Origin of the sequence: Gayadomonas joobiniege G7, from assembly GCF_000300815.1 — a bacterium.
In the GTDB taxonomy this organism is placed as follows: domain Bacteria; phylum Pseudomonadota; class Gammaproteobacteria; order Enterobacterales; family Alteromonadaceae; genus Catenovulum; species Catenovulum joobiniege.
This window is the reverse complement of record NZ_AMRX01000006.1, coordinates 576,714-692,056: the sequence shown is the minus strand read 5'-3', so window position 1 is coordinate 692,056 and position 115,343 is coordinate 576,714. Positions and strand designations below refer to the sequence as shown.

Annotated in this window: 98 protein-coding genes and 1 riboswitch (2 of these 99 cut by a window edge); of the genes, 51 read left to right on the top strand and 47 right to left on the bottom strand. The window is 41.2% G+C overall.

What is annotated here, in order from left to right; all coding sequences use genetic code 11:
* The 3 genes in view from dxs to xseB are tightly spaced (at most 7 nt apart) and all read right to left on the bottom strand, a layout consistent with a single transcriptional unit that may run on beyond the window.
* On the bottom strand, positions 1–1,273 hold the 5' portion of the coding sequence (gene dxs / locus C727_RS0110355) for a 1-deoxy-D-xylulose-5-phosphate synthase (protein ID WP_026052672.1). Its footprint begins 602 nt before the window's first position; the window shows 1,273 of its 1,875 coding nt (coding positions 1–1,273); its start codon is at positions 1,271–1,273; its stop codon lies off the left edge, out of view.
* A 7-nt stretch (positions 1,274–1,280) separates the two neighbouring features.
* Complete coding sequence (gene ispA, locus C727_RS0110350) at positions 1,281–2,165, bottom strand: (2E,6E)-farnesyl diphosphate synthase (protein WP_017445569.1); 885 nt, start codon at positions 2,163–2,165, stop codon at positions 1,281–1,283.
* Complete coding sequence (xseB, locus tag C727_RS0110345) at positions 2,155–2,409, bottom strand: exodeoxyribonuclease VII small subunit (protein WP_017445568.1); 255 nt, start codon at positions 2,407–2,409, stop codon at positions 2,155–2,157. Before xseB ends, ispA begins: the two co-directional genes overlap by 11 nt.
* Before the next feature lie 215 nt (positions 2,410–2,624).
* On the opposite strand from xseB, the gene pomA reads away from it, so the two are divergent.
* The 3 genes from pomA to thiI all read left to right on the top strand — a co-directional run bounded on the left by pomA (position 2,625) and on the right by thiI (position 5,863).
* Entirely contained in the window at positions 2,625–3,383 is a 759-nt protein-coding gene (pomA, locus tag C727_RS0110335; protein ID WP_017445566.1) for a flagellar motor protein PomA, read from the top strand.
* Between the two features lie 13 nt (positions 3,384–3,396).
* Entirely contained in the window at positions 3,397–4,335 is a 939-nt protein-coding gene (locus C727_RS0110330; RefSeq protein WP_017445565.1) for a flagellar motor protein MotB, read from the top strand.
* A 76-nt stretch (positions 4,336–4,411) separates the two neighbouring features.
* Entirely contained in the window at positions 4,412–5,863 is a 1,452-nt protein-coding gene (thiI, locus tag C727_RS0110325) for a tRNA uracil 4-sulfurtransferase ThiI (protein ID WP_026052670.1), read from the top strand.
* Here thiI and C727_RS0110320 read toward each other — a convergent pair.
* A complete protein-coding gene (locus C727_RS0110320) occupies positions 5,838–6,809 on the bottom strand; it encodes a ketopantoate reductase family protein (protein WP_162131395.1) in 972 nt (323 codons plus the stop codon). The two genes, thiI and C727_RS0110320, sit on opposite strands and share 26 nt — an antisense overlap.
* On the bottom strand, positions 6,716–7,108 hold the full coding sequence (locus tag C727_RS19550) for a VanZ family protein (RefSeq protein ID WP_017445562.1): 393 nt from the start codon (positions 7,106–7,108) through the stop codon (positions 6,716–6,718). The genes C727_RS0110320 and C727_RS19550 overlap by 94 nt, the downstream gene beginning before the upstream one ends.
* Before the next feature lie 166 nt (positions 7,109–7,274).
* Here C727_RS19550 and C727_RS0110310 point away from each other — a divergent pair, with 166 nt between their 5' ends.
* The 3 genes from C727_RS0110310 to C727_RS0110300 are packed head-to-tail and all read left to right on the top strand — an operon-like array spanning position 7,275 to position 9,902.
* Positions 7,275–8,342 (top strand): 3-deoxy-7-phosphoheptulonate synthase, encoded by a 1,068-nt coding sequence (locus C727_RS0110310; protein WP_017445561.1) that lies wholly within the window; start codon positions 7,275–7,277, stop codon positions 8,340–8,342.
* On the top strand, positions 8,343–9,323 hold the full coding sequence (gene tyrA / locus C727_RS0110305; protein WP_017445560.1) for a bifunctional chorismate mutase/prephenate dehydrogenase: 981 nt from the start codon (positions 8,343–8,345) through the stop codon (positions 9,321–9,323).
* Positions 9,324–9,329: 6 nt separating this feature from the next.
* Positions 9,330–9,902: a glutathione S-transferase family protein gene (locus C727_RS0110300; protein ID WP_017445559.1), complete on the top strand. Its 573-nt coding sequence runs from the start codon at positions 9,330–9,332 to the stop codon at positions 9,900–9,902.
* Here the strand turns inward: C727_RS0110300 and C727_RS0110295 are convergent.
* The 3 genes from C727_RS0110295 to C727_RS0110280 form a co-directional block, all read right to left on the bottom strand.
* Entirely contained in the window at positions 9,899–10,564 is a 666-nt protein-coding gene (locus C727_RS0110295) for a hypothetical protein (protein ID WP_017445558.1), read from the bottom strand. The two genes, C727_RS0110300 and C727_RS0110295, sit on opposite strands and share 4 nt — an antisense overlap.
* 236 nt (positions 10,565–10,800) lie before the next feature.
* Entirely contained in the window at positions 10,801–11,319 is a 519-nt protein-coding gene (locus C727_RS0110285; RefSeq protein WP_017445557.1) for a DUF2058 domain-containing protein, read from the bottom strand.
* A 58-nt stretch (positions 11,320–11,377) separates the two neighbouring features.
* Positions 11,378–12,019 carry an arylesterase gene (locus tag C727_RS0110280; protein ID WP_017445556.1) on the bottom strand — a complete coding sequence of 214 codons (642 nt, stop codon included), beginning with the start codon at positions 12,017–12,019 and terminating at the stop codon, positions 11,378–11,380.
* On the opposite strand from C727_RS0110280, the gene C727_RS0110275 reads away from it, so the two are divergent.
* Both C727_RS0110275 and C727_RS0110270 read left to right on the top strand, forming a co-directional pair.
* Entirely contained in the window at positions 12,020–12,694 is a 675-nt protein-coding gene (locus tag C727_RS0110275; RefSeq protein ID WP_017445555.1) for an ABC transporter ATP-binding protein, read from the top strand. It begins immediately after the preceding gene.
* Complete coding sequence (locus C727_RS0110270) at positions 12,684–15,209, top strand: ABC transporter permease (protein ID WP_017445554.1); 2,526 nt, start codon at positions 12,684–12,686, stop codon at positions 15,207–15,209. The genes C727_RS0110275 and C727_RS0110270 overlap by 11 nt, the downstream gene beginning before the upstream one ends.
* A gap of 83 nt (positions 15,210–15,292) precedes the next feature.
* Here C727_RS0110270 and C727_RS0110265 read toward each other — a convergent pair whose 3' ends face one another.
* Both C727_RS0110265 and ppnP read right to left on the bottom strand, forming a co-directional pair.
* A complete protein-coding gene (locus C727_RS0110265) occupies positions 15,293–15,835 on the bottom strand; it encodes a hypothetical protein (protein ID WP_017445553.1) in 543 nt (180 codons plus the stop codon).
* 144 nt (positions 15,836–15,979) lie between these two features.
* Positions 15,980–16,261, bottom strand: a complete 282-nt coding sequence (gene ppnP / locus C727_RS0110260; RefSeq protein ID WP_017445552.1) for a pyrimidine/purine nucleoside phosphorylase — start codon at positions 16,259–16,261, stop codon at positions 15,980–15,982.
* Positions 16,262–16,434: 173 nt separating this feature from the next.
* Here ppnP and fadI point away from each other — a divergent pair, with 173 nt between their 5' ends.
* The 3 genes from fadI to C727_RS0110245 are packed head-to-tail and all read left to right on the top strand — an operon-like array spanning position 16,435 to position 20,497.
* Positions 16,435–17,748 (top strand): acetyl-CoA C-acyltransferase FadI, encoded by a 1,314-nt coding sequence (gene fadI / locus C727_RS0110255; protein WP_017445551.1) that lies wholly within the window; start codon positions 16,435–16,437, stop codon positions 17,746–17,748.
* Entirely contained in the window at positions 17,748–20,210 is a 2,463-nt protein-coding gene (gene fadJ / locus C727_RS0110250; protein WP_017445550.1) for a fatty acid oxidation complex subunit alpha FadJ, read from the top strand. The genes fadI and fadJ overlap by 1 nt, the downstream gene beginning before the upstream one ends.
* A 20-nt stretch (positions 20,211–20,230) precedes the next feature.
* On the top strand, positions 20,231–20,497 hold the full coding sequence (locus C727_RS0110245; RefSeq protein ID WP_155949211.1) for a hypothetical protein: 267 nt from the start codon (positions 20,231–20,233) through the stop codon (positions 20,495–20,497).
* A gap of 6 nt (positions 20,498–20,503) precedes the next feature.
* On the opposite strand, the gene dsbB is transcribed toward C727_RS0110245, so the two are convergent.
* Both dsbB and nhaB read right to left on the bottom strand, forming a co-directional pair.
* On the bottom strand, positions 20,504–21,025 hold the full coding sequence (dsbB, locus tag C727_RS0110240) for a disulfide bond formation protein DsbB (RefSeq protein ID WP_017445548.1): 522 nt from the start codon (positions 21,023–21,025) through the stop codon (positions 20,504–20,506).
* On the bottom strand, positions 21,025–22,614 hold the full coding sequence (nhaB, locus tag C727_RS0110235; RefSeq protein ID WP_017445547.1) for a sodium/proton antiporter NhaB: 1,590 nt from the start codon (positions 22,612–22,614) through the stop codon (positions 21,025–21,027). Before nhaB ends, dsbB begins: the two co-directional genes overlap by 1 nt.
* Before the next feature lie 223 nt (positions 22,615–22,837).
* On the opposite strand from nhaB, the gene C727_RS0110230 reads away from it, so the two are divergent.
* From C727_RS0110230 to lolE, 3 genes are read left to right on the top strand one after another with little or no spacing between them, the layout of a single operon-like run.
* Positions 22,838–24,046: a lipoprotein-releasing ABC transporter permease subunit gene (locus tag C727_RS0110230; RefSeq protein ID WP_017445546.1), complete on the top strand. Its 1,209-nt coding sequence runs from the start codon at positions 22,838–22,840 to the stop codon at positions 24,044–24,046.
* The gene (lolD, locus tag C727_RS0110225; RefSeq protein ID WP_017445545.1) at positions 24,039–24,743 is read left to right on the top strand and encodes a lipoprotein-releasing ABC transporter ATP-binding protein LolD; all 705 of its coding nucleotides are present in this window, start codon (positions 24,039–24,041) and stop codon (positions 24,741–24,743) included. The genes C727_RS0110230 and lolD overlap by 8 nt, the downstream gene beginning before the upstream one ends.
* Positions 24,736–25,980 (top strand): lipoprotein-releasing ABC transporter permease subunit LolE, encoded by a 1,245-nt coding sequence (lolE, locus tag C727_RS0110220; protein WP_017445544.1) that lies wholly within the window; start codon positions 24,736–24,738, stop codon positions 25,978–25,980. Before lolD ends, lolE begins: the two co-directional genes overlap by 8 nt.
* Here the strand turns inward: lolE and C727_RS0110215 are convergent.
* Both C727_RS0110215 and cysZ read right to left on the bottom strand, forming a co-directional pair.
* Positions 25,977–26,243, bottom strand: coding sequence for a DUF3081 family protein (locus C727_RS0110215; protein ID WP_017445543.1), 267 nt, complete (start codon positions 26,241–26,243; stop codon positions 25,977–25,979). The two genes, lolE and C727_RS0110215, sit on opposite strands and share 4 nt — an antisense overlap.
* A gap of 68 nt (positions 26,244–26,311) precedes the next feature.
* Entirely contained in the window at positions 26,312–27,037 is a 726-nt protein-coding gene (gene cysZ, locus C727_RS0110210; RefSeq protein ID WP_017445542.1) for a sulfate transporter CysZ, read from the bottom strand.
* Between the two features lie 100 nt (positions 27,038–27,137).
* Between cysZ and smc the strand changes: the two genes are divergently transcribed.
* Both smc and zipA read left to right on the top strand, forming a co-directional pair.
* A complete protein-coding gene (smc, locus tag C727_RS0110205) occupies positions 27,138–30,584 on the top strand; it encodes a chromosome segregation protein SMC (RefSeq protein WP_017445541.1) in 3,447 nt (1,148 codons plus the stop codon).
* A gap of 15 nt (positions 30,585–30,599) precedes the next feature.
* Positions 30,600–31,493: a cell division protein ZipA gene (gene zipA / locus C727_RS0110200; protein ID WP_017445540.1), complete on the top strand. Its 894-nt coding sequence runs from the start codon at positions 30,600–30,602 to the stop codon at positions 31,491–31,493.
* A gap of 71 nt (positions 31,494–31,564) precedes the next feature.
* On the opposite strand, the gene C727_RS0110195 is transcribed toward zipA, so the two are convergent.
* The gene (locus C727_RS0110195) at positions 31,565–32,746 is read right to left on the bottom strand and encodes a multidrug effflux MFS transporter (RefSeq protein ID WP_017445539.1); all 1,182 of its coding nucleotides are present in this window, start codon (positions 32,744–32,746) and stop codon (positions 31,565–31,567) included.
* Between the two features lie 85 nt (positions 32,747–32,831).
* On the opposite strand from C727_RS0110195, the gene C727_RS0110190 reads away from it, so the two are divergent.
* Positions 32,832–33,326, top strand: a complete 495-nt coding sequence (locus C727_RS0110190) for a MarR family winged helix-turn-helix transcriptional regulator (RefSeq protein ID WP_017445538.1) — start codon at positions 32,832–32,834, stop codon at positions 33,324–33,326.
* Positions 33,327–33,403: 77 nt separating this feature from the next.
* Here the strand turns inward: C727_RS0110190 and C727_RS19545 are convergent, their stop codons facing one another.
* Complete coding sequence (locus C727_RS19545; RefSeq protein ID WP_017445537.1) at positions 33,404–33,574, bottom strand: hypothetical protein; 171 nt, start codon at positions 33,572–33,574, stop codon at positions 33,404–33,406.
* A 262-nt stretch (positions 33,575–33,836) separates the two neighbouring features.
* Between C727_RS19545 and C727_RS0110180 the strand changes: the two genes are divergently transcribed.
* Positions 33,837–35,210, top strand: coding sequence for a class II fumarate hydratase (locus tag C727_RS0110180; protein WP_017445536.1), 1,374 nt, complete (start codon positions 33,837–33,839; stop codon positions 35,208–35,210).
* A 52-nt stretch (positions 35,211–35,262) separates the two neighbouring features.
* On the opposite strand, the gene C727_RS0110175 is transcribed toward C727_RS0110180, so the two are convergent.
* The gene (locus C727_RS0110175; RefSeq protein ID WP_017445535.1) at positions 35,263–35,919 is read right to left on the bottom strand and encodes a nitroreductase family protein; all 657 of its coding nucleotides are present in this window, start codon (positions 35,917–35,919) and stop codon (positions 35,263–35,265) included.
* A 242-nt stretch (positions 35,920–36,161) separates the two neighbouring features.
* On the opposite strand from C727_RS0110175, the gene C727_RS0110170 reads away from it, so the two are divergent.
* The gene (locus C727_RS0110170) at positions 36,162–36,938 is read left to right on the top strand and encodes a CmcJ/NvfI family oxidoreductase (RefSeq protein WP_017445534.1); all 777 of its coding nucleotides are present in this window, start codon (positions 36,162–36,164) and stop codon (positions 36,936–36,938) included.
* A 14-nt stretch (positions 36,939–36,952) separates the two neighbouring features.
* Here the strand turns inward: C727_RS0110170 and C727_RS0110165 are convergent, their stop codons facing one another.
* Positions 36,953–37,759, bottom strand: coding sequence for a DUF4437 domain-containing protein (locus tag C727_RS0110165; protein ID WP_017445533.1), 807 nt, complete (start codon positions 37,757–37,759; stop codon positions 36,953–36,955).
* Positions 37,760–37,878: 119 nt separating this feature from the next.
* Between C727_RS0110165 and C727_RS0110160 the strand changes: the two genes are divergently transcribed.
* Positions 37,879–38,826, top strand: coding sequence for a LysR family transcriptional regulator (locus C727_RS0110160; RefSeq protein WP_017445532.1), 948 nt, complete (start codon positions 37,879–37,881; stop codon positions 38,824–38,826).
* Positions 38,827–38,890: 64 nt separating this feature from the next.
* Here the strand turns inward: C727_RS0110160 and C727_RS0110155 are convergent, their stop codons facing one another.
* The gene (locus C727_RS0110155) at positions 38,891–39,931 is read right to left on the bottom strand and encodes a GGDEF domain-containing protein (protein WP_017445531.1); all 1,041 of its coding nucleotides are present in this window, start codon (positions 39,929–39,931) and stop codon (positions 38,891–38,893) included.
* 272 nt (positions 39,932–40,203) lie between these two features.
* Positions 40,204–42,033 (bottom strand): bifunctional metallophosphatase/5'-nucleotidase, encoded by a 1,830-nt coding sequence (locus C727_RS0110150; RefSeq protein WP_017445530.1) that lies wholly within the window; start codon positions 42,031–42,033, stop codon positions 40,204–40,206.
* Between the two features lie 235 nt (positions 42,034–42,268).
* On the opposite strand from C727_RS0110150, the gene C727_RS18355 reads away from it, so the two are divergent.
* On the top strand, positions 42,269–43,744 hold the full coding sequence (locus tag C727_RS18355; RefSeq protein WP_017445529.1) for a sulfatase family protein: 1,476 nt from the start codon (positions 42,269–42,271) through the stop codon (positions 43,742–43,744).
* A gap of 39 nt (positions 43,745–43,783) precedes the next feature.
* Complete coding sequence (locus C727_RS0110140; protein WP_017445528.1) at positions 43,784–45,400, top strand: alpha-L-fucosidase; 1,617 nt, start codon at positions 43,784–43,786, stop codon at positions 45,398–45,400.
* 154 nt (positions 45,401–45,554) lie between these two features.
* Here the strand turns inward: C727_RS0110140 and C727_RS0110135 are convergent, their stop codons facing one another.
* Complete coding sequence (locus C727_RS0110135) at positions 45,555–47,162, bottom strand: right-handed parallel beta-helix repeat-containing protein (RefSeq protein ID WP_017445527.1); 1,608 nt, start codon at positions 47,160–47,162, stop codon at positions 45,555–45,557.
* A 75-nt stretch (positions 47,163–47,237) separates the two neighbouring features.
* On the opposite strand from C727_RS0110135, the gene C727_RS0110130 reads away from it, so the two are divergent.
* From C727_RS0110130 to C727_RS0110115, 5 genes are all read left to right on the top strand, one after another.
* Positions 47,238–49,619, top strand: coding sequence for a right-handed parallel beta-helix repeat-containing protein (locus tag C727_RS0110130; RefSeq protein ID WP_017445526.1), 2,382 nt, complete (start codon positions 47,238–47,240; stop codon positions 49,617–49,619).
* Positions 49,620–49,809: 190 nt separating this feature from the next.
* The gene (locus tag C727_RS0110125) at positions 49,810–51,708 is read left to right on the top strand and encodes a putative bifunctional diguanylate cyclase/phosphodiesterase (RefSeq protein WP_017445525.1); all 1,899 of its coding nucleotides are present in this window, start codon (positions 49,810–49,812) and stop codon (positions 51,706–51,708) included.
* A gap of 167 nt (positions 51,709–51,875) precedes the next feature.
* Positions 51,876–52,217: a DUF2946 family protein gene (locus C727_RS19995; protein WP_081579204.1), complete on the top strand. Its 342-nt coding sequence runs from the start codon at positions 51,876–51,878 to the stop codon at positions 52,215–52,217.
* Positions 52,218–52,279: 62 nt separating this feature from the next.
* Entirely contained in the window at positions 52,280–53,413 is a 1,134-nt protein-coding gene (locus C727_RS0110120) for an efflux RND transporter periplasmic adaptor subunit (RefSeq protein WP_017445524.1), read from the top strand.
* A gap of 10 nt (positions 53,414–53,423) precedes the next feature.
* Positions 53,424–56,627, top strand: a complete 3,204-nt coding sequence (locus C727_RS0110115; protein WP_017445523.1) for an efflux RND transporter permease subunit — start codon at positions 53,424–53,426, stop codon at positions 56,625–56,627.
* A gap of 173 nt (positions 56,628–56,800) precedes the next feature.
* Here the strand turns inward: C727_RS0110115 and glmS are convergent, their stop codons facing one another.
* The 4 genes from glmS to queE all read right to left on the bottom strand — a co-directional run bounded on the left by glmS (position 56,801) and on the right by queE (position 63,769).
* Entirely contained in the window at positions 56,801–58,630 is a 1,830-nt protein-coding gene (glmS, locus tag C727_RS0110110; RefSeq protein WP_017445522.1) for a glutamine--fructose-6-phosphate transaminase (isomerizing), read from the bottom strand.
* A gap of 27 nt (positions 58,631–58,657) precedes the next feature.
* Entirely contained in the window at positions 58,658–59,416 is a 759-nt protein-coding gene (locus C727_RS0110105; protein ID WP_026052668.1) for a DeoR/GlpR family DNA-binding transcription regulator, read from the bottom strand.
* Between the two features lie 145 nt (positions 59,417–59,561).
* Positions 59,562–62,954 (bottom strand): Calx-beta domain-containing protein, encoded by a 3,393-nt coding sequence (locus tag C727_RS0110100; RefSeq protein WP_017445520.1) that lies wholly within the window; start codon positions 62,952–62,954, stop codon positions 59,562–59,564.
* 149 nt (positions 62,955–63,103) lie between these two features.
* Positions 63,104–63,769 (bottom strand): 7-carboxy-7-deazaguanine synthase QueE, encoded by a 666-nt coding sequence (gene queE / locus C727_RS0110095; RefSeq protein WP_026052667.1) that lies wholly within the window; start codon positions 63,767–63,769, stop codon positions 63,104–63,106.
* 48 nt (positions 63,770–63,817) lie between these two features.
* Between queE and queC the strand changes: the two genes are divergently transcribed.
* From queC to C727_RS0110030, 11 genes are all read left to right on the top strand, one after another.
* Positions 63,818–64,486 carry a 7-cyano-7-deazaguanine synthase QueC gene (gene queC / locus C727_RS0110090; RefSeq protein ID WP_272943726.1) on the top strand — a complete coding sequence of 223 codons (669 nt, stop codon included), beginning with the start codon at positions 63,818–63,820 and terminating at the stop codon, positions 64,484–64,486.
* A gap of 197 nt (positions 64,487–64,683) precedes the next feature.
* Positions 64,684–65,589, top strand: a complete 906-nt coding sequence (locus tag C727_RS0110080) for a PhzF family phenazine biosynthesis protein (protein ID WP_017445516.1) — start codon at positions 64,684–64,686, stop codon at positions 65,587–65,589.
* A 135-nt stretch (positions 65,590–65,724) separates the two neighbouring features.
* Positions 65,725–65,820, top strand: a riboswitch (adenosylcobalamin-variant (AdoCbl-variant) riboswitch).
* A gap of 96 nt (positions 65,821–65,916) precedes the next feature.
* Positions 65,917–66,699: an ABC transporter ATP-binding protein gene (locus C727_RS0110070; RefSeq protein ID WP_017445514.1), complete on the top strand. Its 783-nt coding sequence runs from the start codon at positions 65,917–65,919 to the stop codon at positions 66,697–66,699.
* A gap of 4 nt (positions 66,700–66,703) precedes the next feature.
* A complete protein-coding gene (locus tag C727_RS0110065) occupies positions 66,704–67,639 on the top strand; it encodes a FecCD family ABC transporter permease (protein ID WP_017445513.1) in 936 nt (311 codons plus the stop codon).
* A complete protein-coding gene (gene cobT, locus C727_RS0110060) occupies positions 67,636–68,697 on the top strand; it encodes a nicotinate-nucleotide--dimethylbenzimidazole phosphoribosyltransferase (protein ID WP_017445512.1) in 1,062 nt (353 codons plus the stop codon). The genes C727_RS0110065 and cobT overlap by 4 nt, the downstream gene beginning before the upstream one ends.
* A 1-nt stretch (position 68,698) precedes the next feature.
* Positions 68,699–69,439: an adenosylcobinamide-GDP ribazoletransferase gene (locus C727_RS0110055; protein ID WP_155949210.1), complete on the top strand. Its 741-nt coding sequence runs from the start codon at positions 68,699–68,701 to the stop codon at positions 69,437–69,439.
* Positions 69,436–69,960, top strand: a complete 525-nt coding sequence (cobU, locus tag C727_RS0110050) for a bifunctional adenosylcobinamide kinase/adenosylcobinamide-phosphate guanylyltransferase (RefSeq protein ID WP_017445510.1) — start codon at positions 69,436–69,438, stop codon at positions 69,958–69,960. Before C727_RS0110055 ends, cobU begins: the two co-directional genes overlap by 4 nt.
* A complete protein-coding gene (locus C727_RS0110045) occupies positions 69,960–70,604 on the top strand; it encodes a histidine phosphatase family protein (protein WP_017445509.1) in 645 nt (214 codons plus the stop codon). The genes cobU and C727_RS0110045 overlap by 1 nt, the downstream gene beginning before the upstream one ends.
* A 7-nt stretch (positions 70,605–70,611) precedes the next feature.
* Positions 70,612–72,063, top strand: coding sequence for a cobyric acid synthase (locus tag C727_RS0110040; RefSeq protein WP_040459295.1), 1,452 nt, complete (start codon positions 70,612–70,614; stop codon positions 72,061–72,063).
* Between the two features lie 2 nt (positions 72,064–72,065).
* The gene (gene cobO / locus C727_RS0110035; RefSeq protein WP_017445507.1) at positions 72,066–72,671 is read left to right on the top strand and encodes a cob(I)yrinic acid a,c-diamide adenosyltransferase; all 606 of its coding nucleotides are present in this window, start codon (positions 72,066–72,068) and stop codon (positions 72,669–72,671) included.
* Positions 72,671–73,510 (top strand): cobalamin-binding protein, encoded by an 840-nt coding sequence (locus C727_RS0110030; RefSeq protein WP_155949209.1) that lies wholly within the window; start codon positions 72,671–72,673, stop codon positions 73,508–73,510. The genes cobO and C727_RS0110030 overlap by 1 nt, the downstream gene beginning before the upstream one ends.
* On the opposite strand, the gene C727_RS0110025 is transcribed toward C727_RS0110030, so the two are convergent.
* From C727_RS0110025 to C727_RS0110015, 3 genes are read right to left on the bottom strand one after another with little or no spacing between them, the layout of a single operon-like run.
* A complete protein-coding gene (locus tag C727_RS0110025; RefSeq protein WP_017445505.1) occupies positions 73,496–73,849 on the bottom strand; it encodes a hypothetical protein in 354 nt (117 codons plus the stop codon). The genes C727_RS0110030 and C727_RS0110025 overlap by 15 nt on opposite strands.
* Positions 73,850–74,161: a DUF3301 domain-containing protein gene (locus tag C727_RS0110020; RefSeq protein WP_017445504.1), complete on the bottom strand. Its 312-nt coding sequence runs from the start codon at positions 74,159–74,161 to the stop codon at positions 73,850–73,852.
* Complete coding sequence (locus C727_RS0110015; RefSeq protein WP_017445503.1) at positions 74,145–75,182, bottom strand: DUF3549 family protein; 1,038 nt, start codon at positions 75,180–75,182, stop codon at positions 74,145–74,147. Before C727_RS0110015 ends, C727_RS0110020 begins: the two co-directional genes overlap by 17 nt.
* Positions 75,183–75,262: 80 nt before the next feature.
* On the opposite strand from C727_RS0110015, the gene truC reads away from it, so the two are divergent.
* The 7 genes from truC to C727_RS0109975 all read left to right on the top strand — a co-directional run bounded on the left by truC (position 75,263) and on the right by C727_RS0109975 (position 84,288).
* Entirely contained in the window at positions 75,263–75,988 is a 726-nt protein-coding gene (gene truC, locus C727_RS0110010) for a tRNA pseudouridine(65) synthase TruC (protein ID WP_017445502.1), read from the top strand.
* A gap of 7 nt (positions 75,989–75,995) precedes the next feature.
* Positions 75,996–76,451 (top strand): flavodoxin, encoded by a 456-nt coding sequence (locus C727_RS0110005; protein ID WP_017445501.1) that lies wholly within the window; start codon positions 75,996–75,998, stop codon positions 76,449–76,451.
* A gap of 83 nt (positions 76,452–76,534) precedes the next feature.
* Complete coding sequence (locus tag C727_RS0110000; protein ID WP_017445500.1) at positions 76,535–76,954, top strand: CBS domain-containing protein; 420 nt, start codon at positions 76,535–76,537, stop codon at positions 76,952–76,954.
* 56 nt (positions 76,955–77,010) lie between these two features.
* Complete coding sequence (gene hrpA / locus C727_RS0109995; protein ID WP_017445499.1) at positions 77,011–80,904, top strand: ATP-dependent RNA helicase HrpA; 3,894 nt, start codon at positions 77,011–77,013, stop codon at positions 80,902–80,904.
* Between the two features lie 63 nt (positions 80,905–80,967).
* Entirely contained in the window at positions 80,968–81,267 is a 300-nt protein-coding gene (locus tag C727_RS0109990) for a PilZ domain-containing protein (RefSeq protein ID WP_017445498.1), read from the top strand.
* A 7-nt stretch (positions 81,268–81,274) separates the two neighbouring features.
* Positions 81,275–81,583 (top strand): DUF2845 domain-containing protein, encoded by a 309-nt coding sequence (locus tag C727_RS19990; RefSeq protein WP_081579203.1) that lies wholly within the window; start codon positions 81,275–81,277, stop codon positions 81,581–81,583.
* Between the two features lie 161 nt (positions 81,584–81,744).
* A complete protein-coding gene (locus tag C727_RS0109975) occupies positions 81,745–84,288 on the top strand; it encodes an EAL domain-containing protein (RefSeq protein WP_017445495.1) in 2,544 nt (847 codons plus the stop codon).
* A gap of 135 nt (positions 84,289–84,423) precedes the next feature.
* Here C727_RS0109975 and C727_RS0109970 read toward each other — a convergent pair whose 3' ends face one another.
* The 5 genes from C727_RS0109970 to C727_RS0109950 all read right to left on the bottom strand — a co-directional run bounded on the left by C727_RS0109970 (position 84,424) and on the right by C727_RS0109950 (position 92,915).
* Positions 84,424–85,203, bottom strand: a complete 780-nt coding sequence (locus C727_RS0109970) for a LytR/AlgR family response regulator transcription factor (protein ID WP_017445494.1) — start codon at positions 85,201–85,203, stop codon at positions 84,424–84,426.
* Positions 85,204–85,213: 10 nt separating this feature from the next.
* Positions 85,214–86,365 (bottom strand): sensor histidine kinase, encoded by a 1,152-nt coding sequence (locus C727_RS0109965; RefSeq protein WP_017445493.1) that lies wholly within the window; start codon positions 86,363–86,365, stop codon positions 85,214–85,216.
* Between the two features lie 14 nt (positions 86,366–86,379).
* On the bottom strand, positions 86,380–88,917 hold the full coding sequence (locus C727_RS0109960) for a glycoside hydrolase family 3 protein (protein WP_017445492.1): 2,538 nt from the start codon (positions 88,915–88,917) through the stop codon (positions 86,380–86,382).
* 78 nt (positions 88,918–88,995) lie between these two features.
* The gene (locus tag C727_RS0109955; protein WP_017445491.1) at positions 88,996–91,668 is read right to left on the bottom strand and encodes a TonB-dependent receptor; all 2,673 of its coding nucleotides are present in this window, start codon (positions 91,666–91,668) and stop codon (positions 88,996–88,998) included.
* 191 nt (positions 91,669–91,859) lie between these two features.
* Positions 91,860–92,915, bottom strand: a complete 1,056-nt coding sequence (locus C727_RS0109950; RefSeq protein ID WP_017445490.1) for an aldose epimerase family protein — start codon at positions 92,913–92,915, stop codon at positions 91,860–91,862.
* 244 nt (positions 92,916–93,159) lie between these two features.
* On the opposite strand from C727_RS0109950, the gene C727_RS0109945 reads away from it, so the two are divergent.
* A complete protein-coding gene (locus C727_RS0109945) occupies positions 93,160–94,986 on the top strand; it encodes a M61 family metallopeptidase (RefSeq protein WP_017445489.1) in 1,827 nt (608 codons plus the stop codon).
* On the opposite strand, the gene C727_RS0109940 is transcribed toward C727_RS0109945, so the two are convergent.
* The 8 genes from C727_RS0109940 to C727_RS0109905 form a co-directional block, all read right to left on the bottom strand.
* Positions 94,983–96,047 (bottom strand): hypothetical protein, encoded by a 1,065-nt coding sequence (locus C727_RS0109940; protein ID WP_017445488.1) that lies wholly within the window; start codon positions 96,045–96,047, stop codon positions 94,983–94,985. The two genes, C727_RS0109945 and C727_RS0109940, sit on opposite strands and share 4 nt — an antisense overlap.
* Before the next feature lie 81 nt (positions 96,048–96,128).
* The gene (locus C727_RS0109935) at positions 96,129–96,971 is read right to left on the bottom strand and encodes a M23 family metallopeptidase (RefSeq protein WP_017445487.1); all 843 of its coding nucleotides are present in this window, start codon (positions 96,969–96,971) and stop codon (positions 96,129–96,131) included.
* A 1-nt stretch (position 96,972) separates the two neighbouring features.
* Positions 96,973–97,854 (bottom strand): 6-carboxytetrahydropterin synthase, encoded by an 882-nt coding sequence (locus tag C727_RS0109930; RefSeq protein WP_017445486.1) that lies wholly within the window; start codon positions 97,852–97,854, stop codon positions 96,973–96,975.
* Between the two features lie 91 nt (positions 97,855–97,945).
* Positions 97,946–99,316 carry a class II 3-deoxy-7-phosphoheptulonate synthase gene (locus C727_RS0109925; RefSeq protein ID WP_017445485.1) on the bottom strand — a complete coding sequence of 457 codons (1,371 nt, stop codon included), beginning with the start codon at positions 99,314–99,316 and terminating at the stop codon, positions 97,946–97,948.
* A 34-nt stretch (positions 99,317–99,350) separates the two neighbouring features.
* Entirely contained in the window at positions 99,351–99,833 is a 483-nt protein-coding gene (locus C727_RS0109920) for a low molecular weight protein-tyrosine-phosphatase (RefSeq protein ID WP_017445484.1), read from the bottom strand.
* A gap of 18 nt (positions 99,834–99,851) precedes the next feature.
* Positions 99,852–100,865: a beta-N-acetylhexosaminidase gene (nagZ, locus tag C727_RS0109915; protein WP_017445483.1), complete on the bottom strand. Its 1,014-nt coding sequence runs from the start codon at positions 100,863–100,865 to the stop codon at positions 99,852–99,854.
* A gap of 52 nt (positions 100,866–100,917) precedes the next feature.
* Complete coding sequence (locus tag C727_RS0109910; protein ID WP_017445482.1) at positions 100,918–103,206, bottom strand: acyl-CoA dehydrogenase; 2,289 nt, start codon at positions 103,204–103,206, stop codon at positions 100,918–100,920.
* Positions 103,207–103,208: 2 nt separating this feature from the next.
* Entirely contained in the window at positions 103,209–103,862 is a 654-nt protein-coding gene (locus C727_RS0109905) for a TetR/AcrR family transcriptional regulator (RefSeq protein WP_017445481.1), read from the bottom strand.
* Between the two features lie 142 nt (positions 103,863–104,004).
* Here C727_RS0109905 and C727_RS18350 point away from each other — a divergent pair, with 142 nt between their 5' ends.
* From C727_RS18350 to C727_RS0109890, 3 genes are read left to right on the top strand one after another with little or no spacing between them, the layout of a single operon-like run.
* Complete coding sequence (locus tag C727_RS18350) at positions 104,005–105,249, top strand: aminotransferase class V-fold PLP-dependent enzyme (protein ID WP_155949208.1); 1,245 nt, start codon at positions 104,005–104,007, stop codon at positions 105,247–105,249.
* The gene (locus tag C727_RS18345; protein WP_017445479.1) at positions 105,246–105,641 is read left to right on the top strand and encodes a SufE family protein; all 396 of its coding nucleotides are present in this window, start codon (positions 105,246–105,248) and stop codon (positions 105,639–105,641) included. Before C727_RS18350 ends, C727_RS18345 begins: the two co-directional genes overlap by 4 nt.
* 15 nt (positions 105,642–105,656) lie before the next feature.
* Positions 105,657–106,523, top strand: coding sequence for a fructosamine kinase family protein (locus tag C727_RS0109890; protein WP_017445478.1), 867 nt, complete (start codon positions 105,657–105,659; stop codon positions 106,521–106,523).
* Here C727_RS0109890 and radA read toward each other — a convergent pair.
* Positions 106,520–107,881, bottom strand: coding sequence for a DNA repair protein RadA (radA, locus tag C727_RS0109885; RefSeq protein WP_017445477.1), 1,362 nt, complete (start codon positions 107,879–107,881; stop codon positions 106,520–106,522). The genes C727_RS0109890 and radA overlap by 4 nt on opposite strands.
* Positions 107,882–108,004: 123 nt before the next feature.
* Between radA and C727_RS0109880 the strand changes: the two genes are divergently transcribed.
* Positions 108,005–110,242, top strand: coding sequence for a PilZ domain-containing protein (locus C727_RS0109880; RefSeq protein WP_017445476.1), 2,238 nt, complete (start codon positions 108,005–108,007; stop codon positions 110,240–110,242).
* A 79-nt stretch (positions 110,243–110,321) separates the two neighbouring features.
* Here the strand turns inward: C727_RS0109880 and serB are convergent, their stop codons facing one another.
* Complete coding sequence (serB, locus tag C727_RS0109875; protein WP_017445475.1) at positions 110,322–111,323, bottom strand: phosphoserine phosphatase SerB; 1,002 nt, start codon at positions 111,321–111,323, stop codon at positions 110,322–110,324.
* A gap of 98 nt (positions 111,324–111,421) precedes the next feature.
* Here serB and C727_RS0109870 point away from each other — a divergent pair, with 98 nt between their 5' ends.
* Positions 111,422–111,967 (top strand): hypothetical protein, encoded by a 546-nt coding sequence (locus C727_RS0109870; protein ID WP_017445474.1) that lies wholly within the window; start codon positions 111,422–111,424, stop codon positions 111,965–111,967.
* Between the two features lie 8 nt (positions 111,968–111,975).
* Here C727_RS0109870 and tsaA read toward each other — a convergent pair whose 3' ends face one another.
* The 4 genes in view from tsaA to hisS are tightly spaced (at most 10 nt apart) and all read right to left on the bottom strand, a layout consistent with a single transcriptional unit that may run on beyond the window.
* Positions 111,976–112,704: a tRNA (N6-threonylcarbamoyladenosine(37)-N6)-methyltransferase TrmO gene (gene tsaA / locus C727_RS0109865; protein ID WP_017445473.1), complete on the bottom strand. Its 729-nt coding sequence runs from the start codon at positions 112,702–112,704 to the stop codon at positions 111,976–111,978.
* Complete coding sequence (bamB, locus tag C727_RS0109860; protein WP_017445472.1) at positions 112,701–113,945, bottom strand: outer membrane protein assembly factor BamB; 1,245 nt, start codon at positions 113,943–113,945, stop codon at positions 112,701–112,703. Before bamB ends, tsaA begins: the two co-directional genes overlap by 4 nt.
* On the bottom strand, positions 113,945–114,574 hold the full coding sequence (locus C727_RS0109855) for a YfgM family protein (protein WP_017445471.1): 630 nt from the start codon (positions 114,572–114,574) through the stop codon (positions 113,945–113,947). Before C727_RS0109855 ends, bamB begins: the two co-directional genes overlap by 1 nt.
* Before the next feature lie 10 nt (positions 114,575–114,584).
* Positions 114,585–115,343 carry the 3' portion of a histidine--tRNA ligase gene (hisS, locus tag C727_RS0109850; protein ID WP_017445470.1) on the bottom strand. It continues 516 nt past the right edge of the window, so the window shows 759 of its 1,275 coding nt (coding positions 517–1,275); its start codon lies beyond the right edge, outside the window; it ends in the stop codon at positions 114,585–114,587.

The window sequence follows — 115,343 nt, the reverse complement described above, 5'->3', positions numbered from 1 at the left end:
CGACAATACCAGCACGATCCACGGCAAGTAAAACGTCTAAATTTTGCAGTGCCACATCATGAATGAGCTGATCGTATGCGCGTTGTAAAAACGTTGAATATATTGCGACCACAGGTTTTAATTGTTGGATGGCCATGCCTGCTGCAAGGGTGACTGCGTGCTGCTCAGCAATTGCGGTATCAAAATACTGTTTTGGATATTCGCGCGAAAACCGGACTAAACCTGAACCTTCACGCATTGCTGGTGTTATCGCCATCAGTTTTTTATCACGGCTGGCGATATCACATAACCAATCACCAAAAATCTTAGAATAAGAAGGTGAGCTGGTTTTTTTTGTTGGTAATTCACAGTGCTGTAAGTCAAATTTAGGCACCGCATGGTAGCCAATCGGATCTTGCTCGGCTGGGTGATAGCCTTTGCCTTTTTTTGTGATCACATGTAGCAGTTGCGGCCCTTTCATCCCGCGCAGGTTTTTCAGCGTTTCAACCAGCGCATTGACATCATGACCGTCAATTGGACCAATATAGTTAAATCCGAGTTCTTCAAAAATAGTGCCAGGCACTATCATGCCTTTTAAATGTTCTTCAGCTCGGCTTGCCAGTTCTTTTATTGGCGGCACATTATTGAGGATCTTTTTTCCACCTTCTCGAAACGAGGTATAAATAGAGCCAGTCAAAATTCTTGCTAAATGGGCGTTCAGTGCACCGACGTTTTCAGAAATTGACATGTCGTTATCGTTTAAAATCACCAGCATATTCTTTTTAAGATCGCCTGCATGATTTAGTGCTTCAAAGGCCATTCCCGCAGTCATAGCGCCATCCCCAATGACAGCGACAGTTTGGCGATTTTTGTTTTCCTGTTCAGCAGCAATGGCCATGCCCAGCGCGGCACTGATGGAGGTTGATGAATGGCCGACACTTAAACTGTCGTATTCACTTTCTTCACGCCAAGGAAACGGATGCAAACCATTAAATTGTCGAATAGTATGAATTTGATCGCGTCGCCCAGTTAAAATTTTATGTGGGTAAGCTTGGTGGCCAACATCCCAGATAATTTGATCAAAAGGGGTTTTATATACATAATGCAAAGCGACAGTAAGTTCAACTGTCCCTAACCCGGATGCAAAATGACCACTGCTCTGACTCACCGAGGCCAGTAAATAATTTCTTAATTCGCGCGCTACATTAGCCAGTTCGTCGGCTGGTAGGCTACGAAGATCTTCAGGTTGGTTAATTAGCCTTAACCTTGGGTATTGATTTATATTTATGCTCATGCGCTCATCAGTGCTGTCGTTTAACGATATACTGTGCAAGTAATGATAGTAACTCTATATTGTAGGGGAGATCCTGAATTTGCTCTAGTGCAGACTGATAAACTTGTTCTGTTTTGTCTTTAGCACCCGCTAAACCCAATAACCCCGGATATGTGCTTTTATTTAACTTTTCGTCTGAACCTTGAGGTTTGCCTAACAGTTCGGTTGACGAAATCACATCTAATACATCGTCCTGAATTTGAAAGGCTAACCCGAGTCGACTGGCAAACAAATCTATCTTAGTTAGATACTCAGGCGCTAAATCAGGTTTAGCAGCACACGCCATGCGTACCGCACAACGTAACAAAGCCGCGGTTTTATGTAAATGGATTTGTTCAAGCTCTGCTAGGTTCGCTTTATGATCTTCTGCCGCTAAATCTAAAGCTTGTCCAGAGCACATTCCGTGGTAACCGGCAAAATGGCTCAAATCTTTCATCCAACTGACTTTGACATCAGAACTGACCTCAGCGTCGGCAATTAACTCAAACGCAAGTGCTTGCAGAGCATCACCCGCTAAGATGGCGGTCGCTTCATCAAACTGAATATGGCAGGTTGGTTTGCCTCGACGTAAATCGTCATCGTCCATTGCTGGTAAGTCATCGTGAACCAAGGAATATGAATGAATACATTCAAGTGCAAACGCCGCGGGTTGTAACAGCTTGATATCAACCTCTAAAGCTTCACCAACCAAATACATTAAAAATGGGCGCAAGCGCTTACCGCCGTTGGTCAGACTATATTGCATTGCTTGCTTAAGAGGCACGCTGTGTTTATTGTCTAGTTGTTCTGTAAGTCTCAACAAATCTTGATTAAAAGAGTGCTGAAACTCTGCCAATTTTTGTTCAATCGTCATGCCGTAAACTCTGTTCGTCAGTTTCGACTAACTCTGGCTGACCATTTTTTTGCTGCAAAACTCGTATTTTTTGTTCAGCGGTTTCTAACTTTAACTGACTGGCGCGAACTAACTGAATGCCTCGTTCGTATTGTTTAAGTGCATCATCAAGCGAGATATCGGCGTTTTCTAATTGACCGACCAATTGCTCAAGTTCTAAAAGATTGTCCTCTAACGACATGTTTTCTGGTTTTTTTACGGCCATGGCTTATTGCTCCTTAAAATATCGGCAAAACACTACAACAGCGAGCCCAATTGGTCAATTTAAACCTGTTAATGAAGAGTTATTGGGTCCTATTTTTTAACTAAAAAAGCATTAAAAAGTAAAACCGACTAAAAAATTAGTTTATATTGTCGATAAATAGATAATTTCTAATACAATATTGGATCAGTAAAAACTGGTTGACGGCTGGAGGACATGTGGATTTAGCAACGGTTATAGGTTTGCTCGGTGCTATCGCGTTTATCGTCATGGCGATGATATTGGGTGGTGATATAGGTATGTTTGTTGACGTACCGTCAGTACTCATTGTCTTTTGTGGTTCTTTATTTGTGGTAATGGCAAATTTCAGCATGGGTCAGTTTTTTGGTATTGGTAAAATTTTAGGCAAAGCTTTTATGTTTAAAATTGAAAGTCCAGAAGCGCTGATCGAAAAATCTGTAGAAATGGCTGATGCGGCTCGTAAAGGCGGATTTTTGGCACTTGAAGAAGCCGAAGTCGAAAACCCTTTTATGCGCAAGGGAATTGACATGCTGGTTGATGGGCATGACGGTGAGGTGGTGCGAGCGACACTACGCAAAGACATAGACCTGACAACCGAGCGGCACGAAGCTGGCATTGGTATTTTGAAAGCACTTGGTGAAGTTTCGCCAGCCATGGGTATGATAGGGACGCTGATTGGTTTGGTGGCCATGTTATCAAACATGGATGATCCTAAGGCAATAGGTCCAGCGATGGCGGTGGCTTTGTTAACTACCCTATACGGGGCTTTTTTAGCGAATGTGATTGCACTGCCGTTGGCGAATAAATTGGAGTTAAGAAAAGAAGAAGAAAAGTTAAACCAAAACCTAATTTTGGATGCTATTTTGGGTATTCAAGATGGGCAAAACCCACGCGTGATTGAAGGTTTACTTAAAAATTATATTGCCGAGAAAAAGCGCTCGACCGGCGAAGAATAGCTAAGGAGCCAGAATGAAAGCAGATTGCCCACCATGCAAAAAATGTCCGCCGCCGGGACTGCCGGCTTGGATGGCAACTTTTGCAGATTTAATGTCTCTGCTAATGTGCTTTTTTGTACTCTTATTGGCATTTTCTGAGATGGACGTGCTTAAATTTAAACAGATTGCCGGCTCAATGAAATTTGCATTTGGTGTTCAAAATAAATTAGAAATCAAAGACATTCCCAAAGGGACTTCAGTGATTGCACAAGAGTTCAGACCCGGCCGCCCCGATCCCACACCAATTGAAACCATTCAGCAGCAAACGGTTGATATGACGCAACAAACGCTTGAATTTCAAGCTGGGGATGACGCATCTTCAGGCGGTCGACAGAAACAAAGAGGCGAGCAAATGGGTGGGACTTCCTCTGACGCTGCAGTCCAGCAATCGTCACAAAGTTCGTCTTCAACAGCTGACTCAAGCGCTGAAGAAATTAGTGATTTAGTTAAAAAAATTGCACATCAATTAGAAGAACAGATAGTTGATGGTGCAATTGAGTTAGAATCTTTGGGTCAACAAATCATTATTCGGGTGAGAGAAAAAGGTGCGTTTCCATCGGGTTCCGCATTTTTGCAAACTCAGTTTAAACCAATTATTCGGCAGGTCGCTCAGTTATTAGATGAAGTACCGGGAGAGATCACTGTTTCTGGTCATACGGATAATCAAAATTTAGTTTCTGAACTATATGAATCTAATTGGGAGTTATCGACTAAGCGGGCAGTGTCTGTTGCGCATGAAATGGTTCGCACGCCCGGTTTTGATGCCAACCGTCTTGTCGTCGTCGGTTACGCTGATACTCAGCCTTTAGTACCTAACAACTCGATTGAAAACCGACGGCGCAACCGTCGGGTGGAAATTTCAATCATGCAAGGTAAAGCCAAAGAATCAGACCCGATTCAGGCAACACCATAAAAATTTTTAAAGGGCGGCGTAAAGCGCTATAATCGCCGCCTGTTTTCGCCCAACCTCAAATGTTTCACAGCTTATGATCAAATTTATTGCCAAACTACACCCAGAAATTTCAATTAAAAGTCGCTCGGTGCGACAACGTTTTACAAAAATATTAGAAAGTAATATCAAAAACGTATTGCGACGCCGAGATCCCAAAGCTTGGGTACAAAAGCAATGGGACTGCATAGATGTGCGAGTCAGTGAAGGTTTAGAAAATGAAGCGATAGAATTGCTTAAATGCGTGCCGGGTGTGCATGGTTTTAGCAAAGTATTACAGTCAGACTTTGTATCTTTTGAAAAAACTTTTGAGATAGTCCATCAACTTTATGCCAGTAAGTTAGAAAACAAAACCTTTAGTGTACGTGTGAAGCGCCGTGGTAAACATGATTTTACATCTAAAGATGTTGAGCAATATGTAGGTGGTGGTTTAAACCAAACGATTGCTTCTGCCAAAGTAGATTTAAAAAAGCCAGAGCTCGAAATCAAACTTGAAATCGCGAATGATCAGCTATTCATTATAAGCGATCAGTTTAAAGGGTTAGGCGGCTTTCCGATTGCTACACAAGATGAAGTTTTATCATTAATTTCAGGCGGTTTTGATTCTGGTGTTGCTTCTTATTTAACAATGCGTCGCGGTATTAAAACGCATTTTGTTTTTTTTAATTTAGGTGGCAGCGCTCATGAAGTTGGTGTGCAGCAGGTCGCATATTATTTATGGGATAAATTTGGTGCATCACACCGGGTTAAATTTGTATCCGTTGATTTTCAGCCAGTGGTGGCTGAGATTTTAGAAAATATCGATTCAGGTTTGATGGGGGTTGTGCTAAAGCGGATGATGTTGCGGGCAGCCGAAAAAGTTGCAAAACGTTTGCGTATTTCAGGTTTGGTCACTGGTGAAGCCTTGGGCCAGGTTTCAAGCCAGACACTGGCCAACTTAGCCTTAATTGATAAAGTTACCGATCACCTAGTGGTAAGGCCTTTAGTGGCCATGGACAAACAAGATATCATAGATATAGCACGGCAAATTGGCACTGAGGATTTTGCTCGCACGATGCCAGAATATTGTGGTGTGATCTCTCAGCGTCCGAATATTGCAGCACCAGAAGATAAAGTTCTGGCCAACGAAGCGCAATTTTATATGCAAATGATTGACGATGTGGTTGAACAAGCCAAACTTTATGATATTAAAGAACTTGCGCAAGCAGGGCGTGATCAGCTTGAAGAGGTAGAGTCGCTCGACGCCGTTGGACCGAATCAAGTAATTATTGATGTTCGTTCAAGCGAAGAAGAAGAGCAATCTCCGCTGGAGATAGCGTCAGCTGAAGTTATCCATATTCCGTTTTTTAAACTTTCAACACGTTTTGGTGAGTTAGATCCCGCTAAAGAGTATTTGCTTTATTGCGAAAAAGGTGTGATGAGCAAATTACAAGCCTTGCATTTAAAAGAGCAAGGCCATGTTAATGTTAAGTTGTTTCAGCCTGTAAAATAAGATGATAAAGTGCTTGGTGAGTGGGTAATTCAATGCCCACTGACTGGGCCATTGTTAACAAATAGCCAGTGATATATTCAATTTCGGTTTTGCGCTTAAAATAAATATCCCGATTCATTGATGAATAATTGGCTGCTGTTGCCCCGGCTACTTGTAATACCTGATCTAACACACTTTTTTGGTTAAAACCATATTTTGCTAACGTGGGCGATTTGCGGGTTAAACTTGCTATTTCAGCGCTCAATTGAAGCAATTCATCATAATATTTAGCCTGGAGCAGGTCACCATTTTTAACTTGATCGCGAGCCGTGATCGGATTAATTAAACAATTAATAAATAGCTTTTGATATAGGCTAAGTGCTATTTGCTGAGACCAGCTAAAAGCATGGGGGTGACTTTGTATTAATGATTGCAGGATTTGTGGTGTGGATGTACTCGTATGGGGAGCAAGACGACCAAAGGTACATTGGCCTAAACCCGTTTGCTGCACTTTGCCAACAGCCGTTTTTAGTGCACCCATGGTAGAATTTGCGTTCACAATATCAGCGTCTGGTAAGATTGATAAAACCTGTTCGCGTATACCTAAGCCATTATTTAATAATATAATTTGCGCATTTTTTTTAATTAATCCAAGCTTTGACAAAGCAGCTATTTGGGGTGCAATTTGATAGGCTTTTAAACAAACCAGAATCACCTCTGCTGGTAAGGTTTGTTTGGCAAGCGATAGCTGGATCGTTTCGCCCGATAATAACTTAAGTTGCCCTTGATAACAGGTTTGGCCTGCGCAACTGGGGGGCAAAAAAGCATTTAGAGGAATATTGGCGCGCTGACAATAGCCTGCAATCAGGCTGCCTAATGCGCCGCAGCCCAAAAGTGTAGGTGTTTTAATGGGGTACTCCGGAATAAAACTAAAATAAATAAACAGCCGCTGATATCGGCGACCCAATCGGCAAAGCTCATTTGCCGTTGAAAAAAAGTGCCTTGTAATACTTCGATTAAACCTCCGTACAATGCTAAAAATAGCAATACGGGAATAAAATAACGAATTTGTTTTTTAGCTAGGCTTAACACAGACAAAAATGCTAAACCCGCAAAGACGATAAAATGTGCAAGTTTATCAAAATGCGCAAACGGAGGCGGTTCGCTATTTTCCATCGGTTTAAAAAATAAAAACGTAGCCACTAAATACGCCATTAGCGTCAATACATAAATCGCCTGGGTTTTAAGTCTGTTTAAGCAAGCCATAGGGCGCTATCCATTTGAATAAATTGCGCAAAATTATAGCAAAGCCGCTTTGACAGGCAAACAATTTGCTTAAAAAGTGCTGTATATCAGAGCGCAATTCGTTACAATGTTAAGTTCTATCATTAGCCATTCATTCAGGCCTCGGAAAAAGAATCGGTACAACAGCATGCTCAAAGATAATTTAAATAATGTTTACGTCAACAAAGAAACTGTGCTTATCAGCCCAGAACAACTAAAAGCGGCTTTGCCAGTGTCACAGCAGGCATTGGAGTTTATCGCCGGGGCGCGTAAAACCCTGTCAGATATTATACAAGGTAAAGATAAACGTTTTATTGTTATCAGTGGTCCTTGTTCAATCCATGATGTGGATGCGGCAATTGAGTATGCAAAAAAACTAAAACAATTACACGATGAGCTGAACGAAGATTTATATATAGTGATGCGGGTTTATTTTGAAAAACCACGCACAACCGTTGGTTGGAAAGGGTTAATTAATGATCCAAACATTGATGGCACTTTTAGTATTGAAGAAGGTTTACATAAAGCGCGTAAATTATTAATTGAGTTGGCTGACATGGGGATCCCAATGGCAACCGAAGCGCTTGACCCTATCAGTCCGCAGTATCTGGCTGAAATGTTTAGCTGGTCCGCGATTGGTGCAAGAACAACAGAGTCACAAACACACCGCGAAATGGCCAGTGGTTTATCTATGCCTGTCGGTTTTAAAAACGGCACGGATGGGAGCCTAGACACAGCAATTAACGCGCTCAAATCAGCAGCTTCACCGCATAGTTTTATGGGGATTAACCAACAAGGTCAGGTCGCAGTGATCTCAACTCAAGGCAACCCAGATGGTCATGTTATTTTACGTGGTGGTAAAGGGCCAAATTATCAAGCAAAAGATATTGCCATTTGTGAACAAAAGTTAGCGGCAGCCGGTTTAAATACTGCACTTATGGTAGATTGTAGCCACGGAAACTCAAACAAAGATTATAACCGCCAACCTGTGGTTGCCCGTGACGTAGTAGAGCAAATCGTAAATGGCAATCAATCCATTATTGGAGTGATGTTAGAAAGCCACTTAAACGAAGGTAATCAAGCGTCAAACCAATGTGTAGCGGATATGAAATACGGTGTTTCTATTACCGATGCTTGCATTAACTGGCAAACCACCGAAACTTTATTGCGCGAGATGGCCGAACAATTATCTGCCCCATTAAAAACGCGTAGGTAAATGACAGCTATGCAGGATGATTTAGCCGCAAAAATTGCAGCAATAGATTCACAAATAAAAACCTTGAGTGAACAAAAGGCGGCGCTCGAAACTCAATGGCAAAAACAGCAAGCGGTTCATCTGGATAGCACAGCCGATCCTAAACGTATTTGTGTGGTTGGTGGCGGAGGCCGTTTAGGGCGTCTGTTTATCAAGTTATTTAATTCGATTGGCCATCAGGTGGTTTGTTTTGAAAAAAATGACTGGCCCAATGCTGCCAGTATTTTAGCAGAGCAAGACTTGGTGGTTGTTTCTGTGCCAATTAACCAAACCGAAAATATCATTGCTCAGTTGCAGCCATATTTAATGGCAGACACCTTACTTGCAGATTTGACCAGTATTAAAGTTAAACCATTACGTGCCATGTTAGAAGCCCATCAAGGGCCTGTGGTTGGTTTGCACCCTATGTTTGGACCTGATGTGAGTGACATCCGAGATCAAGTAATAGCGGTTTGTAAAGGCCGTGATAACAAAATGGCCGATTGGTTATTAAAAGACTTTAAAGCATTAGGTGCTCGACTGGAATATGTATCAGCCCGTGACCATGATCAAGCAATGACTTTTATCCAAGTCATGCGTCATTTTTCAACTTTTTTATATGGTCGCCATTTGCAACAAGAAGGACCTGAGCTAGACAAACTCATTGCGTTGAGTTCACCGATTTACCGTCTGGAATTGGCGATGGTTGGTCGCTTATTTGCTCAAGATGGTCAGTTGTACGCGGATATTATCTTTTCAAACGCTGAAGGACTTGACGTGTTAGAGCGATTTGTTGAGCGTTTTCAAGCCGCTATTCAATTAGTTAAGCAGGGTGATAAAGAAAAATTTATTCAAGTATTTGGCGAGGTCAAACATTGGTTTGGTGACTATGCTGAACATTTTATGAAAGAAAGTCGACGCATGCTTAGCGCTGCTCAAGAATTTGAAGACAACCGGAGGTAACCTTAAATGATTTTATATGGCTCCACCACTTCTCCTTATGTTCGTCGCATTAGAATCTTGTTAGCGGATCATAACTATCAGTTTGAAGCTGTTAATGTATATGAAGACGAAACACGTAAACGTTTTGCAGAATTAACCCCTATTAAAAAACTCCCTCTGCTCGTGGATGAGGGGCAAACCGTATTCGACTCTCATGTGATCGCCCAATACCTGTTAAACAAACTGGATTTACCACAGCCATCAGTTGATGAACTAAATTTAATAAGTGTTGTCGATGCAGCAACAGACGCATTGATCATTTTGTTTATGGGGGAGCGTTCAGGCATTGCAACAGATAAAAATAAACTGATTTTTAAACTGCAACATGAGCGTTTACCGGATTGTTTAGACTGGTTAAATGAACAAGCTAAAAAAGGTGCTTTTGAGACACTTAGTTATGCCACAGTGGCCCTGATTAGTTTAATTGATTGGGCGGAATTTCGATCACTATACAACTTTAGCCAATGGCCAGAGTTGAAACAAGCAGTTGAACCTTACGCTCAACTGCCTATCGTTAAATCCAGCTATCCGCACGTTTAGCTACAATCGAGCTGCAAGGTCGTTAAAATATTATCGACCTTGTTTTTACTCTCATCATCAAAGTAGGTTTTGATCACAGTGACTGCATGTTTGTCTTTAATACAAGCATAATATGTTTGTTTAACTAACAGATTATTCATTGTCATAGTGATGTTCATAGTACCCATTGAGGTATCCCCAAACTTAGTTTGTTCACAGCCTTCGTCAATCATCACTTGCAACTGAGATTTATTTAAAATCTCTCGTGTATGATACAAATAATCACAGCCTGTTTTAACACCGGGTGCTAACTCTATATTTTCAGCCATGGAGAGTACGTTTGCATTTAATTTACCCGGTGTACCTGGTTCGTACTCAAAAAATGCAAAAACCGGCAGTGACGTTTTTAAAGACTGGTCAACCATAGCTTTCATATTTTTATCGTCACCTGATAGAATCTCAGAACCTTGTTGGCTCATTTTCATCGTATCTTCTGGCGACTGCGCGAACCAGCTTTGGGGTTTTTCAATAGAAAGATTTAAAAATGCGTTATGATAGTGAATTTGATCTGTTGTTTGCGTCAATGCAGACGGCTCTGCTTTTTTTTCGTTAACAGCGGTTGCTTTGTCACACGCCGCTAACGTCAACGTGGTGGCAATCATGGCAAAAATGGGTAAGCGCATTGTAGGAGATCCTTATTTGATTTAGTCCCAGTATAGTACTTGAGGTTAATAAATATTTTAAAAAATGCAATTAATATTTTAATTAACCAGATTTCAAACTTGGATTAGACAAGGATAGACGCTTTAAAGCGAAAGAAGTGGTCGTTAAAATGAAAGGTTCAGGCTTGATTTTAATGCTTAGATTGCCCAGCAATAAATTTTTAAAATTACTGCTGAGCGAGTATCTGCTTTTATAATTACCACATTAAATCGTCAGGGATTGGATAATCTTTGTATGGATCGTCGTCATCATCCGAGTCTGACTCTTCACGGGTGTTGAGCACCACTGTATATCCAGATAAACGCTGCTCGATTTTTTCTGCAATATTGGTTGGCACCATAAAAAATTTATCATCTGAGGTGACAATGGCGATAAAACCGCTCGCGAGCTGCTTTTGCTGTTTATCAGAGACACGAATATTTTTAACTGTATTTTGATAATTAAAGTTATAACTTAAGTCACCTTCGGGCGCTATTTCATTTGTCTGAATTAATTGTTTAATCTGCGCAATTAGAGCCTTATGCTCAGCTTGCTCGCGAATTTGACGATTGGCTTCGTCTGTTTTGGCAGCTTGCTCGGCTTTGCGTTGCTCAGCTGCTTCTTGTGCGTCACGTTTTAACTGGCGATTCTTTTTGCTTTTTTTTGATGCTTTTTTGGCTTGTTTTTCATTTACCACACCGGCATTTAAGAGCTGGTCTCTTAATGACCCTGCCATAGTTTATGTCCTCATTAATAATTGTTAGCGACAATTTTGAAAGAAGTTTTTGTAAAAATCAATTTTTCATCAACTCTGCAAACTTAGGCGCTAAAATATTAACGATTTTACTTTGCGCCTCTGCATTTGGGTGTATGCCGTCTCTTTGCATTAAATTTGGCTGTGCAGCGATTTCCGTCAAAAAGAAGGGTAATAATTGAATATTTTCGATTTTAGCTACTTCGTGATAGTTTTGAATAAAACCTTTTAAATACCGACCACCATAATTGGGCGGAATTTGAATCTCAATGAGTACTGGGGTTGCGCCTGACGCTTTAATAAGTTGAACTATTTTTAATAAATTTTGTTTAATAACTGAAAGCTGAAAACCGCGCAAACCATCGTTGCCGCCCAATTCAATGATCACGTAATCTGGATCATGGGTTTCAAGCAAACCGGGCAGACGGTTTAAACCACCTTGTGTGGTTTCTCCGCTGACGCTTGCGTTTATTAACGTCCAATTGGGGTGTTTTTTATCCCATTGTGATTTAAGCTGGCTGGCCCAAGCTTGTTCTATGTCAAGGCCATAACCGGCTGATAAACTGTCGCCTAAAATCAGCATGGTTTTTTGTGTGGTCTGGCTATAAATCTGAAAAGATAAAATTAACGTACAAAAGACGATAATATTGCGTAAAACAATAAAACGGACGGGACCTAACATATGTCGACTCTGCTCAAAGTAAAAGAATTAACTAAAACAGTATGGTCAAATGGCCAAGAACTCAAGATCTTAAAACCATGTAATTTTTCATTAGAAGCAGGGCAGAGTGTTGCCATTACCGGTCGTTCGGGTTCGGGCAAGTCAACATTATTAAGTTTATTAGCGGGATTAGATACCGCCAGTGGCGGCGAAATTTGGTTAGCTGACAAACCTATTCATAAACTTGATGAAGAAGCGCGCGCAGCCGTTAGAAAACAACATGTTGGTTTTGTTTTTCAGTCTTTTATGTTAGTTGATAGTTTAACCGCACTTGAAAATGTGATGCTACCGCTTGAGTTGAGTGGTTTTAAAGATGCAGAACAACAAGCTAAATCACTCTTACAATCAGTTGGTTTAGAACACAGAGGAACTCATTTTCCGAATCAGTTATCAGGGGGCGAGCAGCAAAGGGTAGCTGTCGCGAGAGCGTTTGCCAGTCAACCTGATATCTTGTTTGCCGATGAACCAACCGGGAATTTAGACGCCGAAAACGGTCAAAAAGTTGAAGACCTGCTGTTTGAACTAAATCAAAAATCTGGCACGACTTTAGTATTAGTCACGCACGATAAAAATTTAGCTAAACGTTGTCAGCGTGAGCTTGCAATGCAAGCTGGGGAGCTCACGGATGTCAGCTGATTTTTCTTTTGCTATTAAATTATCACAGCGTTTATTGCGCCACGAGCTGCGCCGAGGTGAGCTTACGATTATTTTATTGGCAATGATTCTTGCGGTGTCAGCGGTTTTTTCATTGTCTATGTTTAGCGAGCGGTTGCAAGCGGCATTACAAGAAAAAAGCGCAGAGTTTTTAGCGGCCGACGCTGTTGTTTCATCCTCAAGGCCGATTGAAAACCAGTGGCTTGAGTATGCGCAAGAGACAGGTTTACAGACCAGTGAACAGATCCGGTTTGCTTCAATGATTTTTGCAAATGACAAAATGTTATTGGCTTCATTGCGTGCGGTCGATTCAAAGTATCCGTTGCGTGGTGAAATTGAAGTGACAACAGGGCCTTGGCAACCAGGCAAGACCACACAAAATCGAGTTTCAAGCGGCGAAGTTTGGTTAGATAGTGAACTGATTAGTCAATTAGGTGTTTCGCCTGGACAGTTGGTTGAAATCGGCCAAATTGAGCTTGAAGTAAAACAGATTATTGCTTCGGTGCCCGATGCTGATTTGAATGTATTCAATTCAGGTGCGTTGGCGTTGATGAATCTCGCCGATGTAGAGGCTGCTGGGCTTATTCGGCCCGGCTCACGTATCAATTATTTGTTAAGTGTTGCGGGTGAGCAAGATAAAGTCACCGAATTCCAAGATTGGTTATTACCGCAGTTAAATCGTGATGTACATCGTTGGCGTTCGTTAGATAACGATGAATCTCGTATTATGCGCTCAGTCAAACGGGCTGAAAAATATTTTTTATTAGCGAGTTTATTAGGCGTGATTTTAGCTTCTGTTGCAATTGCAGTAGCGGCCAGCCGTTATTGCCAACGCCATTTTGACCTAGTTGCTATTTTAAAAACACAGGGTGCCTCAGCAAAACAGATACGTTGGGTTTTTATCATTCAACTATTAGGGATTTATCTGCTAGGAAGTCTGATTGGTTTAACGTTAGGCTATTTAGGTCAGCAAGCCGTTCTATCACTTTTTGCGGAGCGATTACCTGGCACCTTGCCTTCTGCAAGTTTACGCCCTTATTGGTTGGCACTAATGACAGGTAGTATTAGCTTGATTATGTTTTCGGCGTTTCCTGTTTTTAAACTTTTTAACGTGCCACCGTTAAGAGTCTTGCGCCGTCAGCTTGAAGGATATAATGGTAAAGACTGGATTAACTGGCTATTGTCGGCCACAGCGGTATTTTTGTTAATGTGGCTCTATAGTAAAAACTTAGAATTGAGTTTAGCATTATTAGTATCAGCGGGCGGGGTGACCGCTATCCTATTAGTTTTGGCACGCAGCGCTATCTGGGGTAGCCGTCAAGCCGGTGCACGGGCTTCTAGCGCGTTTAAATTGGCAATTGCCGGCCTTTATCGCCGAGCGTCAGCTAATAGCATTCAATTGATTAGTTTTACTATCGCGATCGAGCTTTTATTAGTTGTTTTAGTGCTTAGAAACGACTTATTAAGCGAGTGGCAAAGTCAGCTCCCGGAAGACACACCTAATTATTTTGCTTTAAACATCAGTGAATTTGAACTGAGTGATTTTAAATCGTCTTTTTCCGCTAAAGGCATTGAAGTTGCCGAAACGTATCCGGTCACTCGTGGCCGTTTACTTAAAGTGAATGACCTAGTCTTGCGTGATGAAGTAAGTAAAGATAAATCGCGTGATCCAAACCGAGATAGGCCAAGAGCCATTGGCCGGGAACTTAGCTTGACCTCATCCGCTGAGCGCCCCAAACACAATAAAATAGCCGAAGGTGAGTGGTGGCGGGTTGATAGTCAAGTCCCCCAAGTGTCGGTCGAAACCGGAGTTGCCGAGCGTGTTGGCATTAAATTGGGCGATAAGTTAACTTTTAATGCCGGTGGGCGAGAATTTACCGCCGAGGTAACGAGTATGCGCGAGGTTAAGTGGGAGTCAATGCAACCGAACTTTTACATGATATTTAATCCGCTTGTGCTGGAGGATTTTGCAGCCACTCATATTGCCAGTTTTTATGTACCCGAAGCTACAAAACCTGAACTTGGCGCTTTGATGACTCAATTTCCTAGTGTGACTTTAATTGATATAGATGCATTAATTGTTCAGTTAACAGGGATTATTGATCAAGTGTCTGTTGCGGTTGAGTTCATTCTTTTGTTAGTGATAGGTGCCGGTGCGCTTGTATTAGTGGCACAAGTGCAGTCAAGCTTGTCGAGTCGTCGACAGGAGTTGGTGATCTTGCGTACTTTGGGCGCAAATGGCCGTTTGTTAAAACAAAGCATATTTTTAGAGTTTGTGATTTTAGGTGCGTTGGCGGGATTTTTTGCCGCGTTAGCTAACGAAGTGGCGCTGCTAATATTGCAGACCCAAGTGTTTAATATGCAAGCCGGCTTCCATCCCCAGTACTGGTTGCTTGGCATTATTACCGGAGCTGTTTTGGTTGGTTGTATGGGATATCTCAGCTGCCGCCGGTTAACCCAAATGAATACACAGCAGTTATTACGGCAGTCAGCTTAAAAAGCGGCCGAAAAATAAGCATCGCCTATTGGGCGGTGCTTTATCTCGTTTTATCAGTTTAAAGGTTTGCGAACCTATTTAAGTTATTCAGCGGTCAAGGTTAAAGAAACCCAGCGGCCTCTTGCGTAAGCGGTAATATCACCTTCGGGTATTTTGCCATTGGTCACCGCATTGGCTGATACTTTAACAATATCACCCGGCGCCAGATTAAAACGCCCTAAATCATGGTGGACCTTTTCAAACTCTAATTTTGTTGGCGGGTTAAAAACAGTTGCCAATAACTCATTATTTTTATAAAAACGATAGCTGGACTCTCCATCCACTTCGGTGATAGTCGAGAGGTGAATACGATAATGGCCAGTCGGAAAACTTTTATCTAACGTTTTACTGGCACTAATATAAACATCTCTTAATTTTGGATTGCCGGCATTAATGGCCAAGGCTTTGCGGTATTTATCAAAATAGAATTGTTTATCAGTGCCATTTTGAATATTAAATTCAGCCGCAGGTAATTTTATTTTGTCACCTTTATCAGCCATCGTTAGATTTGATGTGGCTGTGCAGCCGGCGATAACAAAACCTACCGCTAAATTGATAACCGGGTTTATCAAAGTGCGTTTATTCATTAGGTTTTGGTCCTTTGTTAAGTGCTGATCCCGATAGGTGATCTGTTTTTATTATTATATTTGCCTATTTATGTATCGTATTAAAACCTCTAAACAGAGCACTAAGTGCGTTAGAGAGATTAGAGGTTTTATCAGTCACTGCAATTATTCGTAAGTGCACAAATACGCGGTGTCAGATTTTAAGGTAAGCTTAAAGCTATCGTTGGCTGGAATTTCATAACTTTGACCTTTGGTAAAAGTTTGCCATTCAGTCTCACCAGGCAATAAAACCGTCATCTCACCTGAGATCACTGTCATGACTTCTTTTTTGCTGGTGGAAAACTCATAATCACCCGCTGCCATTACACCCACAGTGGTCGGTAATTGCTCACCTTCAAAGGCAATAGATTTTACTTTTCCGTCAAAATAGCTGTTTACATCAAACATGTATATAGTTCTCTAATCAAATAAAGGGCGCTATTCTAATGACAGTTGAAAATAAAAGTCAATTAGCCAAACCATTGACAACGACTAAGCCGCAGAATAATTTTCAAACAAGTGTTTAAATTTACGCAGAGAGACATTAGTATTAAAGATATCCAACTAAGGTGAGATAACGCATGACTCAAGCAAACAAATGCATAACGTCTGATGGCCAGCGAATTGCTGTGATCAGTGGTTTACGAACGCCTTTTGCCCGCCAAGCGACTGCCTACCATGGGGTGTCCGCGCTTGAACTGGGTAAGATGTTAATTGGTGAAATGTTGATCCGAACGGATATAAATCCAAAGGAAATTGAGCAATTGGTATTTGGTCAGGTTATACAAATGCCTGCCGCCCCTAATATTGCTCGTGAAATTGTTTTAGGGACTCAACTGCCGGTTGCAACAGATGCATATAGTGTCACTCGAGCTTGTGCCACTAGTTTTCAGGCAACTGCGAGTTTGACTCAATCTATTATGGCTGGGCAAGTTAGCAGCGGCATAGCCGGAGGTGCGGATTCAACCTCAGTATTGCCTGTGACAGTATCAAAAAATCTAGCGGCTATCTTATTAGATCTCAGTAAAGCTAAAAGTTTTGCACAAAAAATGTCTATTCTTAAGCGTTTTAGAGGTAAAGACCTAGTGCCTGTGCCGCCGGCAATCGCTGAATATTCAACCGGCTTAACCATGGGGCAAACCGCTGAGCAAATGGCAAAAACACATGCCATATCGCGTGAAGAACAAGACAGATTTGCGCTGCGATCACATGAGTTAGCAGAGCAAGCTTGGCAGCAAGGACATTTAGCTGATGAAGTAATGACAGCGTATCCTTCACCTTATAAAACTTATTTGAATAAAGACAATAATATTAGACCTGATGCCAGTATAGACAAATATGCCCGCCTTAAACCTGTTTTTGATCGCCGGCACGGCAGTGTCACAGCCGCTAACTCAACGGCACTAACCGATGGGGCTGCGGCTGTATTATTGATGCGTGAGGATAAAGCCAAAGCACTGGGTTACCAACCCCTTGGTTATATTCGAAACTTTGCATTTACCGCGATAGATGTATGGCAAGATATGCTTATGGGGCCTTCGTACGCAACGCCAAAGGTTTTGCAACAGGCCGGATTAAGTTTGCAAGATATGGATCTTATTGATATGCATGAGGCATTTGCCGCCCAAACGTTAGCAAATTTGAAAATGTTCGAGAGTAAAAAGTTTGCTCGCGAGCAGTTAAACTCAGAGCAAATGATTGGTCGTGTTGATATGGAAAAATTCAATGTAAACGGTGGCTCACTTGCGTATGGCCATCCATTTGCAGCCACAGGTGCACGTATGATCACACAAACCTTAAACGAATTAAAACGTCGCGGAGGCGGGCTCGCATTAACCACAGCTTGCGCTGCCGGTGGTTTAGGCAGTGCAATGATTTTGGAGGGCGCTGAATAATGCATACTTTAGAACAGTTCAGTTTACAAATAGAACAAGATCAAATCGCTGTGGTAACGCTGGACGTTGCCGGTGAAAGCATGAATGTGCTCACTCAAAAAACGATTGATGAAATTAATACGTTATTAAATCAGATTGAAAAAAATCAAGATCTGCAAGGTGTCATTATCACATCAGGAAAACCGGATTCATTTATCGCTGGTGCTGATATTAACATGATTTCGGCGTGCCGTACCCTGGATCAAACTGAACAGCTTGCTCGCGCCGGACAAGCCATATTTGCGCGGGTTGAGCAATCTAGAATCCCGTTTGTCGCGGCCATCCATGGGATTTGTTTAGGTGGTGGTTTAGAATTTGCTTTGGCTTGCCATTATCGAGTGGGTACTGACGATGATAAAACCCAGTTGGGGCTACCTGAAGTTAAGCTGGGTTTATTGCCAGGTTCTGGTGGTACTCAGAGATTGCCCAGGTTAATTGGTGTGCAAAATGCAATGGATATGATGCTAACAGGGCGTCAAGTGCGAGCGCGCAAGGCATTAAAAATGGGGTTGTTAGATGATTTGGTACCGCAAAGCATTTTATTAGAAACCGCCCGTAAATTGATCCGCGGTGATTTGTCTAAGTGTGGTAAAAAAACTAATCCGGTCATGAAGCTGGTTGAAAGCAACACCTTTAGCCGCAATTTAATGTTTGATCAAATTCGCAAAAAAGTTGAAAAACAAACGGGCGGCCATTACCCAGCACCGATTAGAATCATCGAGGTGGTTAAAGCCGGTTTAGATAATGGTTTAATGCAAGGTTATCAAGCAGAAGCACGTGGTTTTGCCGAGCTGAGTCATACACCACAGAGCTTTCAACTACGCCAGTTATTTTTAGCCACAGACGAGCAGAAAAAAGAATTTAAACAACAAGCAAAAATTGCCGAAACTTTGCAAAAAGTCACTGTTTTAGGGGGCGGTTTGATGGGCGGTGGCATCGCCTCTCAAGTCGCGTTAAAAGCAGATCTACCGGTCCGTATTAAAGATATTCGTGAAGAAGGAATATTAGCAGCGCTAAATTATAGCTATAAGCTACTTGATAAAAAGCGCCAACGTGGTTTTATTAAATCCCCTCAATTGCAAAAAGAGATGCAAAAACTATCCGGAACAGTTGATTGGACTGGGGTTAGCCGCAGTGATTATGTGGTTGAGGCTGTTTTTGAAGATCTTGAACTTAAACAACAGACATTGTCTGAGGTAGAAGCACGCTGCGACAACAAAACTATTTTTGCAAGCAATACTTCGTCTATTCCAATTAGTGAGATAGCCGCAAACGCAAAACGGCCAGAAAATGTAATTGGTCTGCACTATTTTTCGCCAGTTGAAAAAATGCCGCTGGTTGAAATTATCCCACATGCAGGTACGAGTGAAAAAACACTGGCGACTACTATCGCGTTTGCTCGACGACAAGGTAAAACGCCCGTTGTGGTAAAAGACAGCGCTGGGTTTTATGTGAATCGAATTTTGACTTTGTACATTAATGAAGCGGCGAACCTATTAGTCGAAGGTGAGCCAATTGAATGTATTGATGCAGCGCTTAAAAAGTTTGGTTTTCCGGTCGGTCCGCTAAAGCTCATTGATGAAGTTGGACTTGATATAGGCACCAAAATTTTACCAGTGATGAGTGAAAAATTGGGCCCGCGCTTTGACATGCCAGAAGCCTTGCAAATACTCGTTGATGATGGCCGCAAAGGGCGTAAAAACAAACGAGGTTTTTATAATTACCAAAGCTTACCTTGGTATAAAAAGTTGGTTCGTAAACCATCAGTTGCTGATGAATCTGTTTATAACTTATTAAAAATAGATCCGGCACAAACCATGAATCCAGAAGAGATCAGTCAACGCTGCTTAGCTCAAATGTTGAATGAGGCTGCGCGCTGTTTACAAGAAGGCGTCATATCTAGCCCACGAGATGGCGACATTGCGGCCGTATTTGGTATTGGCTTTCCACCATTTTTAGGTGGCCCATTCCGTTATATTGACAGCATAGGGGTAGACACCTTAGTTGAGCAACTGCAAACTTATCAAGTGAGGTATGGTAGTCGTTTTGAACCAGCACAGATATTATTAGATTATGAAGCTAAGGGCTGCTCGTTTTATTCATCTGCTCATTCTGAAGACGCTGAACGGGCAACGGAAACAAAGCAGCCAGACGAAGACATTGATGTTCGTACTGATAGCAGTGTGGATGATAATACCATTGCAAAAGCGGCGGCGATTAAAACGCAAGCAGAGCCGGAAATCGAAGACAGTAAAACAAACGAGCAAGCTGAATCGCTTGTCGATCAACAAGTCGGTCATCACGACGGTGATGAGAAGCTCGAAAATGCGAATCTGCACGCACCGGTTCATGCAGATCCAGAGGCACAAACCACAAAACCGTCAAATGAAGAGGACGGCGAACACCGCAAAAAACCATCATGAGGCGGTTAAAAACTGCGTCATTGCAAATACTGATAGTTTTGCTGACTGCGCTGTCAGTATTTGCGTTAGCATATGGTTTTTATTGGATATTTAGTGCTGGGCAGGGGTATTTTCAGCAAGGAGGCAATCAAAGCCCCTTCATGAGTCCTTTTTTATGGGGCGCAATTATCCTTGTTGCTATTGCAGCTGGTTTTAGTCGAATTTGGCGCTGGTATATAGAAAAACGTTTTATTCGTTTGTACAAAAAAGCCGCTAGCGACAAGTCGCAAGCGGCCCATGATAAATAAAAACGATTAAAGGCTTTTACGTTTAATCAAGCTGTATATTAGGCTTATGGTCAGCGCCGCCACGTAAACAACAAAGATAATCTGCATCCACTGTGGCATGCTCATATTTAAAAATGTCCAGTCAATATTGCCACAGTCCCCTCTGGGCTCAAACAGGGCTGGTAGCCAAACATCAGGTTTAAACCAAGCTGGAAAATTTGGCACTAACTCGCAGCTCGCAAATAAAGGGTTAGGGGCGTTTTGCAGTGCTAAATGATCGCCCGCGACTTTTACGCCCCAAATCGCTGACACCAGAGCGGCGAGATAAGAAAGCAAACGACAAATGAGTGACTGTGGGCAAACGAGCGCTGGCAAAGCTGCTAAACAAATACCCCATAAAGCGATTCGTTGATAAACACACTTTATACAAGGCTGTAGATCCCAAACGTATTGAAACGCCAGCGCGGCTAACTCTAACAAAAAAGCAGACCCAACCAACAGCGCCCAACCAGAGCGCTTTTTAGGGTTAAAAATACCGAGCAGACTCATTAATGCCCACCTACCGGAGATTCGCTTGTCGGTAACGCACTGTGATGTTCGATCAATTGCATGTCGTAGAGTACATCTGTCATTTGCGGTAAAAACTCCCAAGTAAAAAATAAACCAACTAAGGTTAACACTATTGTATAAGGGAGCGCCATCCATACCATTTTTCCATACGACAGTCGCAATAGGGGGGCTAACGCGCTGGTTAATAGAAATAAAAAGGCGGCTTGTCCATTCGGGGTTGCAACACTCGGTAAATTAGTACCTGTATTGATAGAAACTGCCAGCAAATCAAATTGGTCGCGGGTAATTTGGCCGTTTAACCAAGCTTGTTTTACTTCTGTGATATAAACAGAGCCCACAAATACATTATCACTCACCATAGATAAAAGTCCATTTGCAAGATAAAAAACAGCCAGTTGAGATTGGCCTTCAAAAGTAAGTACCCAATCAATGACAGGAATAAATAGTTGCTGATCTATAATAACGGCTACCACAGCAAAAAATACGCACAGGAGTGAGGTAAAAGGCAGAGCTTCTTCAAACGCATGGCCAATTGAGTGTTCTTCAATGACCCCACAAAACGAAGTAGCTAATATAATAATACTTAAACCAATCAAACCGACTGCCGCTAGATGAAACGCCAAGGCAATAATTAGCCACACTGCAATTAAACCTTGTACCCAAAATTTGGCAATGTCCATTTTGCTTAAGCGAGCATCCGTATATGCGTCGTATTTAGCTAAAATTAACCAAATTTTATCGGGTAAGTGTGCGCCATAACCAAATACTCGAAATTTTTCGACACAGACTGTCGTGATCAAACCAAAAATCAATACAGGAATGGTCACAGGTGCCATTCGTAGCGCAAATTCTACAAATCCCCAACCTGCTTTATCGGCAATAATTAAGTTTTGTGGTTCACCAACCATAGTGGTAACACCGCCTAACGCTGTGCCTATTGCTGCGTGCATTAACAAGTTACGCAAAAAAGCTCTAAACTCGTCAAGCTGGCTGTGAGTGAGGGGTTCGATGCGACTATCTTCGGTATGGTCATGATCGGCCGAAAAGTCTTTTCCAGACGCTACTTTATGATAAATAGAGTAAAAACCGACTGCGACGGCAATGATCACTGCAATGACGGTTAGTGCATCTAAAAAAGCCGATAAAACCGCTGACGAAAAAACAAATGCAAGCGATAACATGGTTTTAGAGCGAACTCTAATCAGTAATTTGGTAAACAAAAAAAGCAGCAGGTTTTTCATAAAATAGATACCAGCGACCATGAATATAAGCAGTAACAATACTTCTAAATTGGTCTCTATTTCATGCATAACATGGTCAACCGAAGTCATGCCAATAGCGATTGCTTCAATGGCTAATAAACCACCCGGTTGTAATGGGTAACACTTTAGTGCCATCGCTAAGGTAAAAATAAACTGAACGATTAACGCCCAACCGGCAACGTAGGGGTTAATTTGAAATAAAATTGGATTGATGATTAAAAACGCAATAATTGCAAGCTTGTACCACTCTGGGGCCTGCCCCAAAAAGTTCCTGGCAATCGCCTGCGGTATAGTTTGAGGGCTCATTAATTTGAATTTCCTGTCATTGTTATTTTTTGCGTCTAAATTATCGACGTTTTAGGACGATAAATGCAATAAAAACTATGATTAATTATTCACTGTGCATATTTGAACTAAATTAGCGTTTAAATTTGCGCTTTTATCAGCTTATTGGGTTTCAATTAACCTTTTATGTCGCATAATTTTTGGGTATAGTGCAGCGCTAAATATTTGCCAATCGGATCATGTTTTGTTCAGTCGCAATCGTCTTTTTATTGCCCATAGATATAGCGCCAGCCGCCACAAAACAGGTTTTGTGTCATTTATCACTTTTTTTTCCGTTGCTGGGATCACACTCGGCGTAATCGCACTCATTACTGTTATTTCGGTCATGAATGGTTTTGAAAAAGAACTCAAAACCCGTATTTTAGGGGTAATACCACATATTATCGTGCAAACGCATGATAAACCGGTTGATATTACTGGTTTAGATACGGTTTATGCTGCTGTACCTTTTCGGGCGACTCAAGCCTTGATCCAAGGGAGTGGGCAATTGCAAGCGATCCAATTGCAAGGTGCAGAACCAGAGCTTTCCTCACATGTGTCGGCAATTGCGGCCAGCATGATAAATGGCCGTTTTGATGATTTGCAAGCAGGTCAATATCAAGTCGTAGTGGGACGACAATTAGCGGCAGGTTTGAATGTTCGGGTAGGCGACAAGGTTAAACTTTTATTAACTGATAGAACCCGTTATACCCCATTGGGACGCATGCCAGTACAGCGAAATTTTGAGGTTACCGGGATATTTGACTCTGGCTCAGAAGCAGATGCGAGTGTTGCACTGATTCACCTTGCTGATTTAAATCGTTTATTAAAAACGCCAAGCGCACAAACTAGCCAAAGGTTATACTTGCATGATGCATTTGATGCCGCTGCCGTTAAACAACAACTGATGTTGCAAAATCCGTCGCTCAAAATTACCGACTGGCGAGTCAGCCAAGGAGAATTGTTTGCGGCGGTAAAAATGGAAAAAAATATCATGTGGTTGATGTTGGCGCTGATTGTTGCAGTGGCTGTATTTAATATCGTTTCGGCGCTGGTTATGATGGTAAATGAAAGACGCAATGAAATTGCAACCTTACAAACGATGGGGATGAGCAAGCGAGATATAGTGGCTATATTTATTTACCAAGGTATGTTTAAAGGTTGTGGTGGGGCTATTATGGGCTCTATCTGTGGTGTTTTATTATGTATGTATCTTAATCCACTAATGAATGCATTGGGTATTGGTATGTTCAATAACCCGGCTTATCAGGTGCAAGGATTACCAATTGACATGCAGCCAGTGCAAATTAGTTTAATTGCTGGCAGCGCTATTGTAATGAGTTTTTTAGCCACTCTGTATCCTGCGTATCGTGCAGCCAGTATGCAACCTGCCGAGGTATTAAAACATGAATAAGATTATTTTAGACGGCCAGCAAATCAGTAAATCCTATCAAGATGGTGATAGACAAGTGGCGGTGCTCAAACAGGTTGATTTACAGATTCATGAGGCCGAACATTTAGCCATTGTTGGTAGTTCAGGGTCAGGTAAAAGTACGTTATTACATATCTTAGGTGCTTTAGACAAACCCAGCGGCGGCAAAGTGATCTTTGACGGCACGGATATTCATCAACTAAGCAGCCGTAAACAAGCTGAGTTTAGAAATCACCATCTAGGGTTTGTGTATCAGTTTCACCATTTGTTATCTGATTTTGATGCTTTGGAAAATACCGCAATGCCGCTATTAATTGATGGCATGAAAAAAAGTTTAGCTTTAGAAAAAGCAAGGGCCATGTTAACTAAAGTTGGTTTAGATAAACGGCTTGATCATTTGCCATCTGCACTATCTGGCGGTGAGCGGCAAAGGGTCGCAATTGCCAGAGCTCTGGTGCATCAACCCAAGCTGGTATTAGCCGACGAACCAACAGGTAATCTGGATGCTGACAACGCGCAAGCCATTTTTGAACTGATTAGTGAACTGAGAACCAGTTTAGCCACTAGCTTTGTTTTTGTGACTCATGATTTAGCATTGGCTGAACGCATGGACAGGCAGCTTGTTTTAAAAAAGGGCCAATTAGAGGCGGCTGATTTAACCGGAGTTGTGCATGTTTAACCGCCTTTCGCGAGAGATTGGTTATCGTTATGCACAAAGCCGGAATCATAACGCTTTTATCCGGTTCATTTCTGCATCTTCTGTAATTGGCATAGCGCTTGGTGTTTGTGTACTGATTTGGGTACTATCGGCAATGAATGGATTTGAGCGTGAATTAAAAGAGCGTTTGCTATCGCTAGTGCCTCATATTGAATATACAGCAGTAGACAAAAGTGGTATTAAAGATTGGGCGGCCTTAGTCAAAGAAGTTGAAGCCTACCCAGAGGTCAAAGCAGGCGCACCTTTTATTCAATTTTCAGCTTTATTACAAAAAGGCAGTGAGCTAAAACCGGTCGCAGTAAGGGGGATAAACTGGCAATATGAAAATCGTGTCTCGTCATTAAAAAATTACCTTTCTGCTGAAACCATTAAAACCTTTAATCAAAAAGGGGGCGTTATTTTAGGCGCGGGGCTGGCCCGTAAACTGAATCTAACGAGCGGAGATTGGTTAGACATCTTGGTGCCTCAACATTCGCCTAACGGACGTTTATTAGCGCCTAAACTCATACGTTTGCCGTTGGCTGGTGTGTTAGAAAGTGGTGGCCAACTGGACTTAACCAGTGCTTTTATTCAGCTTGAACTCGCTCAGCAAGAGTTAGGCTGGCAAGATTCGGTTCAAGGTGTACGTTTGGCCGTAAATAACGTGTTTGCTGCGCCTGCGCTCGCTCGAGAAATTGGTTACCGCTTACCTGTTCATGTGTATATGAACGATTGGACACGCACGTTTGGTCATATATATAACGATATCCAGATGGTTAGGGGCATCATGTATCTTATACTGGCGCTTGTGATAGCGGTTGCTTGTTTTAATATAGTGTCTACTTTGGTGATGGCCGTTAATGAAAAAAAAGGCGACATCGCGATTTTTATGACCATGGGCATGACTCGGGCAAAGCTTATACAAATATTTATGATGCAGGGTTTGTTTGCAGGGGTGAAAGGGACTTTATATGGTGCTGGTTTGGGTGTTTTAGGGGCTATGTATATAGGGGACTTGTTCGCTTGGATAGAGCAAGCCACTGGCAAAGAGTTCATCTCGGCTGATATCTATTTTATAAATTTTTTACCGACAGAGTTACATTATCAAGACGTGATTTTGACCTGTGGATGTGCGCTTTTAATGTCGTTAACGGCATGTTTATACCCAGCAATTCGCGCAGCATCAATCGATCCTGCGCAACAAGTGGGACAATCTTAACCACCGGGTGATTTACCCATCACTCGGTTGAGTTTTTCGTAAAAGGCTTCCAAATCAAAGCTATTTTTATAATCTAAATCATAACTTTGATGAAACGATAAATTAAGGGTGACTTTACCATCTGTTATTTGCAAGCTGTAACCATCTTGGAAAGACTCAGCGATTAATCCATTATAGTGATACTGATCACCATCTTGTTTACCATGTGTGCGAATATAATCAAAAGCTTGGTAAATTTTGCGGCTATCTAAATTATTTTCCACTTGTAACTCCAAAAAAATAAGTTGGCTCTGATTTCAACGTAACTCGAATACAAAGGATCAGTCGGGGCTTAATTATAAACCCTGTGATGAAGCTTTTCGCACCAGAGCACAGTCGCCCCACAAACCGCGACAGGCATAATAATTAAATTAACGAATGGCAACATACTCAACAGACTGGTCGTAATGCCAAAACCAAAACAATCGCCTTTTTGCTGATTAAGCGTTTCTCGCATTTTTTTAAAACTAACCGCATGGTTGTCAAAACAAAAGTCACAATATTGCACGGCCATCATCCAGGCCACAAATAAAAACCACAAAATTTGGCCAATCACAGGCAAAATAAACAGCAGGATTAAAAAGCCCAACATGCGTGGTAAAAAGTACATTTGTTTTTGCCACTCACGGCCGAGCGCACGACCAATTTCTTGCATCAGGGTAAAATTGTTTTCACCGCGCACCGCTAATTGGGGGTTAAGTTTAGCTTCAACTTTACTGGCCAATAACCCATGAAAAGGTGCGGCAATAAAATTTGCTAAGGTAGTGAAAAAGAATATAAACATGACAAAAAAACTGATAATGGCTAGTGGCAATACTAGTAAATTTAACCAGCTCAGCCAATCAGGCAATAAACCAACTACCCAGGCGCTGACTTCATCTGTTTTTTGGACCATCCAGTAAAATGCGCTCGCAAACATGATAAAATTAATTAAAATAGGTACATAAACATACCGTCGGATCCCTTTTTGCGAGATAAGTGAAAAACCTTTGAATAAGGCACTTGAACCTGATGTCATCTGTACTCCTTTATTTTGTCATAAAAAATTGTGAAAAAGCTGCGCTTTTGATATGTTGCGGCATTAAAAGTTTCCTAATTAAGACGACTCGATTATATACATGAGACTTAAACAAATAAAATTAGCTGGCTTTAAGTCTTTTGTTGATCCTACCAGTGTGCCGTTTCCAGGACAAATGTCTGCTATCGTGGGCCCAAATGGCTGCGGTAAATCTAACATCATTGATGCAGTGCGTTGGGTGCTGGGTGAAAGCTCAGCTAAAAACCTGCGCGGTGAGGCCATGACAGATGTTATTTTTAATGGTGCCAGTGGCCGCAAACCTGTCTCACAAGCGAGCATTGAGCTGATTTTTGATAATAGCTCAGGGCGGATAAGTGGTGAATTTGCGAACTACAACGAAATTTCTGTCAAACGTACTGTGACCAGAGAACCCGTAGCACATTATTATTTGAACGGCACTAAATGTCGTAAACGTGATATTCGTGATTTATTTTTAGGCACAGGTTTAGGGCCTAGATCATATGCGATTATTGAACAAGGTATGATCTCACGTTTAATTGAATCTAAACCCAAAGATTTACGTCATTTTTTGGAAGAAGCCGCCGGTGTTTCTAAATATAAAGAGCGTCGGCGAGAAACCGAACTTCGTATCCGCCATACCCGAGATAACCTTGAACGATTAGAAGATGTTGTAGCTGAATTAAACAGCCAGTTAGAACGGCTAAAAAAACAAGCGGCAGCGGCTCAACGTTATAAGACCCTAAAGGCTCAGGAGCGAAAGCTCAAAGGTGAGCTCAGTGTTTTAAAATGGCAAACTTTAGATGCAGAATCTGCTCAGTTAAAACAAGTCATTCAGCAAAAGGTGACCGAACTAGAGTCATTTAAAGCACAGTTTCAGAGCAACGAAACATCGTTGGTACACTGTCGTGAAGATGCATTTTTAGTACGTAGAGAGCTAGATGACAACCAACATCAAATCTATCTAACAGGCCAGGAAATCAGCAAAAGTGAGCAGCAATTAGATCATTTCAAGTCGTCTTATCAAGCAGCCGAACAAGAACGAAGACAACTTAAAAAAGAACTAGAAACACTTGAACAACAACTCACTATTGATAAAAAAACAGCTGAAAATGCACAGCAAATATTAGATGAATTACTGCCTAAATCCGAGTTAGTCGAAGCTCAATGGGAACAAGCGGATGAGATGTTAGATAATGCAAATGATGAAAAAATGCGGTTGGATGAAGCGGCCCAAGAAATTTCGGCACGCTATTACCGTATAGAAAGTGATGTCAAAATAAAACGATCGCAGTGCGATAACATCGAGCGTATACTAGCAGAGCAGGTTGCTAACAGTGCCCGCAGCGTGCAGCAATTGCAACAATTGAACGAACAACAGGGTGTCGATCTTGAACAAATTACACAGGAAAAGGATCACGCGCAGGCTCAACTCGAAACGCTACAGCAACAAGTTGCACAGACGCAGGATCAATTACAGGTTGATCAGCAACAATTACGAGATATCGAGCAGCAACGACGAACTTATGAGCAAAGGTTACATCAACTGGAAGGTGAATTAAGTTCGATTACGACACTGCTCACATTTGATCTTCAAAATAATAGTGATCAAACAAAAATAGCGACTGATAACATTATTGGACCTTTGTTTGAACAGCTCACCGTGGCTGATGGTTGGGAGCTTGCTGTTAGTAGAGTGTTAGCGGATTGGAACAAGGCCCTTGTTGTTAAACAACTGCCAGATGACGAACAAAAAATCTTGTCGGGTATTTGGATTGCCGAGCAAAATTTAATAGACAGTTCGGCGGCCAAAGCTAGCTTAGCTGAAAAAGTGTCAGGGCCTTCTGCGGTTATACGATTGTTGTCTCTGGTTGGCATTGATAAAAATCAGCCGTTGGCGTTAGGTTATATTAGACCCGATGGTATTTGGAGAGGCCCAGATTGGCTGGCCGGTGTTAGCCATGAAGACCCTAAAAACAATAGGATTTTATTATCTAAGCGCAAACAACAATTGGCGGATAAAGTTGCTGAGTATCAAAATAAACTAGCGGATATACAACAAAGTTATCAAAATACGCAGGCGCATCTGGCTGATTTAGCAAAACAATTAAAGGATCAACAAGGACATCAGCAGAGTTATCAAAACAAACTGAATGAACTTCTGCAAGCGTTAAACCAAGCTCAATTGCAAACTGAATACAGAGCTCAAAAGCGGGCTGAACTTAGCTTGCAAATCGAAGAAGTTGAAATTAAACAAGCGCAAGAAACAGAACGATTAAACCAGACCCTTACAGAGCTTGATATTTTAAACGAAACTCTTATTACAGTCGAAGCCGAAAAAGACAGTCTGCAAAATCAAATAAATCAGGCTCAAAATCAGTTGGCTAGCGCGCGCGCCCGACGCGATCAACTTAAATCTGAAGAACATGAACTTAGGCTCAAAATAGAGCAGACCCGCCAACAGCATAAAAATAGCCGAGATTTAATACAACACAGGCAATCGTCAATAGCCTCGTTGCAAAATAAACTAGCCCAAGCAGAAGCTAAAATTGCGGCATCGGATGATCCAAGTGATGACATTAAAAATCACCTTGAACAAATGCTAAGCAAACAAAATTTTTTGCAAGATAGCCGGACTAAATTATTAAATCGAGAAAATGAAATAGAGCAAAAAATGCGCTCTATCGAGCAAGTTCAACAAAGAATTCAAGGACAAATACAGGACTTGCAGGATAAAATTGCAGAATTTAAAATTGCTGAGCAAGGTGTTCGTGTACAAGCTGAATCCGTATTAGAAGTGCTCACAGAGCTAAATATGCGTTTTGCAACTTTGTTAGCAGAGATGCCACAGGAAGCTGAGCAAAAAGAATGGACACTGAGGTTAGAAAAAACACAACAAAATATTAAACGACTGGGGGCTATTAACTTAGCCGCAATTGAAGAGTATCAGCAACAAGCCGAGCGTAGTGATTATTTAAATGCTCAATTGGACGATCTAAATGAGGCACTTGCAACGTTAGAAGATGCAATACGAAAAATAGACAGAGAAACTAAAAGTCGTTTTCAAACGACCTATGATGCAGTTAATCAGGATCTGCAGGCATTATTCCCAAAGGTCTTTGGTGGCGGTGCCGCTTGGCTTGAATTAACGGATGATGATTTATTGGAAGCTGGTGTGGCTATAATGGCAAGGCCACCAGGCAAACGAAATAGCACCATTCACCTACTTTCTGGTGGTGAAAAAGCATTAACAGCGTTGGCATTGGTTTTTGCAATATTCAGGTTAAATCCAGCACCATTTTGCATGTTAGACGAAGTGGATGCGCCTTTGGATGATGCAAACGTCGTTCGATTTTGCCGTTTAGTTGAAGAAATGTCTGAATCGGTGCAATTTATATTTATTTCGCACAATAAAATCGCTATGGAGATGGCTAGCCATCTAATTGGTGTTACCATGCAAGAAGCAGGTGTATCTCGTATGGTATCGGTTGATATCGACAAAGCAATTGAATTAGCTGAATTAGAATAATTGTAAAGGTAAATAATGGAATCAGAATTAAGAGCAGTATTAATGGTTTTAGGTGTATTAGCACTTTTGGCTCTGGTTGTTCATGGGGTATACACCATAAGGCAAAATAAAAAGTTGCAGTCACAACAATTACACGACCAAGAAGCTGATGATGAACAATCAGAGGAACCTGATGACGCGGTCATCTCAAAACCTCGGGTGGTGGGCGATTCAATCGTTGAAAAAAGTGCTGAGACAAAAGCTTCACTTAGCGAAAAACTCACTAAGATTAAAACACCAAAAAGTGCGGTAAAAGCGCCTAAAGAGCGTGTTGAACCTGGTTTTGGTGAACAGCAAAATATAAACTTGGTAACAGAAGATGACAGCCAAATTCAAACCGATTTAGGTTTTTCGGCAGCCGATAACGAAGAAAATCTGCCAGAGGATATAACGCCCGCGACTAGCACGGATAATCAACAGCAGCAAAACAGCAGTGATCGAGAACCTGAAGAAGTATTAATTTTAAATGTGGTGCCTGCAGAGGGGCAAAGCATTCAAGGTGCGCGATTATTACCTAAAGTATTAGAGTTGGGTTTTAAATTTGGCGACTTTAATATTTTTCATCGCTATCAAGATGCTAAAGGCGAAGGCAGTGTTTTGTTTAGTTTAGCGAATATGTATAACCCCGGCACTTTTGATATAGATAATATGGAACAATTTAATACTCAAGGCTTATCCTTGTTTATGAGCCTGCCGGTTGACGCAGAAGCATTAGCAACTTTTAAAAAGATGCACGAAGCAGCAAAAGAAATCGCCGCTGAATTTAATGGTCAGGTGTTAGATGGTCAGCGCAGCGTATTAACGCGGCAAACCGTTCAACACTATCACGAACGCATTCGTGAGTTTGAGCGTCGCCGTTTATTAAAGTGAGCTACAAAGTTTAAAAAACGCGATTAACTTAACCTAATAGAGCCGATTTTTAAAACCTGAATAAAATCGGCTTAGGTCCTCTGTTTTTTTTCTCGGTAGCAGATGAGTGCAATAAAAGACAAACTGGCACAAAGTAATACACTGACAGCGACCGGCTGAATACTGTCATTGTAAGCATAAGCGGTAACTGCGCTGATGCTAGCGCCAAGTGCATATTTTGCAAAACCCAACAGAGCAGACGCTTTTCCTGCGTTGTGTTCGTAATAGGCTAGATAACATGCAGTAGCATTTGGACCTATTGCACTAATCGCTGACACCGTAATGGCAAAACCTAAAACTGCTAAGATTAAGTTAGTAGAAAAAAAATAACTTACGGTCAATAAAAGTAATCCACCAAAAATCTGTAAACCGACAAAGCACTTTAATAATTGCTCAGGACGGTAGCGATTTAGTAGGCGTGCGTTCACTCGATTAATAATGGCGATCGAGGCAACATTTAATAAAAACAATGATGAAAACTCGGTCGCTTCTAACTCAAAATATTCCATATAAATCATCGCAGAGCTGGATAAAAAGATCATTAGAACACTAAAGCCCATAGCTTGTGTAAATAAAAAGCGAGACGCTGCAACATTTTTTAAAATAATTAAATAACTGATAGAGTGTGTTTTTTTCGTGCCGTGCTCTGTTTGAGCGCTTGCAGGAAGTAAACGCCGTATACAAATAAATATACTGCTGGCGACCAGCGCTAAAAAGATAAAAATCGCGTGCCAATTAAAAAAAGCTAACATTAACGAACCGATAGAGGGCGCAACAGCGGGGGCTAGCATCATCACTAGAGTGATCAGCGACAAAAGTTTAGCTGCAGCGGCACCTGTTACATGATCACGGATCAAAGCCGGTACACAAACTGCTGAAATTCCGCCTCCTAAAGCTTGAAGCATTCTAAATATCCATAATTGTTCGACCGTGCTGGCGATGGCAAGTAACAATGAGCCCAATATAAATACTCCGATCCCGATTTGCATGACACTGCTACGACCAAAACGGTCCGATAAGGGGCCACCAATAAGCTGGCCAAAAGCCATGCCCATAACGTACAGAGAAACAGTAATACTGACATTTTCAGTTTGAGTGCTTAAGTCCGAGGCTATTTCTGTAATTGCTGGTAAATAAGTATCAATCGCTAAAGGAGAAATTGAAAAAATAGCGGCTAATAAAAGCGTCATCGGCACTGAAATATTTTTTTGCATAACACCTCATATTGAAATTATCTTTCTAGAAAGATAATATAGATAAAATATCTTTCTGGCAAGATAAATTAAGAGTGTGACAAATATGCAAGCACGTGAATCGATTTTTACCGTGATAGAAAAATTTAAATTAAATTGGCCTGATTGTGGTGAACGTTTAAATCCATATTTTTTAAAAATGTATAGAATCCATGAATTGTTGCAGGCGCAAATCGAAAACTATCTGGCTGGATTAGGTTTACAAAAAGCAGACTTTTCTTTGATGACAGCGCTGCGCAGATCCGAACATCCGTATGTTTTGTCGCCGACCGAACTTTCTCAATCCATGGTGTTTAGTTCAGGGGGGTTAACTAAAGTGATCATGCGATTAGATCAAAAAGGTTATATTAAGAGGTTAGACAATCCAGATGATAAACGTAGTCGATTAGTTGCATTAACAGAGATAGGAAAACACATTGTTGAAGAGACTATGTCAGAAGTACAAAAAATGGAACAGAACAGCTGTCCATTGACAGAGCAGGAGTGCGATCAATTGGTCGCATTGTTGGATAAGTTATTGCATAAATTAGAAAGAGAATGAAAAAGCGACAGTTCAAACACTAAAGTATAAGTTGATAAAAAGGTGCTAAAAAGCACCTTTAGATATACGAATTTTAGTTAGTCTTTTTCGGCTAACAGTAATCCACCGAACAATGTCATGCCGATAATGCCAATAAGCGAGATAGCAAGTATTAAAGAATTTGAGCCACCAACCTGAGAGATATAACCGAGAAGTGCAACAAAAGGAATGCCCACTAAACCAGTTCCTAACAATTTTTTTCCACTCATATCTGTACCACCTTGAATTAATTATTCGCAGACTTTATATAAGTTATAGGTGCTATTCATAATAGTGTCAATAATATTTTTTAAGAATTTAATTAAAATGTCATTTTTTGGTGGTAGCTCTAAGCCTATTTGTTTTAAATCTGCCGCACATTATTGCTTTTTTATTCATCTTATTAAATCTATCAGAGCGACAAGTCGCAAAAAAATCCATATAGGCGTTTCTAGCGTAAGAAAAAATATAACACAAGGTTAGGAGGCCAAAATGTCAAAATACCGAATGGAAAAAGACAGCATGGGTGAATTACAAGTGCCGCAATCAGCGTTATACGGTGCGCAGACTCAAAGGGCTGTTGAAAATTTTCCAATAAGCGGAATAAAGATGCCAGAAACCTTTATTAGAGCTTTGATATTACTTAAACAAACTGCGGCGCAGGCCAATGTACATTTGGGTGCTTTACCAAAAGATAAAGGCAAAGCCATTAAAACGGCTTGTCAACATCTGTTAAACGACCAAAATCTAATGCAGCACTTCCCCGTTGATGTGTTTCAAACGGGTTCTGGAACTAGCACAAATATGAACGCTAATGAAGTGATCGCCAACTTAGCAAGCCGCCAAAGTGAAATTAAGATCCACCCCAATGATGATGTTAATTTGGCCCAAAGCAGCAATGATGTGATCCCAAGCTGTATTCAGATAAGTGCCGTGCTGACTGTTAACGACCAGCTTATTCCAGCCCTTGAATATGCTATTATTCGCTTAAAAGCTCGTGAAAAAGAATTTTCTAATGTTTGCAAAACGGGCCGTACGCATTTAATGGATGCCATGCCAATTCGCTTTGATCAGGTATTAAGTGGTTGGCGGGCACAGCTGCAAATGAATTTAGATGCTATTTATCCAGTTTTACAGCAGATGCAAAAGTTACCGTTAGGGGGGACAGCTGTTGGTACTGGGGTGAATACCGCGGACGGATTTTCGAACCTGTTTAACCAGCTGTTGTCTGAGCATACACAACAGCCGTTTGCAACGGCTGACAACTTTTTTGCACTGATCAGTGCACAAGATAATTCCGTAAGGTTATCTGGGATACTTAAAGCAATCGCGACTTCGTTAATGAAAATAGCGAACGACTTACGTTGGATGAATTCAGGCCCTCTGGCAGGGCTTAGTGAAATAAAGCTACCTGCGTTACAGCCCGGCTCTTCAATTATGCCAGGCAAAGTCAATCCAGTAATTCCGGAATCGGCCGCTATGGTCGCCGCGCAGGTTTTTGGTAATGATACGAGCATAACGGTTGCTGGGCAGTCGGGAAATTTTGAGTTAAATGTTATGTTGCCTTTAGTTGCACGCAATTTATTAGAGAGTATTGAGATACTTGCTAATGCGCTCAATTTAATGACGGATAAAGCCATTAGTGTTTTTACTATAAATGATAAAAACATAATAACGTCTTTAAATCGCAATCCAGTATTGGTGACGGCTTTAAATCCCATTATTGGTTACGAAAAAGCTGCCAAGATAGCAAAAATCGCATACGCTCAAAATAAACCTATCATTGAAGTGGCAAAAGCAGAAACTGATTTGCCGGAAGATCAATTGAAACGGCTGCTTGACCCGAACAATTTGACGGGTCGTTAATTTGATATGGTATGTTTACGAGTCTTGCTCACTTGGCTTTTACACAGGTCACTTATATTATGGTCATAATGTCTTGTTGAGCAAGACGTGCTTTGGGTAATCCTGCATTCCAATCTTCTTTTGCATCATGGTATCCCATAGCTACTGCTACCTCGCAGACATGTCCTTGTAACTCATCAGCAAAAAGCTCCCCGATCCGCTCAGGATCGACACCTTCCATCGGAGTTGAGTCAATACCAAGCCTTGCAAGGGTGTGCATCAGGTTGCCAAGTGCCAGATACAGTTGAGCTTTTGTCCAATGGCCATTAAAACCTTGTTTATCCGTATTGGCTTTTGCAAACGCATAAGCCCCTAAAAAGGCATCATATTTATCGGCTGGCAAATGACCCGAACTAACTTCCGCATCTACCCGTTTTTTAAATTTTTCTAAACTAAAATAAGGGTCGTAAGCCAATAAAATCGTATGTGACGCATCAGTAGCATGATGCTGATTAAACTGATGTTTTTTATCAAATGATTGGGCAAATCTTTGTTTAGCTTGCTCACTTTCTATCACAATAAATCGCCAAGGCTGGGAATTGATTGACGAAGCTGAAAGACGTAAAGCTTCAAGAATAACCTGCATGGTGTCGGCTGGAATACGTTTGTTTTTATCGAATTTTTTTGCGGTGTAACGGCTATTCAAATCTTTAATAATTGCATGTGACATAAAAATACTCCTTCTGATGTTTTTATGTCGACTAGTATATTTGTGATTTTAGTTTTGATAATGGCGTTGATATAAGAAATTGTTTCAATATTTTTTATAAAATAAAACCCGATGTTTTTTCAAAAATATATTAAAAGTGTTTGTTTGTTTTTTCTTATTATCAATCCATAAATAGGTATATAAGATGGTCCTCCGGTTTTAATAAACCTAGTTTAACTATTTATCGCAGTTCAGGGGGCGAAATGAAAGCACGTGCAACCGTTAATTATCATGTTAAGAGTCATTTGCCTCAGTTTTTTCAAATTGATGCCGGCGGCATTAAGGGGCAACTGATATCACCTAAGTTGTTAGCCCGGCAGGTAGATGTCGCAGATGAACGGGACAGACCTGGCTTAGTTAATTTTTTAAATGATGGACTAGTATTTACAGAATACGATTTTGACAACGTTGATTTTATCAACAATGATTTTAATTCCGAACTTTATCAAGCTGAACTGACCGACTTGGTCAAAAAACATTTACCTGCAAGACAAGTGATAGCCTATGATCATACCATTAGAAATAGTGCTGACACTGAGGCGCGTAAGCCGGTAAAAAACGTGCACAGTGACTTTAGTGAAGCGGGGGCAAAACAGAGGTTGTTTGATATTTTAGGACCCGAACGAGCAAAAATTTGGTTAAGTGGACACTTTGCTTTTATAAATGTCTGGCGTCCTTTGGCGCATCCGGTTTCTGAATGGCCACTGGGTTTTGTGCAACCCAATACAGTTTCTGCAGACGATTGGGAGACAATTGTTTTAAAATATCCAGATCGTATTGGCGAGATATTGGGTTTAACTTATTCAGTCCAGCATCAGTGGTTGTATCGTTCTAATATGACACCGAATGAGGCGGCCCTTTTTAATGTTTTTGATAATAAGGGATTGCAAACGGTTGCCCACAGTGCATTAGAGTTACACCAAATGCCAACGAGGCAACCACGAAAAAGCATTGAGAGTCGCTTGCTGGTTCAATACTGAATCAGCAAGACGGCTTATTGGATGATAAATTTTTTGTCGGTTCTTAGATAAATAATTGCTTCAGCTTCATTTGAGTTAATTAACTTATGCTGCTGTTGGCCGCTTGATTCTAAGTAGCTACCAGCGGCTAATTGAGTTGTTTTTTTGCCTTGATATGTTAACTCACCTTCAATTACGACAGCACGAAACTCGTTTGCGTCGGTGATAATGAAGCCTTCAAAACCGCTCGGTACTTTAATTAAAGTACCGCCAACCTGTCCTGTTTGACCCCATAAATAAGCGGCTTTCACGCCGTCCTTTTTTATGTCGTAAAGATCGCTGTTATTTAACCAGACGATATTGTCTCTGTGTAAATTTAGCGGGCGTTCGCCGTTATCAAATGCTTTTTTAGAGGGCTGCACTAGGTAGGGGCCTTGGTCTATTTCTAAGTAGATTAAGTTTTCTTGGTCATTGGCCGCCGTTGTATGATTTTCACCGGCTGGTTGTGTCCAAAATGAACCCGTTGGCATCCACATTTTGCCAGCGGTGGGGTCGTCGTTATGCATTAGTCCCTGAATGACCACGCCGCGATAACTGATATTATGAATATGGGGTGGGGACTCAAACCCTTTTTTAAATCGCACTAACATGCCTGTGGCTGTGTCTTTTGTTCTGTCACCCCACAAATCGGCTGCACCCGGACTTTTATCACCGCGCAAAGGGTTCAGGTACCCCCACTGTATATCTTTTGTTGCAATAACTTTTGTATAGCTGTCAGCTGCCCAGCTAGGTATAGATGATAAAGTTAGCGATAAAAGAGACACTTTTAATATTGATTTCATGGTAAATTCTCCTAAAGACTGAATGACAAATACTTTATAAGTCTTTTATCGAGTAATAAACCAGCAGGCGTTGAATTCACTTTCGTTATATTGTGGATAATAGAACCGGAATAGATTGAATGAAAATTTCTGACTTACAGGTGTTATTAAAAATTGCAGAGCAGGCATCTATCACTGCTGCGGCTCATCAGTTAGATATGAGCTCCTCAGCAGCTAGCATGGCTTTAAAACGCATTGAACAGGCGTTAGGCGCTCAAATGTTTGTTAGAACGACCCGCCAATTGAGATTAACACCAGAAGGCGAGCGCTACTTACCTTTGTGCCAGCAAGCGGTAGCGCTTTTGCAAGAAGGTCAAACATTAGTACTAGAAAAAAATCAAGCCATCAACGGTGAAATTAAAATGGCTTTGTCGTCAGAAATGGGGCGCAATTTAATGCGAGAATTGTTGAACGATATTCTAGCTGAATATCCTCAAGTGTCGCTGCGTTTACACGTCTCAGATAGTCGAGCTGATTTTTACCGCGACGGGGTAGATATAGCGCTTCGTGCTATGACCCAAGAAACGGTTAAAAATTTAAACTTGCACGGGTTTAAAATTTGCAATATTCCTCATTTTTTGTGTGCATCACCAAGTTATATCAAAAAACATGGTGAGCCAAAAAAACCAGATGATTTAAGCCATCATAACGCACTTTTGTACAAATTGTATGATGTGGTACATGATGTCTGGAAATTCGAGCGAGATGGACAGATATATAAAAGCAAAGTTAGTAGCAACAGGGCGGTTAATGATGGTGACATAGTTCGGCGTTGGTGTATTGATGGGGTTGGCATTGCAAAAAAGTCTGTTATCGATATTTCGCAAGATCTGCTTTCAGGTAAATTACAGCGGGTTATGCCTGATTATAAGATACCTCTCACGGAAATGTGGTTAGTATTACCTAGCCGCCAGTTGATATCACCAACGGTGCGTTTAATTAAAGATCAACTTATAAAAACAATTGCGCAGCGGCGGTCTCAGTTATTTGACGCGGGTTTAATCACGCCAAAACAATGGCCTGAGTAAACTGATTATCTGTTAGGTTACATGTGACAGCGTTTATTAAACTCAAGTGATATGTAAACTTATTTCAATCTGATAATACTTTGTTTTTACCACCGCGTTTTGCTTTATACAGCAGATCATCTGCTTGTTTTATCGCTTGATCAAAATGGGTATCGGGTGCAATTTCAGCAATGCCAGCGCTAAATGTAAAACAAACGGTTAAATTATCCACTTTAAGCGGGTAACTGGATAGTTGATTCTGTAACTTTTGGACGAATTGGGTTGCGCCTAATTTATTTGTTTGCTCAAGGACCAATAAAAATTCTTCGCCTCCCCAGCGGGCGGCGGTGTCTGTCTGTCGGCTCGAGAGGGTAAATATTTTAGAAAAATGTTGCAGTGCCTTATCGCCTACATCATGTCCGTACTGGTCGTTAATTTGTTTAAAGTTATCTATATCGATCAATACAATAGAGTAAGTTTTTTTAAGTGTTTTTTTATTGCTGAAGTGGTCTGATATACAGCGACGATTAGGTAAATTTGTTAATGTGTCTTTGTTAGCAAGTTCTTGATTTTGTTCTGCTAAATCAGCTAACTTTCTATTATACAAAGAGCGGAAATATTCATAAAGTGCGGTTAATATAGTTACAATGATAAACGCGATAAAAAGTCGTTTGTATAAACTAACCAAACGGTCATCATAGGCGCCAAAATAGTTGTAGTAGCGGATTGAGATATTTATCAGGACAAAAGAGATTAGCGTGAAGATGACTATGTCTAAGGTGCCTTGTTTTAACCCTCTTAAAAAGAAGGTGACCAAGGGAACTATAAAACACCAAACAGGACCAGTGCCGTGATGGCCACCTGTTAAGACCAGATAAAACATCAATACATACAAGGTATATAGAATAATTGAAGCAGAATGGTTCATTTGGCCGTGTTTAGATAAAACCGCAGATAAAAAGAATAACAATGAAGAACCGAGTAAGGCTAAAAACAGCGGATAATTATGGTTTATGACACCGATTATGCCCATAACCAAAGTAGTGAGGCCACCAATGATAGAAAAGTATTTTATGATTAGTTTTCGCTCATCAATATCAGAGAGCACTTCAGTGCGATAATCCATTATATGACCTTAAAACAACGATAATTTAATGTCAGTCGTAGTGAAAATATTCTTGTCGTTTGACAAAAAATTCAACTAGCTTTGCGCTGCACTCTAGCATGGTTTAACAAATTATTACATATTTTATTGAGGGGCATTTAATTGAAGAATATTCAGAACGGATCGCTACACCTATAAAGCGAGTTGATGGTTCGGGTGCACCTGGCAGTGAACCCGACCTACAAGATACTATGTTGCCTGCTTTTGTTTGCAACGCGTGCGGTAATGCAAACCTACTCGGCGGCAACTGTGACTGATTTAAAACAATAATCGGCTAAATTAATATCACCTAATTGGCCGTTTGGCAGTGTCTCGGTAAAATACTCGATTAAAGGCACAGCGTAAGCAACATCTGACTCTTCAAACGCATCCGGGTTTTCCGCACGGACATCCGCAAAGGTTAGGTAGCCATCTTTGCCAAGTGCGGTAAATGAATTGGTAGCAACAGAATAGGTTGCGTTCATATCTATAGCTGACCATTCTCCGCTGGTTTTACTTTTAACTTCTAAGTTTTCGATACGGGTATTTTCGCCATCTAAAATTAAGTCATAACGCAGGTGGGAAGCGTAGGGCATAGCGCCGGTTGATCCGCTAATGCTTTGAGAATACGCAGCACCTTGGTTAAGCACTTTTAATATCTCGGCGCCTGTCATATCGATTGTGACTACGGTATTAGAAAACGGCAATATGGTATAAGCATCGGCAACGGTAAATTCACCCTGGTTTAGCGGTCCACGTACGCCGCCGGCATTTTGAATGGCAACATCGGCTTTGGGTAAATATTTCATAAAAGCATCAGCCACAACATAAGCTGAATAACTTCCCGTTGGGGTTTGGCCGGGTTCAAATGCGGCCGGTATTCGTGTAAACGGCATGGTTTGCTCGATAGAGCCGATCACTTGATTGCTGTACTCTTCTAATTTATTTTTGTACTCGGTTAATAGAGTTTCAACTTCTTGGTCATCTTCTATTGTGCGAATGCTTTTTAACGCGTTTAATCGGCTGAGGATCATTTGTTCGCTAGTACTGTCTGCCTCTACCCAAGCACCTTGGCTATCTTTTACCTTAAAATTATTTTCTACTAATAATTCTGTTACACCGTGAATTTGAGTGATCTCACCGTTTTTATCAAAATCTATATTTAAACGGCCAAGGGCTTTAGCATATTCCCATGCTTGCACAATATAAGTGTTTTTGCCGTCAGCATTCTGTGCCAACGTTGGAAACTCACCATCGACTGGCAACCCCATTGAAGCAATCTCTCCAGTGGAGTCTAAAAGGTTATGCGTATCGCCGCCGATAATTAAGTCTATGTCCTTGGTTTGGGCGGCAAGTATTTGGTCGAAATCATAACCTAAATGACTTAATACAATGATTTTATTGATACCTTTATCAGTGACTTCTTTGACGTATTGTTTAACGGTTTCGATTTCGTCAAAAAATTCAACGTCGTCAGATACCAAAGACGACTCTTTGGTTTTTTCGACTTTTAATACACCTATAATGGCAATTTTTTCACCGTCAATTTTTTTGATTATATAAGGATGAATGTCTTTACCATATAAAGGGCTGGCTTGTGTAGCATTAATGTTGGCGGTTAACAGCGGAAAGTTTGCCATATCTATAAGCTCGGCGAGTCTTGCATCACCTTCATCAAATTCATGATTACCGAGTTGGTATGCGTCTATCTCTAATAGGTTAAAAACTTTAAAATCGACTTCCCCTTTAAATAAGCTGAAATATAAGGTGCCGTTTAACTCACCATTGTTTAAAACCAAGGTGTTGTCGGTACGATATTCTTTAATCGCACTAGAAATTTTAGAAAAACCACCGAGCTGAACTTGCACAGATTCAGCGCCAGCTTGATTCGTATCGTAATCGAGTGCCAACGTAAATTGCTGGCTTTCAAAATGAGAGTGGTGATCGTTCGTGTGTAATACTTGTAATGAAATTGCTTTATGTTGGGTTTCGGTATTGGGATCTTGTTCTTCTGTCAGGCTGATTTTACAACCAGCCAATGCGATTGCAGCGCTAGATAATAGTGTTAGTGTTTTAATTTTCATAACTCGACTCCAGTTTTATTAATAAACAAACTGTATTTGCTGAGCATGAAAATTGTCCTTCATATTGATTAAACAATTATTAAAACACACATAGAGACCACCAGATCAATTCATGTGAACAATTAATCTTGCGTTTTTTGGCTTTTTAACTGTTTGTTTAAATATAAGTGTTCAAGTGATCTTGTTTTGGTTGCGACCTAACAACAGTAAATACTAATAAAAGGTTGATTAAGCAATGAAAAAATTTAGAGTAGTCGCTATATGGTTATACACATTAACTCTGCTAGTGGCATGTGCTCAGCCAGATGCTGAGCCAGGAACAAAAAACGTCAGTGTCGCTGAGCATAAAAAACCTAATATCGTAATTATATTTGCCGACGATATGGGCTGGGGTGATATACAAAAATATAACCCAGAGACAAAAGTGCCAACACCCAATTTAAATATGCTCGCTAACGAAGGTATGATATTTACCGATGCTCATTCATCGTCCGCCGTTTGCACACCATCGCGTTATTCTTTATTAACGGGGCGTTATGCCTGGCGAACTCAATTAAAAAAAGGTGTTTTAAACGGCAGATCGCCTCTGATGATAGATCTTACCACAGAAACCTTACCAAGTTTGCTGAAGCGCGCCGATTATAATACGCTGATGGTGGGCAAATGGCATTTAGGCATAGGTACTAACAAACCCGACTATCGAGGTCGCTTAGCGCCAGGTCCGAATGCGGTGGGCTTTGATTATTTTTATGGGATTGCGGCATCGCTCGATATGGGACCGTATGTATTAATTGAAAACGAACAGGTCATTACCCCCCTAAATGGTGACAAAATAGCAGGCAGCAAACACAGACGTCATAATGGTGGCGGTTTTTGGCGGCCCGATGAAATTGGTCAAGGGTTTAAGCACGAAGAGGTACTTCCTTTAATTACGGATAAAGCCGTAGAAAAGATTCATCAGGCCTCGCAACAAGATAAACCATTTTTTATGTATTTTTCACTAACGTCGCCGCATACGCCTTGGCTGCCGGTGGGTAAATTCAAAGGCTCAACTGAGGTGGGGTATTACGGCGATTTTGCAGCTTATACAGATGCTATGGTAGGAAAAATAACGGCTGCGATTAAAGCGTCGGGCATCGAAAAGAATACCCTTGTTATTTTCTCGTCAGACAACGGAGCGAATTGGTGGCCGCATCAAATAGAAAAATATGGTCATTTAGCCAATGGTCCTTGGCGCGGCCAAAAAGCAGATATTTATGAAGGGGGCCACAGAGTGCCGCTTATTGTTAAGTGGCCTGAAAAAGTTTTGGCAGACAGCCAGTCAAATATCCCAGTGGTATTAAATGACGTGATGCGAACTTTAGCAAGCATCGTAAAGGTAAAACCAGCAGACGGTTCAGCACCTGATTCATATGATTTTTCTAAACCATTGTTAGGCAAGCTTGTTACACAAAACTACAAGCGACCAGCGATGATTCACCACTCGTTTTCGGGGCATTTTGCTATTCGTGTGGGGGATTGGAAACTAATTGAAGGACTAGGTAGCGGTGGCTTTAGTAAACCTAAAAAGCTAGACGTTAAACCTGGGCAATCGCCTTATCAACTTTATAATTTAGCAGATGATCCAAGCGAGCAAATAAATCTTGCGGCACAGCGTCCGGAAAAGGTTACTGAGCTATTGGCTGAGTTAAATCGCATACGAAAAAATTAAGATCTATCCGTCAATATTAAATAATTGGGGAAATAGAAAATGACGTCTATCAGAAAGCATCTTTTTACATTTATCGCTGTGGCTGGTTTAAGTTCAGGTGTACAGGCAAACGACGCACACAAAAATCTGCCGTTTGATGGGAGTTGGTCTGCATTGCAAAAAATGCAAACGCCCGATTGGTTTAAAGATGGAAAAGTGGGTATTTTTATTCATTGGGGCCCGTATAGTGTGCTTGGTTATCGCAAAGGGGATAAAGGATATGCCGAACACGTTCCAAAACTCATTTATGAAGATAAAGACCATTATTACCCGTATTTAAAAGAAAAATTTGGCGCACATCCACCTGAGTTCGGATATAAAGACATTATTCCTATGTTTAAAGCCGAAAATTGGGATCCGGATGTTTGGGCTCAGTTATTTGCAGAGGTGGGTGCTAAGTATGTTGTTTTTACGGCAGAGCATCATGATGGATGGGCCAATTGGGATTCAGATTTAACACCATGGAACGCTATGGATAAAGGACCTAAAAGGGACTTGGTTGGCGATCTTGGTAAAGCGTTACGGAAAAAAGGGTTAAAATACGCCCCTTCGTATCACAGAGAGCGACATAGTTCGTTTTTTACCACGCAAAAATACAAAGTCAATGCGATCGCGAGAGCGGATATTTTAGAAGAAATAAAACGTGATCCAGAAGCTGAAAGTTTATATGGGCCTTTTGGTTTTTCGAAAGAATATATCGATGACTATGTGCAGCGCTGGCAAGAGATACAAACTAAATATCAACCCGACATGTTATGGATAGATGATATTCCAATTTTTACCCGAGACGGAAATAATTCGCAGGCCAACCCCCAAGTATTTAGGCCGATTATCCAGTACTTTTATGATCAAGCAAGAAGCATGATCACGAATTATATGAATGACGCAGCCGAAAGAGGACAAGCGGTTTATGTTAACAATAAAGGTTGGAATCCTAACTGGCCCGCAGGTGTTGGTGCGTATGAGCGTGATAATTTAAAACTGAAAACGATAGGCCCTAGCTGGCAAAGTTGTACCACCTTTGGTACCTCGTTTGGTTATTTAGCCGCAGAAGAAGATCCGAATTACCAATATAAAAATAGAATAAAAACGCCGAACAAAGTCATTGATGAAATGGTTGAAATTATTAGTCGTAACGGTAATTTTTTAATTAATATAGGGCCTCGTGCCGACGGAACCATACCCGAGTGGCAAGTAGAGCGCTTAAAGGCAATGGGCGAGTGGTTAAAACTAAATGGCGAAGCCATTTATGGCTCAAAATATTGGCATAAAACTGGTCAAACCGAAGGGCACTTGGCATTTACGACGCAAGGTAAAAATTTGTTTGCAATTAAGTTAGACAAAGCGAGTGAGCGTTTTGTTATCGCAGGGACTAAAGGGTGGTCGAGTGAGCGTGTTAAATCGGTTTCGCTCTTGGGCGCTTCGGCCAAAGTTGATTGGACAATGACACCGGCTGGTTTATTAATTATTCCACCGAGCGATTTAGGGGCAAGTCAACATGCTTGGTCGTATAAAATTGTCACCGATCGGGAGCAACATCCAGAACATCAAAATAATCAACCCAAGCTAGATTATTCTGGCACCCAAGATGTTGATTTAGACGGTCATGCAAAATAATAATGTCGCAAGTGCCTGCTTTTGTTTGCAACGCCTTCGGCGGTGCAAACCTACGACATTGATGGAATTTGTGTAAGTCGGCACCGCCAACGGCGTTGCCGACAATTGGTCAAGGATCGCGGTGTGTGTCTTCACGCAAAATCATTAAACTCCGCTATGGGTTTCCGTCATTGTTTAACCATAAATACATTACATCATCAACTATGCCATCCATTTTGGGGTTGCTCGTAGTCATGCTCCGGTTTTGTTGCCAAACATAGTTGTTGAACCAAGTGACAGTATCTTGCTGTACAACACGGTTTGATTCAGTTCCCCGCATCAAAAAGCCTTGTTTTGCTTCACGTGCATTAAAAATATTATTATTTTGCCAGGTATTCCAACGTGTACCTTGAGCGCCAATATTCATTTCGGTGCCGTTTTCTTGAAAACCGCCAGCACCAACCGGCGAATCTTGTGTTAAATTAATAATGCCAACATTATTATCAATTAGGTTGTGGTGAGCATCGATCTCTGTCCATATTAAAAATCGATTGTCTGCACCTATGATGACATTTTCTTCAATACGGTAACGGGCAGAATGTGAGTCTATATCTATGCCATCCCAATGATTTCGGGTAATTAAGTTATTACGAACAAAAGCTAAGTTATCAGCGGCATGCCCGCTGCCGTGCAAATGCACGCCTCTAAACACAGATTTGTCTATAAAATTGTTTTTAATTTCTACTTCGAAAGTACTAGAGACATAAATAGCATTTAAAGCACCTTCGAGTCGAACGCCATCAACAACAACATTTCTTGCATGGTCAAAATGAATTCCATTGGTTCTTGGGATAACCTGTCCTGTATTGGCTAGGGTTCCATCAGGGTTACGAGGTTTTAAATCAGGATCGTAGCGAGCCCAATTGCCCTGCGGGTTAGATTGAGCTGTACTTAACTCAACTTTAATTTTGCCTCTTTGGCTACCCAAAAAAGTAACATTTTGTACAATCGGTTGGTTTTCTATTGACTCTTTAAGTGGTTTGTTTAGCTCAACAATATTTGCGGGTTCGGTGTAATTCTGACCCAAGGATGTCCAATCGTTTTCATCTATGTTTCCGCGATCTTCATCCCAAGCATTGGCTTTACGACGAACGGTAAACACGCCATGCATCTTTGAACCTTTGGGAGTAAAAGCTGCACCGCCTACGTGGGGGGTATCTGCACCTGTATAAGTGAGTTCTCCGTCTATCCAAATGGTTTTATTGCTACCGACATAAATAGGCGCATCAATATTCCAGTTACCTCTAAATACAAAAGTGCGTTCTATATCGTCGGCGATTTCTTGGCGTGCATTGTCAAGTTGCAACGGGCCCCATAAAACAGTGATGGGGTTTATGGCTCTTTGCCACTCATCTGGCCCTGTATTAGGGCGGTTTGCCAAAGCATCTGCGGTATTTTTAACCGCATCCATTGCCGCTATTTGATTTGCAAACGGAGCATCATTGCCCAAAAAGAAGGGTGTGTTAATTATCTCAACCCAAGGGACACCGGCAGAATCGAATTTATTGCGAATATTATTACGCTCATTATCACTGCCGATAGATGGCGCTTGTTGGGTTCTAACAATGCCGTCGTCGTTGGTATAACTGCCGTTTGTATCGTGGCGGTCAGCGTCGTCCCAATACCAGGTTCCACCTTGTGTGAAAGGTGCACTCATAGTTGGGGCGGCAATAAAAAAACTAGCCGTTAGCGCGATAAAGTTTTTCTTTAAGTTAAATTTCATGTGTTACATCCAAACCTATATGTTTATATATAAAGTGTGGTATCATTTCATAAAATTAACAAGAGGTAAACATTTATGGAACGAACAGTTAAAGGTTTAATCTACGGATTGCTCGTAATAAGCAGCATTAATACGCTGCAAGCACGTGATTTTTATGTTGCAAAAGATGGAGATGATAGTCATTCTGGTGCTATAGATGCACCATTTTTGACGCTACAAAAAGCAGCTGAGATAGCTGAAGCTGGTGATACTGTTTTTATCCGAGAGGGTTTTTATGAAGAGGTGTTATCACCAGTAAACTCTGGTGAGGCGGGTAAACCTATTATTTTTCAATCCTACCCAGACGAAAAAGTTGTGATCACCGCAATGCAATCGCTCACCGGTTGGCAGCATGACAAAGGGGATGTTTATGTGACCCAAGTTGACTGGGATTTGGGGCAACAAAACTTTGTGATGCAGGGTAATACAGCGATGGATTTAGCACGTTGGCCAAATAATATTGATGGCGATCCCTTTACCCAAAACTCGCTCAGAAACACAGGTGGGAGCGGGCCGAACGTAATTAATAACGCCTATTTGGATTATGCTGATGGTATACCAAGCGGTGATTGGTCTAAAGGTGGTTCAATTTACTTTTACGGCGATAAGCCTGGATCTGGTTGGACAAGTTGGCGAGCCTTTATAACGGGCAATACAGCGACTCGGGTCACTTTTGAGTTGGACAAAAATCCAGCTTGGATCCGAACTTTCCACGCGCCAGCGGACAAAGGTGATTTTTTCCTGCAGGGCATCAGAGAGGTCCTTGATTATCAAAACGAGTGGTATTTTGATCCTGAAACGAAAAAGCTTTACGTGCAACTGCCAAACGGGGATAAACCTGACGATCATCAAGTTAGTATGCGAAAGCGAACTAAAACAATTGATTTAGAGGGTAAAAGCTATATTCATATCAAAAATCTGGCGGTTTTTGGTGGTTCAATTGAGATCACTAAAGGGGCTTCTTATAACCATATTTATGGTGTCACCAGTTTATACGGGAACTATACCTTGGGGGTTGTAAGTGGCTTTGCCTCTGGCAACCAAAGTGTGAATATTCGAAGTGACTGGAACCAGTTTAACAGCAAATACAATATTATAGAAAAAAGTGAGATTGGGTTTGGCTCCGGCACCGGCATTTATGACTCAGGTGAGCATACTCAGATTTTAGATTCATATTTGCACGACTTTAATTATCTTGGCAATTATGACGCCATTATTAATGCCCGCGGTGGAAACCATACCAAGGTTTTTAACAATACAATTACCCGGGCTGGTCGAGATGCAATTCAAGGATTTAATGACCATGCTGAATATGCTTACAACGACGTATCACGAAGCAATCTCATTGCTGATGATTGTGGTTTATTTTATACCGTGGGGGGACCTAGCCATACAGAAATTCACCATAACTGGTTTCATGATGCTTATTCCAGCGGTAACAAAAATAAAGCCGCCGGTATTTATTTAGACAATGATGCCGAAAGTTTTTTGGTGCATCATAATGTTATTTGGAATACCGAATGGAGCAGCATACAAATAAATTGGAATGGCACCGACATAGATATATTTAATAATACTATGTTCAACGCCAGTGCTGTCATGGGGGCATGGCACAAAGAAGGCACAGCATTTAGTGATGTTCGTGTATGGAACAATATTTCTGATAGTAGCGCTTGGGAGCCTCAATCAGATAAACAAAATAACATAACGGTAACCAGTAATGCATTTATCGCCCCCCAAGAGGGTGATTTTAGATTAGCTGCGAATGCCACACCGATTGACTCGGGTCGACAAATAACCGAGATCCAAGCGGATGTTATAGACGGTAAACCCGACGCTGGTGCGTATGAAATAGGCGGTGAAAATGCAAATTGGGTGGCCGGTATTACTTGGGAACAAAAATTGGGCCCGACAGGTAATGGTTGTTATGGTCTTCCTGGCGAAAATTGCGTAGCTCCGAATTTAACTGAACCGAGTGTAAATTTTAGTCAAGATCAAACAGTTGAAGAAGGTAAAACAGCAAGTGTTAAAGTCACTTTAAGTCACTTAGCGGTTAAATATCCGGTGACCATCCCATATATCATATCTGGCTCGGCGGGTAGCAGCGATCACAATGCACAAAATGGTGAGTTAAGGATCAATAGTGGACAGCAGGGCAGTATTTTAATAGAGATTAAAGCGGACGAGATTGTAAATGAAGAAGAAACATTAATTTTAACAATGGGTAATCCGATCAATGCAGTGTCAGGCGCTAAAACGACACACTCAATTATTATAAAAGACACAACACCTGATTTGCCGCAACCACCAACAATAGGAGAACCACCGACAGACAGTGAACAATCAAGCGGTGGGGCGATTGGTTTCACATGGCTATTATTGATAGGTTTTAATGCATATTTGCGTCGTCGTGTTTAAAAAAGTTTGAGTCGATCGGCACCGCCAACGGCGTTGCCGACAATTGGCATATTTTATTAAACCCCGCCGTTGGCTGCATATTGTCGGGTGCACCTAACGGTGAACCCGACCTACCAGAAACTTGCGGATTATTATATCTACTTTATAGTGTGTCAAAAAAGCTCTAGGTGTAATGTAAAGGATTGTTTTTATGACACAAACACGTGATTTGATCGCAGGCGAACAAGCGGTATTAGCCGTCCCACGCCGTCGTCGCTATCGGCTCTGTCAGATTTTAACCATTATAGGTGTCGTTTTCCTGTGTTCATTCGGCAGTTTGAGTCTAGCCAATGGCGCAAGCTTTTTGGGGACAATTTTGCTAACAAGCGCTTTGATTGGATTGATTAATCTGTATTTGTTAAAGCGTAGCCGTAATGTTGACCGAGCGGCAAAAACGCTCACTTGTATTTTGTTTGTGTTATCGATGAGTTTATTAGTCACAGGTGGCAAAGATAATACTGGCATTCTTTGGATTTATCCAATTGTTGCCATTAACCTTTTTATTAACCGCTTTTGGCCTGCAGTTATTTTGTTTATTATTTTCAGTGTGATCAGCACCTTGCTGTTATTTACACCATTGTCAAACTTATTGTTGACGACCTATACGTTTACTGAGGCTGTTCGTTTTATCTTAACCATACTCGCGTTAAACGTGATCTGCCTCGCTGCTCTATATGCGGAAGAAAAAGCATCTGAGACTGTCTTGCAGCTGTATAATGAGGACGTGCGTCAGAGAGCTTATTTTGATAGCTTGACCGGCTTGCCTAATCGCTGGAGTTTTATAATGAACTTAGGGCGTATGATATCTCGTGCTGAGGTGGACAAGCAACGCATTGGGCTGCTGTATATTGATTTGGACAACTTTAAACAAATTAATGACCAATATGGACATGAGACTGGCGATAGAGTTTTGCTTAAATTTAGCGAGCGGCTAACGGATTCAATTCGTCCTTCTGACCAACTGTTTAAAGTTCCGAAAGAAAGTTTAGCGAGGTTGGCGGGTGATGAATTTGTTGTTTTGTTACCAAATATTCAAGATCCACTTGATGCGAGTAGTGTTGCCACTCGTATTCTAAAAATGTTTGAAGGCGGCTTTGGGGTGGATAATATTGAGCACATGGTTTATGCAAGCATCGGCATCGCAGTTTACCCAGATGATGCCAAGTCACCCGCTGACCTTTTGCGACAAGCTGATGCGGCTATGTATAGCGCAAAACAAGAGGGTCGAAATTGTTTTAGATTTTTTACTCAAGAAATTGCCGAGCGACTTAGCCAACGCCAGCATATTGAAACTGGATTAAGACTGGCGCTACGAGAAAAAGAATTTGTTTTGGTTTATATGCCTATCTTTGATTGCAAAAATAATAAGATTGTCGCTATTGAAGTTTTACTCAGGTGCCCAAGTCACGATTTAGTGGGTATCGGACCGGATCAATTTATACCTGTAGCAGAAGCAACGGGCATGATTAAAGATATCGATTTGTGGGTCATTGAAAATGCGTTTTCGGCATTAATTGTTTTACAAAACGAGCAGCAGTTTACTGGCAAGTTTTGCATTAACATTTCTGGCTTGGAATTAAAAAATGAGCAGTTTCCGACCCATGTTAAAAACCTATTAGAGCGATATAAAATTTCACCGCAATGTATCGAGTTTGAAGTGACAGAAACCGCGTTTGTTGCCGGTGATCTGACCTGCCTAAAAGTATTGAATGCACTAGATAAACTAGGGGTGTCAATCGCGTTAGATGATTTTGGCACTGGCTATACGGCTTTTAACCAGCTCATACATTACCCTGCTGACTGCCTAAAGATTGATCGTTCGTTTGTAAATGATCTGTTTTCTGAGCGCGAAGCTCGTAATAAAATGGTGATGATCATTCAGAGTTTGGCCAATCTTTATCAACTGCGGGTGATTGCAGAAGGCGTTGAGACTGAAGCTCAATTAAATTATTTAAAAGAGCACGGCTGTGATTGGGTACAAGGTTACTTTTTGTCACCTCCATTGAATTGGGATGATTTAATAAAACGATTAAATGAAGAACCGCTTTAAATGGTTGTACAAATTTAAAAAACTAAATTTTTTAATCGTTTTTTAGAAAAGAGTGCGCTAAATTAAGAGGCTATTTTAGATATTTTGGGTAATTGAGCTAAGCTAATAATTAAATATGTGCTTATTTTTAATGTACCTATTATCCACCTATTGATGAGATTAAAATTTTGAGTGTTCGTGTCATCGTTAAAGTACTGTTACTCGTCGCGATTGTTTTTCAATCGTATGTCGCTGTATCAGCAACTATGACACCTCATCAGTTAGATCCAGAGCACTTACAAACATCTCACGATCATAAAATAGATAATTTATCAGATATTGATTCAACTCAGTCTCATAATGTGGATGACTGTCATCACTGTGGGCACTGCAGTGGCCATCATACAAGTTGGTGGATAATGGTAACATTATCCACTGTCTTGCCGTTAAACACTCCCCAACGGTTTAATCCCTTAGTTTTATCTCCCCACTTTTTAACTGCAAACCCATACCGCCCTCCGATCGCTTAACTTTTTCCTTACATGCGCATATTTGCGCGAGCACAATTTGGTTTTATTAAAAGGTAAAAGTTATGAATACTATTTTTCGAACGATCTTATTTTTGGGTGGTTTATTTTGGATGTCTACTTTGTTGGCCGATGAGCACCAACCTTCAGATGAAAAAGAAGCGGACGCGGAGCATGAAATCGCTCATAAAAATGAAATTTTTTTGGAGACGTCAAGACTTGAAGCAGCGGGCATAAAAGTGGAAACACTGTCTGCAAAAAAACATTTCTATTCTTTATATGCGCCTGGAGAAGTTAAAGCAAACGGTTACAAGAGTTACCTCGTCGCACCGAGAGTTGATTCGATTGTTGTTGATCGTAAAAGCAGCTTAGGCGACATTGTACAAGCAGGAGACCCTGTAGTGACGCTTTTTAGTGAAGCTATGTCGCTAGCTCAGGCTGAATTTTTAGTCGCATCATCTAATTGGGAGCGGGCAAAAAAACTGGCCGCTGGCACTGTGAGTGAAAGCCAATTAGTTGAAATCAGAAGCCAATATCAGGCAGCTTACGGCAAGTTGATTGCGTTAGGGTTAACCACAGACGCGATCCAAAAGATACCAAAACAAGCGGATTCGTCCTTTGGTCAATATGACCTGGTTGCACCATCTGACGGAATAGTTTTGCAGGATGAGTTTATTCAAGGCCAGCAGATAAACGCTGGAGAAACGCTTATTTTGATAGCCGATGAAAACGAGCTTTGGGTCGAAGCTAATATTTCTCCCGATTTACCGGTTAGTTTAAGTAGAGATAGCATGGCAACCATAGAGTTGAATGGTCTTAAGTTGCCAGCAGATATTATTCAACAAGCCCACACGGTTAATCCAGTTACACGAACTCGCGTAGTACGACTTTTGGTAAAAAATAACTCACATAAGCTACATTCCGGTATGTTTGTAACTGTCAGTTTCCAATTGAAATTAAAAAATAAAGTCATCGCGGTACCCGAAGACGCACTCATTAGGGATCCAGATGGAGACTGGATGGTGTTTGTTGAGAGTGAAGCAAATAGGTTTCGTCCAGTGGAAGTCACTCGTGGTAGGCCCGTTGCAAATCTTCGCGAAATTTTTGGTATTTCGGAGGGCACAAAGGTGGTGACAGCAGGGGCTTTTTTTATTGCATCTGAAATCAACAAGGGCGGATTTGATCCGCACAATCACTGAGGGTACCAAGATGTTTAATAAAATAATCGATTGGTCAGTAAACAATAGTCTTTTGGTGGTGCTCGTTTTAGTTTCAGCTATTGCAAGTGCGGTTTTTACGATACCTAAGTTAAATCTAGATGCCTTTCCAGACGTCACTAACGTGCAAGTGGCCGTAAATACTCAAGCGCCAGGCCTTGGAGCTGAGGAGGTTGAGCAGCTCATTACTTATCCGATAGAAGCGGTTATGTACGCTTTACCAGATGTTGAGCAAGTACGTTCTATCTCAAAAACAGGTTTGTCAGGCGTTACTGTTGTATTTAAAGAAGGTACGGATGTTTATTTTGCACGGCAATTGGTTTTTGAGCGCTTGCAAGCGGCTAAAACTTTGATTCCGAGTGGTATTGGTGTTCCACAAATAGGCCCTAATACCTCTGGGTTAGGGCAGGTATTTCAGTATCTTTTAATATCTGATGATAATAAAAAGTACGACGCTATGGCGTTGCGAAGTTTAAATGATTGGATCGTCAAACTTTTGATTATGCCAGTGGATGGTGTCACAGAGGTATTATCATTTGGCGGCCATGTTCGCCAATATCAAGTGAATGTAGATCCAGCAAAACTTCTAGCTTACGAACTGACACAGCAAGATATCATTTCAGCGATTGAAAACAATAATACCAATGTGGGTGGCTGGTACATGGAGCGAGGGCAGGAACAGCTTGTTATTCGCGGAATAGGCTGGTTTGCAAGTGGTGCTGACGGTATCCAAAATATAAAACAAGTGCCAGTAAAAACGACAAACGGGATCGTGGTAACTGTCGAAAATATCGCGACTGTGTCAATTGGATCAGAGATCAGGCAAGGTGCGGTGACAATGACGCGTAAGGTTTCTGATGATGCGGTTGAAAATTTGGGGGAAGTGGTTTCAGGTATTGTATTAAAACGTATGGGCGCGAATACTAAATCAACCATTGATGGTATCAATGGTAAAATTAAAGCCATTAATCAGGCACTTCCAGAAGGGGTCAGGTTTGAAGCATTTTATGATCAGGCCGATCTAATTGAAAAAGCCGTATTTACTGTTGTTGAGGCGCTCACCTTAGCATTTATTTTTATTGCGGTCGTTTTGATGCTTTTTTTAATGGATTTGAAAGCGACATCATTAGTGCTTGTTTCGATTCCAATTGCCATCGGTATCGCGCTGATGGTAATGGTATGGTTAGATATCTCAGCGAATCTAATGTCACTCGGCGGTATCGCTGTTGCGATTGGAATGTTAGTTGATGGATCTGTGGTAATGGTTGAGAATATGATAAAACATCTCAATCGCAGTGATCAGCAATTAAAAAATAGCATTGAGCACGGCCATACCGACCATGATAAAAAAAACGACTCGCATACCAAAAGACTTGATACAAAGATTGAAAGGCGGTTAAAAATAGCAGGAAAAGAGGTCGCCCGGCCGATATTTTTTGCAGCGTTAATTATCTTAGTCGTTTTTGCTCCTTTATTTAGTTTTGAGGGGGTAGAAGCTAAGTTATTCCAGCCAATGGCCATTAGTATTATGTTGGCTGTAATTGCTGCTATTGTGGTTGCGTTAGTCATCATTCCAGCGCTTGCGACTTTTATCTTTAAAAAAGGGGTTAAAAAAAACACAAGTTATATTTTAAAACCGATCGATTTTGTATACCGAAACATTTTAAAACACATTGTAGGGTATGCTAAACCCGTTGGGGTTGTTTCTGTATTACTGGTGATTTTGTCATTGCTGGTTTTGCCGAAAATTGGCACTGAATTTGTACCTGAGTTAGAAGAAGGTACGATTAATTTAAGAGTCACTTTAGCCCCATCATCCAGTTTGCAAACTGCGCTCAAGCTGGCGCCAGAGATAGAAAAAAAACTGATGACATTTTCAGAGGTGACTTATGCGCTAAGTCGCATTGGGCGAGCTGAAATCGGTGGGGATCCGGAACCTGTTAATAATATTGAGATTTATATTGGTCTAAAACCTGTTTCTGAATGGAAAAACGCCGCTAACCGGTACGAGCTTCAAAAAAAAATGGAGCGTTCGTTAGAAGTATTTCCAGGGTTATTATTTAATTTTTCACAACCTATCGCTACCCGAGTAGACGAATTGTTATCAGGTGTGAAAGCGCAACTTGCAATAAAACTATTTGGACCGGATTTGCAAGTGCTGGCTGGTAAAGGGCAGGAATTAGAAGCGTTAGTAAAATCGGTCAACGGCACCAGAGATGTAGCCCTTGAGCAGATCGCCGGCGAAGCACAGTTAATTATAGAGCCCAAGCGTCGTGAGTTGTCTAGATACGGCTTATCTGTCGATGATGTTATGAAAGTAGTACGGGACGGCATTGGTGGTGCTGAAGCTGGGCAAATTATTAATGGCAATGAACGATACAATATTTATGTGCGCCTTGATCAAGCAGCTAGAAAAAATAGTGAGACAATTGCCGATATAAGGTTACGGTCGTCTACGGGTGCTTGGTTGCGACTGGGAGATATTGCAACAGTGTCGTTTAAGTCGGGACCACCACAAATCAGGCGCGATGATGTGCAGCGCCGCGTCGTGATACAAGCCAATGTACAGGGGCGAGACATGGGCAGCGTTGTCGCTGATATTCAGACAAAAATTGCGAATGAAGTTAATTTGCCGCCGGGCTATTCCATTTCTATCGGTGGTCAGTTTGAGAGCCAGCAACGAGCACAACAGCGTTTAATGATAGTCATACCTTTATCTTTGGCTTTAATCACACTCCTGCTTTATTTTGCATTTAACTCGTTTGGCCAAGCCATGTTGATTTTGCTTAATGTACCCTTAGCCGTGATCGGAGGTATTTTTTCGTTATATTTATCGGGACAATATCTTTCTGTGCCCGGTTCCGTTGGTTTTATTACCCTGTTTGGTGTAGCGGTTCTTAATGGGGTTGTTATGGTTGAGAGTATTAACCAAAGGATCACCGAGCAAGTTTCGGTTTCAATCGCAATTATCGACGGCGCAGTATCAAGATTAAGGCCTGTACTAATGACGGCAATCACCTCTGCGCTGGGTTTGATCCCTATGTTACTTTCAAATGGAGTCGGTTCTGAAATTCAAAAGCCTCTAGCGACTGTGATTGTAGGTGGGATTATTTCGGCAACATTGTTAACTTTGTTTGTATTGCCCAGCTTATACGGTGTTTTTTCCAAAAAGAAAGTACAAGAATTGATGATGTAATTTGGTGGGCATTTATGTGGGTCGGCACCGCCAACGGCGTTGCCGACAATCTGACAAACGATTGTGGTGTTTGTGGCGTACGGAAATTTCAAAACCAATCGTGGTGCCTGCAATTGTCGGGTGCACCTTCGGTGGACCCGACCTACACGACCTGACCTTCAAGTCCCGAGCGACTATTCCACCGTAACTGATTTTGCTAAGTTGCGCGGTTGGTCAACGTCGGTGCCTTTAATCACCGCGACATGATATGACAATAATTGCAACGGAACGGTATAAACAATAGGTGCTGTAATAGCTTCGGTGGCCACTACATCAACAACTTTTTGTGTATCATCACTTTCAAATTTTGCAGCTTTATCAGCAAACACATATAAAATGCTCCCGCGTGCACGTACTTCTTCTACGTTAGAGTGCAGCTTTTCGAGCAGTTCGTTATTTGGAGCCACCACAATCACTGGCATATCGGCATCAATCAGTGCAATAGGGCCATGTTTAAGTTCACCGGCCGCATAGGCTTCTGCATGAATATAACTAATCTCTTTTAATTTTAACGCACCTTCCATCGCAATAGGATACTGATCGCCACGACCTAAAAATAATGCATGATTTTTATCAGCAAATTCTTCCGCCAACGTTTCAATAACATCATTTGCCATTAAAGCTTGTTCGATTTTGCCCGGCAGTTGCATTAAAGCAGCGACCATTTCTTTTTCGTGATCACTGGTTAACCCTTTATGACGGCCAAGCGTTAATACCAATAACAATAGCGAGACTAATTGAGTGGTAAAAGCTTTAGTTGACGCCACACCAATTTCGGTACCCGCACGTGTCATAAAATTAAAATCAGATTCACGCACTAAAGAAGATCCCATCACATTACAGATGGTCAGCGATGACAAATAACCTTGTTCTTTAGCCAATCTTAGCGCAGCTAGGGTATCAGCCGTTTCGCCTGATTGTGAGATAGACACAAATAAGCTGCCTTCATGCACATAAAATTTGCGATAGCGAAATTCAGAAGCAATTTCAACACTACAGCTAACACCTGCATATTGTTCAAACCAATATTTTGCAACCATACCGGCATGATAACTGGTCCCACAAGCGACAATAGTCACATGTTTGATTTGGCCAGTAATGGCTTCAAAACCATTGCCGAAGATCCCAGATTCAACACCTTGAGTATTGATGCGGCCTTCAAGTGTTTGACGGACACAAGTGGGTTGCTCAAAAATCTCTTTCATCATGTAATGGCGGTATTCGCCTTTATCGGCCGAGTCGCTTTTTGCGTCAACTAAATTAATTTTGCGATCAACTGGCTGACCATTTTTATCAAAAATTTCAACTGTTTTGCGGGTTAAACGGGCAACATCACCTTCTTCTAGATAGATAAAACGGCTCGTGACCGGCAATAAAGCGAGCTGATCAGAGGCGACAAAATGTTCGCCAATGCCTAAACCTATGACCAGAGGGCTACCTGAGCGGGCGACTATCATTTGATCACTATTATTACTGTCGATCACAGCAGTACCATAAGCCCCAGTTACAATTTTGGTCGCTTTTTGCACAGCAGATAATAAATCTTTTGTTTCGTTTTGTAACTTATGAATTAGGTGTGTTAATACTTCGGTGTCCGTCTCGGAAGTAAATGCATAACCCTCTTTGCTTAGTTCGTTTTTTAATTCTTTATAATTTTCGATTATGCCATTATGCACAACGGCGATATTTTCATTCGAAAGGTGAGGGTGTGCGTTTCGTTCACTGGGTTCGCCATGAGTGGCCCAACGGGTATGTGCGATGCCTGTGCCACCAATAACTGGATTCTCGTTTATGGCGTCAGTTAAGTTTTTAACTTTACCAACACGGCGAATTCGTGCCAATGTTTTGCCTTGAATCACGGCCAGACCAGCTGAGTCGTAGCCGCGGTATTCTAAACGTCTAAGTCCTTCTAATAAAATTTCTGCAACATCTCTTTGTGCTACTGCACCAACGATTCCACACATAAATAAAGTTTCCTTTTATATAGTTGTTTAGGCGATGATTAAATTAACGCCGGCATTTAATATTTGTTCTTTTTGCGCTGCTTGTAAATTTTTGTCTGTGACTACTGTGCTTATTTTGTCCCAAGCAATCTCAACATTTGGCATTTTTCGACCAATTTTTTCGGATTCCAGCATAACGATCACTTCACGGGACTGCTCGGCCATCACTTGGCTTAAGCCTAAAAGTTCATTAAAGCTGGTGGTGCCACGGTCAAAGTCTAACCCATCTGCACCTATGTAGAGTTGATCAAAGTCATAAGATTTTAAAACAGATTCAGCAGCTTGCCCTTGAAATGATTCGGAATGCGGATCCCAGGTTCCGCCTGTCATTAGTAGTGTTGGTTCAGGCTCTAATTGCCGTAACTGGTTGGCGACATCGAGCGCATTTGTCATTACAACCAGGCCCTGCTTTTCGGTTAAAAAGGGGATCATTTGTGCAGTTGTTCGGCCGCTATCAATGATAATACGATAGTGGTCTTTTGCGAGTTTTGCGGCGGCTTGCCCAATCAGCTTTTTGTTGTTGTTGTTTTGTTTGTCCGGATTGTGTTTAAGCTCGCTCGGTAGCGGCACAGCCCCCCCAAAACGGCGTAATAACAAACCATTCTGTTCGAGTGTGGTTAAGTCTTTTCGAATCGTAACAACAGAGGTATCAAATTGTGCCGCGAGTGCTTCGACAGAGATCTCACCTTGTTGATTGACCAGCTCTACAATTTTATTGCGTCTTTCTTTTAGGTTTCGTTTAGACATGGTGCTTTGATTCATGTAAGTTTCGTTTTGCAGGTTAGTTTATTTTTATTCGAAAGTCAAAGTAGGTGTCAGTTTTTGTGAAGTGGGTAAAAAACTCGACACCGCGATGCGATGTCGAGTGAAGTGATAAACTAAAAGGTGTTATTTACTCATTGCCAACAGAGTTACCAGAACCCCCAGTGCCACCAGTGGTTGGTGTACTACCGCTGACAAAATAAACAAAGTCCAGCTCTATGCTTGAGTTGGTCACAACAAACTCAAGCCCATTTTCTTTCAGTTGTTGCAAACTTTGGTCCGTCAGCTCAACTTTTACGAGCGCTTTATATTCACCTAAGTTACTTTCATCAACCCCGAGGCTGTTAGCTGTTGAAGCCAGCAGGTTAAGGTCAACCGACACTTCACTAGTCCCTTGCGGCAGGGTGATTGTGTCATTGGTCAAGGCTAATAATTGCATATTAGTCTGCTCATTTGATAGCAAGCTTAGATTAAAGGTTAAGTCAAAATCAATTGAGCCATTGGTAGTGACTTTTAAAACGTCATTTAAAGGTTTGGCTTCAAAGGTGTTGCCATCACTGGCTGACTCAACTCTAAACTCTCGTTGATTAGGCACGGCAATCGTGAAGATATCGTCATTACCTATGACAAAAGATTTAGAAAAGTTAACAGTGTCACCCGGATTTTTAGACCACCACTGACCAGGCAAGTAATATCGATAACCTGGCGTGGTGGGCAGTGTGCCGCTAAAGTTAACAATCACCCATTCAGAGGATTCAACTTGCGTATCGGCTGTTGGAGTAAAGGTAATTTGCGGATCTGCGGTGCCTTTTTTAAAGCTTAAGCTGGTTGGCATATCAACTGAATAGTCACTGCCTTCGGTCGCTGTTGACTGGGCAGAAATGCTTGGCGTTAAAGTAAAGCCATCATTGCCGTCATTGGCGCTAGTGTAGTAGTTAAATGTCCAAATCACATCTTGGCCAATATCTTCAAACACTTCGTTTGGTGTCTGCCTAATTCTCATGCTGACATAAGTGTAATCGTCATCAAGAACTTTAACGGTTTCACTTTGGCTGGCGAGGCCTGAATCAGGTGTCGCTGTAATGCTAACCTCAACATCAGAATCAACCTTATAGTTATTTGCTGCAATCACTGGAATCACTTTATAAGCTTCACCCGCGGCAAAGGTCACTGATATACTGGCTTGCTTTGAGCTGCCAAAGTATAAACGATCGCCATTGCTTGAGTTCAGGATGACTGTAACGGGTTGATCTGTCGCTTGATTTAGTGAAAGTTTTGCGTAAGCAAACTGGGATTCGGTTAAGGTTTCGTTGCCATTTTGATCAGCGCTAGTGCCCGTTAATTCCAAGGTTAAAACAGTTGCTGTATCAGTTGAGCTATCGTCATCTGAAATAGTGACGCTGGTTAAAATTCGGTCAGAATCTGCGCTTATATATTGATTTTTTAAAATTTCAACGGTGAAACTTTCATCGCCTTCAACGCTGATATCATCAACAAGAGGGATGTCTAAATCAAAACTCGAAACACCGTTAGGTATTTGGTGGTACTGATAACGACCGCCATTGATATAAGACTTGCTATATTGATACTGCTCGTAATCAGCATGAGCTTCAGCCGTGTCGTTAGTATCAGTAAAGGCACGGTAATAAAGATACAAATAGCCATCGTCTGGTGTTGTTTTATCTAAATTAACTCTAACTGTGGCTTTTCCATCCGCTTCGTTTGCACTTATGGTTTCAAAGCTGTTGACAACGAACACATCGTCATCACGCACATAATAATATCGAGTTTGCTGATTGTGCCCCGTCGTAAAATTAATGCCGTCTGGCAAGCTAACGTCCACGGCAATACTTTCGTATATGGCTTCGGGTTCTTCGTCACCTAAAATATCAAAAGTGATGGTCCCCGTTGGGCTGTCGGCTGACAAGACTATGCTATCAGCTTTTGCGGTAAAGTCTTCGCCGTCGGTTGCACCGTAACGATTGCGAACCCTGTAGCTTACTTCCACAGGTTCGTCGTTGGCGTTGGTGAGCTGTAACTCAATATCCTGTTGCTGTACTGTATCCCCTTCAACAACATAATTATAAACGCGGTTCGGTGAAACAATAGTGACTTCGGGGGTTGGTGAATCGCCAACCAAAGTCAGTGTTGAGCCACTGGCTTTACATAGGTCTACGCCGGGCAGGGTGTTGCGAATGTTTTCAACGTCAGTATTGTAGTTTACCGTTGTTTGCTCTAATACAAGATTGACTGAATTATCAGCGTTTTTAAAGCTAATGTCGGTTGGCTCGTCAGGGACTTTATGAAAGCTAATACGACCGTCACGACTACCTAAATAATTGTCGCTGTTAGAAAAGCGAACGTTATTAAAGCTAAAGGTGCCTGTTTCGGAAAAAGGATGACCACTGGTATCTTTTACATAAATAAAACCACTACAGGTTTGGCTGACGGTTACATAAGCTAGGTTAAACTGAGTTAAGTGGGTGGTGGTAAAAGATGCGGTTAAAGCACCTAATTCGCCTTCCATAACTTCAACTAAACCTTCATAAACCCAGTTAGAATCTGATTCTGATAGTGACCAAACAGGCACTTTATCACCAGCTTTGATTGGCTCGCCGGTGTTCGGGTTTTCGCTGCCTTGAGGAATACTGATAGTGACGGTTAGCGGGTTTTCGGCAAGTAAGTTAGTGACTTTTTTATCTCCAGCAGTTACTTTTATATCTACCACGCCCAAAGATTTAAACTGGACTTCGCTACCTTCTGTTACTTGTTCTGTGTCGCCAACAGCTTGGTTATAAGCCGCTAAGTTGCTGGCTTTTTCGGCCGGTAATACAGGCAATTTAGGGCTATCTGGCGTGTAAGATACTTCACTGACTTTAATTTCAGAGCTATCAACTTGCTCGCCGTTTTCATCCAAAAAAACGGTCGCAGGTGAAATTTTTACTTCTGTTTTTAATGGCGAATTCTCTTTAACGGGTAACTCAACTAAACCTTCTTCGTTAGTTTGTGAGTTGGCAAGGTTTACCTCGGTTGTTTGGGCAAAAATGCCTTCAGCGACTAAATTGTTTTCATTTGCTTGAGTGAGTTCAAAGCTTTGCTCGTTGTCACCAAAGTTTTTAACTAAAGCCACCGAACGCTGAGATAAATAACCATCTGCCGCTAAAGTTAAAGTGACACTTTTAGGTGCATCGAGTTGGCCGTCTAAGTTTTCATCGGTGAGCTTGCTCTGATCAATGTTTAAAAGTGTTCCGTCAACACTGGTAACGAGCATAGAGGGATCTGAAAGTATGCTTATATTTGTATTGTTTAAAGCATTGCCTTGTTCATCTGTTAATTTGATAGTTAGCTGAGTGCTGCTGGGGTAGTCAGGGGCTTCTGGTTCTACTATCACAACTTCTGAATCATCGTCTTTAGGTGGGGGCGTGGTGCCGTTATCATCATCGTCATCACTACCAAAAATAAAGCTACAGCCAGACGTCATGCATAAGCTGGCAATTAACAAAGCAAGCTTTGAGTATTTCATTGTTTTTGTCTCCTAGATACAACATTCCATAAAAGGCCCATTGCAGGCCATTTGTTTTTATACTCAGATCAAGCTATCAGAAAAAAGTATTATGTAAATGACGTTTTTATAACCAATTGTTATAGATATATTGCTCAAATGGCTGAATACTAGTCAATAAACAAGTATTTGTGCATTTGCACCGAAAGGCGCCAATTATTTTTTATGCACTCATTGATGGCTAAGTCGGTTGCGCGTTTTTTCTGACTGATCGGCTGCAAACAAATATTGACGGCTTTCTGACTAGTACGCTCAGCTAATAGCGCTTTTAGATCGTCAATGTGTTGCTCGGTTGCGACTGGGTGTTTAATCTCATCGGCGCGGTTCAGGGCATTGGTGAGTACTTTGTACCCACCTTTCATATTAACTTTGGGTGAAACAGTCACATAGGTTGTATCACTGCAATAGATCTCGAAGGTGCCGCTGGTTTCTATTTGAGTTGAATAACCGGCTTTATTTAAATCGTTGGTCAGCGGGCGCAAATCGTACATGCAGGGTTCACCGCCAGTGATCACAATATGTTTTGCTGAATAAATTGCCAGCCGATCAACTAATTCTTTACTGGTTAATTCTGCCCAAGTTGGGTTTTCATTTGATATACTGATAATCTGATCGGCATCCACTTGATGATTTTTGTCTACCGTCCAGGTATGTTTAGTGTCACACCAGGCGCAGCCAACCGGACAGCCTTGTAATCGGACAAAGACTGAAGGTACACCAGTTTGTGCGCCTTCGCCTTGGATAGTTTCAAAAATTTCGTTTACAGGGTACATCATTTGGCAGCTCACACTATTGGTTAAATAAACGCACATTATAAGCGATTTATCGAGGAAAGCATGTCACAAAAAGCTGTTGTTATCTATTCTGGCGGAATGGACTCTTTTACTGTGCTAAATTTAGCAGTCAAAGAGGGTTATGAAGTATTACCCCTGTCGTTTAATTATGGCCAAAAGCATGTTAAAGAACTGGAATATGCGGCTAATGTTTGTAAACAATTAGGTTTACAACATAAGGTGGTTGATATATCAGCCATTAATAGTTTGTTGGCTGGCTCTTCTCTAACTGATGATATTGATATCCCTGAAGGTCATTATGAAGAAGAAAGCATGAAATCAACCGTGGTCCCTAACCGCAATATGATGTTGTTATCAATGGCTGTTGCCTATGCTATTTCAAGCGGTGCGAATAAAGTGTTTTATGGCGCGCATTCTGGAGATCATGCTATTTATCCCGATTGCCGACCTGAATTTGTAGAAAAAATGAAAGCGGTCTGTGCAATTGCAGATTATCAACCAGTCGACATAGTGACGCCATTTTTGAACAATAGCAAAATAGAAATTTTAACGGCAGGGTTAAAAATGGGGCTGGACTACGGGCAAAGTTGGACGTGTTACAATGGCCGCGAAAAAGCATGTGGAAAATGTGGTGCCTGTACTGAACGGCTTGAAGCGTTTAAATTAAATAATGTGCAAGATCCACTAGCCTACGAGTAGCACCGCCGCATCAGGCGTTGCTAACAACTGTAAACACCACCAAACCTGTTTTGTTCGGTTAACGTGCAAAACAATTGCCGTTGGTTGCACAAAATACGCCTGCAGCATCGGTACATGCCCATGTGATTATGTGCCGATTAGATAAGTTGGCGTAATATTTGAATACCTTGTTAAAGTTCAAATACAACGGGGTATTTATGACAATTCAATATTTCACAGTGGACGTATTTACAAATGAGCGCTTTCAAGGCGCTCAAATAGCGGTAATACCAGATGCCAATACATTAACCGAATCGCAAATGCTCAAAATCGCAGAAGAATTCAGGGTTTGGCGTACAGTTTTCATTTTTCCAAGCACGCATGCTGATTACAAAATCAGAATTTTTAACGGTAAACGAGAGTTTAAATTTGGCGGTCACCCAACGATTGCAGCGATTTTTGTACTGTCCCATATTGGTGCACTCGCATTAAAAGAGGGCGAAAACCCATTCAAATTAGAAGAATCACACGGCATTGTAAAGTGCTCAGTTCAGGTAAAAGACGGAAAACCTATCTTTAATCAATACTCAGCCACTTCTCACGCTGAAGTGGATGTTTTTACACCAAGCACAGAAGAACTGAGCGCTATTTTGTCGCTTGAAAGTTATCATTTTAATGTAAACGGATTTAAACCTTTATTAGTTAGTACTCATACACCCTATATCATAGTTCCGGTTGATAGCTTTGAGTCTTTGCAAGCGGCGCGCTTTAATTATGATGCATGGGCTAGGTCTGCAGCCCCCGCGACCTGTGCAAATTCTATTTTATTATTTTGTGGCAAAGGGGCATTTTCTTCGTCTGATTTTCATTGTCGTTTAGTCGGGCCTGTTTTTGGTATCCATGAAGATCCGCCCATCGGTGCCTCCGTGCCTGCATTTGCAGCCTATTTAAACGAATTTAAAGCTTATAAAACCCTGCCGTATCATTTTGTTGCCGAGCGGGGTGCCTATACCGGGAGAAGTAGTTTGTTACATGTTGATGTGTTAAGCCGCAATGACCAAGATATCGGCATTAAAATAGGCGGCAATGCGACACTATTTTCTGAAGGTAAGCTCTATATTTAGTGAGTTGGCGAGGGAGCATAAGGTTGTGCATGGGCGTTCTCCGATCAATGCAGGTTTGACGGTGTTTGCTTTGCTTGCAACGCCTGCGGCAGTGCGGATCTACAATTTGTCTGAAAAAGCTGATAAAATGCTGCGCAATTACGCTTTAACTGGGGAATGCAGTGTGAATCTGCAGCTGTGCCCGCAACTGTAAATTGATATTTATCAATAAGCCAGATCGCCGGTTATTAAATCTACTGATTTCGTGCGGGAAAACTCGAATACAGACTCAGCTTGTCGGCATGTTTGCGCTCGCTCGTGTCTGCGCACGTGAATGTTACAGGCCTTATGCAGACACAATTAGACGTTCACAAGCTTTCCGTTTGTGCAGATAACAAACAAATTTTATCCGAACTATCGTTCACGACGCATGGGCAGGGTATTACCGCAATTGTTGGACCTAATGGTGCGGGAAAAACTTCATTATTAAGAGCCATTTACGGCGCTATGCCCGTTCAAAGTGGACAAATTCTGCTGTCAGGCGAGCCGTTGACGGCGTTAACTCCGCGGCAAAAAGCCAAAAAACTGGCTGTTGTGACCCAAAACAATGTTTATGATGCGCATCTAACCGTAGAGGCCATGCTTAAATTAGGTCGAGTCCCCCATTTGTCTTTGTTATCGCGTATCGGTAAAAAAGAATTAGCATTAATAGAGTCAACAATGGCGCTTTTGCAAATTACCGCATTACGAAGTCGCGATTTTGCTGGTTTATCTGGTGGTGAACAGCAACGCGTTTTAATCGCACGGGCTTTAATTCAAGAGCCAGAGTTATTAATTTTAGATGAACCTTGCAACCATCTAGATATACATTACCAACATCAAATTTTAGCGCTTTTAAAGCAACTTGATGTGGCTGTATTAATGACGATTCATGATCTGAATTTAGCCGCGCAATATGCCCACCAAGTTATCCTGCTAAATAACGGCTGCATAGAAGCTGCTGGGACCGCCGAAAACGTTTTAAACAAACATACCATAGAAGGGGTTTTTAAACTGGCGGTACATGTCGATCGACATCCATTAACGGGTGCACCATACGTCTTTTATAAAAATCAGTGCGAGGGTAATTAACTTAGTGGCTAAACTTTTTATATCTACGCTTCTATTGCTGCTTAGTATTACTTCAGCGGTTTTTATTGGCCCAGCTGAAATTTCATTTGATAGTCCGTTATGGCAAACCCTAATCATAGACATACGCTTGCCGCGCGTTTTATTAGCGTTATTTTGTGGCGCAGGTTTAGCCGTTTGCGGGGCGGTTTTACAAAATGTGACTGGTAACTCTTTAGCCGAACCTTATTTATTTGGTGTGGTTGCTGGGGCTGGTTTAGGGGCGACTATTGTCAGTATTTTATTACAAGATCAAGCTGCATTTTTGTTGCCAATTGCCGCATTTATTGGTGCTTTGTTAGCAGTATCTTTGGTCGCCATTATGGCCGTATCTAGCCGGCAGGGCGGTATTGCAACGCTTATTTTAAGTGGTGTTGCAGTTTCTTTCATGCTGAGTTCGATCAGTCAGTTTTTATTGTTTAGCGCTGACCCTTTTGCTTCTGTTCAAGTCATGTTCTGGTTAATGGGCTCTCTCGCACGTGCCGAATTATGGCAACTCGCCTGGATTGCTCCAGTGGTTTTAATTGGCACCATTTTGGTTTTACTTGTACACCGGCAATTAGATGCACTGGTACTCGGCGACGAGCAAGCCGCCGCACTAGGCGTGCCTGTTATTAAATTACGCTTGTTAATGTTAACTATCTGTGCCGCCATCACCGCCACATTAGTCGCTTATTGTGGCGGTATCGCATTTGTCGGTTTAATGATCCCACATATTGTTCGCCGTTTAATCGCTGCTTCAACTGCTTATTTAATCATCGGCAGTGCCGTCTTCGGAGCTATTTTTATGGTGTGGGTTGATGTGTTAGCTCGAAGCTTATTCGGCGGACAAGAAATACCCGTTGGCGTGATCACATCTGTCATAGGTAGTTTATTCTTTTTAGGGCTTATGTATAAAAAATGAATGATTTTAATATTATTTCTCCCGAGTTGGCGTTATCTGAAGCGCAAAAGTTAGCGATTCAGGCGACGATAGACGGCAAGGCTAAACCCTTAGGTTCGTTAGGCCGACTTGAAGCATTAGCTTACCAACTTGCCTGCATTCAAACAGCGCATCAAAAAACTGCCGATAAATTAGTATTTGAGCGGGCGGCTGTTTTGGTATTTGCGGGTGATCATGGTATTGCTGAGCACGGCATAAGTATAGTACCAAGTGAAATCACTGCAAAAATGGTGCAAAACTTTGTTGCTGGGGGCGCAGCCATCAATGCTTTATGTCAGGTGCAGAAGATCCCATTAACGATTATTAACGCTGGGATAAAACACTCATTGCATGCAAGTTATATCAACCAGGTTGAAAACTTGAGTGCCGGGTCAGGCACTCAAGATTTTAGCGAACATGCTGCAATGTCTTTGCAAACCGCTTTTTGGTCCATACAGCAAGGCGCAGAAATAACCCGTTTAAAAATAGCAAACGGCAAAGATATTTTTGTTTTTGGTGAAATGGGCATTGGAAATACAGCGTCAGCGAGTGCATTGACCTCTGTCCTTTGTGATAGTCCGCTAGAAAAACTAGTGGGGCGGGGAACAGGCATTTCAGATGCACAATTGGCTGTTAAATTGGCGCTAGTTAAAAAGGGCGTTGAGCGGGCCAAAAAACAAGTTAACAATGATGACCCTGTTGCCTGGCTCGCTCAGTTAGGAGGGTTTGAAATAGCACAAATGTGTGGCGGTATGATGGCAGCGGCACAAGCCGGTAAAGTGGTTTTGGTTGATGGTTTTATTTGTTCGGTTGCGGCTCTATTAGCGTGTCGAATTGAGCCTGCCTGCCTGCAATACATGGTATTTAGCCATCAGAGCGAAGAGCCAGGTCAGCAAGCCATTTTTAAATCATTAAATGTTCGCCCATTATTCGACTTAAATTTACGTTTAGGGGAAGGCACGGGTGCAGTTTTAGCGGTGCCATTCATTCAGTCTGCGGCCGCTTTTTATAATAAGATGGCTAATTTAGTTGATTTATAACATGGCTAAGCAGCTTAACTTATTTTTTTTGGCGTTAGGTTTTTTTTCACGGCTACCTATACCTAAAAATACAAAGTATTCCCCAGAGCTACTAAATCAGGCGAACAGGTACTTTACGGCTGTTGGTTGGTTATTGGCTGGGCTGACACTGTTCGTTTGGAGCGTGGCCAATCAGTATTTTTCTGGTGATATTAGTGTTTGGATAACGCTAATATTTAGTTTGTTTTTAACCGGTGTATTTCACGAAGATGGTCTGGCCGATACCTGCGATGGATTTGGCGGCGGCCAAAATAAAGCGGATAAATTACGCATCATGAAAGACAGCAGGTTAGGAACCTATGGTGTGACTGGTTTGTTTGTGATCCTTTCAGGGCGCTTAATTTTATGGTCAGAAGCGGCGACAGACTTAATGATTGTAATTCCCGTGAGCTTTGTGATTTCTCGCTGTTTAGCCGCAAGTTTTATTTATGATTGTGCATACGTACAAGAAACTGACAGCAAGAGTAAACCACTTGCCAACCAGCAAAGCCTTTTAGAGCTGAGTACAAATTTATTGTTCGCTTTGCCTGTTTTTTGTTTATTACCTTTAGCAAAAGCGATGGGCCTCTTGGTTATCATCGTTGTGCTGCGCGTTTTATTAAAGCGTCTGTTCAAACGACAGATTGGCGGTTATACGGGTGATAATTTGGGCGCAGTGCAACAAATTTCCGAATTAATCATTATATTGGTTGTTTTAGTATGATTGAGTTCATTATCGGCGGTGCGCGTTCAGGAAAATCTAATTACGCTGAAAGTTTGGCTTTGTCTTATCAAAAACAAGGACATCCGGTTTGTTATATTGCCACGGCTGAAGTCACTGACAGCGAGATGTCACGGCGGATTGAAAAACATCAACAGCAAAGATCTAATGATTGGATATTGTGTGAATGTCCGCTTGAGCTTGCTAAGTGCATCGCAAAACAGCCAGCAAATTCTATTGTTTTGATCGATTGCCTGACATTATGGCTTAATAATTTAATTTATTATCAGCCAGATGAAAATTTTGAAGCAGTATTTAAAACTTTGGCAATCAATATGCAAGCTTCACAGTGCCATTTAATTCTTGTTGCTAACGAGGTCGGTTTAGGGCTTGTTTCAGAGCATGCACTAGGACGGCTTTTTGTTGACCAGGCAGGGCGATTAAACCAGATCATCGCCCAAGTAGCCGATCGGGTTGTATTTATGGCTGCAGGCTTGCCTATGTTTTTAAAAGGAGCCCCATAATGCAAGATATCCGTACTGCAACTTTTACTTTTTTACGCCACGGCCAAGTTGACGGACGTGCTGCCTTGTACGGTCAGACCAATATTGAGTTGACCGATATTGGTCTCGCGCAGATGCGACAGAATATTCAACTGTTACAGCAAATAAAACCGATTGATAAAGTGATCAGTTCACCTTTATTACGATGTGCCTTGTTCGCCGAAACTTTTGCCGAAGAAAACGATCTAGAGATAGTGTTAGATCCAAGACTGTCCGAAATGAATTTTGGCCGCTGGGATGGGATCCCATTTGATCGGTTGCAACATCATTGGAATAAACTCGAAGCATTTTGGAATAACCCTTATCGTTTAACCCCACCTGGAGGAGAATCGCTAAAAGGGTTTGCAGACAGAGTGGATTCAGCGTGGCAAGACCTTATTAAAGATAACTCCGGACAGCATTATTTAGTGGTATGCCATGCGGGCGTGATCCGCGTTTTGTTAGCTAATATTTTAAATTTGGATCTGCGCAATCCATCCTGGTTTAGCCAGCTTAAAATAGACTATGCCAGTATCTCTCAGGTATCTATCGCTTTACTTAACGAAGCCAAACCTGCCGTTTTATGTATTAACACAACTCTAGGAGCCTTGCTTGCGACCAAATAAAACCTTGATGGTGCAAGGTACAACCTCTGATGCGGGAAAAAGTTTAATGGTTGCGGCATTTTGCCGAATTCTGGCCCGTCGCGGAATTGTAGTTGCGCCATTTAAACCCCAAAATATGGCACTTAACAGTGCGGTTACCGAAGACGGTGGCGAAATTGGCCGCGCCCAAGCGTTGCAAGCGCAAGCCGCTGGGGTTGCTGCCATCACAGATTTTAACCCGATTTTACTTAAACCCAGTTCTGATTGTAATGCGCAAGTTATCATTCAGGGTAAAGCGATTAGCGCTATGCAAGCACAGCAGTACCATGATTATAAAAAAGTGGCAATGGATGCCGTATTAGATTCATTTGGCCGCCTGCAGCAAAGTTACGATTATATCATAGTTGAAGGAGCGGGTAGCCCAGCCGAAATTAATTTACGCGAGGGAGATATCGCGAATATGGGGTTTGCCGAAGCGGTTGATTGTCCAGTTGTACTTGTGGCAGATATAGATAAAGGCGGTGTATTTGCCCAACTCGTTGGTACTTTAGCTTTGTTGAGTGAATCCGAGCAACAGCGAATTAAAGGTTTTATCATCAATAAGTTTAGAGGTGATGTATCCCTATTGCAGTCTGGTTTAGATTGGTTAGAGAAGCGCACAAATAAACCTGTCCTTGGGGTTATCCCATATATTAAAGGCTTAGATATTGCAGCTGAAGACGCCATTGAAACACAGCAAAATTTAACAGAAGTTAAATTTGTCATTGTTGTGCCAGTATTTCCGCGTATTAGCAATCATACAGACTTTGACGCTTTGCGCCAACATCCCAACATACAATTAATTTACGCCGACCCGTATAAACCGCTGCCGCCAGCCGATTTAATTATCTTACCTGGCAGTAAAAATGTCATCGAAGATCTTCAACACTTGTACCAACAAAAATGGGACAAGCAGATATATCGGCACATACGTATGCAGGGCAAAGTGCTGGGCATTTGCGGTGGTTATCAAATGTTAGGGCGCTCGATTAACGACCCTCAACACATCGAAGGTGAAACCACACAAATTGATGGTTTAGATCTATTACCGATTGAGAGCCAACTAAAACAATCAAAAACACTGACACAAAAAACCAGCCTACTAAACTTAAATGGTCAAAACCTTGTTGTGTCTGGTTACGAGATACACCATGGTCAAAGCCATATATTAAAAAACAATGCGATTAACTCTGCTTTATTAAAATCGGCAGAGTTCACAGACGGCTGCATTAGCCAAGACAATCAGGTAGCCGGGTGTTATTTGCATGGCTTATTTGATAGTCCAGAAGCAGTCGTATTGCTGGCCGATTGGTGCGGAATCAACATCTCAACAAATAAAAATGAACATCTGCGCCAAGAAGCCGCAATAAACCAATTAGCAGATGAAGTCGAATCTCATATTTCAGCACAAACATTAATAAATATTATTAACGGGAGTTAACCTTGGTTGATCAATCAGTAAAAAACCAACGCCATCAAGCGCGTATGCAGCGTTTAAAAGAGAAAGTAGATGCCAAAATCAACGCTGCTCAAGAAGAGCGTGGCATTTTTATAGTGATCACTGGCAATGGTAAAGGTAAAAGTACGTCAGGTTTTGGAACTGTAGCTCGGGCTGTTGGCCACGGCTTGTCGGCTGCAGTTGTACAGTTTATTAAAGGAGGTTGGGAGTGTGGTGAGCGCAACCTATTGCAATCGCATGGCTGCGAATTTGCGGTTATGGGAACTGGTTTTACATGGGAAACTCAAAACCGTGAAGCGGATATTGCTGCGGCAGAAGCGGTCTGGGCACGAGGCAAAGCGTTTTTGGCGGACGAAAAAATAGACCTGGTTTTATTGGACGAACTCACCTATATGTTGAGTTACGACTATTTGGACTCTGATGAAGTATTGGATGCGATTGTTAATCGTCCACCACATCAACATGTAATTGTCACTGGCCGAGGTGCCGATAAAAATTTGTTAGAGATAGCCGACACTGTGAGTGAAATACAGTCGGTTAAACATGCGTTTGAAGCAGGCATTAAAGCGCAAAAAGGAGTTGATTGGTAGTGATCAAGCTAATGACCTTTGTTTTTAGTTTAACGGTAACTTTGTTACATGCGGAGCCGGTACAGCCGGCTGATGCAAAGTTTGTAACTTTGGCACCACATATTGTTGAAAATTTATATGCCGTTGGTGCTGGTCAGCAGATTATTGGTGCAACCGAACATTCGGATTATCCGCTAATCGCAAATCAAATTCCAAGAATTGGCAACTATGCAGGTATCAGTATAGAAAAGGTCCTTGCCTTGCAACCGGATTACATTATCGCTTGGCGCAACGGAAACCCGCCGGCTGATTTAAAACGAATGCAAGAGTTGGGTTTAAAAATTATGTACTCAACGCCAAAAGTACCGGAAGATATTGCGAAAGAACTTATTTGGTTAGGTCATTTAAGTGGCCACACCCAAACGGCTAAAAATAAAGCTAAAATCGTGCTAGACACACTTTCTTGGTTAAATACAAAATATCAACAACCAGAAAAACCTATAAAAGTATTTTATCAAGTTTGGTCTAGCCCATTAACAACTGCGGCCAATAATGCTTGGCCACATCAATTATTAAAAGTTTGTGGTGTTGAAAACGTATTTTCTGAGCAAATTGGTGACTATCCACAAATCAGTGCAGAGCATGTACTGTTAAAAAATCCAGATGTGATTATTATTCCGACGTCAGCCAGTGAACCAAATGGGGATAAATCTATGTGGCAAAAATATCCGCAGCTTAACGCGGTTAAAAATGAGCGAATTATTTATGTTAATTCAGATAAATTACATCGAATGACAGGGCGAGCTATCGATGAACTCGCCATAATGTGTGAAAAAATTCACTTATCAAAACAAAACTGAGTGTAGTTTGCCACATGCATGCGCATCAAGCGCATCACTGCGCTCTTGTTCAGTTAAAATACCGGTAAAAGGTGTGTGACGACGCCACTTTCTTAATTGTGGCGTAAACTCAGTCATGCCGCGGATAAAAGTATCTTTATCAAACATATTATCCAGTGTGCTTAGCCAATGAATATAAGCTCCATAACGCATTTTACCAATGGCTTTATTCCGTTCTATTTTTTCCCGCACTTGTGCTACTAAGGCGGGTTCGGCCAGCAGTTTTAACGCTATTGCATAATGAATGGCTTGAATCTGCCTATCTATATTGTCGTCTGTAAGACTAAATTTTTTACCCATTTAATTCATTTTATATACTTCGGTTGTTACATTAATCAATCTTTGATCAATTAACACCAATTCGCCAAAATTACTGTCTTCACCATTACCACTAAATTCAAATTGAAATTTAGAGTGCCACTCAAGCAGTTGTTTTTTAAAAAACACCATACGGGTTTTTTGCCGTGCAACCGAAATAAACTGAATATTATTCCGTTCACAATAGTCTTTAGCATAGGCTAGTGCTGCTTCAGATTGACGGCGTAATTGCCAAAACTGAAAAATAACCAGTGCTATGCTAATTAATACGATTAAATCAGTGAGTTGGACCATTATTTTTTGCCATCATCATAGTGACTGCCTGGCGCGTTTGCGGCAAGCTTTGTGGATTTTGCATTAAAGTTAAAATGCTGCGTCTTAAAGTAGGAAGCGCCACTAAATCTTTAAATAGTGCCGCAAACACATCTGCGTCATCGCTTGCCAATTGTTCCAAAAAATAAATTAGGAGCAGTGGATTTTGTAAGGCTGGCCAAGCGCGTGCCGCGATTAAAGCATTGATATCTGCCCCCAATAACGAATGAGATTGCATAAAGTCATAAATAGCATCTTGCACCGCCACTTGATCACTATTAGCCGCTAAGCAACGCAGCAGTGGTACACTAGCCTTTAAATCCGTTTTTTTACACGCCAATTGTCTGATTAATTTGTTCGTTAAAGCCCGCGATAACTGAGTGTGTTCCAATAATGGGAGCAACTCTTTAAATAAATCTTCTGGCCAATTAAAAAAGTCGCTATCAATGGCCTGCTGAACTTTAGGATCTTTTGTGTGGGCAAATAGATCTGCCCAACCTTGCACTGACAAGTTTCGCCACTGGCTTTTGTCTGATCCATTTAAATAACAGATACACTCTTGCATTGCTTGGCTCGCAGGCCGTTTAAATTTGTATTTGATAGCAGCATTTACCAGCGCGATTTTATTGCTATCGGGTAATTTTATATAAGGGTTATCAGGTAATTTCTGCTGGGTTTCTTCTTGTTGTTTAGCAAACGCATCGCCCAAGGCTTCTTGGATAATGGCAACAAAATGGTTGCGAGCGCCAGGCACTAAACAGCTTTGTTCGTCTAACGGTAAATTTAAAAACCAGATATAAGGATTTTGGCTATTACCAACAGGCCAGTATACCAAAGCAAATCTTGCATGTTGTTGTATCGGAGTTGGATAGGGTGTTTCGCATTTTTCGAACGATTCAAACTCTTGTTTACTTAAGGCCTGTACCCGGCGACCAAAATCAAAAATACAATAATCACAACCGGCTTGCTGAATTAACTCATACAGACTAAAAACTTGCTTCATACCCAACCTTGATTTAAATCTTGATACTAAACTGGCTATAATACCGTTTTTTTATTGATAGTGCTAAATTTACGGAGCACATGGTGTTACAAATTTTATATCAAGATGCTTGGATGGTCGCCGTCAATAAACCTTCGGGTTTATTAGTTCACCGCTCTATGATAGACAGGCACGAAACTCAATTTGCAATGCAAATGGTGCGTGATCAAATCGGCCAACGGGTTTATCCGGTACACAGATTGGACAGGCCTACCTCTGGTGTATTGTTAATGGCGCTGTCGTCGCATGGTGCAAAACTCATTTCTGCGATTATTGAAGCACGCAAGGTAGCAAAAACCTATTTAGCCATTTGCCGTGGTCATTTAAATGACGAAGGGGTGATAGATCATCCGCTAAGTGAAAATTTAGATAAAATAGCAGATCGTCACAAGTCTGGTCACAATTTGCCTAAAGACGCCATTACCGCTTATCGCTGTATTGAGCAAAGCGAAATTCCAGTGGCGATTAACCGGTATCCAAGTTCGCGATTTAGCCTGTTACAATTAAACCCTGTGCATGGCCGCAAGCATCAAATTAGACGCCATTTAGCGCATTTACGCCATCCGATTTTGTGCGATGTAAATTATGGTGATAATAAATATAATCGTTATTTTAAAGCACAACTGGCAGATGCTAGACTGGCATTGCATGCAAGCCGGTTAGAATTACCGCATCCAATTAATGGTCAAATGCTTACAATCGATGCACCATTAGACAACAGCTTTAAACACTTATTAAACGCAGTAAATATTGAATATCCGAGGTGAAATTGAAATGCAAAAAATTGCTATCATAGTTGGTTCTGTTTACGGTGCCGCTGAAGAGTTGGCAGAAACTACTTTAACACGTTTGAGAGATGCGGGTTTTGAAGCCGAAATTTTTGTGGATACAAGTTTAGCTGACGTGCAATCTTTTGGTGCTGAATATTGGCTATTAATCAGTAGTACAACGGGCGCGGGTGATGTGCCACCTAACATTGAAGATTTTTATTTTCAAACGAGAGATACAGTGCCAAACTTATCTAAAATCCAGTACGCAATCATGGCGATGGGCGACTCATCTTATTTTGATACTTTTTGCGGAGCAGGAAAAGCATTGGACGAAATGATGCAAGAATCTATGGCGGTTAAAGTATTAGAAACCCTAGAAATTGATGCCTGTGAAACTATGGATACAGCCGAAGCATCAGCGGCTTGGTTAGATAAATACATAACTGCTATTAGCGTATAATTTTTTTGCCCCTTAACGTGTTAATTTATTATTTATAGGCTAGTCTTTAACTTGATAATAAAACCAAACGCTGAGGTGATCTTATGCAATCATTGCGTGTTGAAGACTACATGAATAAACGTCCGGTGACTTTCAAGCCAGGGTTAAACATTGCCGAAGCTGTAGAGCACTTGTTAAAGGCGAGCGAGTCGGGGGGGCCCGTATTGGATGAAGCGGGCAAAGTTATTGGTTTTTTATCTGAGCAAGACTGTTTGTCTTACATGATAGAATCGACGTACTTTCAAGAGCAGGTTGCCAAAGTCGAAGATATAATGGCGCGCGATGTTTTGGTGTTAAAGCCATATTCATCGGTCTTAGAAGTTGCGCAAAATATGACATTAAATCGGCCCAGAATTTATCCGATTGTTGATGATGATGGTGTTTTGTTAGGGTCTATCAGCCGCCGCCAAGTGATGCGCGCGATTGACGAACACCTAAAAGACTCTTACCCAAGACCAGATTAACTCGCCAAGGCGTGAATGCTTTGGTAGGATCTGCCCCCGTTATTCTACGGGGGTATTTGTTTTTGTCTGATCTTAAATCTAATTCTTTGGCTTTATTAAAATCTGTTTATCCAGCCGACTATTATTTATTACGCAGTCGATTCTTTAAAATTGATAAAATCAACAATGCCGACAAAAAAGCGTCAGCGTTAGAAAAATGGCTCACTCAAGTTGAACGTTCGGCTGACTATAAAAAACAGCGTTTAGCCAATCGCCCACGCCCCGAATACCCTGATTTACCGGTGAGCGAAAAAAAACAAACAATCATTGATGCAATTGAACAGAATCAGGTTGTGATTATCGCTGGTGAAACAGGATCGGGTAAAACAACTCAATTACCTAAACTTTGTTTGGACGCCGGACGTGGTTTGAATGGACAAATTGCCCATACACAGCCCCGCCGGTTGGCTGCACGTAGTGTCGCCAGCAGAATCGCCGAAGAGCTTAAAACTGAACTTGGTCAAGATGTGGGTTTTAAAATTCGATTTAGCGATCAAAGTAGCCGGGATTCTTACATAAAGCTGATGACAGATGGTATTTTATTAGCTGAAATTCAACAAGATAGATTTTTGAATCAATATGATACCATCATCATAGATGAAGCGCATGAGCGCAGTCTCAACATAGATTTTATTTTGGGTTATCTGAAACAGCTCTTGCCAAAGCGCCCCGAACTAAAATTAATTATTACCTCAGCAACCATTGATGTAGAGCGTTTTTCAAAACACTTTAATCATGCCCCTGTCATTGAGGTATCCGGTCGTACTTACCCAGTAGAAGTAAGATATCGGCCGATAAATGATGAAAGCAACCCCGATAGAGACCAGCTCGAAGCAATTTATGACGCAGTGAACGAACTTTCCCGTGAAGGGCCCGGCGACATTCTCATTTTTATGAATGGTGAACGAGAAATCAGAGATACAGCTGAAGGATTAAATAAATTAAAACTTAAAAGCACTGAAGTATTACCACTATATGCGCGCCTTTCTGCCAGTGAACAAAACCGAGTGTTTGCGCCGCATACTGGCCGTCGAATTGTACTTGCTACCAATGTCGCCGAAACCTCGTTGACAGTGCCGGGGATACGTTACGTGATAGATCCGGGTACTGCTCGTATCTCACGTTATAGCGCCAGAACCAAAGTCCAGCGCTTACCAATAGAAAACATTTCACAAGCCAGCGCTAACCAGAGAGCAGGGCGCTGTGGACGGGTTGCAGCAGGTATCTGTATTCGATTATACGAAGAAGATGACTTTATCAACAGACCCGAGTTTACCGACCCTGAGATTTTAAGAACCAACCTAGCGTCGGTAATTTTGCAAATGCATGCCTTGGGACTCGGTGACATCGAGCGTTTTCCATTTATTCAGCCGCCAGATAACAGAGCCATCAATGACGGTATTTTATTACTGCAAGAGATAGGTGCACTCAATCCAGAGGCGAAAAAACAAAAAGCGAGCCTAACCGATGCAGGTCGAGCGGTGGCAAGGTTACCTGTTGATCCAAGACTTGGGAAGATGGTGCTCACAGCTCATAAACTTGGATGTTTGTATCAAGTTATAATCATAGTGGCTGGATTAAGCATTCAAGATCCAAGAGAACGCCCAGCAGATAAAAAACAAGCCGCTGATGAGCAACATAAAAGATTTGATGATAAAGACTCAGATTTTGTCAGTTACCTTAATTTATGGAATTATTTGCAGGACCTTGCAGATGATAATTCGCGGAATCAATTTAGAAAAATATGTAAAAATGAGTTTTTAAACTATTTAAGAATACGCGAATGGCAAGACATTGTTTATCAGTTGACAGAGTCAACAAAAGAGCTTGGATGGAAACTAAGCGAGCAAGAAGCGTCATATGAACAGCTACATAGGGCGCTTACCTCGGGTTTGTTAAGTCACATCGGTCAAAAAGATAATCAACAAGGCTATCTTGGAGCTAGGAATAGCAAGTTTGTTATTTTTCCGGGTTCGGCACTGTCTAAAACTAAAGCCAAATGGATTATCGCCGCTGAGCTTGTTGAAACCAGCCGTTTGTTTGCCCGTACCGTTGCCAAGGTCGAGCCCCAATGGATTGAAGACAATGCTCAGCACTTGGTTAAGCGTCAATATGATGAGCCACATTGGGAAAAAAAACGTGGCTCAGTCGTTGCCTTCGAAAAACAGATCCTATACGGCTTACCGATAGTTTTAAAGCGCCGTGTTCAATATGGCAAAATTGATCCTGCGGTAAGTCGCCAGATATTTATTCGTGAAGCTTTAGTAAATCAGCAGATCAATTTAAAAGCAGAGTTTTTACTTCATAATCAAACTCTAATTGAAAGCATAGAAACTTTAGAAGCTAAATCTCGTCGCCGTGACATCCTAGCCGATGACGAAGAGCTATTTGCTTTTTATGATGAGCGTATTGCACCTCATGTGGTAGATACAGTCAGTTTTAAAAAATGGTGGCAACAACAAAAAGACAAAACACTGCTCAGAATGACAGAGCAGGATTTGATGAAACATGAAGCTAATCAGGTAACAGCCACAGATTTTCCAGATACCTGGCGACAAGGTAATTTAACGCTGCCGCTTGAATATGTGTTTGAGCCTAGCCAATCAGCTGACGGAATCAATTTAATGATTCCACTTGCGTTGTTAAACCAAGTTGAAGACCAAGGCTTTGATTGGTCGGTGCCTGGCTATCGATTAGAGCTTGCAACCGCCTTAATAAAATCGCTGCCAAAAGTTTTGCGGAAAAACTTTGTGCCCGCACCTGATTTTGCAAGTGCGGCGTTAGCGGCGATTAACGAGCAAGACGCTAGTTTTACTCAAGCATTATCTCATCAATTGTTGCGAATGACGGGCGTACGATTATCGGATGATGATTGGGATTGGCAACAAGTTCCTCAGCACCTTAGGATTAATTTCAAAATCTTAAACGAACAGGGTGAGGTGATAAAAGTTGGCAAGTCGTTAGAAAATATTAAAGCTGAACTGCAAGGAAAAATATCGGATACGCTAACCCAAGTTGCGGAAAAAGGTATTGAACGTGAACAGATCACTGATTGGGATTTTGCGAAGTTAGAAAAAGAGTACAGTAAAAAACAAGCGGGTTATCAAATTAAAGCATTTCCTGCATTGGTAGATGATAAAAATTCAGTATCAATTAAGCTATTTGATAGCCAAAAGCAGGCACAATGGTCTATGCTAGCAGGAGTAACTAGGCTGCTTTATTTAAATTTGCCATCACCACGTAGTTATTTACAAGATAAGTTGCCAAATAAAGCAAAACTGAGTCTTTATTTTAATCCTTTTGGTCAAATAAAAGACTTAATCGACGACTGTGTGTTAGCAACAATAACGGATAATTTATTAACGTTTGAGGAGATACCTCGAACCGAAGAGGCCTTTAAACGAGCGCGCGAGCAATTACGCGGCGAATTGGCTGAACGAGTATTAAATGTAGCCATTCAAGTTGAGAAAATTTTAACGATTTGCCACCAAATAAACAAAAAACTAAAAGGCAAAACCAGTTTTGATTTAGTACAAGCTCAAGCTGAAATTAAACACCAAGTTGAGCAATTAGTGTTTAAAGGTTTTGTAACTCGGTTTGGGGTTGCTAAACTAAAAGATATTGAGCGTTATTTACAGGCGCTGTTAAAAAGGTTAGAAAAATTGCCGGTTGATCCTGTCAGAGATAGATTAAATCAGGCACAATTTGATAAAGTTGCGGGTGACTATAAAAAAAGGCTCGCAGCGTCATTAAAGTCTGGTCCGCAAGATGAAACACTAGAAACTTTGCGGTGGATGTTGGAAGAGTATAAAGTATCCTTATTTGCGCAACAATTAGGCACTAAAATACCGATATCAGCAAAAAGGATCACGCAGTATTTGCATGACGCAAAAAAACAAGGCCTGTTATAACCTATAACCAGGCTAATAAATTTCGTGTAATTTTAAGTCCGGCTTCAGCCCTTAGGAGTGTTTATGATAGGCCAAGATGATCAGCGTTCGTATTACCGTATGATGGTAAATGCGGATTGTCGACTTGTAGTAGAACATCCAGTGACACCAGAAGAGTTTACCGCAACATGTCGCGATTTAAGTACGACCGGTATGGCCGTAGAAACAGAGCAGCCAATAGATATCGGGCGAACTGTCTCTGTTAATATCGCATCTGCCAGTGAGCAAATTCCGCCGTTGCAAGCACGTGGTAAAGTTTTACGTTCAACCAAAGAATCTTCTGATGTATACCTGATAGGTATTGAGATTTTTGATTTGAAATAAACAGCTAATGAGTTTCTGTAAAAGAAGCTTAATGATCATTATATTATTGCTGTTTTGCAGTAATACATTTGCTGTTAGTTTCCGCTGTAAAACGGGGAAATTTGTGCAAACGTCTGACAGCAAAAGCGACGTTATTAAAAACTGTGGCCAACCGATCAGTAAAAGTTTACACAAACAAAAAGTTTGGGATGGCCACCGATATCGTTCGCAAACTTGCCAGATCTGGGTTTATAAACCCAACAAATATCAATATTTTAGACATGTATATTTGTGTAACAATCGAGTGATTAAAATTGAAAAAGGGCGCCGAAATTAACCCCTTGTAAAAAAAGAATGTTGTTTCAAATATGGAACTTTAGAGGTAACATAATTTAAATTGCTAACAACCGCTCAGATTTTAATTTAGAAGCGACAGTTGTTTTTTGTTTTTTTCGATTTTGTCGCCGAACCGACCAAATCAAACTCTTTTGCGACATTATGCCTGATATAGATAGCCTCTCAAATATTTTTACACAAACCTTAGAGCAAGCCGTGGATGGAGTTGTAGTTATCGACTCTAAAAACAATATTATTTTATTCAATGAATCCGCTGAGCGCCTTTGGGGATTTAAAAAGCACGAAGTATTAGGCCAAAATGTAAAAATACTTGTACCAGATGCTATAAAACCGAACCATGATCACTATATTAATAATAACCGAAAAAGCGGTATCAATAAGATTGTTGGGACCAGTCGAGACATTGAATTTTTTGCTAAAGATGGCAGTAAAAAGTGGGGGTCTTTTTCGATCTCAAAAGTTGAAGTTAATGGCAAGATTTTATACACCGCCTTTATAAAAGACGTGACTGAACTAGTAAAACAAAAAAAGCGCATCGAGATGATGTCTTTGGTCACAGATAAATCAGACAACGCTATTTTTATTACAGACAAAGATTGGAAGATTATATATATTAATCAAGGCTTTACTCGATTACTTGGTTATCAGGAAGCGGAAGTATTGGGGCTGACACCCACACAAATATTGGCCCGTCATATTGCTACTGATTCTGTGACTTCGTTGCGTGAAAGGTTAAGCACAGGACAAGCCCTTAAAATTGATGAGTTAATAAATACCAAAGACGACCGAGAAATATGGTGTTCTATCATGTCTAATCCGGTATTTAACGAGGATAAAACGCTAAGTAACACGGTTACTATTTTATCAGAAATTACGACCACAAAATTACACCAAGTGTTGCATCGTCAAATATTAACGGCCATAGCAAACGACCAAGCACTCGAAGTCATCATGGAACTGGCATGCCGCGAAGTTGTCAAGATGTGCCACAATATTATTCCGGTGATTTTCAAAGTAGATGAACAACAAAGGTTGCAAGTTTTAGCTTCGTTAAAACTTCCAAAACCTTTTAAGAGTGTTTTAAATGGTCTTAAAATTGCCGACAACACAGGCTCAGCCGCAACTGCGGCTTTTCGTGGTGAAGCTGTATTTGTACACGAAATTTTAGCCGATCATTTATGGTTAGAATATAAAAATGAGCTGCAACGTTCGAATATTCAAAGCTGTTGGTCTTTGCCAATAATTGGCAAAGATGGCCAATCCGTAGGCGTTATATCTTTTTATAACCAAGTTCAAACACCATTAACTGAGATTGAATACACATTAGGTGAAGTGTTAGCACCATTATGCGGGTTAGCGATTGAGCGTGAAGCACATCGACAAAGTATTCGTCAATTAGCGTATTACGACAGCTTAACTCAATTACCAAATCGCAGTTTATTGCATGCAGAAGCAGAGCATGCTTTGCGTTCAGCTTCACAGGGTAAAACCTCGTTAGCAGTACTTTTTATTGATTTAGATCGGTTTAAACAAATTAATGATAGTTTTGGTCACCCGGAAGGTGATAAATTTTTACAAGAAATTGCATTTAGAATTAAATCTAAGTGCAAAAACGAAGATTTTTGTGGCCGTTTGTCCGGTGACGAATTTGTGGTTATTTGTAAAAATAAAACCGGCGAAACCTTAAATAACTTTATTGAAGAGCTAAGGTTAGCCATTGTTGCGCCGTACCAAACTGAAACATTTAAAGTTGTTGGTTCGGCAAGTATCGGTGTCAGTGTGTATCCAACTGATGGCGGCGATATAGGGACATTGATTCACCGAGCTGATATGGCAATGTACCAGGCAAAAACTTCTGGTAAAGGTCGCTTTGCATTTTTTAGTCATGAATTAAATCAACTCGCACAAGAGCGACAAGAGTTAGAGCTGGATCTGCAAAGTGCGATAGAAAACGATCTTTTAGAGTTGGTATACCAACCACAGATAAATATGAAAGATGGCAGCTTATACGGTGTTGAAGCTTTGTCGCGCTGGGTGCATCCTAAATTTGGTCCTGTGTCACCAGCTAAATTTATCCCGCTCGCAGAAGAATGCGGATTAATCGGTGATTTAACAAGGTGGGCTTTGCAAACCGCTTGTCGGCAAATGGCTATTTGGCGGGACAAAGCTATAAAAATTCCGACTGTCTCTGTTAATTTATCACCCATTAATTTTCATAGCTTAGATCTATGCGATTTAATTATGTCTGAGCTTAAAAAGTACAACCTTAAAGCGAAAGATTTAACCTTAGAATTAACAGAGGGTGTTTTATTAGATACTAATCCAAATACCATGAAAATTCTGCACGATATTCATGATAAAGGCGTGGGTTTTTCGATTGATGATTTTGGTACCGGTTATTCTGGTTTAAGTTATTTAAAAAAGATCCCGTTAAAAGAACTCAAACTAGATAGAAGTTTTGTAACTGATTTAAAAGGCAGTGAAACTAACCAGGCATTGAGCCGCGCAGTCATTCAGATTGGTAGTAGTCTAGATTTAGACGTTGTTGCGGAAGGCATCGAAAATAGTGACCAATATAATATTTTAAAACAACAAGGTTACCATGTAGCTCAGGGATATTTATTTTCTAAGCCATTAAGCCCAACAGAAATTGAGGTTTGGCTTAATAATACCACGGCTCAATAAGGTATATTCGTTAGATACTCAAACATCCGATAATGTATATTATGTTAAATTGAATGTAAGTTAACGTATTCCGCTATCATATTTTGTAGTTAGCTCCGTCACTCTGTCGCATTTATCCTTTTAGAGACACATTTATTATATTTGCGCCAAGCGATTTTTAAGGGATTTACCATAGGTTCTGCTCACCTTAAGCTGTTTACCATTTTGTAGTTCTAACATATATTCGCAATTACGCAGCGGTGTAAGTTGTTTAATTAGATTTAAGTTTACTATGGTTGATTTATGGATCCGCATAAAATAATCGGGTAACTGATCAATTAAACTTTTTAATCTTGCTCTCATAATATGTGTTTTTTCATTACTATGAACACACATATAGTCGCCAGCGGCATCAATCCACTCTATGTCTGCAAATGGCACCATATGAATCGGATTCGCGCCGTCTTCTATCATGAGTTTTTGCTGATCCGCTTGTGCGCTCATTTTGGCTGCTGTGTTACTTTTATCATCTATCTGCTTAAAGACGGAAATGATTTCGCTTTTTTGTTTAGCGGTTTGCTGTTTAATTCGAATGATAGTTTCAGCCAAACGATCAAGTTTTACTGGTTTAAGTAAATAATCTATTGCTCTAACTTCAAACGCTTTAACCGCGTGCTGGTGATATGCAGTGACAAAAACGATCGCTGGCATTTGATCACCTTGCAATTGGGCAACTAAATCAAAACCGTTTTGTTTGGGCATTTCTATATCTAAAAATATTAATTCTGGTGGATTCGTATTAATGCTTTGAATGGCGGCTTGCACACTGCCAACTTGATCTGTGATTTGGATCTCGTCGAATGATTCAAGACGAATCGCTAAACCTTCTAACGCGCTAGGTTCATCATCGACTAATAAGGTTTTTATTTTTTGCATAACACCACTCTTATCCAGTATTCGTTTGCACCGGAATTTTAATGATTAATAAAGCGCCGCCGTGTGGCCCATTGTTTAGCGACAATTGGTATTGTTTTGGATAAATAATATTTAATCTATCTTCACTATTTTTTAGTCCAATGCCAAAATCCGAGGTAGTTAAATTTTCTTTAAAACCACAACCATTATCAGACACTTGAATCACTAACTGCTCGTTTAGAATAGTAAAATCAACATTGATGGCATATTGCTTTTGGTCTAATTGAATACCATGTTTTATCGAGTTTTCAACTAACGGCTGCAATAAAAGCGATGGCACTAAACATTTTTGAGTCTCTGGAGTCGCTTTAATAGTGACCTTGAGTTTGTCTTTAAAACGACATTTTTCAATCTCACAATAATTGTTTAAAACTTGGATCTCTTCGTCAACAGTGACTTTAGCCAGTGGATCTGTATACAAGCTATAGCGTAACAAATCACAGAGTTTTTCTAACATATCTACCGCGTGTAGATTATTTTTTTGCAGTATCAGGGTGCAGATGGCATTAATGCTATTAAACATGAAATGTGGGTTTAATTGATATCTAAGCATTTTTAACTGGGATTCTTTGGCTAAATTAATTGCTTCAGCCGCTTTTTTTTGCTGCTCTACCCCTTTTAAATAAGCTTTAATCGCGTAATAAAAACCAGACCAAGTTGACAGCATAGTCAGCGATGCCAGGTTCCAAGTTCCAAAATCAAACCAAGTCATTTTGGCGTTCGGGTCCTGATATAACCAAGTTAAACTAGACCATTTAAACTGAGTCCATAATAAACAAGCAATCACAATGCAAAAAATATGAATTGGAATGCTCAAAGCTGTTGGAAAATGCTCTATCGTTTTAAAAATTTCTCGCAAAAACAGCGTCATGAGAAAGCCGGCGCAGGTATCTAAAAACAAATGTGGGATATGAATATGCCACGGCTCAGCACTCGGCAATTTGATCATGACTTCGGTTAGTAACGCATAAACCAGCCAGCCAGAGGTTTGGCATAACCAAAATAAATTAAGTTGTCGATTTTTAGCAGTCACTCTATCATTTACCTTAGCTAAATTAAAAATCGGTATGACACAAAAAGGGTTAAGGCGGTGAGCCATTAACCCTTTTTGATAAACAAACATTATTTAAAGATACCTTAGTTTGTTTGGCAGTTTACCTTATTTGTTGGCTGCTCTGGCAATTCGTTATGTATTTTTACATTCGCAATTGCAAACGCAAATGGCTTGGCGGTGCTAACGGTTAAAATATCATTCAGTTTTCTCAAAGTTTTCGCTTGTTTGACACAGCCAATGGCCACATTTAGCGTCTGCCAGCGTCCTTTCTCTTGCTCACTTAAAGATTGTGTGAGGTCATGTGACTGCAAACAGGTATCTTGTTGGCAAAAGAGCGAGAGCTTTACCTGACCTTGCGGCTTGTTATCTAAACGAATATCTAACGATAAAAGGCTATCTGCGGTGATTTGCTTGCTTATATCCCCATTCTCGGCTGAATAGCTTAGCGCGATTTTTCCTTCATTGTCTGTTGGCCAAATAAAACGTCTAGCATCTTCTTGATAAGCTAAATTCACCGACTGCATTTGCACACTGGTATCATCTGGGCTAGTCCCTGATGGCGCATTAATCTGCGCATTTTGCCACTGCGAAGCCGCATTTTTATTGCTTAACGACCAAATCAATCCATCGGCTAAGTTACGTTCAAATAAAGCAAAATGACCCTGAGATTTAGGTCCGGCTTTCACACGATTAGCTTCTGGCAGTTGAGCTAATTCTTGATTATCTTGGTATGTTAAACCATAACCGTAGGCAAATAAGGGATCGTAATTTTTGTCTTTATAATTTAATACATATTGGTCGTCATATTTAGGCCAAGAAAAACTTAACTTACCGCTAAAGTCATAGTTTATTTCACCGTTTGCTTTTTGCAGGATGACATCCGCAACCCCTTGTCCTTCAGAGCCTGGTAGCCAAGCAGCAACAAAAGCATCGGATTGATTAATTTCTTTATTCATCCATAGCGGTCGCCCGCCTAAATAAATAGTCACAACCGGTATATCTTGCTGTTGTAAACGCTTAAGCAAAGCGAGGTCTTTTTTAGTTTTTTCTTGGTATTCAATCCGTTGAATATCACCAAACCATTCTGCATAAGGCGGCTCACCGATGACAACAATAGCTGCGTTTGGTTGTTGTTTGAATTGTCCATCAATTGCCAACTCAACTTGCCCGCCGGCACTATGCACCGCTTTTTTTATACCCTGGTATATCGATGTTGCATTTGGGAAATCCGCATTGGTGTTATCGGTACCTTGCCAAGAAACGCTCCATCCGCCTGCTTGTTTTGCAATATCGTTTGCGCCATCGCCAGCGACTAAAATATTTTGTGTCGGTGACAATGGTAAAATATTGCGATTATTTTTTAATAGCACTAATGATTTACGCACGGCTTCGCGCGACAAATCTTTATGTTCTTTGCTATTAAAACTGTTTTTGATTTCTGCCGTAATACGGCTTGAAGGTTCATCTTTTTCAAACAGTCCCCAGCGCACTTTTGCTCTCAATAGGCGTCGCACTGCGTCGTTTACGCGCGTAATTGGTATTACGCCTTGTTTCACTTGGGCTATGGTATTGTGGTAAAAAGCTTCAAAATGTTCAGGTACCATAATTACATCCACACCGGCATTAATGGCACCCGCGCACTGCTCTAAATCGCAGCCGTCTACAAATTTATGCGCATTCCAATCGCTAACAACAAAACCATCAAATCCCATTTGCCCTTTTAACACATCGGTTAGTAAGTATTTATGGCCATGTAGGCGTTTTCCTTGCCAGCTGTTAAATGATGCCATAACGGATTGTACGCCAGCTTCAATGGCTGAAAAATACCCAGCGGCGTGGATATCGCGCAAGTCCGCTTCAGAAACTAAGGTATCTCCGCGGTCGATCCCATTTTGAGTACCACCATCACCAACAAAGTGTTTTGCAGTCGCAATTCTATGGTAACCAGCTAAAAAGTCGTGCTGAATATCACCTTGAATACCGGCCACCATTTCACCAGCGTAAGCGCGAACAATGGCGGGATCTTCTGAATAACTTTCGTAGGTACGCCCCCAGCGATCGTCCCGAACAACAGCAACCGTTGGTGCAAAACTCCATTCTATGCCAGTGGCGGCGACTTCTTTGGCTGTGGCTTGACCAATCTTTTTAATTAGCGCGGGATCATTTGCAGCGCCCAACCCTATATTGTGAGGAAACAAGGTCGCACCGTACACATTGCTATGTCCGTGCATGGCGTCCGTTCCCCAAATAGTTGGAATTTTACTACCATCAATCGAATCATCAATCGATGCATAATACATTTCGTCAGCATATTTTAACCAGGTTTCTGGCGTTGCTTGTTTGTCATTATAAGGTGCGGTATTACCACCGTTTAAATAAGAACCAAACCCGTATTTACGCATTTGATCAACCGAAAGATACGCAATTTCAGGTTGTACCATTTGTGCAACTTTTTGCGCTAACGTCATCTGGTTTAATAACTCAGTGACCTTTTTTTCAACGGCAGGGTCTCGTTTAAGTTGCGTATTGGCGTGAGGCCACAAGGTTTTCTGCTGCGCAATCGCGCTACCCGTTAATAAGCTAATGGTTAAACTTATTGCTGTAATCGTTTGTTTTTTCATAAAAATTCTTTAATTCTTTTCACGCTGAGACCCGAGTGATAAACAGACACTCGGGCATGAGAGGAAGGTGACTAATGATTAAAAGTTGAAACCAGCACGTAAGCCGTAATATCTAGGCATGGCATAACTGCCTTTGGGGAATCCTTTACTGGTATTACTCCAGTGCTGAATTAACTCGTCAGTGGCGTTATTTACAAATGCCTCTAAATACCAAGTTTCGCTTTTAGGTTGGTATTTGACTGACGCGTTTACCGTTGTAAACGCATCTCGGCTGTCGTCAACGTATTGAATGGCTTCGTCAGACACAGAAAAATCCATATTATTTACATGTTTATCTAAGTTCCATAAGGTTAGATAAGATTTATCTTTCCAGTTGACGTTCAACCAAGTATGGATATCGCCGTATTCATTTAAATTAAAGCTATGGGTGTAACTTACATTTAATGTAAATTTAGGCGTCATTGCCATTTCGTTGCCTTTCAAGTTAGTGGTTAACCTTGTATTTTCAGGATCGATAGACTCTTCGTACGTTAAATCAAATAGATATTCTGAGTCATAATCCCATTTAGTGATCCAATCCTCTGTCACTTTAGCATCGGTCCAAGTGGCATACCCTGTTACTCTGCCTGCTGGATACGGTTTCCAATCAAATTCTAGCTCTATGCCTTTAATTGTCGCACCTGGCACGTTTTGTGTGTAATAAGCGATCACGGGTTGGTTTTGATAATCTAAAATAGGCTCGCCATTTTCGTCTAAAATTGGACGCCCCTCGTCATCTTCTACTTCGCCTAATCGTTCAACATTACCAATAGAACCAACTGACGCGTATTGCATGTTTGAATAGTCGGTATAGAAAAAGGTGCTTTGTAGATTTAACGAGTTGTCAAAAAAGCTAGATTTAGCGCCAATTTCCCAAGTTAATACTTCTTCCGGATCGAACTGAGTTTCAAAACGCTGAACTTCACCGGTGCGGTCGTTAACAACTTCAAATACGTCACCAATACCGCCGGCTTTAAAACCTGAAGCTAAATAGGAGTAAACCATAGTTTGCGCCGATACATCATAGTCTAAGCCTATTCTGTAGTCGTGATGGCTCCAGCTGCCTTTATTATCATTTTCAAAATATGACTCATAGATACTGGGATCATTAAAATAGTCTGTATCTAAAGCATTTAGTTCACTACGGGCAAACCAGCCTGGGGCGCAGCCACCGGCATTAGAACATCGATACGTACGGCCGCCTTTGTCTTCTTTGGTTTCATCGCTATACCTATACCCAAGCGTTAAACCTAAGCGGTCGCTTAACTTATAAGTGCCTTGGCCAAATAGTGCAAAAGCGTCTGTTGAGCGATCCGGTTGATCCCAAAAGGCTTTATCGTCCATTGGATTATCATAATAGCCGACAGTTGTGGTTTGCTCATGAAATAAGTTAACCCCGGCAATCCAAACAAAATCGCCATATTCAGATGACTGTAACTGGATTTCGGTCGAGTAAGATTCTGCCCCTGTGCCGTCTAAAAAGTATGTTGCACCATCCCAAACATCTAAACCGACTTCAGAATCTTGTGCTGATTCACGCTCCATGTTTTCATAACCTAATAACCAAACTAAACTCAAGTCGTCAGTTAATTCATAATTAAATATATTGCGTAAATAAGTGATATCCAGATTCAGTTTACCCGGTACATTTACCACAGCCTGAAAAGTATCATCAGACGGTAAAAAGTTATTGCAATCACCGCCAAGCTCAGCCGGCCGACCGCTCAGCTTCTCACAATTGACCATATCAACACTACCGGCACTATTATTTTTATATTTTTGCATAATAGTTAAGTTAGACATGCCAAGATCAATCGAATCCCACAATGCACTTACCCGAAACGAATATTCGTTAGCATTGCCATAAAAATCGGCGGGATCAGCTGGTGTTAACGCACGTACTTTTTGCGCTTCTGGATCTGTACCCGCTGCATCTATCCACCAGTTTTCGCGTTGTGTTAAAGTGTCGCCAACGCCCTGATATGAATCTTCAGAAATAACAGGTGCTGATAAAACTTCATCCGACAACCAGCGAGAATCATACTGATTAGGATCCCAATAACCATCAACATAGGAGTCGCGTTTTAAATACTTACCCGAAACCCGAACTGCAAATTCATCAGTAATAGGTAAGTTAAAAAAGCCGCCAGCGCTGTTTGCATTATAGTTGCCCAATTCTAAGTCTAATTTGCCTGACTTTCCTGAAAAATTGGGTTTAGCAGAAATGACATTAATGCTACCCACAGTTGAGTTACGGCCAAATAAAGTACCTTGTGGACCACGCAAGGCCTCAACTCGCTCCACATCATACATTAGTGCTAACGCTCCTTGCATGCGTGGAGAATATATACCATCTAAATGGACACCGACGGCAGGGTCACCTAGTTCGGTCGTATTAGTTGAGCGCACACCACGCATCGAGATAACTGGGGTCGACTGCTCTGCGGCAACCGAAATATCTAAACCAGGTACTAAACTGCCCATGTCTTTAATATTTTTGATGCCGGTTTGATCGAGTTTTTCTTGGCTGAAAGCAGAGATCGCGACCGGAGTTTCCATCAGCTTAGTTTTACGTTTGGTTGCTGTAACTGAAATCACTTCGAGCGAATTTTCATTCGTTTGTTCTTCATTTATTTGGGAAGGTTCGGCCGCAAACGCGGGCATCACCACACTCATCGAGATAGCTATAGAAAGTGTTTTTAATTTAAACATGTATATCGCACCTTGTGACAGAATTGTTGTTTATTACCTTTGATTAACATTTTAATTGCACAAAAGCGCTATATCTATCCACATACGATAAGAGGGTTATCAGGTACGGTAAAGCGAATATTTAGCTTTAAAGCACTCGCGCTTTAACTGCGCGAGTGATAGTTTTGAGAGAACGAATGAGATCAGTTTAATTAAAATTGATAGCGCATTTCACTGACATAGCGCTCACCGGGTTTCAGTTCTGTTGAATCAAATTGTGGCTGGTTCGGTGCGTCTGGTACATGTTGAGGTTCGATGCAAAAGGCACCACGTTCATTAAAAACCTCACCGTTATGGCTGTTAATATTATTTATCCAATTGGCGGTATAAAACTGGAACCCTGGCTCTGTGGTATAAATTTTAATTTCGCGACCCGAGCTTGGCTCGCTAGCATGAGCCGCTAATTTAAGCTCACCAACTGGCCCCTCTAATACATAATTGTGATCATAGCCGCTGCCGATTTTTATTTGCTCATCGTCAGCATCAATATCCTGCCCTATCTTTTTACTTTGAGTAAAATCAAATGGGGTATTTTTAATGTTTTTGACTTCACCTGTCGGTATTTGTTGGGTATTCAATGGAGTTATTTTGTATGTTGGGATGTTTAGAGTGTGATTTAAAACATCACCACGACCCGCTAAATTAAAATAACTATGGTTTGTTAAGTTTATGATGGTGGTTTTATCTGTTGTCGCTGAATATTTAATAATTAATTGATTGTCATTCGTTAAGTGGTATTCACACGTCAGCTCTAAACGGCCCGGGTAACCTTGATCTCCGTCTGGACTGATAGTTTTTAATATAACACCGGCACAATTTTCATTGTTGAATGTTTCACCCGTCCATACTTTTTTATCAAATCCGGATACACCACCATGCAAATGGTTTTCACCGTTATTAACATCAAAGGTATATTTAACACCATCAATGTAACATTGACCGTTGGCAATACGGTTTCCATAACGACCTATGGTCGCCCCTAAATAAAACGGGTTAGTCTGATATTCTTCCAGTGTTTTGTAACCAAGAACAATCGAGCCGAATTGACCATTTTTATCGGCTGTTTTTAAATCTTGTAAGATAGCGCCAAATTCAATAATAGTGGCTTCTGTACCTTGGGCATTTTTTAGCACAAATTGATGAATTTTTTGTCCATCAGGTAAGGTGCCAAACAAACTTCGTTCGATTGTTGGTTGCTGTACTGTCATTGCGTGTCCTTAACACTAAAATATGAATATCGAGGCAGTATACCTGATTGAAAGGCTGGCTTGAATTTTTTGTTAAAGAGGTATGGGCTTTAGGCAAAACGAGTCATACAGACAAGAGATTGAACGCCGGAAATTTGCAAAACACAGAATAAAAATTTAGCCTAACTGAAAGCTAACAAGCTTAGAGAAATAAATATTAAAATATTTATAATGTTAACTAACCAAGATAATTAGAATTTTAATAATGAGCATTCAGTACAGCGTAAATTTTAATGAAGCAAATAAGCATATTTTTAAAATAAAAATAGCTATCCCCAAGCACGAACAGTCAGTGTTGAATTTATCCTTACCCGCCTGGATACCTGGCTCATACATGATCCGTGATTTTTCTAAAAATATTATTAATTTGAGTGCCAAAAAAGGCAGCGAAGCACTAACAATAAAGCTTATCGATAAGCAAAACTGGTCTATTCATACTGGTGGTGAAGCATTCACCATTGAATATCAGGTTTATGCGTTTGACAGTTCAGTAAGAACCGCTTATTTAGATCAAAATAGAGCGTTTTTTAATGGCACTAGCTTATTTATTTGTGTGAATGAATTTCAACACCAAAAGCATAAAGTTGAGCTACTAGCGCCTAATTTTACTGATAATTGGAAGGTTGCTACTGGTTTACAAAGAGCAACAGAAACATCGGTTTATAGCTTTGGTCAATATTACAGTGATGATTATGCTGAATTGATTGATTGTCCAGTTGAAATTGGTGATTTTACACATCTGGAATTTGAGGTATCAGGCACACCACATTATTTAATATTAAACGGTAAACACTACGCCGATACTAAGCGAGTGGTTAACGATGTTATTAAGCTTTGTCAGCACCATATCGATTTATTTGAACAAAAAACGGGCGGTACCCCTCCTTTTAAAGAATACTGGTTTTTAACAAACATTCTGCCAAGCGGTTTTGGTGGATTAGAGCATAAAAACTCTACAGCATTGTTATGTTCAACCTTTGATTTTCCAAACGTCAATAAACCAAATGAATTATCAGATGGATATAAAACTTTTTTAAGTTTGGTTTCACACGAATATTTTCATAACTGGAACGTCTGCAGAATAAAACCCGAAGAATTCGTACCGTATCCTTTAAACAGTGAAAGTTACACTAAACAATTATGGGCGTTTGAAGGCATTACTTCTTATTATGATGATTTTAGCTTGTTCAGAACTGGCATTATATCGTTTGAAGATTATTTAAAACTTAAAAGCCAAACAATAAGCCGTGTAAACCGAGGCAAGGGTCAGCTAAAACAAAATTTAATTGAGTCGAGTTTTTATACATGGACAAAGTTTTATCAACAAGGACCTGATGCGGTTAATAATATCGTTAGTTATTATACCAAAGGCTCGTTATTGGCTTTATGGCTTGATTTAACGATTCGTAAGGTGACAAACGCAACTAAATCTTTAGATGATGTTATGCGTCTTTTATGGGCTGATTTTGTAAATAAAGGGGCTGAGTATAAAGGCACGCAATTAAATACAATAATTGATATTGTAAATGGCCTTATTTCATCGGATACGTTTGGTGCTCATTCAACTCAGATTCAAGAAACCTTTTATAAGTTATTAAATGACAAAACCCCTATCCCATTAACTGAGCTATTAGCAGATTTTGGTGTTGAACTAAAACAAGTCCCTTCTAAAGCGACATCATTATTAGAAACTTCATCAGATGCACATAACCCTTATCTTGGTTTTATGTTTAAAGAATCAAAACTCGGTATTGAAGTGATGCAAGTGCTAGAGGACTCCCCAGCCGAAAAAGCAGGTATTAGCGTTCAGGACAATATTATTGCAATTGATAATATTGTAGTGAGTAAAAGCAACTTTGCGAATGTCGTTAATAATCTGGCGTTGAACCAAGAGTATACGGTTTTTTATATTAGAAATGGTGAATTATTTAACTCAGTCATTCAGCTAAGTGACGCGGTTAACGAACTTAGCCAAATGACGGTTATTGATGAATCTGCGACCACGGCCTGGAAAAAAGTCACAGCAAGTTAACTGGCTTTAATTAGGTTCAGGGTATTGCCTTTTGTTGTAAAATCATAATGCGTACCCTGTTCACAATCTATTTTGTCTTGGCCTACAGTCGATTTTTTACGCAATAAATAATACTCTTGCATGGTTTGAGTTGAGGACAGGTCTTTATCGTATTTAACATACATTTTGATATCTTTTGGATGACTAAACCAATGGCGATAAGTCTTTTGAATGGTTAAACTCTTCCACTCAGAGCTATCTGCCCAGCGATAAGTTAATTTGATGGGAGCGCTTGTTTTATTATGTAAACATACAACGTAGCGCACACCATTTACAGGGTTGATACTCACCTGGTTTGGTTTTAACCATGCCACTGTTTTATCGGGACGACGAATTTTAATTAGATTTTTTGTTCTATCAACTCGAATAATGCTGACAGTTCCTATACCAGGTTCATCCACTAAATACACAGCATCGCCGACATCATAAGCAGAAATACCTGACGGTACACTTGTATTTGTATTGCTGGAATTGGTGGTTTCATTAGCCGACTTTTTATTTAAAAATTCGATGTGAGCTAGCACACGTTGCGCTTCACTCGCGCCAACTTTGTTATATTGTTTTCCATTACTGGTTTTGTTTTCATTGATTAACGACACTAGTTGTTTGCGAGAAGTCACTTTAGTGCCAGACTTAGCCTGTATCCAAGTAAAACCACGCTCTTCGCCTAAAAATGTAAATGCAAAATATGAATATTTACGATTGATACCCGTACCTGACGTTTTAAACGCTAAATAGTCGCCTACCTTCATGGAGCCATCATGATAGAGTTTATAAAAATAATGCGCGTTGGGTTTGGTTTTTGTGCTCATTTTTACTTTACGCACAGCAACCATAGAGTTAAAAACATTAAGCGCTATATATTCATTGGTGGCCGAGTTTTTAAAAACATGTTTGCCCGACTTAAAAAATTGAGTGGGTTTATATTCTTGCATCCCCGAATGAAGATTGTATTCGGATTCATAATCACAGCCTGTCAGTAAGCTACAGGTGATCAATATCAATAAAAAAGCAATACGCATACCAAGTCCTTTTATCTAATTTTTTTAACATAATAGAACTTGGTTAAAAATTAATCAAGAGCGTAAGGGGCAAATTAATGTTTAATTTTTATGACCACCTTCAACCACCCAGTAGGCTGGATCCAAACGAACGTTATACCAGTTGATACGCCAGTCTAAATGAGGACCTGTCGCCCGGCCACTAGCCCCTATTTCAGCAATTTTATCCCCTTGTTTAACCATTTGACCTTCTTTAACTGTCAGCTTAGATAAGTGAATAAAAGTTGAGGTAAAACCATAACCATGATCCAAAATCATAGTCCCGCCAGAATAATACATATCAGGGTGTGCTAACCTGACAATACCGTTCGCCGGCGCCACCACAGGATCACCCTTGGGTGCTGCGATATCTAAACCATAATGTGGTCTTTTGGGCGTTCCATTAAAATAACGCTGACTACCATATACACCGGAAATACGTCCTTTGGCTGGCCAAATAAAATCTGTTAAAAAAAACGTTTGCTCGCTAAAGTGATTACGAGCAGCATAAATTTGACCATTTTCCTGCCGTATCCGAGTTAATACAGACTCAGGAGGCGTTACGGTTTTTTGAGGGACCCCTTCGATACGGTCAATTTGATATTCGCGTTGTTTTATCGGCAGAGATTTTGATAAAAGCTCACCATTTTTATAATTTATCGTCAGCTCGGCTGTCGGGCCAGCATCACGCGAAAAGCCGGCAATAAAAAAACCATCTTGGGTACAGTGTCCCGCTTGTGCTTTTTCCGCATTAACTTCTTTTATTTTATAACTTTGACAGTTTTTTGCTTGTGCTTTTAAAAAGCCGCCTTGCGTTAAGTTTTGAGCTAAAACCCGATAATCCTGTGCGCAAAGTTTTGGTGCAAAAAATAAAACCCCTACCAGGCTAATAGCCAGAGTACGCATGTTAAGCTCCTGTTTGTGCAATGGCTCCTTTCGAAACCCCTTCAAACGCCAGTACTTTAAAATGGCTACGCGGCGATTGCGCTTGCATAGTTTCAAGCATAAATTCAGCAAGACATTCGACTGTTGAGTCTCTGTCGATTACATCGCTGATCGACTTAGCACACACCAACTTAAAATCGCCTTGGCTGGCTGTATAAGAAAAAGCCAGATAATTATCTGGATTTAAATCCTGCTGTTCACAAAAATGGTTCAACAGATCTGAATCTAAATCAGATTCGCTTCCAATATAAATATCTTGCCAACGTTTAGCCCAATACTCCTGCCATTGGCGGCTCGGTTTGCCATCTTCTTCAACAATCACTTTAGATCTGTGACCATGTACAATGCGCTGACAGTTACCATCATGATGTTTAAGACCATGGCTATAATGGTAATATTCAGAATCTATCTTTTCTGCACGTAGATTAAAGATAACGTCTTCAACGTTATCTGGCATATGACGCATTATAGTTGCGCGCAACAATGGCAAAACACTATAAATATCAATTCGGTCGGTTGGTAAAAAACAATAAGCGTTAGGCGGTGCAGACATATAGATGGTTTCTAAATCGTCCGTGCGGTAAATAACATCTAGATTATCGCCATTTAATTTTTTTTCTTTCAAGGCTGGCGAATCTTCGCCAATATGCAGCTTATGATCAAACTCTTGATCAATAATAGATTTTATCTGGCTTTTGACCACACCAAAATCTAATACCATTTTTTGCTCGTTTAAACTTCCGATCAGCGACACATCCACTATCCAGCTTTCGCCAACAATACCGCGATTAGCGTCCAGATAAGAAAAATCGATAACCGTTAAATCATTTACAAATAAGTGCATGTAGCCCTGATACTAATTCAAAAATAAAAAGCTATTATAAACAGATTTCCCCCAGCCATACAGTAGCCGAGGGAAATTTAGCTAAAACAAACTAACCTCTGCTTGCAAGATAATCTGAACGCGCTGTTTTTAGCGTATCACTAATGTTAAAAGCCATCTCTAACACCTGATTTTGGTTTAATCTTGGGTCACATTGGGTTTCATAACGGCGTTCCAAATCCTGTGCCGAAATTTTATAAGCGCCCCCTGTACATTCGGTGACATCTAACCCTGTCATCTCCAAGTGAATACCACCGGCATAGGTGCCTTCGCTACGGTGAACTGCAAAAAACGCCTGAATTTCGCGTAAAATCGCATTAAAATCACGCGTTTTATAACCATTGTCTGTTTTTACCGTATTGCCGTGCATGGGATCACTAATCCAAACGACGTTACGCCCTTCTTGTTTAACCCGTTTCACTAATTCTGGTAACTTACCGGCAAGATTGTCAGCGCCCATCCGAGTGATCAAAGTTAAACGGCCGGGTTTGTTTGATGGATTTAGTGCATCAATCAATTTAATTAACTCATCTGGTTGCATGCCGGGCCCAACTTTTACGCCGATTGGATTATTAATACCACGGAAAAACTCAATATGCGCGTGATCAAGCTGACGTGTCCGTTCTCCAATCCAAACCATATGCGCTGAGCAGTCGTACCATAAACCCGTTAAGGTATCACGACGGGTTAAAGCTTCTTCGTAATTCAATAATAATGCTTCGTGCGAAGTGAAAAGTTCGGTTTCTTTTATCGATGGCGTATTTGCTGGGTTGATGCCACAAACTTCCATAAAACCCAACGCCTCTTGAATACGCATTGCCACATCATGATATTTTTCACTAACCGGAGAATTTTTTACAAAGTCTAAGTTCCAGCGGTTTACTTCATGTAAATCCGCTAACCCCCCTTGTGCAAAAGCACGCAATAGGTTCAATGTTGCAGACGACTGATGATAAGCTTTAATCAAATTTTCAGGGTTAGGAATACGAGCCGCTTCAGTAAACTCAAATCCATTAATAATGTCACCGCGATAGCTAGGCAGTGAGATGCCATCACGCGTTTCCATATCATCAGATCTCGGTTTAGCATACTGACCCGCCATACGTGCCACCTTAACAATCGGACACTTACCACTAAAGGTTAAAACCACAGCCATCTGTAATAAAGTTTTAAAGGTATCACGTATTTTGGGGGCATTAAAATCAGCAAAAGATTCGGCACAATCGCCGCCTTGCAGCAAAAATGCATCACCACGAGAAACCCCTGCCAGATGTTGCTCTAATGCGCGTGCTTCGGCCGCAAACACCAGAGGTGGGAAACTGCTTAATTGTTTTTCTACCTCAGCTACCTGCTCTGCATCTGGGTATTTAGGTTGTTGCACTATCGGAAAATTGCGCCATGAGTTAGGAGACCAATTTGTCACTCTATTTACCTGCCTTTAATTCATTTAATCTATTTCAAGAAAGCTGTTCAAGCAGCCCATGAGAAGCATCTTCTACTAAATCCAATACATATTCAAATCCTTTGCTGCCGCCATAATAAGGATCCGGTACTTCGTCTACGTCTGGATAGTTTTTTGCAAACTCCAAAAACATCACAATCTTATAATGATATTGTGGATCAGCTTGGTCTATTAAGTCTTGGTAATTTTGTCGATCCATTGGCAAAATCAAATCAAAGTGCTCAAAGTCTTCCGCAACGACTGGCCGTGCACTAATCGAAGAAAAATCATAACCGCGTTGCTCCCCTGCTGATTTTGCTCTTTTGTCTGGTTTAGCCCCCGTATGGTAACCAGCTGTTCCAGCCGAATCAATTTGTATGTTGGGAAGTTTACTTTGGGCCAATTGCCTAAATACTGCATGGGCAGTTGGAGAACGGCAAATATTACCTAAACAAACAAATAATATTGAATTCACGTATTTTAACTCAGGTTTTGACATCTTATTCCTTATTAAAAGTTACTCGCCAGCCAGTTCAGCGGCCACTTTTTTACCATATGCTAACAGCTCTAAATGTTTACGCTGGTTCGTTGATTGATATAAATCACTTGCCGTCAGTGATCTAAGTTTAATTAAACTTCCAGTGTCGATTTGAGTATTAAAGTTAGCCAGAATTTGTTTTTGCGCAGCTGCATTATTGCACGCTAAAATAATATTACATCCCGCTGCGAGTGCCGCCTGCGCTCGCTCACAGTAGTCACCGGCCGCATGTGCACCTTGCATAGACAAGTCATCACTAAAAATAATGCCGTTAAAACCAAGCTCGGTGGCTAAAATTTGTTGTAACCAGATTTTAGAAAAACCTGCCGAATATTTATCAATCGCAGGGTAAACAACATGTGCAGGCATAATACCTTGCAATTTATCTGCCTCAATAAAATGTTTAAATACCGCCATATCCAGTTCTTTTATCTGGGTTGCCGAACGGGTATCGACAGCTTGATGGAAATGCGTATCTGCTTTAACGTTACCATGGCCCGGAAAATGTTTACCAACGGCAGACATGCCCGCCAGATGCATGCCTTCTATATAGGCATTAGCATATAGGGTCACTGAGTTGGCATCCTGGGCAAAACTCCGACTCCCTATTACATCAGAAATACCGTCCAAGTCTAAAACAGGCGCAAAACTTAAATCAATGCCCACTTCGTTCAGCTCACAGGCCATGACATAAGCGACCGCGGTGAGCGCGGATAAATCGGATTTTTCCTGCGCATACTGAGCAAGTGAGCGCATTGACGGCAGCCGAGTAAATCCATCAATAAATCTCTGTACACGCCCGCCTTCCTGATCAACGGCAATGATCACTGGTTTGCCAGCAGCAGTACGAATGGATTGACTCAACCGAGTGATTTGAGCCGGCGATTGATAATTTCGGGCAAATAAAATAACGGAATGCACAAAGGGGTGGCGCAAACGTTCTTTTTCTTCCGCTTGCAGCTCAACCCCTTCAATATCTATCATCAATGACATGACTTTACTTCAGGCTGTTAAAAAGTCATTAAGGTTAACACCCTTATCAAGGTCACGGCAATTGCTCTTTATCAAAACTATCAACTGCAATGGCTTTTTTGCGTAACTCATCTGCTTGTTTTAACTGCTCAGCTTCATTGGCCAATATGATGTTAGCCGCAAGCGCTTGATCTATGGTATCAGACCAAGGTTGACGTTTGTTTAGTTGGCCATCTTTTTGTGCCCGCAGCACCTTTTGTTCGATATTTTTGCACTGACGCATTGCTTGGTAAGCCGCTTCAACAGCAGCGGTCGATTGCTCGGCACTGCGACCTGTATAACATAAACGACTCAAGCGTTTACGTAGTGCCGGATAATTATAAATGTGGTCACAAACGGCGACCGCGATTTCATCTTCCGGTTTATGATAATTAATGCCAAACGGAAAAATCACTCGTTTTAAGATCACAGCTAACCAGGTTGGTGTAAAATTAGCAAAAAAGCCATCAAACGCTTGTCCCGCTTCGTATAAACAGGTTTTCAGCGCATAATGTACTGTTGCCAGGTCACAGCGCTGACGACCATCTTCTTCATAGCGTTTTAAAATGGCACTGGCTAAATAAATCTGGCTTAATACATCTCCAAGCCGCGCTGATATCATTTCACGACGTTTTAATGCACCGCCCAATACGCCCATAGAAATGTCTGTTGCAAGCGCCAGACCGGCACTTAACCGATTTAATTGTTGGTAATAATGGGCGGTTTCACCACTGACTGGGGTCTGACTCAATTTACCTAAAGTCAAACCGTGTGCCAAACAACGGACAAAATTGGTCGCGGTAAATTTCACATGGCCGATAAATAGCTGATCAAAAGTTTCTCTGCCTCTTTGCTCATTCTGATCTGCTGCCGCTTGCATTTCTTGATAAACAAATGGATGGCATCGGGTCGCACCTTGCCCAAAAATCATTAAATTTCGGGTTAAAATATTCGCGCCCTCAACCGTAATAGCAACAGGTACGCCCCAATATAAATGACCTAAATAGTTTTTAGGGCCTAACTGAATGGCTTTACCAGCATGGATATCCATGCTGTCATTCATAATTTGACGACCTATTTCTGTCATATGATATTTACTGATTGCGGTCACCACTGAAGGACTAAAACCACTGTCTAATGCAGAGGTGGTAAATTTACGCGCAGCTTCTAGCGTATAAGTATTTGCGATAATCCGGGCGAGTGATTCCTGTACTCCTTCAAATTTTTGAATAGATAAACCAAATTGTTTGCGCACCGCGGCGTAGGCAGACGTTGTTTTTACCGCAGTATGACCGATTGCCGTTGCTAAAGCCGGCAATGATATCCCCCGACCCGCAGATAAACATTCAACCAACATACGCCAGCCTTTGCCTGCATAATCAGGTCCACCAATAATCCACTCAAGGGGAATAAAAACATCTTTGCCTGATGTGGTGCCATTCATAAATGCCAATCCCATAGGAAAATGGCGATCGCCGATTTCAACCCCTGGGTGAGCCGTTGGGATCAGCGCACAAGTGATGCCTAAATCGGTTTTACCACCAAGCAGTTGTTCCGGATCAGATAACTTAAACGCCAAACCTAACACTGTTGCCACAGGGGCTAGCGTAATATAGCGCTTATTCCATGTAAGCTTGATCCCGAGTGTTTTTTGCCCCTCAAACTCTCCCTCACAGATAATGCCCTTATCTGGGATCGCGCCGGCATCTGAACCCGCTTCAGGACCCGTTAACGCAAAACAAGGAAGCTCGCGGCCATCGGCTAAACGAGGCAACCAAAAGTTTTTTTGTTGCTCAGTGCCATAACGGGTCAACAGCTCACCAGGACCTAAGCTGTTAGGAACCATCACACAAACCGCGGCACTGACACTGCGACTGGCTATCTTAGCGACAATCGAAGAATTAGCCGTTGCTGAAAAATCTAAACCACCATATTCTTTGCCTATTATCAGCGAAAAAAAGCCGTTATCACGCAGGTATTGCCATACCTCGGGTGGTAAATCTTTATCCTGGTGAACAATTTTAAAGTCGTCCAACATGTCTAACAAGGTTTCAACTTGATTATTTAAAAAACTTTGTTCCTCTGGCGACATCTGCGCATCTGGGTATTGATGCATCTTCTGCCAGTCTGGCCGACCACTAAAAATTTCTCCGTCCCACCAGATATCCCCTGCTTCCATTGCCTCCTGCTCGGTTGTAGACATTGCCGGCAATACCTTTTTAAATACTTTAAAAATAGGTCCGGTTACATATCGTAGCCGTAAATCTTGATTACGCAGGACAATAATCACTGCAAGTACAATAATGAGGCAAATTACTAACATTTTCAGTCTCCCGACCAATTTAACAAGGAAGTTGTATTATCTGATTGCAAACCCGCAGCTGCGTACCGCACAAACTTTGCCAAAATGTCCTGCAAATGTTCCGTTTGTTTAAAGTCCGCAGCGGAGATTTCTTCTAATGCCTGATTGGCTGTGATCACAAATACGAGCGCACCCAAGGTAAAATGGAGACGTAGAAATAGCGTTTGCTGATTAACATGCGGCAACGCAGTCGCCATTTTTTGCCAAACTTGATTTAAAACTTGGTGATGATGCTCTGCGATATATCGCCGTAAATGCCCTTGGCTTTCACTATAACCCCGTCCAACCAAAACCATAAAATTGCGCGCTTTAACCGGATTAACCTGACTCAGTTTTAGGAGCGGCTCAACCAAGGTTTCTAATAGGGTTTCGCAATTTAATGAAGAATCTCTAAGCTTAGCTAAACCAGATACAAGTTCTGGCACTAAAACATCTAGATAACTTTTTAATACAGCCTGGATTAAAGATTTTTTGGAACCAAAATGATAATTGACTGAAGCTAGGTTAACCCCAGCTCGCTGTGTGATCTCCCGCAATGAGGTATGATTAAACCCTTGTTCAGCAAAAAGCTCTTCTGCCGCCAGTAAAATTTTGTCTGCTGTGGTTAATTTTTTCATCGCAAAGTAAACACATGTTTCAAACACTTGTTTAAAATTTACGTTTAAAATTTAAACAAGTCAACTAAAAATCATGGTTCAACTTGCAAGGTCAAAGAATATGCGTATCATTTTGCATTTTTAGGGCAGGATAAAACGCTAGTTGACGCGGTTTAAGCGTGCCAATAAACCGCATGAAGGTACCGTCTCTATGGATAATACAAACAAACGCGCATTTCCGTTTTTTAAACAAAATCCAACTAGCTGCTATCTAGACAATGCCGCAACGACTCATATCTGTGAGCCAGCATTAGCGCAAATTAATCAATATTATCAGCGAATGCATGCCACAGTTCATCGTTCCAGTCACCCACAAGCGATTAAAAACACCAATCAATTTGAACTGATACGAGCGCAAACAGCAGCTTGGTTAAACGTGGCAGACAAAAGACAGATCATCTGGTGTAAAAGTGCCACCGAAGCGTCAAACTTATTGGCCTACTCATTAGCGGCTCAGTTAACCCCTCAGGATGAAGTGATTATTTCGCTCGCTGATCATCACGCGAGTTTTGTCTGCTGGCAACAACTGGCCAAACAATATCATTTTAAGCTGCACATATTGCCGCTGCAAAATGATTACCGTATTGCCGTCAGTCAATTAAAAACCTTATTAAATAAAAATACCAAAGTGGTTTGTCTGCCTCATGTAGCAAACTCAACTGGCTTAAAACAAGATATTGAGCTTGCTCAGCAACTCGTCAGCCAAACAAGTGATGCGTTTTTGCTAATTGACGGCGCTCAGGCAATTAACCATTTAACGCCCGATTTAACCGCACTTGCAGTAGATGCATATTATTTTTCTGGCCATAAAATGTATGCTGGCACAGGGTTAGGTGTGTTGTATGTCAGCCACAAACTATTAAAAAACTTAACCCCTCTTTTGTATGGCGGTGAAATGGTTCGTGAAGTGGACAATCATCATAGTGTTTTTAGCCCAGCACCTTTTTTATTTGAAGCTGGCACGCCCAATACGGCTGCTGTATACGCCTTTGGGGCTGCGGTTAAATTTCGTCAAAACCAACTGTCTGAACACCATTTTCAGCACGAAACCAGATTAATCAAAACCCTGTTAAATGAATTAAATCAATTAGATTATATTCAAGTTTATGGACAAGGCCCTTTTTGTGGTGCTTTAAGTTTTTCTGTCAGAGGGATGCATAGTTCTGATGCAGGCGAATTATTAAGTCAAATGGGGATCTCGCTTCGTTATGGTTATCTTTGTGCAATGCCAGCAGTGAAACAACTTAATCCTCAGGGGATCATTCGTGCTTCAGTGGCTGCTTATAGCGAACAAAAAGATATCGAACAACTGATAGAGGCGATAAAAACGTTGGAATCTTTTATATGAATGAACAAGACATACAAGGACAAAACCTGCTCAATCAGATAAAAACTGCTAAAAGCTGGCAAAATAAATATCGTTTTTTAATGTTGTTAGGTCGTCTTAACAAAGATCAATTTTCACCAGAATGGTTAGATCCGGTTAATATAGTCGCCGGCTGCGAGAGCCAAGTCTGGCTCGTAAAACAAAATAATCAATATTATGCGACCAGTGAAGCTCGCATTGTCAGCGGATTACTCTATATTATTCTTAACAGACTCAATAAATTGAGCACCTTAGAGCAAAAGAATTTTGATTTAAACGCCTGTTTAAGCGAATATTCATTGCAAAACCATATCAGTGAATCTCGAACAAATGGCTTGCAAGCCTTGCTCAATCAAGTGCAAAGTTTATCTTAATTAAGGTTGATACGCATGTGGCAAATTATCGCAGAAGAAGTCGCCCAGCAATTGGCGCAGCCGGTTAGCTTTATAAAAACCACGCCCGTCAGTGGTGGTGATATAAACCAAAGCTATTTAGCCACAGATCAAAATAGACAAGCTTATTTTATTAAAGTCAATCAGGCTGCATTTTATGATGCTTTTTTAGCCGAAGCACACGCACTAAAAAAAATAGCCCGTACTAAAACCATCAAAGTCCCGGATATCATCGCCTGTAGTCGCAGCAAAACCTTTAGTTTTTTGGTTTTAGAAGCGCTTGAGTTAACACAGCCAAAACAGACAGCCTGGCGTTTGGCTGGCACCCAGTTAGCTAAGTTACATAAAGCCGATGTGCAAGCCAAATATGGTTTTGACGACGACAATTTTATTGGCCACACAGGGCAAAAAAATCAATGGTCGTCAAATTGGTCAAACTTTTTTAGTGAGCAAAGAATCGGTGCACAGTTAGAATTATTAGCTGAAAAAGGCATCCTTTTTGGCGACATTGACGATATAGTCGCCTTAGTTCATGGTCTGTTAAAACCTCACAAACCTGAAGCCTGCTTGCTTCATGGTGATTTATGGTCTGGCAATATCAGTGCTTGTGCCGATACCCCGGTCATTTATGACCCAGCCAGCTATTATGGCGATCGTGAAATTGATATTGCTATGAGCCAATTATTTGCTCGATTCCCAGACGATTTTTATCAAGCTTATCAAGCCGCTTGGCCATTACCGAAAGATGCAGCTGACAGACAGCACATTTATAACCTTTATCATATTTTAAATCATGCCAACATGTTTGCTGGTGGGTATATTGATCAAGCCCGCCATGCGATTAAGTTTTTAAGCCAACATTAAATGGCTTCCAACGCTTCGTTTAACCGCCCAACGGCAATCACCTGCATGCCTGCCGGCGGTGTTTTAGGGGCATTTTGGCGTGCCACTATTGCTTTTTTAAAACCATGTTTAGCTGCTTCTTTTAACCTTTCTATACCATTTTGCACTGGCCTTATTTCGCCAGATAACCCCACTTCGCCAAAAACGACTAAATCTTGCGGCAATATCTGATTGCGAAAACTAGAAACTAGCGCTAATAAAACGGCTAAATCTGCTGCCGTTTCAGTGACTTTAACCCCCCCAACAACATTGACAAACACATCCTGATCGCCCACCGCGATGCCACCGTGACGGTGCAATACAGCCAATAATAACGCCAAACGATTATGCTCAAGCCCCACAGTCACACGACGTGGATTTGCCAGCTGTGAATCGTCAGCAAGTGCTTGAACTTCAACCATTAGGGGTCTGGAACCTTCCCAAATAACCATAACTAAAGTGCCTGATGCAGCTTCGTCGGCACGTGATAAAAAGATGGCTGAAGGGTTTTTCACCTCTTTCATGCCTTTTTCCGTCATCGCAAACACACCCAACTCATTCACCGCACCAAAGCGGTTTTTATGACTGCGAAGGGTACGGTATCGGCTATCACTACTGCCATCTAATAAAATTGAGCAATCAATACAATGTTCTAACACTTTAGGTCCAGCTAATGAGCCATCTTTAGTCACATGGCCGACCATAAAAATAGCAACGCCCTGTTGTTTTGCATAGCGGGTTAAATAAGCGGCCGACTCTCGAACCTGAGAGACACTGCCCGGAGCCGACTGGATATCTGCCATATGCATCACCTGAATCGAATCTATCACCATAATTTTTGGTTTCGACTGACTGGCCAATTGACAAATATTTTCAACATTGGTTTCAGACAACAATTTGAGTTTATCTTTTGCTAATCCTAATCTGTCAGCCCGCATTGCGACCTGCTGTAAAGATTCTTCACCCGTTACATATAAAACCTCATACTGCTCGGCTAGATAACACATGGTTTGCAATAATAAAGTACTTTTACCTGCCCCCGGTGAGCCACCAATCAGCACAGCCGACCCGGCCACTATACCTTTACCTAAAACACGGTCAAACTCAGCCAAGCCGGTAGAAATTCGTGGTACTTCTTGCAGTTCTATGCTGTTTAATGTTTCGATTTTAGCTTGTACCTGGCCTGCATAACCACTAAAGTTATCTTTTTGATGACTTGCTTTAGCCACTCTAAATTCACTAATGGTATTCCAAGCTTGGCAGGCTTTGCATTGTCCCATCCAGCGTGAATAATCCGCCCCACATTCAGAGCAGACCCAGGTTGATTTGCTTTTTGCCACTATATTTGTCCTATCGTGCGTCTATCTCGTATTTAATCTCAGATCCTGTCGAAAAAAAGTACTGGTCAAAGATTTGAAATATTGCTAGTTTAAAAAAAATTAATTTTTGGGATTAAAAAAACTATGATGGAGATACAGTTAGATCCCATCCTTAACCAGCATCAGGATTTATTAGACGATTTAATTTGTCAGTTACAAGACAAAGAGTATAACGATTATTTTATCCGTCGCACAGCCCATCTGAGCGACGCAGAAAAATTTGTTATTAAAATGGAAATTAAACGTCGCCGTGAACCCAGCTATCGAAAAATTGATTTGCGCGCGGTCAGTAACGCGCCTACGGTTTTTATTGAACATCAAGGCATAGGTCACTTTTTAACGGCTGAAACTGAACAGGTTTTTAAACAAAAAATTAAATATTTTGGGCGTTATACCCTAGGTGTTTATCTGGCTGTTATGCAGCGCGTGCAAAAAAAAGAACCATCTAACACACGCTCAACCAGCACTGCGCAGTCTTCTTTAATTCACTATCGTGAGCAGATTAAACGAGCCGAAAAACGCCTGCGCTATGTCAGCCATGTTGAAATATCAGGTCGTCCAGGCATTCAATTTCTCGGTAAAACTTGTGATATTTCAGAGCATGGTTGTCAATTAAAAATCGCTAAAGTTCACCTTAAAGAAATCACTGGGCTGCAAGCCGTTGGTGTCTATTTTAGTCAATTCAATACAGAGCCAGAGCAAAAATCATTAGGCTGGGTATTATTCGATATAAATAGGGTCCAAGTGATTGAAAACAGTATTTATCTATTTTTAGCAATTAATAATAAACACCCCGCGCCCGATTATAGTCGAGCGATCCGCCGTTTTATAAAAGAAAAACAGCAAAATTATATTCTAAACGTAGATGATAAGTTAGCGGCTTTAAGTATTCAAAGTGGTGAGTACTGGTACGCCCTGAATAGCGAACAGTTACCAATTCTCGTCGACTGGTCGGCTGACGAAGGTGATCAACTAACAGATATACTTATTAACTCAGTGAATCAGCACCTGTATCAAGCATTCAAAAATAACAAAGATGAATCTTGTTTAGCCGCTCTTTTATGTTTTAAACGCTTAAAAATGCTGCGCACCGAGCTGAACGGTGAGCAATATTTAGCGGTATTTTTTGCCAATGATCAAAACGCTTTTGCCCTGCCCTATGCCGAACTTACGGCTGACATTAAACAGCAATTGCAATGCAAATCAAAGCAAATTGGCCCGCGGATCTTCCGGGTTCAACTGCGCGACCCACTCGTTTTGCTCACTGACGTAACACATAGGCTAGAGCAATTAGAGCGCCCGGTTGCGCTGTCCAGCGCCCCGCTTTCTACTGAGCAACTCGACGCTATCACACTGAATTATACAGCGACCCCATCCCTAGCTTCAGTTGCTTCGGAGTTTAAACCGGATACCCGGAAAGAGCCAAGGTATGCATTTAATACCGCCGTAATAGTGACGACCGAGGCCCTGTGTTACCAAACACAAAGCTTAGATTTTTCTAAAAATGGATTAAAAATTTATAGCAAAACGCCACTTAAATTAGCCGTTGATTCTTACGTTAATATCCGCTTACCCGGTTTGGGTTTGCGCAGTGTTGAAGAACTTGGTTTTACCTATCAAGTTGTTGATAAAAATGATGCTGAGACAATTTACAACTTAAAAGCTGTTTATGCCGACGAAGCTTTACATTCGGGCCGTATTTTGTTTGACCATTTAGTCGCCGAAAAATATACCCCTCACTTAACGCAAGTTGAACCATCATTTTTAACCAGTTTATTATTAAATAATAGCGATAGTTTAAGTTATTTGATTCGGCGAAAGCGCAATAAAAGTTATCAAGCGCTCAGCTGGATGACAGGAAAATCAAACCTGTTACAGCCACTGTCACCAAAACAGCAACAACTATTGGAAAAGTTGCAAGATAAAGATTTTTTTAATCAATATTTAAAAGCAGGTTTAACAGATAGCCGCTATCAAAACGGTTATATTTATTTGAGTTTTAGCCGTGACGAATCGGTGACTGTCCACCACGATAGTCAATTTTCCGATCTTGCCGCGCTATCTGACTGGTTGCATCAGCAGGTTGCTAATGCAAAACAATTCGCTATTCTTAAATATCATATTGGCGCAACCGACGAAGTCGATTTAAATTATTTTAAAAATGAAATGCAGGATTTGGCGCGGGATTCGTTAACTGCTGCGCGTAGCTTTGAACAACATTTAATGGCGGTCTGTGGTTTATTTCAAGCCACCATATTAAAAACTCCACCAATGTTTATCAGATCAATCATCCCCAAACTGATAAATCCATTTGAACGTTAAACTTAGCAGTCAAAATGTCACTGTCAATCGCCTAGCTTTATGCTAGGCGAACAGGCTCTGTCGCTGTCAACTTGTTACCTTAGGCGCTTTTTAAAATCGCAAGTAAGGCGTCTAAACCATGATAATTAATCGCTAAATCAGCTCGCTCTTGCACTAAAGGTTTAGCTTCAAACGCAACCCCTAACTGAGCGGCTGACATCATCACAAGATCATTCGCCCCATCTCCCATAGCAACCGTTTGTCCTGGCTCAATACCATATTCAACAGCTAACTTCTGCAAAGTATCTGCTTTTACTTGCGCATCAACAATGTCTCCCAGTACCTGCCCAGTTAATCTATCGCCATCGATTTCTAATTGATTCGCAACAGCCGCATCTAAACCCAATTGATCTTTTAATCGGTCCGCAAAATAAGTAAAACCGCCAGAGGCAATCGCAATTTTCCAGCCTGCTTGTTTTAAATGTTTTATCAAATTCTCTAAACCGTGCATAAGAGGAAGATCACTCGCTACCTGCTCAATAATATCCACAGGTGCATTTTTCAAAGTGCCAACTCGGCCACGTAAACTTTCGGCAAAATCGAGTTTACCTTGCATAGCTAACTCTGTGACTTCAGCAACTTGCTCACCGACCCCGGCTAATTTGGCAATTTCATCAATACATTCAATTTTTATCGTAGTTGAATCCATATCCATCACTAATAAACCAGGTTTAGCCAAACTCGGGCGATCGGGCGTTAATTGCCAGATATCAATTTGTTTATCCGCCGCCCAGTCTTTTAATTGGCGCAATTCAGCATCGGCCAATTCAGCTTGTAATGGCCAGCGGATCACTATCTCAGTGCTTCCTGGCAGGTATTGGGCATAACCAGTTGCCGCTTGTTTAGCAAAAAACTGGTGTACTTGTTTAAATGTTTGCTCACTCATCTGATTGGCTAAACAAACTAATTCAAAATCACTATCGACCGTATTCGTGGCTGTTTGAATAAACAAGTTGCCATCATCAAGCTGAACGCTTAACACTTGTTCATCACTGCCCACTTCGGCTAAAGGCGCAGCTAAAAAATGAAGATTTTTTGACACTTAAATTTTCTCATTATGGGAATAATGCGTTTATTGTACTGAAAATTCATGCACTTTTGTATAAACTTAGCGTACGCTAAATCACTCTGGGCTAAACGATGAAGTTTATTGGTACCTTTTTATTTGATAAAAAGCGCTGGATAGTGCGCAAATTAACTCAAGCTGCACTTGGCTCTTTGTTGATTTTTTTAGCCTTATTATTATGGTTTCAATACGAAAACAAAAGCCGCGCTGATTTTGCCGTTAACAGCTACCAAACCGCGCATCAATTTGCCGATGTATTGGCACAGCAATTTAACCAAGAAGTATTACAGGCCGACAGCCTGAACGCACTAATAGAAAAAATGTTGAAAGCAGATTTAATTCATTCGATTGAATTGGCCGATCCTAAAGGTTTATTACTGGCCAGTGGTTCAGTTGAAGAAACAAACACCCAAATCACTCAGATAGTCAAACCACTGCAAAACGAAGACGGCGATCTAAATGGTTATTTAACAGTGCAAATTAATAACCAGCAACTAAATTACAACCAGCAAGCATGGTTAACAGATACCAGCTCGACGGTTCGTTTATTGTTTTTTATTATTGCATTAGCGAGTTTATTTATCAGCCGTTCGTTTTTTATTGCGCCAGGTGAGCTTTGAGTCACCGCTTAAAGGGTATCGTTAGAGCCTGTTAATGGTTGAATATCACACACCATCAAACTGTGTTTATTCACACTAAAACGCACATTCCAGTTAACCAGTGCCACTCCATAAATACGCTCGGGATCAGAATGAAACGCAGGCCTGGGATCTTGACCTAATACTTGGATTAATAAAGTTTTAAAACCCGGATACACTTGTTCGCAGGCCTTCAACTGATTATTTAAACCAGCTTCAAACTCAACACTCAATTCGGCCGTTGGTGCTGATTCGGCAAATCCTGAAGTCGCAGTGGTGATTACATCGGCGTATGGTAAATAAGGTTTAATGTCGTAAATTGGTGTGCCATCAACTAAATCTAATCCTGCCACCAACAAATTTAACCCATTGGTTTTGTTTTCAAATCCTTTAAACTCGACACAGGATAGACCTAAGTTGTTTACCCTAAAAGGACTTCTTGACGCAAATATACCCACTTTTTGGTTACCGCCTAATCTAGGTGGGCGAACCATACTGCGGTTATTTTGTTTAGCCAGATGAAAGGCAAAAATTAACCAGATATGGCTAAACTTTTCCAAACCAGTAAATAATTCGGGGCGGGAAAAATCCTGGGTCAGGCATATTTTGCCGCGCGCTTCTGTCGCCAAATTTGGCTGACGCGGCACGGCAAATTTTTCTTTGTATGGCGATTCAACATAACCAATAATGGTTAATGACGAGACCTCACCAGCCATCATTGCTCTGTGTTTTCTGCTGATTCCGTTGCCGTACGACCTTGAGTTGCTTGCACTAACACTAACACCTCACCATCACGGGTTTGAATCACTAGTTGCTCATCAACCACAATTGGCTGTGCTAATAAAGCTTCATCACTGATTTTATTGCTGTACAAAAGCTGACCAGTGGCGATATCAAATAAATATAAGTAGCCTTCAAAGTCACCCACCGCATAATAGTCTTGCCAAATGGCACCGGCAGTTACGTGTCGATTACGCAATTGGTTATTTGACCACAACTCAACACCGGTGCGGCTATCCAGTGCATAAATAATACTGCGCTCATCGCTAAACAATAACTGATTGCCAGCCAAACTCATATTTTGATAACCACGGTATTCACGTTTCCAGACCTCACGCGCATTACGTAAGTCTAACATGGTTAGCGCACCACCCGCAGAAAATGCATACAGGTTGTAACCATTCACTATCGGAGACGCATCAACATCGGCTATCCGCGCTAAGTCCGTTGCACCTTGAGGTTTAGCAACTTGCACATCCCACGCCATTTGGCCATTTTCAGAGTTAAGTGTCACTACCTTACCACTGCCAGTCCCTACAAACACACCACCTTGCACAAAAGCCGGTGATGAAGCTCCTCGCAAGGTTAGCGCAGGCACATCGGCCGATGATTGCCAAACTTCTTCGCCATCTTCAGCATCAAGCGCAACCACTTGGCCAGATGATAAAGCACTAATCACTTTACCCGATTCAACAACCGGGGCTGATAAAATTTCACCAGCAACACGACTGCGCCAAACCGGTTCTCCGGTTTCGACATTTAAGGCCACCAAATCACCATTTTCAGTGCCGACATAGAGTTTTTGATACGAGGCGACTAAACCGCCCACTCGCGCTGGCGGTAAACTTTTAAAACCTAACCAATGCCATATGTCAGTTTCACCTTCACGGATATCTTGTTGCCAGACCAGCTTACCCGTTTTTTCTTCAAATGCTTTGATTAACCCTTCGCGATCGGCTGCAAAGATCATCTGATAACCAGCAGCCGGTTTAAGTCGGGTATAATAACTCGCTACGCCATCACCAACTTCTGCTTGCCAGTTGACCTCAGTAGCCACCTTATTTTCGATTTCGGGTCGCTCTGCTGGCAATAAATCCGGATCAATATCGTTTGAAGAGCAGGCATTAATTAAAACGGCTAAACTGATAGCAGTCAGCGAACGGGTTAAGTTTAATTTCATTACAGCGCAACCACACCATTATTTTTGTTGAGGTTATCTAATTTAAGTTTCAGCGTCGGGCTGTTATCTAAACCGCCAGCATCAGCTGCCGCTTGATAAGCCATAAGTGCTCGATCTAAATCTTCCTGAAAATAATAAGCATCACCTTTAAGTTCAGCTGCTTGGGTTTTAAATCCTTCATTAACAACCGCATCTAAGGTCGCAATAGCCGCTTGAAAATCTTGCTGAGCAATTTGCACTCGACTTAAACGAATGCGAGCTAAATCTTGCAGCGCCGGATCTGAACTTTGTTTTACGACCCAACTTAATTGCTCACTCGCTTTCGCTAATTGATTTTCAGCCACATAAGACTTTGCCAAATTTAGCGCGGCTAATTCAGCGTAACCAGAATCACTGTTTTGGTTCACAAAATCATTGGCCGCTGCTTGATCAATATTCTGGCTTTCTATTAACCCATTGTATTGCACCGACAAAGCTTCTTGTGCTTCTAATTTATTTTGCTGCCAAACTTTATAACCATAAATCCCCCCCAGGCCCAAAATAACACCGCCGATCACAGCTTTGCCATATTTAGCCCAAAAGCTCTTAATCGCTTCAACTTGTTGTTCTTCTGTAGAATAAATTTCCATCACTGTCCCCTTACAGCACTGTGTTTAGTTCTTCCGCCAGTTTGTCCAGCGCTATTGTTTTTTGTTCGGCTTGCTCACGTAGTGCTTTAATGGTCACTTGGTTTGCAGTGATTTCATCATCACCTAAAACTAACGCAATCTGAGCGCCACTTTTATCAGCTTTTTTAAATTGTTTTTTAAAATTGCCGCCGCCACAATTTAATTGCACTCTTACATCAGGTAATTGGTCACGCAATTTTTCAATTAATGCAGGGCCTTTTACTTCAGCTTGTTGCCCTAACATCACAACATACACATCAACTATGCGCCGTGCGTCTTTATCTAAGCCTAACGTCTCTAATAATAAAACTAATCGCTCTAGGCCCATTGCAAATCCTACCGCTGGTGTAGGTTTTCCACCTAGCTGCTCAACCAGACCATCATATCGGCCACCTGCACAGACAGTGCCTTGAGCACCTAAACTGTCGGTGATCCATTCAAAAACAGTATGATTGTAATAATCTAAACCCCTTACTAAACGACTATTCACTTGATATTGGATGCCGAGTGCGTCTAAACGTTCACACAAACCATTAAAATGTGCGTTTGATTGCTCACCAAAATAATCAGATAGTTTAGGTGCGTCCGTTAGAATCGCTTGTACCTGAGGATTTTTACTGTCTAAAACCCGCAGCGGGTTAGACAACATGCGGCGTTTGCAATCATCATCCAACGCACTTTCATGTTTGCTTAAAAAAGCCACCAAAGCTTCACGATATGCCGCTCTTTC

Coding starts and splice junctions, on each gene's coding strand:
- smc (WP_017445541.1), top strand. CDS start 27,138: ATGAGACTTAAACAAATAAAATTAGCTGGCTTTAAGTCTTTTGTTGAT.
- truC (WP_017445502.1), top strand. CDS start 75,263: ATGGTGTTACAAATTTTATATCAAGATGCTTGGATGGTCGCCGTCAAT.
- C727_RS19545 (WP_017445537.1), bottom strand. CDS start 33,574: ATGAGTGGAAAAAAATTGTTAGGAACTGGTTTAGTGGGCATTCCTTTT.
- C727_RS0109880 (WP_017445476.1), top strand. CDS start 108,005: ATGATGGAGATACAGTTAGATCCCATCCTTAACCAGCATCAGGATTTA.
- C727_RS0109990 (WP_017445498.1), top strand. CDS start 80,968: ATGATAGGCCAAGATGATCAGCGTTCGTATTACCGTATGATGGTAAAT.
- C727_RS0109930 (WP_017445486.1), bottom strand. CDS start 97,854: ATGCACTTATTTGTAAATGATTTAACGGTTATCGATTTTTCTTATCTG.
- C727_RS0109905 (WP_017445481.1), bottom strand. CDS start 103,862: ATGAAAAAATTAACCACAGCAGACAAAATTTTACTGGCGGCAGAAGAG.
- C727_RS0110005 (WP_017445501.1), top strand. CDS start 75,996: ATGCAAAAAATTGCTATCATAGTTGGTTCTGTTTACGGTGCCGCTGAA.
- C727_RS0110275 (WP_017445555.1), top strand. CDS start 12,020: ATGTCGACTCTGCTCAAAGTAAAAGAATTAACTAAAACAGTATGGTCA.
- C727_RS0110300 (WP_017445559.1), top strand. CDS start 9,330: ATGATTTTATATGGCTCCACCACTTCTCCTTATGTTCGTCGCATTAGA.
- nagZ (WP_017445483.1), bottom strand. CDS start 100,865: ATGTCATTGATGATAGATATTGAAGGGGTTGAGCTGCAAGCGGAAGAA.
- dsbB (WP_017445548.1), bottom strand. CDS start 21,025: ATGAGTCTGCTCGGTATTTTTAACCCTAAAAAGCGCTCTGGTTGGGCG.
- cysZ (WP_017445542.1), bottom strand. CDS start 27,037: ATGACATCAGGTTCAAGTGCCTTATTCAAAGGTTTTTCACTTATCTCG.
- C727_RS0110020 (WP_017445504.1), bottom strand. CDS start 74,161: ATGGTCCAACTCACTGATTTAATCGTATTAATTAGCATAGCACTGGTT.
- C727_RS0110025 (WP_017445505.1), bottom strand. CDS start 73,849: ATGGGTAAAAAATTTAGTCTTACAGACGACAATATAGATAGGCAGATT.
- C727_RS0109970 (WP_017445494.1), bottom strand. CDS start 85,203: ATGCAAAAAATAAAAACCTTATTAGTCGATGATGAACCTAGCGCGTTA.
- C727_RS0109855 (WP_017445471.1), bottom strand. CDS start 114,574: ATGGAAATTTATTCTACAGAAGAACAACAAGTTGAAGCGATTAAGAGC.
- C727_RS0109950 (WP_017445490.1), bottom strand. CDS start 92,915: ATGACAGTACAGCAACCAACAATCGAACGAAGTTTGTTTGGCACCTTA.
- tyrA (WP_017445560.1), top strand. CDS start 8,343: ATGACAGCTATGCAGGATGATTTAGCCGCAAAAATTGCAGCAATAGAT.
- C727_RS0109960 (WP_017445492.1), bottom strand. CDS start 88,917: ATGAAAAAACAAACGATTACAGCAATAAGTTTAACCATTAGCTTATTA.
- C727_RS0110310 (WP_017445561.1), top strand. CDS start 7,275: ATGCTCAAAGATAATTTAAATAATGTTTACGTCAACAAAGAAACTGTG.
- C727_RS0110015 (WP_017445503.1), bottom strand. CDS start 75,182: ATGAAGCAAGTTTTTAGTCTGTATGAGTTAATTCAGCAAGCCGGTTGT.
- C727_RS0110115 (WP_017445523.1), top strand. CDS start 53,424: ATGTTTAATAAAATAATCGATTGGTCAGTAAACAATAGTCTTTTGGTG.
- C727_RS0110165 (WP_017445533.1), bottom strand. CDS start 37,759: ATGAAATCAATATTAAAAGTGTCTCTTTTATCGCTAACTTTATCATCT.
- C727_RS19990 (WP_081579203.1), top strand. CDS start 81,275: ATGAGTTTCTGTAAAAGAAGCTTAATGATCATTATATTATTGCTGTTT.
- C727_RS0110270 (WP_017445554.1), top strand. CDS start 12,684: ATGTCAGCTGATTTTTCTTTTGCTATTAAATTATCACAGCGTTTATTG.
- C727_RS0110120 (WP_017445524.1), top strand. CDS start 52,280: ATGAATACTATTTTTCGAACGATCTTATTTTTGGGTGGTTTATTTTGG.
- C727_RS0109935 (WP_017445487.1), bottom strand. CDS start 96,971: ATGCGTACTCTGGCTATTAGCCTGGTAGGGGTTTTATTTTTTGCACCA.
- xseB (WP_017445568.1), bottom strand. CDS start 2,409: ATGGCCGTAAAAAAACCAGAAAACATGTCGTTAGAGGACAATCTTTTA.
- cobU (WP_017445510.1), top strand. CDS start 69,436: ATGATTGAGTTCATTATCGGCGGTGCGCGTTCAGGAAAATCTAATTAC.
- C727_RS0110105 (WP_026052668.1), bottom strand. CDS start 59,416: ATGTCTAAACGAAACCTAAAAGAAAGACGCAATAAAATTGTAGAGCTG.
- C727_RS0110140 (WP_017445528.1), top strand. CDS start 43,784: ATGACGTCTATCAGAAAGCATCTTTTTACATTTATCGCTGTGGCTGGT.
- C727_RS0110150 (WP_017445530.1), bottom strand. CDS start 42,033: ATGAAAATTAAAACACTAACACTATTATCTAGCGCTGCAATCGCATTG.
- C727_RS0110280 (WP_017445556.1), bottom strand. CDS start 12,019: ATGTTAGGTCCCGTCCGTTTTATTGTTTTACGCAATATTATCGTCTTT.
- C727_RS0110155 (WP_017445531.1), bottom strand. CDS start 39,931: ATGGATTATCGCACTGAAGTGCTCTCTGATATTGATGAGCGAAAACTA.
- C727_RS0110040 (WP_040459295.1), top strand. CDS start 70,612: ATGGTGCAAGGTACAACCTCTGATGCGGGAAAAAGTTTAATGGTTGCG.
- C727_RS0109890 (WP_017445478.1), top strand. CDS start 105,657: ATGTGGCAAATTATCGCAGAAGAAGTCGCCCAGCAATTGGCGCAGCCG.
- C727_RS0110055 (WP_155949210.1), top strand. CDS start 68,699: ATGGCTAAGCAGCTTAACTTATTTTTTTTGGCGTTAGGTTTTTTTTCA.
- C727_RS0109940 (WP_017445488.1), bottom strand. CDS start 96,047: ATGCGTATTGCTTTTTTATTGATATTGATCACCTGTAGCTTACTGACA.
- C727_RS0110295 (WP_017445558.1), bottom strand. CDS start 10,564: ATGCGCTTACCCATTTTTGCCATGATTGCCACCACGTTGACGTTAGCG.
- nhaB (WP_017445547.1), bottom strand. CDS start 22,614: ATGAGCCCTCAAACTATACCGCAGGCGATTGCCAGGAACTTTTTGGGG.
- C727_RS0110160 (WP_017445532.1), top strand. CDS start 37,879: ATGAAAATTTCTGACTTACAGGTGTTATTAAAAATTGCAGAGCAGGCA.
- C727_RS0110000 (WP_017445500.1), top strand. CDS start 76,535: ATGCAATCATTGCGTGTTGAAGACTACATGAATAAACGTCCGGTGACT.
- C727_RS0109945 (WP_017445489.1), top strand. CDS start 93,160: ATGAGCATTCAGTACAGCGTAAATTTTAATGAAGCAAATAAGCATATT.
- C727_RS0109920 (WP_017445484.1), bottom strand. CDS start 99,833: ATGTCAAAACCTGAGTTAAAATACGTGAATTCAATATTATTTGTTTGT.
- bamB (WP_017445472.1), bottom strand. CDS start 113,945: ATGAAATTAAACTTAACCCGTTCGCTGACTGCTATCAGTTTAGCCGTT.
- C727_RS0110045 (WP_017445509.1), top strand. CDS start 69,960: ATGCAAGATATCCGTACTGCAACTTTTACTTTTTTACGCCACGGCCAA.
- C727_RS0110285 (WP_017445557.1), bottom strand. CDS start 11,319: ATGGCAGGGTCATTAAGAGACCAGCTCTTAAATGCCGGTGTGGTAAAT.
- C727_RS0109955 (WP_017445491.1), bottom strand. CDS start 91,668: ATGTTTAAATTAAAAACACTTTCTATAGCTATCTCGATGAGTGTGGTG.
- C727_RS0109975 (WP_017445495.1), top strand. CDS start 81,745: ATGCCTGATATAGATAGCCTCTCAAATATTTTTACACAAACCTTAGAG.
- C727_RS0110170 (WP_017445534.1), top strand. CDS start 36,162: ATGAAAGCACGTGCAACCGTTAATTATCATGTTAAGAGTCATTTGCCT.
- C727_RS0110180 (WP_017445536.1), top strand. CDS start 33,837: ATGTCAAAATACCGAATGGAAAAAGACAGCATGGGTGAATTACAAGTG.
- glmS (WP_017445522.1), bottom strand. CDS start 58,630: ATGTGTGGAATCGTTGGTGCAGTAGCACAAAGAGATGTTGCAGAAATT.
- ppnP (WP_017445552.1), bottom strand. CDS start 16,261: ATGTTTGATGTAAACAGCTATTTTGACGGAAAAGTAAAATCTATTGCC.
- C727_RS0110125 (WP_017445525.1), top strand. CDS start 49,810: ATGACACAAACACGTGATTTGATCGCAGGCGAACAAGCGGTATTAGCC.
- fadJ (WP_017445550.1), top strand. CDS start 17,748: ATGCATACTTTAGAACAGTTCAGTTTACAAATAGAACAAGATCAAATC.
- tsaA (WP_017445473.1), bottom strand. CDS start 112,704: ATGATGGCTGGTGAGGTCTCGTCATTAACCATTATTGGTTATGTTGAA.
- C727_RS0110265 (WP_017445553.1), bottom strand. CDS start 15,835: ATGAATAAACGCACTTTGATAAACCCGGTTATCAATTTAGCGGTAGGT.
- C727_RS18355 (WP_017445529.1), top strand. CDS start 42,269: ATGAAAAAATTTAGAGTAGTCGCTATATGGTTATACACATTAACTCTG.
- cobT (WP_017445512.1), top strand. CDS start 67,636: ATGAATGATTTTAATATTATTTCTCCCGAGTTGGCGTTATCTGAAGCG.
- C727_RS0110080 (WP_017445516.1), top strand. CDS start 64,684: ATGACAATTCAATATTTCACAGTGGACGTATTTACAAATGAGCGCTTT.
- C727_RS0110135 (WP_017445527.1), bottom strand. CDS start 47,162: ATGAAATTTAACTTAAAGAAAAACTTTATCGCGCTAACGGCTAGTTTT.
- lolE (WP_017445544.1), top strand. CDS start 24,736: ATGTTTAACCGCCTTTCGCGAGAGATTGGTTATCGTTATGCACAAAGC.
- fadI (WP_017445551.1), top strand. CDS start 16,435: ATGACTCAAGCAAACAAATGCATAACGTCTGATGGCCAGCGAATTGCT.
- C727_RS0109910 (WP_017445482.1), bottom strand. CDS start 103,206: ATGTTAGTAATTTGCCTCATTATTGTACTTGCAGTGATTATTGTCCTG.
- C727_RS0110130 (WP_017445526.1), top strand. CDS start 47,238: ATGGAACGAACAGTTAAAGGTTTAATCTACGGATTGCTCGTAATAAGC.
- C727_RS0109965 (WP_017445493.1), bottom strand. CDS start 86,365: ATGTTTGTTTATCAAAAAGGGTTAATGGCTCACCGCCTTAACCCTTTT.
- C727_RS19550 (WP_017445562.1), bottom strand. CDS start 7,108: ATGGCTTGCTTAAACAGACTTAAAACCCAGGCGATTTATGTATTGACG.
- C727_RS18345 (WP_017445479.1), top strand. CDS start 105,246: ATGAATGAACAAGACATACAAGGACAAAACCTGCTCAATCAGATAAAA.
- C727_RS0110070 (WP_017445514.1), top strand. CDS start 65,917: ATGCAGACACAATTAGACGTTCACAAGCTTTCCGTTTGTGCAGATAAC.
- ispA (WP_017445569.1), bottom strand. CDS start 2,165: ATGACGATTGAACAAAAATTGGCAGAGTTTCAGCACTCTTTTAATCAA.
- C727_RS0110100 (WP_017445520.1), bottom strand. CDS start 62,954: ATGAAATACTCAAAGCTTGCTTTGTTAATTGCCAGCTTATGCATGACG.
- lolD (WP_017445545.1), top strand. CDS start 24,039: ATGAATAAGATTATTTTAGACGGCCAGCAAATCAGTAAATCCTATCAA.
- zipA (WP_017445540.1), top strand. CDS start 30,600: ATGGAATCAGAATTAAGAGCAGTATTAATGGTTTTAGGTGTATTAGCA.
- C727_RS0110175 (WP_017445535.1), bottom strand. CDS start 35,919: ATGTCACATGCAATTATTAAAGATTTGAATAGCCGTTACACCGCAAAA.
- C727_RS0110195 (WP_017445539.1), bottom strand. CDS start 32,746: ATGCAAAAAAATATTTCAGTGCCGATGACGCTTTTATTAGCCGCTATT.
- queE (WP_026052667.1), bottom strand. CDS start 63,769: ATGATGTACCCTGTAAACGAAATTTTTGAAACTATCCAAGGCGAAGGC.
- C727_RS0110190 (WP_017445538.1), top strand. CDS start 32,832: ATGCAAGCACGTGAATCGATTTTTACCGTGATAGAAAAATTTAAATTA.
- C727_RS0110330 (WP_017445565.1), top strand. CDS start 3,397: ATGAAAGCAGATTGCCCACCATGCAAAAAATGTCCGCCGCCGGGACTG.
- C727_RS0109870 (WP_017445474.1), top strand. CDS start 111,422: ATGAAGTTTATTGGTACCTTTTTATTTGATAAAAAGCGCTGGATAGTG.